At 73.6% G+C, this 113,460-nt stretch carries 102 protein-coding genes, 1 tRNA gene and 1 pseudogene (2 of these 104 only partly in view); 62 read left to right on the top strand and 42 right to left on the bottom strand.

From position 1 onward, the window contains the following. From C9F11_RS13165 to C9F11_RS13190, 6 genes are all read left to right on the top strand, one after another. Positions 1–982, top strand: partial view of a prenyltransferase/squalene oxidase repeat-containing protein gene (locus C9F11_RS13165; RefSeq protein ID WP_138959473.1) — the 3' portion only. The gene continues 230 nt to the left of window position 1, outside the view; the window shows 982 of its 1,212 coding nt (coding positions 231–1,212); the start codon falls outside the window, past its left edge; it ends in the stop codon at positions 980–982. Continuing rightward, positions 979–1,641, top strand: a complete 663-nt coding sequence (locus tag C9F11_RS13170; protein WP_249401711.1) for an SCO2322 family protein — start codon at positions 979–981, stop codon at positions 1,639–1,641. Before C9F11_RS13165 ends, C9F11_RS13170 begins: the two co-directional genes overlap by 4 nt. Positions 1,642–1,655: 14 nt before the next feature. Next, a complete protein-coding gene (locus C9F11_RS13175; protein WP_138959474.1) occupies positions 1,656–2,831 on the top strand; it encodes an energy-coupling factor transporter transmembrane component T in 1,176 nt (391 codons plus the stop codon). A gap of 2 nt (positions 2,832–2,833) precedes the next feature. Continuing rightward, the gene (locus C9F11_RS13180) at positions 2,834–4,564 is read left to right on the top strand and encodes an ABC transporter ATP-binding protein (RefSeq protein WP_138966417.1); all 1,731 of its coding nucleotides are present in this window, start codon (positions 2,834–2,836) and stop codon (positions 4,562–4,564) included. An 82-nt stretch (positions 4,565–4,646) separates the two neighbouring features. After that, positions 4,647–5,444, top strand: a complete 798-nt coding sequence (locus C9F11_RS13185) for an ECF transporter S component (RefSeq protein ID WP_249402171.1) — start codon at positions 4,647–4,649, stop codon at positions 5,442–5,444. Between the two features lie 385 nt (positions 5,445–5,829). Further along, entirely contained in the window at positions 5,830–6,237 is a 408-nt protein-coding gene (locus C9F11_RS13190) for a transglycosylase SLT domain-containing protein (RefSeq protein WP_138959476.1), read from the top strand. Between the two features lie 268 nt (positions 6,238–6,505). Here the strand turns inward: C9F11_RS13190 and C9F11_RS13195 are convergent, their stop codons facing one another. After that, a complete protein-coding gene (locus C9F11_RS13195; protein WP_138959477.1) occupies positions 6,506–7,675 on the bottom strand; it encodes a steroid 3-ketoacyl-CoA thiolase in 1,170 nt (389 codons plus the stop codon). Between the two features lie 293 nt (positions 7,676–7,968). Between C9F11_RS13195 and C9F11_RS13200 the strand changes: the two genes are divergently transcribed. Together C9F11_RS13200 and C9F11_RS13205 are read left to right on the top strand one after the other, a co-directional pair. Next, positions 7,969–9,213 (top strand): cytochrome P450, encoded by a 1,245-nt coding sequence (locus tag C9F11_RS13200; RefSeq protein ID WP_138959478.1) that lies wholly within the window; start codon positions 7,969–7,971, stop codon positions 9,211–9,213. Between the two features lie 232 nt (positions 9,214–9,445). Beyond that, positions 9,446–11,080 carry a hypothetical protein gene (locus tag C9F11_RS13205; RefSeq protein WP_138959479.1) on the top strand — a complete coding sequence of 545 codons (1,635 nt, stop codon included), beginning with the start codon at positions 9,446–9,448 and terminating at the stop codon, positions 11,078–11,080. On the opposite strand, the gene C9F11_RS13210 is transcribed toward C9F11_RS13205, so the two are convergent. After that, on the bottom strand, positions 11,037–13,235 hold the full coding sequence (locus C9F11_RS13210; RefSeq protein ID WP_138959480.1) for a bifunctional glycosyltransferase 87/phosphatase PAP2 family protein: 2,199 nt from the start codon (positions 13,233–13,235) through the stop codon (positions 11,037–11,039). The genes C9F11_RS13205 and C9F11_RS13210 overlap by 44 nt on opposite strands. A 424-nt stretch (positions 13,236–13,659) precedes the next feature. Here C9F11_RS13210 and proP point away from each other — a divergent pair, with 424 nt between their 5' ends. Both proP and C9F11_RS13220 read left to right on the top strand, forming a co-directional pair. After that, positions 13,660–15,096: a glycine betaine/L-proline transporter ProP gene (gene proP, locus C9F11_RS13215; RefSeq protein WP_249401712.1), complete on the top strand. Its 1,437-nt coding sequence runs from the start codon at positions 13,660–13,662 to the stop codon at positions 15,094–15,096. Between the two features lie 171 nt (positions 15,097–15,267). Continuing rightward, entirely contained in the window at positions 15,268–15,939 is a 672-nt protein-coding gene (locus tag C9F11_RS13220) for an O-methyltransferase (RefSeq protein ID WP_138959482.1), read from the top strand. Positions 15,940–15,983: 44 nt separating this feature from the next. Here the strand turns inward: C9F11_RS13220 and C9F11_RS13225 are convergent, their stop codons facing one another. Continuing rightward, complete coding sequence (locus C9F11_RS13225) at positions 15,984–16,376, bottom strand: M20 family dipeptidase (RefSeq protein WP_138959483.1); 393 nt, start codon at positions 16,374–16,376, stop codon at positions 15,984–15,986. 78 nt (positions 16,377–16,454) lie between these two features. Between C9F11_RS13225 and C9F11_RS13230 the strand changes: the two genes are divergently transcribed. Both C9F11_RS13230 and C9F11_RS13235 read left to right on the top strand, forming a co-directional pair. Then, positions 16,455–16,859: a DUF1992 domain-containing protein gene (locus C9F11_RS13230; RefSeq protein WP_138959484.1), complete on the top strand. Its 405-nt coding sequence runs from the start codon at positions 16,455–16,457 to the stop codon at positions 16,857–16,859. Between the two features lie 72 nt (positions 16,860–16,931). After that, complete coding sequence (locus C9F11_RS13235; protein ID WP_138959485.1) at positions 16,932–17,249, top strand: antibiotic biosynthesis monooxygenase; 318 nt, start codon at positions 16,932–16,934, stop codon at positions 17,247–17,249. Positions 17,250–17,355: 106 nt separating this feature from the next. Here C9F11_RS13235 and C9F11_RS13240 read toward each other — a convergent pair whose 3' ends face one another. Continuing rightward, entirely contained in the window at positions 17,356–19,407 is a 2,052-nt protein-coding gene (locus C9F11_RS13240; RefSeq protein ID WP_138959486.1) for an MFS transporter, read from the bottom strand. Positions 19,408–19,752: 345 nt separating this feature from the next. Here C9F11_RS13240 and C9F11_RS13245 point away from each other — a divergent pair, with 345 nt between their 5' ends. Beyond that, positions 19,753–20,475 (top strand): peptidoglycan-binding domain-containing protein, encoded by a 723-nt coding sequence (locus C9F11_RS13245; RefSeq protein ID WP_138959487.1) that lies wholly within the window; start codon positions 19,753–19,755, stop codon positions 20,473–20,475. 102 nt (positions 20,476–20,577) lie between these two features. Here C9F11_RS13245 and C9F11_RS13250 read toward each other — a convergent pair whose 3' ends face one another. Together C9F11_RS13250 and C9F11_RS13255 are read right to left on the bottom strand one after the other, a co-directional pair. Further along, positions 20,578–21,243 carry an HAD family hydrolase gene (locus C9F11_RS13250; RefSeq protein ID WP_138959488.1) on the bottom strand — a complete coding sequence of 222 codons (666 nt, stop codon included), beginning with the start codon at positions 21,241–21,243 and terminating at the stop codon, positions 20,578–20,580. Positions 21,244–21,506: 263 nt separating this feature from the next. Next, positions 21,507–22,085 carry a TMEM165/GDT1 family protein gene (locus C9F11_RS13255; protein ID WP_138959489.1) on the bottom strand — a complete coding sequence of 193 codons (579 nt, stop codon included), beginning with the start codon at positions 22,083–22,085 and terminating at the stop codon, positions 21,507–21,509. Positions 22,086–22,572: 487 nt separating this feature from the next. On the opposite strand from C9F11_RS13255, the gene C9F11_RS13260 reads away from it, so the two are divergent. From C9F11_RS13260 to C9F11_RS13275, 4 genes are all read left to right on the top strand, one after another. After that, the gene (locus C9F11_RS13260) at positions 22,573–23,220 is read left to right on the top strand and encodes an HNH endonuclease family protein (RefSeq protein WP_138959490.1); all 648 of its coding nucleotides are present in this window, start codon (positions 22,573–22,575) and stop codon (positions 23,218–23,220) included. A 76-nt stretch (positions 23,221–23,296) separates the two neighbouring features. Further along, positions 23,297–24,916: an alkaline phosphatase D family protein gene (locus tag C9F11_RS13265; RefSeq protein ID WP_138959491.1), complete on the top strand. Its 1,620-nt coding sequence runs from the start codon at positions 23,297–23,299 to the stop codon at positions 24,914–24,916. Between the two features lie 52 nt (positions 24,917–24,968). After that, positions 24,969–26,978 carry an FAD/NAD(P)-binding protein gene (locus C9F11_RS13270; RefSeq protein WP_138966421.1) on the top strand — a complete coding sequence of 670 codons (2,010 nt, stop codon included), beginning with the start codon at positions 24,969–24,971 and terminating at the stop codon, positions 26,976–26,978. Positions 26,979–27,179: 201 nt separating this feature from the next. After that, entirely contained in the window at positions 27,180–27,635 is a 456-nt protein-coding gene (locus C9F11_RS13275) for a DoxX family protein (protein WP_138959492.1), read from the top strand. 117 nt (positions 27,636–27,752) lie between these two features. Here C9F11_RS13275 and C9F11_RS13280 read toward each other — a convergent pair whose 3' ends face one another. Then, a complete protein-coding gene (locus C9F11_RS13280) occupies positions 27,753–28,202 on the bottom strand; it encodes a superoxide dismutase family protein (RefSeq protein ID WP_249401713.1) in 450 nt (149 codons plus the stop codon). A 449-nt stretch (positions 28,203–28,651) separates the two neighbouring features. Here C9F11_RS13280 and C9F11_RS13285 point away from each other — a divergent pair, with 449 nt between their 5' ends. Next, positions 28,652–29,281 (top strand): VTT domain-containing protein, encoded by a 630-nt coding sequence (locus C9F11_RS13285; protein ID WP_138959494.1) that lies wholly within the window; start codon positions 28,652–28,654, stop codon positions 29,279–29,281. Here the strand turns inward: C9F11_RS13285 and C9F11_RS13290 are convergent. Beyond that, positions 29,278–29,508, bottom strand: a complete 231-nt coding sequence (locus C9F11_RS13290) for a DUF2277 domain-containing protein (RefSeq protein ID WP_138959495.1) — start codon at positions 29,506–29,508, stop codon at positions 29,278–29,280. The two genes, C9F11_RS13285 and C9F11_RS13290, sit on opposite strands and share 4 nt — an antisense overlap. A gap of 342 nt (positions 29,509–29,850) precedes the next feature. On the opposite strand from C9F11_RS13290, the gene C9F11_RS13295 reads away from it, so the two are divergent. Together C9F11_RS13295 and C9F11_RS13300 are read left to right on the top strand one after the other, a co-directional pair. Next, complete coding sequence (locus tag C9F11_RS13295; RefSeq protein WP_138959496.1) at positions 29,851–30,138, top strand: hypothetical protein; 288 nt, start codon at positions 29,851–29,853, stop codon at positions 30,136–30,138. A gap of 127 nt (positions 30,139–30,265) precedes the next feature. Then, positions 30,266–30,820: a hypothetical protein gene (locus C9F11_RS13300; protein ID WP_138959497.1), complete on the top strand. Its 555-nt coding sequence runs from the start codon at positions 30,266–30,268 to the stop codon at positions 30,818–30,820. A gap of 31 nt (positions 30,821–30,851) precedes the next feature. Here the strand turns inward: C9F11_RS13300 and C9F11_RS48610 are convergent. Next, positions 30,852–31,109: pseudogene (locus C9F11_RS48610) on the bottom strand (flavoprotein); the annotation flags it as partial. Positions 31,110–31,432: 323 nt separating this feature from the next. Here C9F11_RS48610 and C9F11_RS13310 point away from each other — a divergent pair. Beyond that, positions 31,433–32,023 (top strand): hypothetical protein, encoded by a 591-nt coding sequence (locus tag C9F11_RS13310; RefSeq protein WP_138959498.1) that lies wholly within the window; start codon positions 31,433–31,435, stop codon positions 32,021–32,023. 26 nt (positions 32,024–32,049) lie between these two features. Further along, positions 32,050–32,379, top strand: a complete 330-nt coding sequence (locus C9F11_RS13315; RefSeq protein WP_138959499.1) for a hypothetical protein — start codon at positions 32,050–32,052, stop codon at positions 32,377–32,379. On the opposite strand, the gene C9F11_RS13320 is transcribed toward C9F11_RS13315, so the two are convergent. The 5 genes from C9F11_RS13320 to C9F11_RS13340 all read right to left on the bottom strand — a co-directional run bounded on the left by C9F11_RS13320 (position 32,333) and on the right by C9F11_RS13340 (position 35,596). After that, entirely contained in the window at positions 32,333–32,968 is a 636-nt protein-coding gene (locus C9F11_RS13320; protein WP_138959500.1) for a hypothetical protein, read from the bottom strand. The genes C9F11_RS13315 and C9F11_RS13320 overlap by 47 nt on opposite strands. Next, on the bottom strand, positions 32,965–33,096 hold the full coding sequence (locus C9F11_RS49655) for a hypothetical protein (protein ID WP_269078084.1): 132 nt from the start codon (positions 33,094–33,096) through the stop codon (positions 32,965–32,967). The genes C9F11_RS13320 and C9F11_RS49655 overlap by 4 nt, the downstream gene beginning before the upstream one ends. Before the next feature lie 418 nt (positions 33,097–33,514). After that, complete coding sequence (locus tag C9F11_RS13325; protein ID WP_138959501.1) at positions 33,515–33,958, bottom strand: hypothetical protein; 444 nt, start codon at positions 33,956–33,958, stop codon at positions 33,515–33,517. Then, complete coding sequence (locus tag C9F11_RS13330) at positions 33,946–34,416, bottom strand: hypothetical protein (RefSeq protein WP_138959502.1); 471 nt, start codon at positions 34,414–34,416, stop codon at positions 33,946–33,948. Before C9F11_RS13330 ends, C9F11_RS13325 begins: the two co-directional genes overlap by 13 nt. Before the next feature lie 622 nt (positions 34,417–35,038). After that, positions 35,039–35,596, bottom strand: a complete 558-nt coding sequence (locus tag C9F11_RS13340) for a flavoprotein (protein ID WP_138959504.1) — start codon at positions 35,594–35,596, stop codon at positions 35,039–35,041. A gap of 132 nt (positions 35,597–35,728) precedes the next feature. On the opposite strand from C9F11_RS13340, the gene C9F11_RS13345 reads away from it, so the two are divergent. The 4 genes from C9F11_RS13345 (at position 35,729) to C9F11_RS13360 (ending at position 38,353) form a co-directional block, all read left to right on the top strand. After that, positions 35,729–36,907, top strand: a complete 1,179-nt coding sequence (locus C9F11_RS13345) for a helix-turn-helix transcriptional regulator (protein ID WP_138959505.1) — start codon at positions 35,729–35,731, stop codon at positions 36,905–36,907. Positions 36,908–36,996: 89 nt separating this feature from the next. Then, on the top strand, positions 36,997–37,458 hold the full coding sequence (locus C9F11_RS13350) for a hypothetical protein (RefSeq protein ID WP_249401714.1): 462 nt from the start codon (positions 36,997–36,999) through the stop codon (positions 37,456–37,458). After that, positions 37,455–37,823, top strand: coding sequence for a DUF6415 family natural product biosynthesis protein (locus C9F11_RS13355; RefSeq protein WP_138959506.1), 369 nt, complete (start codon positions 37,455–37,457; stop codon positions 37,821–37,823). Before C9F11_RS13350 ends, C9F11_RS13355 begins: the two co-directional genes overlap by 4 nt. Further along, positions 37,820–38,353 (top strand): hypothetical protein, encoded by a 534-nt coding sequence (locus C9F11_RS13360; RefSeq protein WP_138959507.1) that lies wholly within the window; start codon positions 37,820–37,822, stop codon positions 38,351–38,353. Before C9F11_RS13355 ends, C9F11_RS13360 begins: the two co-directional genes overlap by 4 nt. Positions 38,354–38,371: 18 nt before the next feature. On the opposite strand, the gene C9F11_RS13365 is transcribed toward C9F11_RS13360, so the two are convergent. Continuing rightward, positions 38,372–38,443 (bottom strand) — tRNA-Val (locus tag C9F11_RS13365). Positions 38,444–38,634: 191 nt separating this feature from the next. On the opposite strand from C9F11_RS13365, the gene C9F11_RS13370 reads away from it, so the two are divergent. The 4 genes from C9F11_RS13370 to C9F11_RS13385 all read left to right on the top strand — a co-directional run bounded on the left by C9F11_RS13370 (position 38,635) and on the right by C9F11_RS13385 (position 42,721). Further along, entirely contained in the window at positions 38,635–39,438 is an 804-nt protein-coding gene (locus C9F11_RS13370; protein WP_138959508.1) for a DUF4097 family beta strand repeat-containing protein, read from the top strand. 183 nt (positions 39,439–39,621) lie between these two features. Then, entirely contained in the window at positions 39,622–41,019 is a 1,398-nt protein-coding gene (locus C9F11_RS13375; protein ID WP_138959509.1) for a hypothetical protein, read from the top strand. A 50-nt stretch (positions 41,020–41,069) separates the two neighbouring features. Further along, a complete protein-coding gene (locus C9F11_RS13380) occupies positions 41,070–41,741 on the top strand; it encodes a bifunctional 4-hydroxy-2-oxoglutarate aldolase/2-dehydro-3-deoxy-phosphogluconate aldolase (protein ID WP_138959510.1) in 672 nt (223 codons plus the stop codon). Continuing rightward, entirely contained in the window at positions 41,738–42,721 is a 984-nt protein-coding gene (locus tag C9F11_RS13385) for a sugar kinase (protein ID WP_269078085.1), read from the top strand. Before C9F11_RS13380 ends, C9F11_RS13385 begins: the two co-directional genes overlap by 4 nt. Here the strand turns inward: C9F11_RS13385 and C9F11_RS13390 are convergent. The 4 genes from C9F11_RS13390 to C9F11_RS13405 all read right to left on the bottom strand — a co-directional run bounded on the left by C9F11_RS13390 (position 42,718) and on the right by C9F11_RS13405 (position 47,686). Continuing rightward, the gene (locus C9F11_RS13390) at positions 42,718–42,933 is read right to left on the bottom strand and encodes a zinc ribbon domain-containing protein (protein WP_138959511.1); all 216 of its coding nucleotides are present in this window, start codon (positions 42,931–42,933) and stop codon (positions 42,718–42,720) included. The genes C9F11_RS13385 and C9F11_RS13390 overlap by 4 nt on opposite strands. Positions 42,934–43,213: 280 nt before the next feature. Continuing rightward, positions 43,214–43,942: an HAD family hydrolase gene (locus C9F11_RS13395; protein WP_249402173.1), complete on the bottom strand. Its 729-nt coding sequence runs from the start codon at positions 43,940–43,942 to the stop codon at positions 43,214–43,216. Between the two features lie 77 nt (positions 43,943–44,019). Next, positions 44,020–46,473 (bottom strand): phosphoribosyltransferase, encoded by a 2,454-nt coding sequence (locus C9F11_RS13400; protein WP_171075726.1) that lies wholly within the window; start codon positions 46,471–46,473, stop codon positions 44,020–44,022. 46 nt (positions 46,474–46,519) lie between these two features. Beyond that, positions 46,520–47,686, bottom strand: a complete 1,167-nt coding sequence (locus tag C9F11_RS13405; RefSeq protein ID WP_138959513.1) for an HpcH/HpaI aldolase/citrate lyase family protein — start codon at positions 47,684–47,686, stop codon at positions 46,520–46,522. Between the two features lie 353 nt (positions 47,687–48,039). Here C9F11_RS13405 and C9F11_RS13410 point away from each other — a divergent pair, with 353 nt between their 5' ends. Next, positions 48,040–48,963: a TerD family protein gene (locus C9F11_RS13410; RefSeq protein WP_138959514.1), complete on the top strand. Its 924-nt coding sequence runs from the start codon at positions 48,040–48,042 to the stop codon at positions 48,961–48,963. 19 nt (positions 48,964–48,982) lie between these two features. Here the strand turns inward: C9F11_RS13410 and C9F11_RS13415 are convergent, their stop codons facing one another. The 6 genes from C9F11_RS13415 to C9F11_RS13440 all read right to left on the bottom strand — a co-directional run bounded on the left by C9F11_RS13415 (position 48,983) and on the right by C9F11_RS13440 (position 53,696). Beyond that, positions 48,983–49,720: a Tellurium resistance gene (locus C9F11_RS13415; RefSeq protein WP_138959515.1), complete on the bottom strand. Its 738-nt coding sequence runs from the start codon at positions 49,718–49,720 to the stop codon at positions 48,983–48,985. Between the two features lie 234 nt (positions 49,721–49,954). Beyond that, a complete protein-coding gene (locus C9F11_RS13420) occupies positions 49,955–51,100 on the bottom strand; it encodes a DUF475 domain-containing protein (RefSeq protein ID WP_138959516.1) in 1,146 nt (381 codons plus the stop codon). Between the two features lie 127 nt (positions 51,101–51,227). Then, positions 51,228–51,803 carry a TerD family protein gene (locus C9F11_RS13425; RefSeq protein ID WP_138959517.1) on the bottom strand — a complete coding sequence of 192 codons (576 nt, stop codon included), beginning with the start codon at positions 51,801–51,803 and terminating at the stop codon, positions 51,228–51,230. Between the two features lie 112 nt (positions 51,804–51,915). Continuing rightward, positions 51,916–52,491: a TerD family protein gene (locus C9F11_RS13430; RefSeq protein ID WP_138959518.1), complete on the bottom strand. Its 576-nt coding sequence runs from the start codon at positions 52,489–52,491 to the stop codon at positions 51,916–51,918. Positions 52,492–52,640: 149 nt separating this feature from the next. Further along, complete coding sequence (locus tag C9F11_RS13435) at positions 52,641–53,108, bottom strand: peroxiredoxin (protein ID WP_138959519.1); 468 nt, start codon at positions 53,106–53,108, stop codon at positions 52,641–52,643. A 156-nt stretch (positions 53,109–53,264) separates the two neighbouring features. After that, entirely contained in the window at positions 53,265–53,696 is a 432-nt protein-coding gene (locus C9F11_RS13440) for a DUF3052 domain-containing protein (protein WP_030566407.1), read from the bottom strand. Between the two features lie 424 nt (positions 53,697–54,120). Here C9F11_RS13440 and aceE point away from each other — a divergent pair, with 424 nt between their 5' ends. Together aceE and C9F11_RS13450 are read left to right on the top strand one after the other, a co-directional pair. Next, positions 54,121–56,868, top strand: coding sequence for a pyruvate dehydrogenase (acetyl-transferring), homodimeric type (gene aceE, locus C9F11_RS13445; protein WP_138959520.1), 2,748 nt, complete (start codon positions 54,121–54,123; stop codon positions 56,866–56,868). 121 nt (positions 56,869–56,989) lie between these two features. Beyond that, positions 56,990–57,787, top strand: coding sequence for a potassium channel family protein (locus C9F11_RS13450; RefSeq protein ID WP_138966429.1), 798 nt, complete (start codon positions 56,990–56,992; stop codon positions 57,785–57,787). Positions 57,788–57,820: 33 nt separating this feature from the next. On the opposite strand, the gene C9F11_RS13455 is transcribed toward C9F11_RS13450, so the two are convergent. Both C9F11_RS13455 and C9F11_RS13460 read right to left on the bottom strand, forming a co-directional pair. Continuing rightward, entirely contained in the window at positions 57,821–58,249 is a 429-nt protein-coding gene (locus C9F11_RS13455) for a peptidase inhibitor family I36 protein (RefSeq protein ID WP_138959521.1), read from the bottom strand. Positions 58,250–58,521: 272 nt separating this feature from the next. Further along, positions 58,522–60,138 carry an MFS transporter gene (locus C9F11_RS13460; RefSeq protein ID WP_138959522.1) on the bottom strand — a complete coding sequence of 539 codons (1,617 nt, stop codon included), beginning with the start codon at positions 60,136–60,138 and terminating at the stop codon, positions 58,522–58,524. A 127-nt stretch (positions 60,139–60,265) separates the two neighbouring features. On the opposite strand from C9F11_RS13460, the gene C9F11_RS13465 reads away from it, so the two are divergent. The 3 genes from C9F11_RS13465 (at position 60,266) to C9F11_RS13475 (ending at position 63,346) form a co-directional block, all read left to right on the top strand. After that, positions 60,266–60,895: a TetR/AcrR family transcriptional regulator gene (locus tag C9F11_RS13465; RefSeq protein ID WP_249401715.1), complete on the top strand. Its 630-nt coding sequence runs from the start codon at positions 60,266–60,268 to the stop codon at positions 60,893–60,895. A 294-nt stretch (positions 60,896–61,189) separates the two neighbouring features. Further along, on the top strand, positions 61,190–62,401 hold the full coding sequence (locus tag C9F11_RS13470) for an alpha/beta hydrolase (protein WP_138959523.1): 1,212 nt from the start codon (positions 61,190–61,192) through the stop codon (positions 62,399–62,401). Between the two features lie 75 nt (positions 62,402–62,476). Further along, positions 62,477–63,346: a DUF4429 domain-containing protein gene (locus C9F11_RS13475; protein WP_171075727.1), complete on the top strand. Its 870-nt coding sequence runs from the start codon at positions 62,477–62,479 to the stop codon at positions 63,344–63,346. A gap of 4 nt (positions 63,347–63,350) precedes the next feature. Here the strand turns inward: C9F11_RS13475 and C9F11_RS13480 are convergent, their stop codons facing one another. Then, positions 63,351–63,791 carry a MerR family transcriptional regulator gene (locus C9F11_RS13480; protein ID WP_138959524.1) on the bottom strand — a complete coding sequence of 147 codons (441 nt, stop codon included), beginning with the start codon at positions 63,789–63,791 and terminating at the stop codon, positions 63,351–63,353. Between the two features lie 110 nt (positions 63,792–63,901). Here C9F11_RS13480 and C9F11_RS13485 point away from each other — a divergent pair, with 110 nt between their 5' ends. Further along, positions 63,902–64,717: a serine hydrolase domain-containing protein gene (locus tag C9F11_RS13485; protein ID WP_138959525.1), complete on the top strand. Its 816-nt coding sequence runs from the start codon at positions 63,902–63,904 to the stop codon at positions 64,715–64,717. 7 nt (positions 64,718–64,724) lie between these two features. Here the strand turns inward: C9F11_RS13485 and C9F11_RS13490 are convergent, their stop codons facing one another. Then, positions 64,725–65,381 carry a pirin family protein gene (locus C9F11_RS13490; RefSeq protein ID WP_171075728.1) on the bottom strand — a complete coding sequence of 219 codons (657 nt, stop codon included), beginning with the start codon at positions 65,379–65,381 and terminating at the stop codon, positions 64,725–64,727. An 83-nt stretch (positions 65,382–65,464) separates the two neighbouring features. Here C9F11_RS13490 and C9F11_RS13495 point away from each other — a divergent pair, with 83 nt between their 5' ends. The 5 genes from C9F11_RS13495 to fabF all read left to right on the top strand — a co-directional run bounded on the left by C9F11_RS13495 (position 65,465) and on the right by fabF (position 70,423). Beyond that, positions 65,465–66,676 carry a helix-turn-helix domain-containing protein gene (locus C9F11_RS13495; protein WP_138966438.1) on the top strand — a complete coding sequence of 404 codons (1,212 nt, stop codon included), beginning with the start codon at positions 65,465–65,467 and terminating at the stop codon, positions 66,674–66,676. An 89-nt stretch (positions 66,677–66,765) separates the two neighbouring features. Then, on the top strand, positions 66,766–67,704 hold the full coding sequence (locus tag C9F11_RS13500) for an ACP S-malonyltransferase (protein ID WP_138966440.1): 939 nt from the start codon (positions 66,766–66,768) through the stop codon (positions 67,702–67,704). Between the two features lie 15 nt (positions 67,705–67,719). Then, a complete protein-coding gene (locus C9F11_RS13505; RefSeq protein ID WP_138959526.1) occupies positions 67,720–68,751 on the top strand; it encodes a ketoacyl-ACP synthase III in 1,032 nt (343 codons plus the stop codon). A gap of 71 nt (positions 68,752–68,822) precedes the next feature. Further along, positions 68,823–69,071, top strand: coding sequence for an acyl carrier protein (locus C9F11_RS13510; protein WP_030358543.1), 249 nt, complete (start codon positions 68,823–68,825; stop codon positions 69,069–69,071). A gap of 89 nt (positions 69,072–69,160) precedes the next feature. Continuing rightward, positions 69,161–70,423, top strand: a complete 1,263-nt coding sequence (gene fabF / locus C9F11_RS13515; protein ID WP_138959527.1) for a beta-ketoacyl-ACP synthase II — start codon at positions 69,161–69,163, stop codon at positions 70,421–70,423. A 78-nt stretch (positions 70,424–70,501) separates the two neighbouring features. On the opposite strand, the gene C9F11_RS13520 is transcribed toward fabF, so the two are convergent. After that, on the bottom strand, positions 70,502–70,996 hold the full coding sequence (locus C9F11_RS13520) for a DUF3145 domain-containing protein (protein WP_138959528.1): 495 nt from the start codon (positions 70,994–70,996) through the stop codon (positions 70,502–70,504). A gap of 379 nt (positions 70,997–71,375) precedes the next feature. Between C9F11_RS13520 and C9F11_RS13525 the strand changes: the two genes are divergently transcribed. Next, positions 71,376–72,281, top strand: coding sequence for an SGNH/GDSL hydrolase family protein (locus C9F11_RS13525; RefSeq protein WP_138959529.1), 906 nt, complete (start codon positions 71,376–71,378; stop codon positions 72,279–72,281). A 40-nt stretch (positions 72,282–72,321) separates the two neighbouring features. Here C9F11_RS13525 and C9F11_RS13530 read toward each other — a convergent pair whose 3' ends face one another. Next, on the bottom strand, positions 72,322–72,699 hold the full coding sequence (locus tag C9F11_RS13530) for a RidA family protein (RefSeq protein ID WP_138959530.1): 378 nt from the start codon (positions 72,697–72,699) through the stop codon (positions 72,322–72,324). 17 nt (positions 72,700–72,716) lie between these two features. Beyond that, complete coding sequence (locus C9F11_RS13535; RefSeq protein WP_138959531.1) at positions 72,717–73,562, bottom strand: NAD(P)-dependent oxidoreductase; 846 nt, start codon at positions 73,560–73,562, stop codon at positions 72,717–72,719. Between the two features lie 49 nt (positions 73,563–73,611). Between C9F11_RS13535 and C9F11_RS13540 the strand changes: the two genes are divergently transcribed. Further along, on the top strand, positions 73,612–74,571 hold the full coding sequence (locus tag C9F11_RS13540) for a LysR family transcriptional regulator (protein WP_249401716.1): 960 nt from the start codon (positions 73,612–73,614) through the stop codon (positions 74,569–74,571). Here the strand turns inward: C9F11_RS13540 and C9F11_RS13545 are convergent. Next, entirely contained in the window at positions 74,503–75,078 is a 576-nt protein-coding gene (locus tag C9F11_RS13545; RefSeq protein WP_138959533.1) for a hypothetical protein, read from the bottom strand. The two genes, C9F11_RS13540 and C9F11_RS13545, sit on opposite strands and share 69 nt — an antisense overlap. Before the next feature lie 356 nt (positions 75,079–75,434). On the opposite strand from C9F11_RS13545, the gene C9F11_RS13550 reads away from it, so the two are divergent. Continuing rightward, positions 75,435–76,661, top strand: coding sequence for a pyroglutamyl peptidase (locus C9F11_RS13550; RefSeq protein ID WP_249402174.1), 1,227 nt, complete (start codon positions 75,435–75,437; stop codon positions 76,659–76,661). 6 nt (positions 76,662–76,667) lie between these two features. Here C9F11_RS13550 and C9F11_RS13555 read toward each other — a convergent pair whose 3' ends face one another. After that, the gene (locus C9F11_RS13555) at positions 76,668–77,486 is read right to left on the bottom strand and encodes an EI24 domain-containing protein (protein WP_138959534.1); all 819 of its coding nucleotides are present in this window, start codon (positions 77,484–77,486) and stop codon (positions 76,668–76,670) included. 113 nt (positions 77,487–77,599) lie between these two features. Here C9F11_RS13555 and C9F11_RS13560 point away from each other — a divergent pair, with 113 nt between their 5' ends. After that, the gene (locus C9F11_RS13560; protein ID WP_138959535.1) at positions 77,600–80,161 is read left to right on the top strand and encodes a M14 family zinc carboxypeptidase; all 2,562 of its coding nucleotides are present in this window, start codon (positions 77,600–77,602) and stop codon (positions 80,159–80,161) included. 186 nt (positions 80,162–80,347) lie between these two features. On the opposite strand, the gene C9F11_RS13565 is transcribed toward C9F11_RS13560, so the two are convergent. Beyond that, positions 80,348–80,776, bottom strand: a complete 429-nt coding sequence (locus tag C9F11_RS13565; RefSeq protein ID WP_138959536.1) for an organic hydroperoxide resistance protein — start codon at positions 80,774–80,776, stop codon at positions 80,348–80,350. 84 nt (positions 80,777–80,860) lie between these two features. After that, a complete protein-coding gene (locus tag C9F11_RS13570) occupies positions 80,861–81,895 on the bottom strand; it encodes an NADP-dependent oxidoreductase (protein ID WP_138959537.1) in 1,035 nt (344 codons plus the stop codon). 145 nt (positions 81,896–82,040) lie between these two features. Between C9F11_RS13570 and C9F11_RS13575 the strand changes: the two genes are divergently transcribed. Beyond that, positions 82,041–82,484: a MarR family transcriptional regulator gene (locus C9F11_RS13575; protein ID WP_138959538.1), complete on the top strand. Its 444-nt coding sequence runs from the start codon at positions 82,041–82,043 to the stop codon at positions 82,482–82,484. Between the two features lie 98 nt (positions 82,485–82,582). On the opposite strand, the gene C9F11_RS13580 is transcribed toward C9F11_RS13575, so the two are convergent. From C9F11_RS13580 to C9F11_RS47365, 3 genes are all read right to left on the bottom strand, one after another. After that, positions 82,583–83,293, bottom strand: a complete 711-nt coding sequence (locus tag C9F11_RS13580) for a hypothetical protein (RefSeq protein ID WP_138959539.1) — start codon at positions 83,291–83,293, stop codon at positions 82,583–82,585. A gap of 100 nt (positions 83,294–83,393) precedes the next feature. Further along, entirely contained in the window at positions 83,394–84,665 is a 1,272-nt protein-coding gene (locus tag C9F11_RS13585; protein WP_138959540.1) for a helix-turn-helix domain-containing protein, read from the bottom strand. A 7-nt stretch (positions 84,666–84,672) separates the two neighbouring features. After that, on the bottom strand, positions 84,673–84,834 hold the full coding sequence (locus C9F11_RS47365; protein WP_171075729.1) for a hypothetical protein: 162 nt from the start codon (positions 84,832–84,834) through the stop codon (positions 84,673–84,675). Between the two features lie 367 nt (positions 84,835–85,201). Here C9F11_RS47365 and C9F11_RS13590 point away from each other — a divergent pair, with 367 nt between their 5' ends. The 9 genes from C9F11_RS13590 (at position 85,202) to C9F11_RS13630 (ending at position 96,884) form a co-directional block, all read left to right on the top strand. Next, positions 85,202–86,272 carry a DUF3068 domain-containing protein gene (locus C9F11_RS13590; RefSeq protein ID WP_138959541.1) on the top strand — a complete coding sequence of 357 codons (1,071 nt, stop codon included), beginning with the start codon at positions 85,202–85,204 and terminating at the stop codon, positions 86,270–86,272. A gap of 274 nt (positions 86,273–86,546) precedes the next feature. After that, a complete protein-coding gene (locus C9F11_RS13595; protein ID WP_138959542.1) occupies positions 86,547–87,728 on the top strand; it encodes a glycosyltransferase family 4 protein in 1,182 nt (393 codons plus the stop codon). After that, positions 87,725–88,462, top strand: coding sequence for a class I SAM-dependent methyltransferase (locus C9F11_RS13600; RefSeq protein WP_138959543.1), 738 nt, complete (start codon positions 87,725–87,727; stop codon positions 88,460–88,462). The genes C9F11_RS13595 and C9F11_RS13600 overlap by 4 nt, the downstream gene beginning before the upstream one ends. Continuing rightward, positions 88,459–92,976, top strand: coding sequence for an alpha-(1->3)-arabinofuranosyltransferase (locus tag C9F11_RS13605; RefSeq protein ID WP_138959544.1), 4,518 nt, complete (start codon positions 88,459–88,461; stop codon positions 92,974–92,976). The genes C9F11_RS13600 and C9F11_RS13605 overlap by 4 nt, the downstream gene beginning before the upstream one ends. After that, on the top strand, positions 92,973–94,313 hold the full coding sequence (locus tag C9F11_RS13610; RefSeq protein WP_138959545.1) for a condensation protein: 1,341 nt from the start codon (positions 92,973–92,975) through the stop codon (positions 94,311–94,313). The genes C9F11_RS13605 and C9F11_RS13610 overlap by 4 nt, the downstream gene beginning before the upstream one ends. Continuing rightward, entirely contained in the window at positions 94,310–95,074 is a 765-nt protein-coding gene (locus tag C9F11_RS13615) for a class I SAM-dependent methyltransferase (RefSeq protein WP_138959546.1), read from the top strand. Before C9F11_RS13610 ends, C9F11_RS13615 begins: the two co-directional genes overlap by 4 nt. A 16-nt stretch (positions 95,075–95,090) precedes the next feature. Further along, a complete protein-coding gene (locus C9F11_RS13620) occupies positions 95,091–96,002 on the top strand; it encodes a hypothetical protein (RefSeq protein ID WP_138966444.1) in 912 nt (303 codons plus the stop codon). Further along, positions 95,999–96,232: a Trm112 family protein gene (locus C9F11_RS13625; RefSeq protein WP_138959547.1), complete on the top strand. Its 234-nt coding sequence runs from the start codon at positions 95,999–96,001 to the stop codon at positions 96,230–96,232. Before C9F11_RS13620 ends, C9F11_RS13625 begins: the two co-directional genes overlap by 4 nt. Positions 96,233–96,281: 49 nt before the next feature. Beyond that, positions 96,282–96,884 (top strand): hypothetical protein, encoded by a 603-nt coding sequence (locus tag C9F11_RS13630; protein ID WP_138959548.1) that lies wholly within the window; start codon positions 96,282–96,284, stop codon positions 96,882–96,884. 16 nt (positions 96,885–96,900) lie between these two features. Here C9F11_RS13630 and C9F11_RS13635 read toward each other — a convergent pair whose 3' ends face one another. Continuing rightward, entirely contained in the window at positions 96,901–97,782 is an 882-nt protein-coding gene (locus C9F11_RS13635) for a hypothetical protein (protein ID WP_249401717.1), read from the bottom strand. A gap of 733 nt (positions 97,783–98,515) precedes the next feature. On the opposite strand from C9F11_RS13635, the gene C9F11_RS13640 reads away from it, so the two are divergent. Further along, the gene (locus C9F11_RS13640) at positions 98,516–99,976 is read left to right on the top strand and encodes an acyl-CoA synthetase (RefSeq protein WP_138959550.1); all 1,461 of its coding nucleotides are present in this window, start codon (positions 98,516–98,518) and stop codon (positions 99,974–99,976) included. A gap of 137 nt (positions 99,977–100,113) precedes the next feature. Here the strand turns inward: C9F11_RS13640 and C9F11_RS13645 are convergent, their stop codons facing one another. After that, positions 100,114–103,851: a S8 family serine peptidase gene (locus tag C9F11_RS13645; RefSeq protein WP_249401718.1), complete on the bottom strand. Its 3,738-nt coding sequence runs from the start codon at positions 103,849–103,851 to the stop codon at positions 100,114–100,116. Positions 103,852–104,079: 228 nt separating this feature from the next. Here C9F11_RS13645 and C9F11_RS13650 point away from each other — a divergent pair, with 228 nt between their 5' ends. From C9F11_RS13650 to C9F11_RS13665, 4 genes are read left to right on the top strand one after another with little or no spacing between them, the layout of a single operon-like run. Next, positions 104,080–104,466 carry a CU044_2847 family protein gene (locus C9F11_RS13650; protein ID WP_138959552.1) on the top strand — a complete coding sequence of 129 codons (387 nt, stop codon included), beginning with the start codon at positions 104,080–104,082 and terminating at the stop codon, positions 104,464–104,466. Then, complete coding sequence (locus C9F11_RS13655; protein ID WP_138959553.1) at positions 104,463–106,301, top strand: trypsin-like peptidase domain-containing protein; 1,839 nt, start codon at positions 104,463–104,465, stop codon at positions 106,299–106,301. The genes C9F11_RS13650 and C9F11_RS13655 overlap by 4 nt, the downstream gene beginning before the upstream one ends. A 33-nt stretch (positions 106,302–106,334) precedes the next feature. Next, positions 106,335–107,366, top strand: coding sequence for a MoxR family ATPase (locus C9F11_RS13660; protein WP_138959554.1), 1,032 nt, complete (start codon positions 106,335–106,337; stop codon positions 107,364–107,366). After that, positions 107,353–111,267 carry an SAV_2336 N-terminal domain-related protein gene (locus C9F11_RS13665; protein WP_138959555.1) on the top strand — a complete coding sequence of 1,305 codons (3,915 nt, stop codon included), beginning with the start codon at positions 107,353–107,355 and terminating at the stop codon, positions 111,265–111,267. Before C9F11_RS13660 ends, C9F11_RS13665 begins: the two co-directional genes overlap by 14 nt. A gap of 36 nt (positions 111,268–111,303) precedes the next feature. Here the strand turns inward: C9F11_RS13665 and C9F11_RS13670 are convergent, their stop codons facing one another. Next, positions 111,304–112,617 carry an MFS transporter gene (locus tag C9F11_RS13670; protein ID WP_249402175.1) on the bottom strand — a complete coding sequence of 438 codons (1,314 nt, stop codon included), beginning with the start codon at positions 112,615–112,617 and terminating at the stop codon, positions 111,304–111,306. A gap of 250 nt (positions 112,618–112,867) precedes the next feature. Between C9F11_RS13670 and C9F11_RS13675 the strand changes: the two genes are divergently transcribed. Further along, positions 112,868–113,460, top strand: partial view of a rod shape-determining protein gene (locus C9F11_RS13675; RefSeq protein WP_138959557.1) — the 5' portion only. 445 nt of this gene lie beyond the right edge of the window; 593 of the gene's 1,038 nt are visible here — the first part of the coding sequence; it begins with the start codon at positions 112,868–112,870; the stop codon falls past the right edge of the window.

Below are 113,460 nucleotides of genomic sequence, written 5' to 3' on the forward strand. Positions count from 1 at the left end.
GACCGGCCAGCAGTGCGCCAGCGGCGGCTTCGCGGCCTACCGCGCCGACGCGGACGTGCCCTGCGACTCCAAGGCGCAGGTCGACAGCAACTCGACGGCCGCGGCCGTGCAGGCCCTGGCCGCGCTCGGCGGCGAGAAGAAGGCCGTCGACAAGGGCGTGGCCTGGCTGAAGTCCGTGCAGAACCAGGACGGCGGCTGGGGCTACACCCCGGGCCTGCCGAGCGACGCCAACTCCACCGGCATCGTGATCGGCGCGCTCGCCGCCGCCGGGGAGAAGCCCGCGGCCGCGAAGTCCCAGAAGGGCAGGACCCCGCTGGACGCGCTGACGAAGCTCGCCATGGACTGCGGCAAGGACGGCGGCGCCTTCGGCCTCGCCGACGCCAAGTCCGGCAAGCTCGCGCCGAACGCCGACGCCACGGCGGCCGGTGTCCTCGGCGGTCTCGGCAAGGGCCTGGTCGTGAGCGCGCCGAAGAAGGACGCCGCCGCGCCGAAGTGCGTCAAGGCCGCCTCGGCGGACCAGGCCGCGGCCAACGGCACCGGCTACCTCATCGACGCCCTCGGCAAGTCCGGCCACCTCACCTCGTCGCTGCCCGGCTCCACGGACAAGCCGGACGTCGGCAACACCGCCGACGCGGTCGTCGCGCTGGCCGCCGCGGGCCAGGGCGAGCAGGCGCAGAAGTCCGCCCGGTGGCTCGCGGACAACTCCGCGGACTGGGCGAAGCAGGGCGGCCCCGCCGCCTACGCGCAGCTGGTCTTCGCCGCCCACGCCGCGGGCCTCGACCCGCGCGACTTCGGCGGCGCCGACCTGGTGAAGCAGCTCAACGCGACCGGCCCGGCCCCGCGGGCGCAGGCGGCCGACGAGGAGAAGGACAAGGACGACGACGGCAGCGGCGTGAGCGTCTGGTGGATCGTCGGCGTCGGCCTGGCCGCGGGCGCGGGCATCGGCTTCCTCCTGAGCGGCCGCAAGAAGAACCAGCCGTGACCCACCGCCGTCGCGGACACGGCCACCGCCGCGCGGTGGCCGTGTTCTTCGCCGCCCTGCTCGCGCTCCTCGCGGCCGCCCCCGCCCACGCCGCCGACTACCGCTACTGGTCGTTCTGGCAGCGCGGCGAGGGCGGCACGTGGGCGTACGCCACCCAGGGGCCCTCGACCGCGCGGCCCGACGACGGGGACGTGGACGGGTTCCGCTTCGCCGTGTCCGCCGACGCGAAGACCGCGAAGAAGCCGCGCGGCACCGCCGACTTCGCCACCGTCTGCGCGGACACGAAGGCCGCGGCGGGCAAGAAGCGGATCGCGGTCGTCATCGACTTCGGCACGGCCGCGGACGCCCCTGACGGGCGGACTCCGCCGAAGCCGCGCACCGCGTGCGCCCGCATCGACGAGGGCGGGTCGAGCGCCGACGCGCTCGCCGCCGTCGCCGAGCCCCTGCGCTACGACAACAACGCGCTGCTGTGCGCCATCTCCGACTACCCGAAGTCCGGCTGCGGCGAGCAGGTGTCCGGCGACAAGGGCGACCGGAGCGGGCGCGGCGCCGCCGACGAGGGCGACGGCGGCCCGTCCGTCGGCCTGGTCGCCGGGGTCGCCGCCGTGGTCGTGCTCGGCGCCGCCGCCGTCTGGCAGGCCCGCCGCCGGCGCGGGTGAACCGGCCCGACGCGATGACCAGCCCACGCGCCGTGCGGGCCGCCCCGCGCCGCCGCCTCGCCCCCGAGGCGCACCGCTCCAACGCCCTGCACCCGGGCGCCTGGTGGCTGTGGGCCCTCGGGCTCGCCACGGCGGCGTCCCGCACCTCCAACCCGCTGCTCATCGGGCTGCTCGTCGGGGTCGCGGGCTACGTCGTCGCGGCCCGGCGCACCTCCGCTCCATGGGCGCGCGCGTACGGGGCGTTCGTGAAGATCGCCCTGTTCGTCATCGGCGTCCGCCTGGTCTTCGCCGTGTTCCTCGGCTCGCCGATCCCGGGCACCCACCTCATCGTGACGCTGCCGGAGGTGCCGCTGCCGGACTGGGCGCGGGGCGTGCGGATCGGCGGCCGGGTCACCGCGGAGGGCGTGGTGTTCGCGCTGTACGACGGGGTGCGCCTCGCGGGCCTGCTGATCTGCGTCGGCGCCGCGAACGCCCTGGCGAGCCCCGCCCGGCTGCTGAAGTCCCTGCCGGGCGCCCTGTACGAGGCGGGGGTCGCCGTCGTCGTCGCGATGACGTTCGCGCCGAACCTGATCGCCGACGTCCAGCGGCTGCGCGCCGCGCGCAGGCTGCGCGGCCGCGCGGACCGCGGCGTGCGCGGCCTGCTCCAGGTCGGCCTGCCCGTCCTGGAGGGCGCCCTCGAACGGTCCGTGGCGCTGGCCGCCGCGATGGACGCGCGCGGCTTCGGGCGCACCGCGGCCGTGCCCGCGCGGGTGCGCAGGACGACGGCGGCCCTGACGCTCGGCGGGCTCATGGGCGTGTGCGCGGGCACGTACGGGCTGCTGACCGCGGACGGCGGGACGTACGGCCTGCCGGTGCTCGGCGCCGGGCTCGGCGCGGCGCTCGGCGGGCTGTGGCTCGGCGGGCGGCGCGCGGTGCGCACCCGCTACCGGCCCGACGTGTGGGGCGTGCGCGCCTGGCTCGTCGCCGGGTCCGGCGCCGCCGTCGCGGGCCTGATGATCGCCGCGAGTTCGTCCGGGGCCGCGGCCCTGCACCCGGGGGTCGTCCCGCTGGTCGCGCCGGAGCTGCCGCTGTGGCCCGCCGCGGCGATCCTGCTCGGCCTGCTCCCGGCGTTCGTCGCGCCGGTGCCGCCGCCCGCGCAGGCCCCCGCCCCCCGCCCGTCCCGAGCCGCCGCCCAGGAGCAGAGCCCATGACCATGATCCGGTTCGAGGACGTCTCCGTACGGTACGAGGGCACGGCGCGGCCCACCGTCGAGCACCTGGACCTGGCCGTCCCCGAGGGCGAGCTGGTCCTGGTGGTCGGCCCGTCCGGGGTGGGCAAGTCCACGCTGCTCGGCACCGTCAGCGGGCTCGTGCCGCACTTCACCGGCGGCACGCTGCGCGGGCGCGTGACCGTGGCGGGCCGCGACACCCGTACCCACAAGCCGCGCGAGCTCGCCGACGTGGTCGGCACGGTGGGCCAGGACCCGCTCGCCCACTTCGTGACGGACACGGTGGAGGACGAGCTGGCGTACGGCATGGAGTCCCTCGGGCTCGCCCCCGACGTGATGCGCCGCCGCGTCGAGGAGACCCTCGACCTGCTCGGCCTCGCCGAGCTGCGGGACCGGCCCATCTCCACCCTGTCCGGCGGCCAGCAGCAGCGCGTCGCCATCGGCTCCGTCCTCACCCCCCACCCCCGGGTCCTGGTCCTCGACGAGCCGACGTCCGCGCTCGACCCGGCGGCGGCCGAGGAGGTCCTGGCCGTCCTCCAGCGCCTGGTCCACGACCTGGGCACCACGGTCCTGATGGCCGAGCACCGCCTGGAGCGGGTCGTCCAGTACGCCGACCAGGTGCTCCTCCTGTCCTCCCCCGGCGCGGCCCCCGTCCTCGGCGACCCGGCCGAGCTGATGGCCGTCTCGCCGGTGTATCCGCCGGTCGTGGCCCTGGGCCGGCTCGCCGGGCTCACGCCGCTGCCGCTGACCGTGCGGGACGCCCGGCGCAAGGCGGCCGGGCTGCGCGAACGGCTCGCCGACGCCGTGCCGCCGGAGCGGGACGGGGCGCCCGCCGCGCCCGCCCCCTCCTCCGCGTCCCGCGCGTCCGAGGAGCGGCGCGCGGCCCCGGCGGGCCGGTGGTGGCGGCTCGGGCGGAAGGCGCCCGGTCGGGCCGCGGACCAGGGCGTGGCCGCGAGCGGCGCGCGGGTCGAGGGGCTCGCGGTGCGCCGGGGGCGGGTCGAGGCGCTGCGCCGCGTCGACCTGGCCGTGGCGCCGGGCGAGACCCTCGCCCTGATGGGCCGCAACGGCGCGGGCAAGTCCACGCTCCTGTCCACCCTGGTGGGCCTGCTGCCGCCCACGGCCGGCACGGTCCGCGTGGGCGGCCTCGCCCCGCACCGCACGGCCCCGCGCGAGCTGATCCGCCGCGTCGGCCTCGTCCCGCAGGAGCCGCGCGACCTGCTGTACGCGGACACGGTCGCGGCCGAGTGCGCGGCCGCCGACGACGACGCCGGGGCGCCCGCGGGCAGCTGCCGCGACCTGGTGGCTCAGCTGCTGCCGGGCATCGCCGACGACACGCACCCGCGGGACCTGTCCGAGGGCCAGCGCCTGGCCCTCGCCCTCGCGATCGTCCTCACGGCCCGTCCGCCGCTGCTGCTCCTCGACGAGCCGACCCGGGGCCTGGACTACGCGGCCAAGGCCCGTCTGGTCACCATCCTGCGCGGCCTTGCCGCCGAGGGCCACGCGATCGTCCTCGCCACGCACGACGTGGAGCTCGCGGCCGAGCTCGCGCACCGGGTGGTGATCCTCGCCGAGGGCGAGGTCGTCGCCGACGGCCCCACCGCCGAGGTGGTCGTCTCCTCCCCGGCCTTCGCCCCGCAGGTCACCAAGGTCCTGGCACCACAGCGGTGGCTCACGGTTTCCCAGGTACGAGACGCTCTGGAGGCTTCGGGTGGGTGAGGGAGGGAGCGCCCCGAAGGGGCGCGGGGAACGGCGCGACCGGCCACACACAGCCCGCAGAGGGGACGACCAGGTACGCCCCATCAGGCTGGGCCCCCGCTCCGTGGCCGCCCTGGCCCTGGTGAGCGCCATCGGCGTGGTCGCCTTCGGCTGGCCCCTGCTCGCCGGGCCGGACTCGGGCCTCGGCGCACACGCACAAGACGCACCCTGGCTGTTCGCCGCCCTGCTCCCCCTGCTGGTAGGCGTGGTCGTGGCGACGATCTCGGACGTCGGCCTGGACGCGAAGGCCATCGCGATGCTGGGGGTGCTCGCCGCGGCCGGGGCCGCGCTGCGGCCGCTCGGCGCCGGTACGGCCGGGATCGAGCCGATGTTCTTCCTGATGGTGCTGAGCGGGCGGGTGCTCGGGCCGGGCTTCGGCTTCGTCCTCGGCGCCGTGTCGATGTTCGCCTCCGCGCTGCTCACCGGCGGCGTGGGCCCCTGGATGCCGTTCCAGATGCTGTCCATGGGGTGGGTGTGCATGGGCGCGGGGCTCCTGCCGGGCGCCCACACCCTGCGGGGCCGCCGTGAGCTGTGGCTGCTCGGCGCGTACGGGGCGGTGGCGTCCGTCCTGTACGGGACCGTGATGAACCTCCAGGGCTGGCCGTACATCTCCGGCCTCGCCACCGGCGTCTCCTTCGTGCCCGGCGACGCGGTCGGCGACAACCTGGCCCGCTTCCTCGCGTACTGCCTGGCCACGTCGCTCGGCTGGGACCTGCCGCGGGCGGTGCTCACCGTCGTGCTGAGCCTCGCGCTCGGCCCGGCCGTCCTGAAGGCGCTGCGCCGGGCCACGCGGCGGGCCGCGTTCGAGGCGCCGGTCACATTCGAGGCCCCGAAGCCGTGAGCGGCGTTGCGCGTTCTGTGAGGAAACAGGGGGGTGGGCGGTGAGCCGCCCCACAGGACTTTGGTCCTCTACTACGGGACCCCGTAGCCGCGCCCTACTGTCAAGTACACGCCAATTTACGCTCTGACCTGCGGATTGAGAGCCAGATCACAGCCGGGCCCTTCGTCCGAGGTGCGAGTGCCACTAGTAAGAGGGGTCATTGCGGCGGCGTAACAGCCCTGCTTCTCTGGATGAGTCGCACGGCGCCGACCGGCCGTCCACGAGCCCCCCGGGCACTTCCGGGAAACAGCTCAAGGCCTCGGCGCCGACGCATTTGCCCCCGCTCCTCACGAGCCGGAGCGGCAAGCGCCCCGCGACCGTCCTGTACCCGACCGGAAGGTCCTCTGTGTCCGTCACGCTCCTCCGCCGCATCACGCCCAAGAAGGCCCTCGTCGGCGGTGCCCTCGCCGCCGCCGCCACTGGCATGGTCTTCGCCGCGGCCCCCGCTCAGGCCGCCCCGGCGTCCGACTCGGCCAAGGCCGTGGCGCAGCGAGTGATCGGCGACGCCGGCCAGTTCCAGTGCTTCGACAAGATCGTCTCCCACGAGAGCGGCTGGAACGTCACCGCCACGAACTCCTCGTCCGGCGCGTACGGCCTGGTCCAGGCCCTGCCCGGCTCGAAGATGGCCTCGGCGGGCGCCGACTGGAAGACCAACGCCGAGACCCAGATCAAGTGGGGCCACTCCTACATGAACGAGCGCTACGGCAGCCCGTGCGCGGCGTGGAACCACTGGCAGGCCAACGGCTGGTACTGAGCCTGGCCCCTGGGCCTTGGACAGTGAGGGCGGTCACCCCCGGCGGGGTGGCCGCCCTTTTCGCGCTGCGCGCTCGTCCTCAAACGCCGGACGGGCTGGATGGTGCCGGTGCGGGCCGGATCTTGTCTGCGGGCCCCGCCCACAGACCCGCGGGCGGGGCCCGCAGACAAGATCCGGCCGCCGGAGACCTCTCAGCCCGTCCGGCGTTTGAGGACGAGGCGCGGAGCGCCGATACGGGGGGTCCAGGGGGGCGGAGCCCCCCTGGCGGCTACAGCCGCTGCAAGATCGTGGCGGTGGCCACCGCACCCCCGGCACACATCGTCACCAGGGCGAACTCCTTGTCGCGCCGCTCCAGCTCATGCAGGGCCGAGGTCAGCAACCGCGCCCCGGTCGCGCCCACGGGATGCCCGAGCGCGATCGCGCCCCCGTTCACGTTCACCTTCTCCAGGTCCTGCTCGAAGACCCGCGCCCAGCTGAGCACGACCGAGGCGAAGGCCTCGTTGATCTCGACGAGGTCGATGTCCCGCAGGGACATCCCGGCCTTGCCGAGCACGGCCCGGGTCGCGTCGACGGGCCCGTCGAGGTGGAAGTGCGGGTCGGCCCCCACGAGGGCCTGCGCGACGATCCGCGCGCGCGGCCTGAGCTTGAGGGCGCGCGCCATCCGCTTGGAGGCCCACAGCAGGGCCGCGGCCCCGTCGGAGATCTGGGAGGAGTTGCCCGCGGTGTGCACGGCGCTCGGCATGACCGGCTTGAGCCCGGCAAGGGCGTCGAGGGACGTGTCGCGCAGCCCCTCGTCCCGGTGCACGAGCCGCCACATCCCCTGCCCGGCGGCCTGCTCCTCCTCGGTGGTGGGCACCTGGACCGCGAAGGTCTCCCGCTTGAAGCGCTCCTCGGCCCAGGCGGCGGCCGCCCGCTCCTGGGAGAGCAGCCCGAGGGCGTCCGCGTCCCGCCGGGTGAGCCCGCGCCTGCGCGCGATCCGCTCGGCGGCCTCGAACTGGTTGGGCAGGTCGACGTTCCACTCGTCGGGGAAGGGCTTGCCCGGACCGTGCTTGCTGCCGGACCCCAGCGGCACCCGGGACATGGACTCGACGCCGCAGCTGATGCCGATGTCGATCACGCCCGCCGCGACCATGTTGGCCACCATGTGACTGGCCTGCTGCGAGGAGCCGCACTGGCAGTCGACGGTCGTCGCGGCCGTCTCGTAGGGCAGGCCCATGGTGAGCCAGGCCGTGCGCGCCGGATTCATGGACTGCTCGCCCGCGTGCGTGACGGTGCCGCCGACGATCTGCTCGACGCAGTCGGCGTGGATGCCGGTCCGCCCGAGGAGCTCGCGGTAGGTCTCGCCGAGGAGGTAGGCGGGATGGAGGTTGGCGAGGGCTCCTCCGCGCTTGCCGATCGGGGTGCGTACGGCTTCGACGATGACAGGTTCGGCGGCCACGATCTCGTCCTCTCCTCCGGATGCCGCGGGGCGTCCCGGCGCCCCGCCCGCGTAGCACGCGAGAACTGGTACGCGTTCTAGTTCCGGTCAGCAGTCTGCTGAGCCCCACCCCTCTCCCGCAAGGGTCGTGCACACACCCGGGCCCGCCGCGCGCGCAACGAACCGCCCCGCGAGCCTTGCGACTTGTAGAACCGGTTATTACCTTTCGAGCCATCTCCTGATGGATCGTCAGACCACGGGCGGCCGCACACCGGCCGCCCGACCACCCCGGTGCCGAACGCCTGGAGCCCCCGATGCCCTGTCCCGCGCTGCCCGACGGGTTCGACTTCACCGACCCGGACGTCCTCCAAGACCGCGTGCCCTTCCCGGAGTTCGCGCGCCTTCGGCAGGTGGAGCCGGTGCGCTGGGTGGCGCAGCGGCGCGGGATCTCCGGCTACGACGACACGGGCTACTGGGCCGTGACCCGGCACGCCGACGTCAAGCACGTCTCCACCCACCCCGAGCTGTTCTCCTCGAACCTCAACACCGCGATCATCCGCTTCAACGAGACGATCAGCCGCGACCAGATCGAGGTCCAGAAGCTGATCATGCTCAACATGGACCCGCCCGAGCACACCCGGGTCCGCCAGATCGTCCAGCGCGGCTTCACGCCCCGCGCCGTCCGCTCCCTGGAGGACGCCCTGCGGGCGCGCGCGCACGGGATCGTCCGCGCCGCCCTGGAGACCGCGGGGACCGACGGCGACTTCGACTTCGTCACCCAGGTCGCCTGCGAGCTGCCCCTGCAAGCCATCGCCGAGCTCATCGGCGTCCCCCAGGAGGACCGCTCCAAGATCTTCGACTGGTCCAACAAGATGGCGGGGTACGACGACCCGGAGTACGCGATCACCGAGGAGGTCGGCACCGAGGCCGCCATGGAGATCGTCTCGTACGCGATGAACCTCGCCGTCGCGCGCAAGGAGTGCCCGGCCGGGGACATCGTCAGCCAGCTGGTCGCCGCGGAGGACGAGGGGAACCTCTCCTCCGACGAGTTCGGGTTCTTCGTGATCCTGCTCGCCGTCGCGGGCAACGAGACCACGCGCAACGCCATCACCCACGGCATGCACGCCTTCCTCACCCACCCCGGCCAGTGGGACCTCTTCAAGCGGGAGCGGCCGGTGACCGCCGCCGAGGAGATCGTGCGCTGGGCCACGCCCGTGGTCTCCTTCCAGCGCACGGCCACCGAGGACACCGAGCTGGGCGGCGCCGCGATCAAGCGGGGCGACCGCGTCGGCGTCTTCTACTCCTCCGCCAACCACGACCCCGAGGTCTTCGCGGACCCCGAGGCGTTCGACATCACCCGGGACCCGAACCCCCACCTCGGCTTCGGCGGCGGCGGACCGCACTTCTGCCTCGGCAAGTCCCTCGCGGTCCTGGAGATCAACCTCATCTTCGACGCCGTCGCCGAGGCGATGCCCGACCTGCGCCTGACGGGCGACCCGCGACGCCTCCGCTCGGCCTGGCTCAACGGCGTCAAGGAGCTCCGGGTCAGCACCCGCTGACCGGGCCCCACGGGAGGCAGGGGCCCATCCCCTACGCTCCGCCCCTGCCTCCCCTGGCCGGATCCCGCGCCCCGCGCGAACCGCGCATCACGCGCGTACCACCCCGAACCACCCGAGTCATTCCGCCATATGTTCACTTGATCGGCAGAACGCGCCAACGTTTTCGTCATCCGGAGCGTCTTGGGGGGTGAACGCCGCCCCTTCACCAGCGTCAAGTCTTCGAACGGAAACGGTGACCGTGGTCTCTGCCGACCTCTCGATCGTTCCCACCGGCAGCTCACCCACCGACCGGAAGAATCCCTTCCGAGTCGTCCGTTCCTTCTACCGGCGCCACCGCGTCCCCGTCCTCGCCACCGCCCCCACGCTCCCGCTGTACGCGATCTGGGCCGCGTTCCTCGCCACCGGCGGCGGCGACCTCGCCGCGCAGCAGGCCTGGGCCCGCTTCGCGGACGACCACGGCACGGCCGCGTACAGCCTGTTCTGGTACGGCGGCATGCACACCGCCAACTACAGCGTGATCTCGCCGTACTTGATGGCCGCGCTCGGCGTGAAGACCGTCACCGTGCTCTCCGGGGTCGCCGGCGCCTGGCTGGTCGCCAAGCTCATCGAGCGCGCCGGGGTGGGCCGCCCGGTCGCCCCCGCCGTGCTCGCCTCGCTCGCCGTGTGGTGCAACGTCGCCTCCGGGCGCACCACGTTCGCGCTCGGCCTCGCCTTCGGGCTCGGCGCCGTCCTCGCCCTGCTCGGCACCCGGCGCCCGGCCGTCGCGGCCCTGTGCGCGGCGCTCGCCACCATGGCGTCACCGGTGGCGGGCCTGTTCCTGCTGGTGGCGGGCGCGGGCTACTTCTTCGTACGGGACTGGGGCCGGGCCCTGGCCCTGCTGCTGCCACCCGTCGCGGTCGTGGGCACCACGACCGTGCTGTTCCCCTTCAAGGGCGAGCACCTGATGTGGGCGGACCGGATCTTCCCGCCGGTGCTCTTCAGCCTCGTCCTGATCGTCGCGGGGCCGCGCGAGTGGCGGGTGCTGCGCTGGGGCGCGGGCGTGTACGCGGCCGGGACCGTCCTGACGTACCTCATCCCCTCGCCGATCGGCACGAACGTCGAGCGGCTCGCCGAGCTGGTCGCGCCCGCGCTGCTGCTCGCCGCCCTGCTGACCCCGGCGCTCCCGGTGCTGCGCCGGGTCGCGCTGGTCGCGGCGCTCGTCGCGTCGACGGCGTGGGTGGCGCAGAAGACCGTCGACGACCTGGAGGTGTCGACGGTGGTCCCGGCGTGGGCCACCGACACGCACGGCGTGGTGAGCGCCCTGCAGCGGCTCGGCGCCGACCGGGGCCGGGTCGAGGTGGTCCCGGCCCGCAACCACCGCGAGGCCACCGCGCTCGCCCCGTACGTGAACATGGCGCGCGGCTGGAACCGCCAGCTCGACATCGAGCGCGGCCGCCTCTTCTACGACGGCTCGTTCTCCGCCACCACCTACCGGGCCTGGCTCGACAAGTGGGCGGTGGGCTTCGTGGTCCTGCCCTCCGGGCGCCCGGACGGCCCCGCCCTGGACGAGGCCGCCCTCGTCAGGAGCCGCCCCGCGTGGCTGGAGCCGGTGTGGAAGGGCAGGCACTGGCAGGTCTTCCGGGTGCGCAACGCCGTCCCGATGGTGTCGGCCCCCGCCTCCGTGGTCCGCTCCACCAGTACGGACGTGGTGGTGCGGGTGCCGGAGCGGGGGCCGGTGACGGTGCGGATCGTGTACTCGCCGTGGCTGCGGGCCGAGGGCGCGTGCCTGGCCGAGGAGGGCGACTTCACCCGGCTCACGGTGCCCGCGCCCGGCACCTACACGATCAGCTCGGGGTACGGCCGCCCGGCGCGTCCCGCGCGCTGCTGACGGGTTCCGATCCGCCCGGCGGCCCGTCCCCGCTCCCCGCGGGCCCGGCGGCCTCGGCCTCCTCGGGCGCTGACTCGGTCAGGCGGTCCGGCGCCGCGGCCCGTGCGGGCGGGCCCGCCGTCGCGGGCTGCGGGATCCCGGGCCCGGGTCTCGGCGAACCGAGCTTCAGGACCTCCTTCACCCGCGGCCCCTGGAGCAGATAGGTCAGGCCGAAGCCCGCGCCGACGACCGCCGCGCCGCCCACCGCGTCGAGCACCCAGTGGTTGCCGGTGCCGACGATCGCGCACACCGTGAAGAACGGGTGCAGCAGGCCGAGGGCCTTCATCCACCACTTCGGGGCGAGGATCGCGATGGTCAGACCGCACCACAGGGACCAGCCGAAGTGCAGCGAGGGCATCGCCGCGTACTGGTTGGTGAGCTTCGTCAGCGTGCCGTAGTCCGGCTGCGAGAAGTCCTGCGGGCCGTGGATGGTGTCGATGAAGCCGAGGTCCTCCATCAGCCGCGGCGGCGCGAGCGGGTAGCCCCAGAAGCCGACGAGCGCGAGCAGCGTGGCGAAGCCCAGCGCGGAGCGCGCCCAGCGGTACTGGGCGGGGCGCCGCAGGTACAGGATCGCGAGGACGCTCAGCGGCACCACGAAGTGGAACGACGTGTAGTAGAAGTTGAAGAAGCTCTCCATCCACGGCGTCCGTGCCGTCAGATGGTTGAACCAGTGCTCGATGTCGATGTGCAGGAACTGCTCGATGGAGTGGATCTGCTCGCCGTGCGCCTCGGCCCGCTCGCGGCCGCCGGAGATGGTGCCGCCGGTCGCGGCCAGGCGGGTCTGCTGGTAGGCGGAGTAGCCGACGCGGATCAGGAGCAGTTCGAGCAGCAGGTTCGGCCGGGTGAGCACGCGCCGCCAGAACGGGAACAGCGGCACCCACTTCCACCGCGCCGGTACGGGATCGGCGTACGAGGTGGGGATCGGCTTCTGGTACTCCGGCGCGGTCCGGGACAGGAACGGCACGATCAGCGCGGAGGCGAGCGCGGCGAGCAGGACCACGTTGTCGCGCAGCGGGTCCAGGACCGACATGTTCGGGAGCATCATCTTCGACGGCAGCGTCATCACCAGGACGATGGCGATGGGCCACACGTACCGGTCGGACGCGCGCTTGCCGACCCGGCCGACCACCGCGAGCAGCAGCCACAGGAGCTGGTGCTGCCAGCTCGTCGGGGACACGGCGACGGCCACGCAGCCGGTGAGCGCGACGGCGAGCAGCAGCTGGCCGTCCTTGGCGTACCGCACGGCACGGCGCAGGCCGAGGAAGGCGACGGCGGCGCCCAGGGCCAGGAAGAGCCCGATCTCCAGCGGCCCCTGGAGGCCGAAGCGGAGCAGCGCGCCGTGCAGGGACTGGTTGGCGTTGGCGGCCGGGTTCGCGCCGAGGCCCGCGCCGGCCAGGTGGTGCACCCAGTACGTCGTCGAGTCGTGCGGCAGGGCCGCCCAGGCGACGGCGGTCAGCCCCGCGAAGGTGAGGCCGAGGGACGCGGTGGCCTTCCTGCGGCCGGTGAACCACAGCAGCGGCGCGAAGAGCAGCACGGCGGGCTGGAGCGCGGCGGCGACGCCGACCAGGATGCCGCTGGCCCGCTCGCCCCGGGCGGCGAAGCACCCGAGCAGCACGAGCAGGACCGGGATGATGCTGGTCTGCCCCAGGTGCAGCGTGTTGCGGACCGGCAGGGACAGCATGAGCAGACAGATGGCGACGGGCGCCGCGAGCAGCGAGGCGCGCCGGGAGACGGGCTGCGGCAGGGCGCGGGCGGCGACGATCCCCAGGGCGACGACGAGCCCGAGGGTGCCGAAGGTCCAGGCCCAGCCGAGCGCCTGCTCGGCGGAGCTGGCGAAGGGCTTGAGGACGAGCCCGGCGAACGGCGTGCCGGTGAACTTGTCCGCGTCGTACAGCGAGCCCTTCACGTGCAGCACGCCGTTCGGCCCGATCCAGGTCTCCAGATCGGTCAGCCGCTCGCCCTTGGGGGTGCGCAGGACGACGGCGGCCTGCCGGACCGCCAGGACGGCGGCGATCAGCCAGAGGGCGACACGGATCGCCTCGATCCGCGCCTTGGGCGGGCCGGACGTCCCCGCGCCCAAGGCGCTTCCCGGTCCCCTGTGCTCAACATTCGCCACGCCCTGTCGGCCCTCCCGCCCCATCCGTCATCCTCGATCAAAGTGCCAGGAGATCCGCGATCTCACCTGAAGAGGCTCGCACGCCCTGGGAAGAGACGCGCGCAACCCCCGCTTCACCTGGCAGCCACACCGCTTTCTACCGGCTTTCCGGCTGAGGTGGCCAACCGGGGCGGTCCCCGGGGTGCCCGCCCGGACAAGGCCCGTACCAGGCACGACGACCGCCACCCCCTCTTTCACAGAACTCTCGGCGCCCCGGGGTTCGGTTCCCGGGGCGGGACGCGACATAGATCACAAAGCCGCCATGTCCGCACTGGCCCATCTTGATCTGTTTGAGCTGCGTACACCCACTTTTACAGCCCTATGACACGAGATGACCACCCTCCGTAATGATGGTGCTTACACCTATGGTCGTCGACTTGTGTCCTTGTCGTCGATCGAAAGGCAGGCGAGCGAGCTCTTGCCGTACGCCACCCCCGTCGCCCCGAGCAAGCAGCAGGCGCCGCCCCCCGCGGGCCCCGGCGGCGCCCCGGCCCCCGAGGCCACCGTCACCGACCCGGCGCTCGTGCGGCGCGCGGTGAAGGCGGCCGCGCTCGGCAACGCGATGGAGTGGTTCGACTTCGGCGTCTACAGCTATATCGCGGTCACCCTCGGCAAGGTCTTCTTTCCGTCGGGCAACCCGACGGCACAGCTCCTGTCCACCTTCGGCGCCTTCGCCGCGGCCTTTCTGATCCGCCCCGTCGGCGGCATGGTCTTCGGGCCCCTCGGCGACCGCGTGGGCCGCCAGAAGGTGCTGGCCCTCACCATGATCATGATGGCGGCGGGCACGTTCGCGATCGGCCTGATCCCCTCGTACGCCACGATCGGCGTCTGGGCCCCGGTCCTCCTGCTGGTCGCCCGTCTCGTGCAGGGCTTCTCCACCGGCGGCGAGTACGCGGGCGCCGCCACCTTCATCGCCGAGTACGCCCCCGACAAGCGGCGCGGCTTCCTCGGCAGCTGGCTGGAGTTCGGCACCCTCGCGGGCTACATCGGCGGTGCGGGCCTGGTCACCCTGATGACCGCGCTCCTGTCGAGCGAGGACCTGCTCTCCTGGGGCTGGCGCGTCCCGTTCCTGATCGCGGGCCCGATGGGCCTCATCGGCCTCTACCTGCGCATGCGCCTGGAGGAGACCCCGGCGTTCGCGGCCCAGCTGGAGCGGGCGCACGCCGACGAGCGCACCCGCGGCACGGCCGGCCTGCGCGAGATGGTGACCGGCCAGTGGCGCACCCTGCTCCTGTGCGTGGGCCTCGTCCTGGTCTTCAACGTCACCGACTACATGCTCCTGTCGTACATGCCGACGTACCTGACCGGCGAGCTGAAGTACGACGAGACGCACGGCCTGCTCGTGGTGCTGGCGGTGATGGCCCTGATGATGTGCGCCCAGCCGTTCGTCGGCGCGCTCACCGACCGCGTCGGCCGCCGCCCCGTCATCGCGACGGGCTGCGCCGGCTTCTTCCTGCTCTCCGTGCCCGCCCTGCTCCTGATCCGCGACGGCTCCCTGTGGGCCATCGGGCTCGGCATGGCGGCGCTCGGTCTGCTCCTGGTCTGCTTCACGGCCGCCATGCCGTCGGCCCTGCCCGCCCTCTTCCCCACGAAGGTCCGCTACGGCTCGCTGTCCATCGGCTTCAACGTCTCCGTGTCCGTCTTCGGCGGGACGACCCCCCTGGTGGTCACGGCCCTCATCGGGGCCACGGGGGACGTCATGATGCCCGCGTACTACATGATGGCCGCGGCCGTCGTGGGCGGCTTCGCCGTCTGGCGCATGACGGAGTCCGCGGGCCGTCCCCTGCCGGGGTCACCGCCCGCGGTCGAGCCGGGGGCCTGAGCCGGGCCCGGCACCGAGGGCGAGCACGGCAGATCAAGCCCGTCCGGCGTTCGAGGACGAGGCCGAAGGCCGATGGGCCGGGGGTCCGGGGGCGGAGCCCCTGGTTTCGGGAAGGGGCGGGTGTGGGGAGAGCCCTGCAGGGCCCCCACCGCCGCCACCCCAAGGAGTCCCATGACCACCGAGTCCACCTGGGCCGCCGTCGACACCTACTTCACGGACCTCCTCGTACCCGAGGACGAGGCCCTCGCCCACGCCCGCCGCGCAGGCGACGCCGCGGGGCTGCCCCCGATCAGCGTCACCCCCACGCAGGGCAAGCTCCTGCACCTCCTGGCCCGGCTCGTCCCGGCCCACCGGATCCTGGAGGTCGGCACCCTCGCCGCCTACAGCACCATCTGGCTGGCCCGGGCCCTGCCCGACGACGGCCGCCTGATCACCCTGGAGTTCGCACCGGCCCACGCGGCCGTGGCCCGCGCCAACCTCGCCCACGCGGGCCTCGACAAGGTCGCCGAGGTGCGCACGGGCCCCGCCCTGGACTCCCTGGCCGCGCTGCACGCCGAGGGCACCGCCCCCTTCGACCTGGTCTTCATCGACGCGGACAAGGCGAACAACGCGCGCTATCTGGAGTGGTCCCTGAAGCTGACCCGGCCCGGCGGCCTGATCGTCCTGGACAACGTGGTCCGCAGCGGCGAGGTCGCCGACGCCGCCTCGGACGACCCGGCGATCCTCGGCACCCGCGAGGCCCTGGAGCTCATCGCGAGCCACCCGGACCTCGACGGCACGGCGGTGCAGACGGTCGGCGCCAAGGGCTACGACGGCTTCGCCCTCGCCCGGGTGCGGGCCTGACCCACGGCGGACCGGGGCTCGGCCCCCGCACCCGCTCCTCGTCCTCACCCCTCGTGGTAGAAGCCCACGTTCACGCTCCGCGGCCCCGAGCGGTCCTGCACCACGATCTCCCCGGAGCCGCCCCGCGGCAGCGGCGCCGCCCCTCCGTAGGCGAGCGGCGTCGCCGTCCCGTGGGCGAGGAGGCGGACCTCGGACGCCGGGTTCGGCTGGGAGCCGCGCAGCCACGTGACGGTCCAGACGCCGTCGGGGCCGCAGCGGAACTCCAGGTGCGTACGGGACACGAACAGCCAGTCCTGCGGCGGCACGAGCCGGCACACGCTGCCGTCACGGCCGACCAGGAGCACCGCGCCCGGCTCGCTGGGGGCCTCCGCCATCGTCATGCCCGCGGTCGCGCCCGCGTCCGCACCCGACACCGTGGCCATCGTGAGCTCCAGCATCTCCGCACCCCCATGGTTTCGGACACTCGCGCGCATCCTAGCCTCGCCGCCGCCGATTGCCTCCGGGACCATGGATCCATGACGGAGCGGAAGCCCCCCGGGGTGAGTTTCGAGTCCTGGATCGACCGGCAGATCCGCGAGGCGGAGGAGCGCGGGGACTTCGCCGCGCTGCCCGGCCGCGGCCGGCCCCTGCCCGACGACATGACCGCGGCGTACGACGAACTGTGGTGGATCAAGCGGAAGTTGGCCCACGAGGGCGTGTCCGTCCTGTCGCCGACCCTGGCGCTGCGCAAGGAGGCGGAGGACGTCCTCGCGGCCGCCCTCGACGCCCCCTCCGAACGCGTGGCGCGGCGCCTGGTGACGGAGCTGAACGACAAGATCCGCGAGGCGCTGCGCACGCCTCCGCCGGGGCCGCCGCTGGGCCTGCGGCCGTACGACGTGGACGAGGTGGCGCGCGAGTGGCGCGAACGGCGCGCCACCTGACCCCGGCGCCCCGGTCCGGACGGGACCGGGGCCTCACGCCGCCCCGACGCGGCCGTAGGCGAGGATGACCGCATGAGTATCGTGAAGATCAACGTCCTGAACGTGCCCGCCGAGCAGCGCGAGGTCCTGGAGAAGCGCTTCGCGTCCCGCGCGGGGGCCGTCGAGGGCTCGGACGGCTTCGAGTGGTTCGAGCTCCTCCGTCCCGTCGAGGGCACGGACGACTACCTGGTGTACACGCGCTGGCGCGACGAGGCGTCCTTCCAGGCGTGGATGGAGGGCCCCATGAAGGCGGCCCACCAGGGCGGCGGCGACCGCCCGAAGCCCGCCGCGACGGGCAACGAGGTCTGGTCCTTCGAGGTCGTACAGCAGGCGGCGCCCAAGCAGGCCTGAACGCCTCAAGGGGCCCGGGCGCCGAGAGCCCCGTAGGGGCGCGGGGAACTGCGCGACCAGCCACGACGAAACCTGCACGCGGCCAACGGCGGTCAACGGCACGGCCCTACCGCACGGCTCCCCGCACGGGGCCCCGCGGGCGCTCCCCGTCCGAGCCGCACATCTCCGCGCCCAGCTCCTCCACGAGCCGCATCAGGTCCGTCGGGCGCTCCGGGCCCCACCAGTCGCCGAGGAGCTCCGCGAGGGAGTCCTCGCGGGCCCCGGCGAGGCGGGCGGCGGCCTCCCGGCCCTCCGGGGCGAGCCGCAGGCCGAGGCCCTCGCGCACCACGAGGCGGCGCTCCTCCAGCTGGCGCGCGGCCTGGGTGATGACGGTCAGCGGCACCATGCTGCGCTCGGTGAGCGTCGCGGGCTCCACGTGCCCGTGCCTGCTGACGCGCAGGAGCAGCCAGCTCGCGGCGGGCAGCAGGTCGTACCCGGCCCGCCGGGTGATGTCCTCGTAGACCGCGCGCCGCCCCTCCCGCGTCCCGAGGACGGACAGGGCCCGCGCCACCTCGTCGTACGAGGAGCGCTGGACGGGGTTGCTGGCGAGCGTCTGGGTGGGGTCGGGCGCGGTGACCGCGCCGCGCAGCTTGTCCTCGCGCAGGAACCAGGCCAGGACGAACGCGGCGAGCGCCACGGGGGCCGCGTACAGGAAGACGTCGGTGATCGAGCTCGCGTACGCGTCGACGACGCCGGGCCGCAGGCCCGGGGGCAGCTCCGCGATGCCGCGCGGGTCCGCCTTGAGGGAGTCGACGCTCACGCCGGGCGGCAGCCGCTGCCCGGCGAGGGCCGTGCCGAGCTTGTCGCCGAGCCGGTGGGTGAACACCGTGCCGAAGACCGCGACGCCGAAGGAGGCGCCGATGGACCGGAAGAAGGTCGCGCCGGAGGTGGCCACGCCCAGGTCCTCGTAGCCCACGGCGTTCTGCACGATCAGGACGAGCACCTGCATGACGAGACCGAGCCCGAAGCCGAAGACGAAGAAGTACGCGCTCATCTCGAAGGTCGGGCTTTCGGGCTTCAGCTGGTGCAGGAGCAGCAGGCCGAGCGCGGTGACGCCGGTGCCCGCGATCGGGAACACCTTCCAGCGGCCGGTGCGGCTGACGATCTGGCCGGAGGCGGTCGAGGAGATCAGCATGCCGATGACCATCGGCAGCATGTGCACGCCCGACATGGTGGGCGACACGCCCTGGACGACCTGGAGGAACGTCGGCAGGTACGTCATGGCCCCGAACATCGCGAAGCCGACGACGAAGCTGATGACGGCGGACAGGGCGAAGGTGCGCACCCGGAAGAGCCGCAGCGGGAGCACCGGCTCCGCCGCCCTCCGCTCGACCGCGACGAAGCATCCGGCGAGCACCACGCCGAGCACCGCGAGCCCGATGATCTGCGGGGAGCCCCAGCCCCAGGTGGTGCCGCCGAGCGAGGCGACGAGCACCAGGCAGGTGGCGACGGACGCGACGAGGAAGGTGCCGAGGTAGTCGATGGTGTGCCGGGTCGAGCGGGCCGGGATGCGCAGCGCGGTGGCGATCACGACGAGCGCGACCGCGCCGACGGGGAGGTTGACGTAGAAGACCCAGCGCCAGCTCAGATGCTGGGTGAACAGGCCGCCGAGCAGCGGCCCGAGCACGCTGGTGGCGCCGAAGACGGCGCCGAACAGGCCCTGGTACCTGCCGCGGTCGCGCGGCGACACCAGGTCCCCGACGATCGCCATCGACAGGACCATGAGCCCGCCGCCGCCGAGGCCCTGGAGGGCGCGGAAGGCGATCAGCTCGGACATGTTCTGGGCGGCGCCGCACAGCGCCGAACCCGCCAGGAAGATCACGATCGCGGTCTGGAAGAGCTTCTTGCGGCCGTACTGGTCGCCGAGCTTGCCCCACAGCGGGGTGGCCGCCGTGGCGGCGAGCAGATACGCCGTGACGACCCACGACAGGTGCTCCATGCCGCCGAGGTCGCTGACGATCGTCGGCAGGGCGGTGGAGACGATCGTCTGGTCGAGGGCGGCGAGCAGCATGCCGAGCAGCAGCGCGCCGATGGAGACCAGTACGCCGCCGGGCACGTGCTCGCCGTGCCCCGCCCCGTGCTCCGGCCCGGACGGACGGGCGCTCACGTCCTGCGTCATGGCCACCTCCCCGGGTGCTCCTCATCTCCATCCTGAGCCGAGTCACCCGTTATGGCCTGTTGAGTCATACGGCTGCATACTCCTGGGGAGCTCTACGGGGCCACCGAGCGAGGGGAGCACCCAGTGAGCGAGCGGCACGGGAGGCCCGCGGGGCCCGAGGAGCCTGCCTTAGGGGCTGGTGGGACGCAGGTGGGGGCGTGTTGCCCCCGGTGCGGCAGATCGCGTGCGCCGGGTGGTGCGCCCGCGTGCGGATGTGCGCGCGAGACGGCGGACGCGCTGCGCGAGACCCGTTCCGCGCAGGCGGCGGCCGCCGAGGACTTCGATCCGCTGCACATCCGGCCGTACGTGACGCTGCCGGAGCCGCGGGCGCCGCTTCCGGCCCTCTCGTCGGCTCCGCCGCCACCGGCCGCCCGGCCCGCGGCGGTGCGCGGCGCCGGGGAGCGGGGCACCGCGCGGACCGCCCACCGACGGGCCCGCGGGCGCGGCCGTACGACGCTGTTCGCGGGGGCGGGGGCGCTGTTCGCCTCGGCGGCCGTGTTCGCCACCGGCATGCTCTCCGGGGGCGGTGGCGGCGGCCCGGACCGGGCGCTGCCGGACACCACGGCCAGCACCGACGACGACCCGCCGCCGGAGGAACCGGCCGCACGCGTGTCGGCCGAGCCCGCCACCAGCCCTCCACCGAGGCCGACGCCGACACCGCGGCCGAGCCGCGAGCGGCCCTCGCCCGCCGCGACCCGGGCGCCCTCTGCCTCGCCCTCCCTGCGGCCCCTGCACGCGCCCGCCACGTCCCCGACGCGCACGACGGCCCGCGCGACCGGCACCGTGTCCTTCCCGCCGTCCCCGCCGCCCGTCCTGCGCCTGGGCGACCGCGGCCCGGAGGTCACCGGGCTCCAGTACCGCCTGCGCCGGTTACAGCTGTACGAGGGCCCGACGGACGGCGTCTACACCCCGCTGCTGGCCCAGTCGGTGGCCCGCTACCAATGGACCCGAGACATCACGGAGGACCCCCTCGGCACCTACGGCAAGGCCACCCGACGAGCCCTGGAAGCGGAGACAAGGGCCCCTTGAGCGAACGCGAGGCCGCCCAAAGGGGCGCGGGGAACTGCGCGACCAGCCCAGTACAACCCGCGGCCCGAAGGCCACAGGACCCTCTACGGCGCTGCCGGAGACTCAGAAGGAGCCGAAAGAAAGCCGCAGCCCCCCGCCCGGCAGGGCGGTGACCCGGACCTGGGTGAGGTCGTCGACGCACACGGTCGGCCCGTGCTCAGCCGCCCGAGGGCCGACCCCAACAACCCGCATCCCCGCGGAGCGCCCGGCCGCGATCCCCGCCCCCGAGTCCTCGAAGACGACGCAGTCCTCGGGAGCGATACCGAGCTCCGCCGCGCCCTTGAGGAAGCCCTCCGGGTCCGGCTTGCCGGCGCCGACGCTCTCGGCGGTGACGCGTATCGCGGGCATCGGGAGGCCCGCCGCGCCCATGCGGCCGGTGGCCAGGGGGACGTCGGCGGAGGTCACCAGGGCGTGCGGGAGCCCGGCGAGGGAGGCCATGAAGGCGGGGGCGCCGGGGACGGGCACGACGCCGTCCAGGTCGGCGGTCTCGCGCGCGAGCATCTCGCGGTTCTCCGCGTGGTTCTCCGCCATGGGCCGCTCGGGCAGCAGGAGCGCCATGGAGGCGTGCCCCTGACGGCCGTGCACGACCTTCATGACCTCGTCCGGGTCGAGCCCGTGCCGGGCCGCCCAGTCGCGCCAGCAGCGCTCCACGACGGCGTCGGAGTTGACGAGGGTCCCGTCCATGTCCAGGAGGAGGGCTCGGGCGGTCAGTTCGGTCACGGCCGTCATCGGCGTACTCCAAAGGCGAAGGGGACCCGCACCCGCGTCGAGAGGAGATCGGGAGGTCGAGAGGAGGTCGAGGTCGAGAGGGGTCGAGGTCGAGAGGAGGTCGACGGGAACAAGGCGACCCCGCCCGCCGGTCAGGGAGTACGGGCGGAGCCACTTTGTTTCCTCACGGTACAAAACAAGTCCCGCACGGGGCAACAACGCAGGTCAGGCCCTTACCAGCAGCCCCGTCCGGAGGCATCCACCGCTCCCGCACCGCGGCCGCCTCAGGCCACCGCCTCGTAGAGGCTCCACAGTCCGAGCGCCAGCATCAGGAGTGCCGCGATCTTGGTGATGAGGGCCAGCGGCACCCGCTTCATCAGCGCCTTGCCACCGACGATGCCGAGCCCGGCGACCGCCCAGAGGGCGAGGACCGCGCCGATGCCGACCGACAGCGGGTCGTCGTAGCGGGCGGCCAGGTTCGCCGTCATGATCTGCGTCAGGTCGCCGAACTCCGCGACCAGGATGAGCATGAAGCCCGCCCCGGAGACCCGCCAGAAGCTCTGGTCCTTGGGCGCCTTGACCTCGTCGTCGTCATCGCCCTTCTTCATGAGCAGCATCGCGGCGCCGCCGAGGAACAGCACGCCGGTGATCGCGTGCACCAGGCGCTGCGGGGCGAGCGTCAGGACGCTGCCCGCGGCCACGGCGAGCACGACGTGCACGGCGAACGCGGCGGCCACGCCCGCGAAGACGTAGCTCGCGCGGTAGCGGGTGCCGAGCACGAGTCCGGCGAGCGCCGTCTTGTCGGGCAGTTCGGCAAGGAAGACGACGCCGAAGACGAGCGCCGTCACACTCAAGCTGATCAAGGTTCCTCAATCGGTCGGGCCACCCCACCGAGAGCTTCGCAGCAGCCTTCGCGTACGACACCTCGGCACGGCAGCGCACAGCGGCGCACACGGATGTGTGCGCGGGGCACTGCTTGCCGAAGGTCTCGCTGGCCGCCCACCCCGTGGGCCGCCTCCGGGCGCCGGCCCAGCTTGCGCTGAGCAGTGTGTCGACGGTCCGGCGAAGAGCTACTCCCCTTCTGCACCGGCCATGGTACGTGATCCCTCCAGGCCCGCGAACAGGGACTTTGGTCCGGTTCCCGGCGCCGCGCGGGGTGAGCCGGGTCACTTTTCCACAACCCCCTCGGCCCCGCGCACATATGACAAGCCGTGACATACCGGCGAACCCCTTGCCCCGGCCACCCTTTTGACGCGACCCTGTCACCGCGCGCACACCTGCTGGCCACCCCACACCGCCAGCCTGTCCACGCCCGAGTGGTCAACGTCCCCCCACCTCAAGGGAGTTCGCATGCCCGGAATCTACGCGCGTCGCCGCCTCGCGGCCCTCGCCGGCGCCGCCGCCCTCGCCAGTGCCACCACCCTCCTGTCCGGCTCCCCCGCCCAGGCCGCGCCGCCCACCCCGGTCAGCGCCGCCACCGCCCGCACCTACCTCGGCCAGCTCACCGAGCGCGCCGAGGGCTCCTCCGACGGCTACAGCCGGTCCAAGTTCCCGCACTGGATCACCCAGTCCGGCACCTGCAACACCCGTGAGGTGGTCCTCAAGCGCGACGGCGAGAACGTCCAGCAGGACGGCAGCTGTGCCGCCGTCTCCGGCACCTGGAAGTCCGCGTACGACAACGCCACCTGGACCCAGGCCTCCGACCTCGACATCGACCACGTCGTGCCGCTGTCCGAGGCCTGGAAGTCCGGCGCCAACGCCTGGACCCAGTCCCAGCGCCAGGCCTTCGCCAACGACCTGGGCCGGCCCCAGCTCATCGCGGTGACCGACAACGTCAACCAGGCCAAGGGCGACAAGGACCCGGCCGAGTGGCTGCCCCCGGCCGCCTCCTACCACTGCTTCTACGCGCGCATGTGGGTGGACGTGAAGCAGCACTACAACCTCACCGTCGACCCGGCCGAGAAGAGCAAGCTCGCCTCGATCCTGAACGGCTGCTGACCGGCAGATCGCCGGAACCGTCCCGCCCGCCTCCGTCGTTCCGTACCGTACGGGGCGACGGAGGAGAGTGATCACTGTGGGACGGCTGCGTCTGGGCCCTCTGCTGAGATACGTGGACGGGCGGACCGCGACCGTGTGGGTCGAGGCCGACCGGCCCTGCACCGCCGAGGTGCGGTGCGCGGACGGCGCGGGCGGCTCGGCCCGCACGTTCCAGATCGCCGGGCACCACTACGCGCTCGTCCCGGTGACCGGACTGCGCCCCGGCACGGAGACCGCGTACGAGGTGACGCTCGACGGGGACGCCGTCTGGCCGCTGCCCGAGAGCCCGTTCCCGCCGAGCACCCTGCGGACGCCGCCCGACGACCGGGAGGCCGTCCGCGTCACCTTCGGCTCCTGCCGCTGGGCCGCGCCGCCCGCCGGTGAGCACGACCCCGTCGGCCCGGACGCCCTGGACGCCCTCGCCGCGCGCATCGCCGCCGACCCGGCCGCCGAGCGCCCGGACGTCCTGCTGCTCCTCGGCGACCAGGTGTACGCGGACGAGGTCTCCGACGCCACGCGCCGCTGGCTCGCCGCCCGCCGCGACCTGTCCGAGCCCCCGGGCGACCAGGTCGCGGACTATGAGGAGTACACCCACCTCTACTACGAGTCCTGGCTCGACCCCGAGGTGCGCTGGCTGCTCTCCACCGTGCCGAGCTGCATGGTCTTCGACGACCACGACGTCATCGACGACTGGAACACCAGCGCCTCCTGGCTCGCCGACATGCGGGCCACCCCCTGGTGGGGCGAGCGCGTCCGCAGCGGCCTGATGTCGTACTGGGTGTACCAGCACCTGGGCAATCTGCCGCCCGCCGAACTCGACCGCGACGAGCTGTACGCGGCGGTGCGCGCGACGCCCGACGGCACGGACGCGCTGAGCGCCTTCGCGGCCCGCGCCGACGCCGACCCCGGGGCCGTCCGCTGGAGCTACCGCCGCGACTTCGGGGGCGTGCGCCTGCTCATGGTCGACACCCGCGCCGCCCGCGTCCTCGACGAGGACCGGCGGGCCATGCTCGACGCCGACGAAGCACGCTGGCTGCGCGAGCAGGCCCTCGACGGAACGTACGACCACCTCCTGATCGGCACCTCCCTGCCCTGGCTGCTCCCCCACCTCATCCACGACGCCGAGGGGTGGAACGCCGCGCTGTGCCGGGGCGAGCGCGGCGCCCGCTGGGCCCGCTTCGGCGAGGACCTGCGGCGGCGCGCGGACCTGGAGCACTGGGCGGCGTTCCCCGCCTCCTTCGCCGCGCTCACCGATCTGATAGCCGAGGCGGGCACCGGCCCGGACGCCCCCGCGACCGTCCTCGTCCTGTCCGGCGACGTCCACCACGCCTACGTCGCCGAGCCCGCCTGGCCACGGGGCCCGGCACCCGCCGCGCGGGTCCTGCAGCTCACCTGCTCGCCCGTGCACAACTCCATTCCCGCCTCGATACGCGTCGGCTTCCGCTTCGGCTGGAGCCGCGCGGGGCGCGCCCTCGGCCGGCTCTTCGCCCGCCACGGCAGGCTGCCCCGCACCGGGGTGAGCTGGCGCAGGACGGGCGGCCCCTGGTTCGGCAACCAGCTCATGACCCTGACGATGCGGGGCCGCGCCGCGGAGCTCCGCCTGGAACAGGCCCGGCGGGCCGGGGGCCTGACGACCACGGCGACCCGGCGGCTCTGAGCGGCTCCCAGTTTCGGGAAAGCGGCGGGCCCGGGGCGCGCCGCGAGGCATGATGCGGACGGTCCGCTTCCCCACGCACCACGACCGCCGCATCCGCCGTAACCGCACAGGGAGCCCCCGTTTGTCCCTCGCACCCCTCACCCCCGCCCTGGCCGTCGTCGGGGCGGGACCCCGCGGCACCAGCGTCCTGGAACGCCTCTGCGCCTCGGCCGCCGAACTGCTCGCCCCGGGCACGCGGATCACCGTCCACATGGTCGACCCCGCGGCACCGGGCCCCGGCCGGGTCTGGCGCACCGACCAGGCGCCCGAGCTCCTGATGAACACCGTCGCCTCCCAGGTGACCCTGTTCACCGACGCGAGCGTCGACTGCGCGGGGCCGGTCAGACCGGGGCCGAGCCTGTACGAGTGGGCGGCGGACGGGCACATACCCGGGCTCGGCCCGGACGACTATCCGACGCGCGCCGCGTACGGCCGCTATCTGGAGTGGGTGTTCGCCCGGACCCTGCGCACGGCCCCGGGCGCCGTCCGCGTCGTCACCCACGCGGCCCGCGCGACCCGGCTTTCCGAGACGGCCGACGGCCTCCAGGCCCTCGCGCTCGACGACTCCCGCACCCTGACCGGCCTGTCGGCCGTGGTGCTCGCCCAGGGCCATCTGCCCGCCGCCCCCGACGCCGCGCCGACCGGCCTCTCGGAGTACGCCGCCCGCCACGGCCTGCGCCACGTGCGGCCCGCCAACCCCGCCGACGTCGACCTCTCCGCCCTCGCCCCCGGCGAGCGGGTGCTCCTGCGCGGGCTCGGCCTGAACTTCTTCGACCACGTGACGCTCCTGACCGAGGGCCGCGGCGGCCGCTTCGTCCGCGCCCCGGGCCGCCCGCCGCGCTACGTACCGTCGGGCAACGAGCCGCGCCTGTACGCCGGTTCGCGGCGCGGCGTGCCGTACCACGCGCGCGGCGACAACGCGAAGGGCCCCTACGGACGGCACGAGCCCGCCCTGCTCACCGCCGACGTGATCGCCCGCTTCCGCAAGCGCGCGGACAGCGGGGACGCGCCGGACTTCCGCGCCGAGGTCTGGCCGCTGGTGGCGAAGGAGGTGGAGACCGTCTACTACGGGGCGCTGCTGAGCGCCCGTGGCACACCCGGGCGGGCGCGGGACTTCCGCGACCGCTTCCTCGACCTCCCCCACCGGGGCCCCGAAGAACCCCTGCTCCTGGACGCGTTCGGGATACCGGAGGCCGACCGCTGGTCCTGGGAGCGGCTCGCCCGCCCGTGCGCGGGGCTGGCCTTCGGCTCGCCTCAGGAGTTCCGCGCCTGGCTGCTCGCCCTGCTGCGCGAGGACGCGGCCCAGGCCGCGCTCGGCAATGTCGCGGGCCCGCTGAAGTCGGCCCTCGACGTGCTGCGCGACCTGCGCAACGAACTGCGGCTCGCGGTGGACCACGGCGGCATCACGGGCCGCTCGCGCCGTGACCACCTGGACGCCTGGTACACCCCGCTGAACGCCTTCCTGTCGATCGGCCCGCCCCGGCGCCGCACGGAGGAGCTGACGGCCCTGATCGAGGCGGGCGTGGTCGAGGTGCTCGGGCCGCGCCTCGAAGTGCGGGCACGGGACGGGGCGTTCGTCGCACGCTCGCCGGACGTGCCGGGCTCCGAGGTGCGGGTGACGGCCCTCGTGGAGGCGCGGCTCCCCGAGCCGGACCTGCGGCGCACCGGGGACGCGCTGCTCGCGGGCCTGCTGCGGACGGGGCAGTGCCGCCCGCACACCGTCGGCGACCACGAGACGGGCGGGCTCGACGTGACCGGCCGCCCCTATCACCTGATTGACCGTCAAGGCCGTGCGCACCCGCGGCGGTTCGCGTTCGGGGTGCCCACGGAGGGCGTGCGCTGGGTGACGGCGGCCGGAGCGCGGCCGGGCGTGGACTCGGTGACGCTGTCGGACGCGGACGCGGTGGCACGTGCCGCGCTGCGGACCGTGACAGCTTTCCCCGGCACGACTCTGGCCCCCGGCACTCCCCAGGCTCCAGACTTGGCCCAGACCCCCGACTTGGTACAGACCAACAGTTCATGAGCGAGCGCGGAGTTGCCCCCCGACCCCGGCCGCACCCCGTGCGACCAGGGAAGCAAGGGGAGAACGAGACGGCCGAATACAGATGATTCTCATAAAACACTCAGATGTTGAAGTTGCAAGTACTACTTAGGCCCACCTAATCTTGAGGCTTCGCGATCGGTTCACGTCCCCAACCGAACAAGACCGAAGGAGTCCCCCACCATGACTGAGCGGCTGAACAGCGCCCAGCCCTATGCCCTCGGCCTCTTCCGCATCGTCGTCGGCCTGCTCTTCTTCTGCCACGGCGCCGCCTCGCTCTTCGGAGCGTTCGGCGGCACGGACGGCAACGGCGCCACCATCGACGCGGGCACCTGGCCCGGCTGGTACGCGGCCGTCATCCAGCTCGTCGGCGGCGCCCTCGTGGCCCTCGGCCTCGGCACCCGCGCGGCGGCGTTCCTCTCGTCCGGGTCGATGGCGTACGCCTACTTCAAGGTCCACCAGCCGGAGGCCCTGTGGCCGATAGAGAACGCGGGAGAGGCCTCGGCGATGTTCTGCTGGGCCATGCTGCTCCTGGTCTTCACCGGCTCCGGGGCGTTCGGCCTCGACCGCGTCATCGCGGCGGCCCGCGGCGAGCAGAAGGCCAAAGCGGGCTCCGACCGCACCCCCATCGCGGCCTGACCGCGCCCCCACGCGCGAGCGGTGCCCCCGTTCCGTACCGGTTCACGGGTACGGAACGGGGGCACCGTCCTGTGCGGACGGGAGGGCCGCGGCCCTAGCCCACCGGAGGCGGTGGCCCTAGCCCGCCGGGGGCGGTGCGAACGGCACGCTGAAGCACGCGAGCCGCTCGCCCGCGCCGCCCTGCTCCCGGTGCAGCACGACCGCCGCGGCCTCGCCGCGCCGGAAGCCCCAGTTGTGGACGGCGGAGGCCTTGCCGGAGCCGTCCTTGCCCGCGGTGAAGTCCAGCCATACCTCGTTCTCCGGATCCATGGGACCCGGCTCGTTCTGGTAGTGCGGTCCCGCCGCCGCCGGGTCCGCGCCGCACGGCTTCTGGTGCACGTGCACGCCGTACGCGTGGCCCGGCTGGAGGCCCTTCACGCGCAGGGAGACACGCGTGCCGATCTGATCGCTGCGCTGCGTCACCTCGATCCAGGAGGCGGCGGGGACGAGCTGCTGCTCGTAGGTGATCGCGGCGGACGGCACGAAGGCCGTCGGCGGTGCGAACCGCGCCTCCGCGCGGACCTCCACACGGTCCGTCGTACGACGCCCCGCGGAGTCCGTCGCACGGCCTCCCGGATTCGTTTTGCCACTCTCCACACGGTCCGCCGCACCACTGTGCACATGGTCCGCCGCGCCGCTTCCGACGGCTCCGGCCGCGGCGAGCACAGCCGCCGCAACAGCCGAGGCAAACACTCCTGCCAGCATGGCAAGCTCCTCGTATCGCCAGGTCAGGCCCCTTTGGGGCGCTCTGTCACTGTTCGTACGGGCCGCCCACCACCGTACGCCCGGGCCGCCCGGCCCGCCGGGTGAACGAGCCGACCCCCCGATGAACGTGACGTAGCGAACAACTGAGCCCCCAGTGGATCTCTGGGCGATCTCGCGGCGTACGCTGTACAGCTGTCGTCAGGCCGCCACCCGCCGCTCCCCGAGATGTCGCGGCGATGAGTTGCCGACCGGGGAGTTACGGGGAGATTAGGGTGTTTGAGAGTGTGGGGGCGCTGACCGCCAGTCCGTGGATCTACGCGGTCGTGGCCCTCTCCGTCCTGTTCGACGTGTTCCTGCCGCTGCTGCCCAGCGGTGTGCTCGTCATCACCGCGGCCACGGCCGCCGCCGCGGCGGGCACCGGCACGGGGCGGGTGCCGCACGACGTGCCGGACATCCTCCTGCTGATGCTGTGCGCCGCGACCGCGTCCGTGCTCGGCGACCTCGTCGCCTACCGCATCGCCTGGCGCGGCGGGGAGCGCCTCGACCGGGCCATCGCCCGCTCCCGGCGCCTGACCAGCGCGCAGGAGCGGCTCGGCACGGCCCTCTCGCGGGGCGGCGGCGTCCTCGTCGTCATCGCGCGCTTCGCCCCCGCCGGGCGCTCCATCGTCTCCCTCGGCGCGGGCGCCGCACACCGGCGCAAGCGCGACTTCCTGCCCTGGTCGGCCCTCGCGGGCGTGGCCTGGGCCGGCTACAGCGTGGGCCTCGGCTACTTCGGCGGCCAGTGGCTCGGCGCGACCTGGCTGGCCACGGGGGTCTCGGTCCTGGCCCTCGTCGCGGCGGGCGCGGGCGCGGCCTATCTGGTCCGCCGCCCCGCGGCGAACTCGGGACCGTCCGGCGCCTAGGGCCGGGCCGCGCGGGCGGTGCCCCGCACCTCAAGCCCGTCGAGCAGCTCGGCCGTGGCCGCGGCGACCGCGTCCACGGCCCGGTCGAACACCTCCTGGTTGTGCGCGGCGGGCGCCCGGAACCCGGACACCTTGCGTACGTACTGAAGCGCGGCCGCCCGGATCTCGTCCTCGGTGGCCTCTTCGGGGAGCGCGGGCGGGCGAAGGGTCTTGATGCTGCGGCACATGCCTCCAGCTTCGCGCGTCCGGGCGCCCGACGAGAACCCCTGGCTCCCCCGCGCCTCCCCGGGAGCAGGTTTCGGCACCGGCGGCGGTGGACACCCGGACGGGGCGCGGCGCGCCATCCCGCCCGAAGAGCCGTGAGCGGCGGCCTTCCGGGAGCCCCGAGAGCATTGACAGGCACCGGCGGCGGGCGTTGACTCCGCCGTACGAAGGCCCGAATGAGCCCGTGTACGACCCGGCGCTCCGCGGTTCGCGCTCCGGAGCCGCCCCCGCTCCGCGCGGCGCGGACCCGCCCCGTCCATGAAGGTCACGCCCAGCCCCCGCGTCCAGCCTGCGGAGGTACATCCATGATTGTCCTGACGATCGCCCTGCTGCTCGTCCTGATCGCCCTCGGCTTCAACCAGCCCCTGCTGTGGCTGCTCGCCGCGGCGATCGCGTACTTCCTGATCCGCCGCCACGACCGCGCCGCGGTCAAGGGCGGCATGAGCGGAGCCGGGAGCGCGCGTCCCGGCGGCACGGGCGGGGCGAGCGCTCCCGTCACGTACCGCGACTACCGCATCCGCCGGTCCCGCCAGGAGCGCTGGGACCGCAGGTACCGCCGTACGCACCCGTCGAAGCAGGCGCGGCGCGGCTAGCCCCGCGGCCCCGCCGGGTCACCGGAACCGGTAGGACTACTCACCGTCGCGGGTGAAGAGAGGCTTACCCGCCCCGCCACCGGGGAGCCTGCGCACGCACCGTGCCGAGCCCACCCCGGGGAGCCCCATGCGCCTGCGCGCCCTCGTCCGCGTACCCCTGCCCGTCCTCCTGGCGGGTGCCCTCGCGGCGGGGTGCGCCTCGCCCGCGCCGCGTCCGCCCGCGCCGCGCCCGGACGACGTCATCAAGGCGGCGCAGCAGCGGCTCACCGACGGCTGTCTGCGGCACCGGGGCTTCACGCCGCCCCGCCCGGGCGAGCGTCCGCCGCCCGCGGCCGAGCGGCAGCGCGTGGCCGCCGCCCTGTTCGGCACCGGCCGCACGGAACTCTCCCTGACCCTGCCCACGGGCCACACGGTGGGCGCCCACACCGACGGCTGCCTCGCCGCCGCCCAACGCGCCCTGTACGGCGACCAGAAGCGCTGGTTCCGCGTCTCGACGGTGGTGAACAACCTCAAGCCGGAGGCCGCGCACGCCGACCGCCCCCTCGCCGAAGTCCGCGCGGGACACCGCCCGGAGCTCACCCAGTGGCGCCAACTCCGCGCCCGCGCACTGAAGAACGCGGAAACCATCCTGACCGCGGACGACCTGCCCGCGGACGGGACGAGGGCCCCCCGGGGATCGTGAGGATCCCTCTTCCACGGACGGCTGCCTGCTCGCGCAGCTCGGTGACACTGCGGTCCAAACTGCCGATGCTGGGCGTACGCGGAGTTCACGCACGGCATCGTCACCGTCGGGATGCCCTTGCCGATTCCTTCGGCGACGACGCCCACCACGAAGTTCTGGCGAGCCCGTCGATGCTCTCACGCAGCCAGTGGGCCGCCGTCGGCGTCAGGCCGAGGCAGAGGTCCCACCCGTCGGCCTGCGCTGTCTCGATCACCTTTGCCACGTCGAAGAGGGGCGGCGCGGCCGAGATTCATCCCACCCCGGGGAGTCGATCACGCGCAACTGCCCCTGATCCAGGTGGAACAGGGGCAGTTGCCAGTCCGGCGCCACATGGCGCGGGCACCGTTTTGGACTCCAGGCATGACAACGGCCCCTCGGATCGATTCGCTAGGGGATGAAGAGGTTAAAGAGGTGCCCTATCGCCATATCGGATTCTTCTAGTTTACCTAGCCCGAAAATGCCGAGTATCGTCCGATGTTGAGTGAACGAACTGGGTCGATCCCATTTAGCGGATGTCCTGTGTGGCAGCTGCTTATCGTGAATTCCACTCATGCGTGAAAGAGGGATGGGAAGTTGAACAAGAGGGGCATACTCGGCAAGTCACTGCTTACAGCGTCCTGCGTAATCCTTGGTCCGGCGTTGACACTTGCTCCCGCAGCGCATGCCGACAGCGACCCCGCTCCAACGGGCGCGACGAAGGTCTCATCACGCTCCGCAGATAAGCCGGACGACGACGTCACGCCGAAGGTGGAGGGCACTACGCGGATCCAACTGAACGCGCCGAGCACGGACGGTCACAAGAAGACGATTCGCGCGTACTGCAACATCACGGCGGACACTCCCCACTGGTCCAAGAAGGGTATGAGCGTTATCTACAAGACGCGCGCCCAGTGTTACGGCAACGTCCCCTCGGTTCAGTTGAAGGTCACCTCCAAGCTGATGCGGGCGGGTGCGCCGAAGCCGCTCGTCGCCGCGACGGCGAAGGAGACCCAGACCGTGCGGGCCGGTGGCGGCAAAGCGACGTTCTACGCCCCTGTCCCGAACGGCAAGAAGGTGAAGTACAGCGCGCGGTTCTGGGGGCGGAGCACCGCACAGATCGTGTCGCCTATCGTGGGCACCAAGACGCAGGTTGTCAGCAAGACAGCCGACCTCAAACCCAAGTAGTCGGATTCGGACGAAGGCGCCTTGCTATGGCCAGTGACTGGGAAGTCGACGTACAACTGCTGATGGACGTTGCCGACGGTGAGTGGGAGCGGCTACAGCAGGGGATGGTCGACTCGATGGCGGCGGAACCGCAGTACGAAATCGTACCGACTGCCACGTCCAACGGCCCGACCGGCGCCTTCTTCTCCGTCGGCGCCACTGTGCAGGTGTCGGCCGACACGCCCGGCAAGGCGGCGGACGTCGCCGTGGCCGTGACGCGCAAAGCCCTCCGGTTGGCTGGAGCGGCCACGGACCGTGGTGTGACGGAAGTCAACATCCGCCAGGGCGACGTGGACCCCCGCCTCCTGGGCCGGTAGGTGGGCGCCGGTGTACCTGCCGACAGGGTTGCGTGTACAGCGCATCGGCCACAGCGGGCACCTCGTCACCGACCCCGCCGAGACCATCCGCCACCACCACATCGAGAACTGAGCCCATCTCGCGCAGCACCGCGCGGGTGGTCTGGGTGGTGGTGCCGAGGGCCCGGGCGAGGGGCACCAAGTGGACGTGGGGGGCGGCCAGATCGTGGAGGAAGCGAGTGGTCTCCGAGGCCTCGGGAAGGAGCGACTCCTCGTGCTCCTCGTCACCCTCTTCGGTGCTGCTGTCAGCGGGCCCAGCGGAGCGCGCGGACCGCCCGGCTTTCCAGGCGGCCCACACCCACGCTGCGACGAGGGCCCACATCAGCCAGGGGATCGCGCGGACGAGGACCCACAGCAGGTAGGCGAGCCCGCCGAGGATGATCAAGCGGCCGATCACTCCGAGGAAGGCGCCCCAGCCGTCGAGGTCGGTGCGGCGGCCAGCGCGGACCCAGGTGGTAAGAGCGTCGGTGCGACGCTCCCGGATGCGCGTGCTGCCCTTCGACAGGCAGTTGGCGGCGTGGGCGCGGGCTGCGGGGTCTTTCCAGCTCACAGGCCCGCTCCGCCCTGACTGAGGAGTTCGCGGCCCTTCGCGCCCGCCCAGTTGACGCTGTCGGGCCACCAGTTCAGGAGCGCGGCGACGCCGGGCAGGAAGCCGTTCCGCTGGCCTGCACTATCCACAGGCGCATACGTTCCCCCGCGCGAGGCCGTACGGTGCTGTCCTGCCGATCACACGGGGGCGCGATGTACAGGGGGGGACCTGGCCTGGCCAGCCGACCGCGCCCTGACCGCGATGCCGGACGACGTGCACGCGGAGGCGATGGCCTTGATCGAGGACATCGTCGAAGACCTGGAGCCGCGCCCAACCGCGCGTGGACAACGGAGGCGCCCCTGCAGGTCCGGGAGTGGACCGTGTACGCGGCTGGTGGCGGGCTGCTCGTGGTTCTCGGCGCGGGGCCTGGGGCTGACCGGGAGCCCTCGGCAGGCGCCTGGCCGCCCTTGCACGCTGACGGTATGTCCTCCGGCATGACCGTGGTGCTCTCCCGCCCGACGAGGCGTTAGGGACTGTCTGGGCCCCTGACGGGTCCCAGACAGTCCCTCAGTACTGCCTCAACTGGCCTGGACGCTCGTAGTAGAAACCCCGCACGCCGTACTGTTCGTCGTTCTCGATGGGCAGTGAAGGCGCCGCGACATCGTCGAGAAGGGCGCTGCCGTTGAGGACGCGTTTACCGTCGAACCACTGGCCGGTGGAGCCGAACAGGTGCACTCCCCGGCCCAGCCGAAGGAGTCCCAGGGTTACCTGCGTGGCCGAGACGGGCACGCCGCCGGAGACCAGGGGGAAGGAGAGGTAGAGGTTTCTCTTCTCTCGTGCAGAAGGGCCGGCCCACAGGGCGACGGTCACCCGTGGCTCCTTCAGGTCCGGGATGCATCCGCGCACGTAGTACGGCTTGGCCACAGGGGTGGTCGTGTAGTGCCACAGGGTGGCCGCGAGGGCCCGCTGCGTGCGGTTCAGCGCCTCGGGCGGAATGGCTAGTTGACCCATGACGGGCACTTCTTGACTCCTCTGCAGTAAGCGGTGATGACCCCGATTTTCCCCTTCTTGCCAGGAGCGGTGTAACGACCGTCGTCGGTCTCCTTGGCGTAGCGCACCTTGACCACGAAATCTACCTGGCGCCCGTTGTGGATGGCCGAGCCCCAGTACTCAAGGTTGCGCTGATGGTCGGACCGCTTGTCGGGTTTGCCGTTGAGGGCGGCGTTGATGAGCTTGCACGACGTGATGTTGTGAGGCCTGGAGAGGTGGATGAAGCCTAGCTCCGAGTTGCCCATACGCGTGGGGATACGACGGTCTTCCCAGTCCTTTTGCACACACTTCTCGTGGGTGTTCCACGCCGCCTTCGAGTCCGCGGCGGCCGGGGTGGCGACCAGGCCGAGGGTGCAGAGGACGGCAGTGAGTGCAATCGTTCCGGCGCGACGACCTATAGTCGTTGCGTTCTGGTGCATGTTTCCTCCGTAGGTGAGCACGCGCCGAACACGCTGCAGCCCGGTTGCCCCCGGGCTGCAGCACCACGTGCAGTGATCACACGTTACCCAGGTCGCCGCCGCTGCCGTGTTTGCAGTTGAGCGAAACGCAAGGGTTTCGAGCACGACCATCCAGAGGCCCTTCAGCGCTCAACGAGGCGCCCCTCAAGGCATTCTGATTGGACATCAGAGACCACCGGACCTTGCGGGAGCAAACCATCAGACTGTCCGGAAGTGGTAAACTCGCCATTCTCTGTCCAAATTCGCCCGCATCTCCTGCAGTGCGCAAGCGGAGTTCGGCCCTCGCCACCGTGGACATCGATTGCGCCCCCGCAGTCGTGACGCTGCTCAAGCGTGCGGCGCTGCGCCGCGATGTCGAGAGCTCGCTCGATCCGCCCGGCCCCGTCCGCCGCACGCTGGCCACTGCGGCTGATCTCCGGAATGGCTGGTAGTGCCCGCACATTAGGCTGTTGTGAATCGGACGCGGGGGTCCCGCCAGAGGGCGCGGATGTCCTCGTTCACGGCCGCAGCAGGGCGCACGGCGGCCCGGGGGCTGGGGTTGGGGGACATGCCTGCCAGCGTATGCGGTAGCACCGACAGCGGACTACTGCCGCTCGTCACGCCCCTCGGCCCGGTGCTTCGCGGCGGCCAGCGCGGCTTCCCACGGGTATGCCGTCGGCTTGCCCGAGCCCGGCGGGTTGGGGACGAATCCGCCTTCGCCGTAGAGGACCGTGACCCCTTGCTCGCGCAGCTCGGTGACGCTGCGGTCCAGCTGCCGGTGCTGGGCGTACGCGGCGTTCACGCACGGCATCGTCACCGTCGGGATGCCCTTGCCGATGCCTTCTGCGACGACTCCCACCACGAAGTTCTGTGTGAGCCCGAGGGCCCAGGAGTTGATGCTGTTGAAGGTCGCGGGGGCGAAGAGAATTGCGTCCGCCGGAGGCCAGGCGTCCGGCTCACCGGGAAGCTTGTACTTGCTGCGCACGGGGTGCCCGGTGAGCACGGCGAGCCCGTCGATGCTCTCGCGCAGCCAGTGGGCCGCCGTCGGCGTCAGGCCGAGGCAGACGTCCCACCCGTCGGCCTGCGCTGTCTCGATCACCTTTGCCACGTCGAAGAGGGGCGGCGCGGCCGAGCCGAACAGGTAGAGAGTCCGAGAGGTCATGCATTCATCCCACCCCGGGGAGTCGATCACACGCAACTGCCCCTGATCCAGGTGGAACAGGGGCAGGTGCCAGTCCAGCGCCGCATGGCGCGGGTACCGTTCCACCTGGCGAGTCAGGAACGGAGTTCCAGCATGCCCACAGACGACCGCCCGGGGGCCCGAATCGCACAGCACCGGAAGCTCGCCGGGCTCACACAACGCGGGCTGGCCTTGAAGATCGGCTACTCATACAGCATGGTCCACCAGGTCGAAGGCGGCCATAAACCGGCGAGCCCGGAGTTCGCTGCCGCATGCGCCCGGGCTCTTCATGTGGACGTCACCACCCTGACGGGACAGCCGTACATGACCGAGCTGCAGCAGGACCGCCTGGCTGAACTGATCCGGCCCATCCGTGAATCGCTCGACCTGTACGACCTTGGTGCGGACCCTGATGTGACCGCCCGTGCGGCGCCCAGACTCGTCGCGGCGGCGGACTCTCTGTGCGAGCAGGTACGGGCCGCCGAGATCAACAAGGTGGCCCGCGCCTTGCCGGGAGTCATCGCAGAACTGACGACGGCCGCGTACCGCACGCCTGCCACCGAGCTGTGGGCAGCGCTCGGCTCCGTCTTCCGCACGGCACACGACGTCACCGTGAAGCTCGGTTTCTACGACCTGTCCACCATTGCCCTGGACCGGATGGAGTGGGCCGCACAACGGGCCTCAGACCCTGTCCTCGCCGCGGTCCGGCAGTACATGCGCGGCCTCGTCTACCACCGCGAGGGGGAGCACACCATCGGCCTTCGGCTCGTGGACGCCGGCCATCGGATCCTCGCCCAGGGCGAGGAGAACCCCGCCTCGCTCGCGGTCGCGGGACAACTCCACCTCGGCGCCACCGTCATCGCCGCGCGCGCTCGTGAAGCGGACACGGTGAAGACTCACCTGGACGAAGCGAAGAAGATCACCGACCGCATCGGCGAGATGGGACACGTCCACTGGCTGTCGTTCGGGCCGACGAACTGGGCAGCACACGAGTTGTCCGCACTCACCGAGATGGGCCGGTACAGCAAGGCTGTCGAGAAGGCGAAGAAGATCGCCATCCCTGACTCGTGGCCCTCCTCCCGCCGCGCGCACGTGCTGATCGACCGCGGCCGCTCCGAGATGGAGATCGGCCGCAGCGAGGCGGCCCTGAAGTCCATCCTGAAGGCGCGCGAGGTGGCTCCCCAGCAGACCCGCTATCACCCTGGCGCACGAGCGACCGTCGAAGGGCTGATTCATCAACAACGCCGCACGCCGGACGCATTGGGGCACATCTCTGCCTGGCTCGGTCTATGACACCTGGTGTCACCGAAGAGTGACAGTTGATGCCCTTGCGCATGGTCACGCTGGTCACAAGGCCTGATCAGCGACGACAGGGGCACATCGTGGACGCCAACCTCAGAGCCGTATCGCAGTGGCTGGCGGAAGCCGACCCGCGACCGGGCAACGCATGGGCGGAGTGGGAGAAACAGGGCGCCGCGCTGCTCCCGCTCGGCCGCCTCTTCGACGCGATCCGCATGCCAGCCGAGCAGGTCCACGACGTGGTGGGCAGCGACGCGGCGAAGACGGTGGCCAAGGTGCTGACAGCCTGGCTGGACGGCCCGGTCATCCGGGATTCCCGCAGCAGCATGGGCCCGTACTACGCGCTCATCGCGCCCGGCGCCGAGTGGGACGGCCCGGCCGAGCGGCTCACCACCGGCACCTACCTCGGCGTGCCGCGTCCCGGCCACGCGACGACGCTGTCCCGCTGGGTGGTCCTGCCGTCGTACCCCGGCGCCCTGTGCGACCCCCGGCACGTGCACACGCTCCTCGCGACGACCGCCTCCCTCAGGACGGTGGGCCGATGATGACCACCGACCAGCCCCGGCTGGAGGACCTGGTCGAGCTCGCCTTCAGTGCGCTCGCCGACCCGCCCGCACCCGAGGACACGGCCGCCCTGCACCGCCGCCTCGTCGCGGAGATCCTCCTCCGCCTGCCTCAGGCGGAGCAGGCCGCGGCGGCCGAGCGTGTGCGCAGCGACGCCTGGTACACGCACCAGCGGGTGGTCGACGCGACGCACGACGCCCTGGCGCTGGAGGGCGAGGAGCCGACCCCGGACGACGGCCCGACCGGTGCGGCGCTGCGCGTCGCCGAGCTCGCCCGCAGACTTCGGGCCCTGGCGGTGTACCCAGCCAGCGCCGGAGGGCACGCCTGCCCGCCGAGGCCCCGGTGAGCGCGCCCGGCGTCGCCGAGACCCTGCTATTGGCCATCGTCGAGCGCGGCCCCGCCCTCACCGTTCAGCAGCGGCAAGGCGCCGTCTGCCTGTGGTGCCCTACGGTCCTGCGCCCCGGCGACGGCGTCGACATCCGCGGCGGCCGCACCGCCGACCGGGACTGGTGGCCGCACGCCTGCAAGCCCTGCTACGCCAACAACCTCCGGTCCGTGGCGACGTACGCCGACTGGAACGACCACCTGCTCGCCTGCGCCGCCTGCTGCCAACACGCTCCGTGCTCCACCGTGAGCACCCTGCGCGCCGCGCACATACAGGCCCGGTGCCGCATCGGGCGGCCGGCCGTCTGGTGCATGGAGTGTCTGAGCATCATGCGGCCCGACGAACTGTGGCAGCCACACCTGTGGCAGAGCCGCCGCGGAGCGGAGCCCAGCTACCGGCACACCGGCACCTGCCCGCAGTGGGCGGGCGACGAGTCGGTGGACTCCGGGCATGACAGCGGCCCTGCGGATGATCTTCCGCAGGGCCGTTGACCAGACAACTGAACCCGGTGGGCGCGGACGGTTTCGAACCGCCGACATTCGCCTTGTAAGGGCGACGCTCTACCCCTGAGCTACGCGCCCGGGACGAGTAGACAGCCTACCTTGCCGGTGGCGGTGGACCGCACACCCGTGGCGGGCCCCCGACCGGCCGGGGGGATATCCCCACCCCGGATCCGGTAGCGGCCCGGATCCCCCGGTCGCGCCGCGCTCCCTACGGTCAAGGGTGAGCTCGCGGCAGGGGTCGCGAGGGGGCTTTCAGGGGAGAGAACGTCATGACCACCGCCCACAGCCGCCGCACGGGTCCGCTGGGGCCGCGGAGCGCGCGGATCCTCGCCGGTGCCGGCGCCACGGCGGCGGTCCTCGGGCTCGTCGCCGCGTGCGGGGCGAGCGCCGAGGACGACAAGACGCCGGACCGGCGGACGTTCAGCCTGCCCGGGCGGACGCTGACCCTCGACTCCGACGACTCCACCCTGGACGTCGTCGTGTCGGACCACGTGAAGGACGTCCGGGTCACGCGCTGGTTCGACGGGCGCACCGTGCTCGGCGGCAGCCCCAAGGTCACGTGGAAGCAGAGCGCCGAGGGCGACAAGCTCACGTTCCGGGTGAAGTGCAGCGGGGTGATCAGCAATTGCTCCGCCAAGCACCGCGTCGTCGTACCCCGCGGCGTCGCCGTGACCATCCTGAACCGCGACGGCCAGGTGACCGCCAGCGGCTTCCGCGAGCCGCTGAAGGTGCGCACCGACGACGGCAGCGTGACCGTGCGGAACTCCAGCGGGCCGCTGGACCTGAGCAGCGTCGACGGGTCGGTGCGGACCGACGGCGTCACGTCGAAGCGGGTCAGCGCCCGCTCCCGGGACGGTTCCGTGTGGCTCGAACTCGGCGCCGTACCGGACCGGGTGCGGGCGCGCAGCACGGACGGTTCCGTGACCGTCGGCCTGCCCGACGCCCGGTACCGCGTGGACACCGAGAGCGTGGACGGCGGCGTCGACGTGACCGTGCCGCGCGCCGACGACAGCCCGCACCGCGTGTCGGTACGCAGCGTCGACGGCCACATCACGGTGCGCGCGGCGAACTGACCACCCCGTGTGTTCGTCCTTCACCGGTGGGAGAATGTGACACCGGCCTGGCAGGGCGGACGACAGCACGGGAGAGGGACAGTGACGGCGACACCATCGCAGCCACACAGGTGTGGCACGGCCCCCTGTGCCTGTCCCCCGGCGCCGGTGGCCCCTTCCGCCTTCGGCGGTGTGCGCCGTCTCATGTCGCCCGTACGGAAATCCGCGGGCCTGCCGTGGCTTGTCGCGCCCACGCGGCGGAGCCGCAGAGTGTCCCGCCCCGCGCCCCTTCGGGGGTCGTTGACGCTCGCCCTGCTGCCCCTTGTCGTCGCCGTGCTGCCCGGGTCCTTCGCCGGGGGCGGGACGCGGCGGTGGTTCGGTGGGCGGGGCGAGGGCGCGCGGGCCGACGCGCAGGCGGCCAAGGACGCGGCGGCGGCCGCGTTCTACGAGCTGGACACCGCGCAGCGGGACCTGCGGATCTCCATCGAGACGATCGTGGCGGTGGACTCCTCGCCCGCCGCGCGCCGCGCCGCCGCCGACTTCGAGGCCTTCGGGCAGCGCATCGACGAGGTCAGCCACCAGTACATCACCGCGGTCGACGCGCACGACCTGGACCGGGACGACCTGGAGGCGTCCGCCGCGGCCCGGGCGCGCACCGAGCTGACGGCGGCCAAGGACGCGCTCGGCCGGACCAAGCAGGACCTGGACCGCTTCTCGCAGGGGCTCGGGCCGCTGCTCGACAAGGCGGAGACCCAGCTCGCCCGGCTCGCCCCGGCCGTGGAGCGGGCCCGCCAGACGCTCCTCGCCGCGAGCAACGCCCTGGACGCGGTGCGCGGCGCGGGCCTGAAGGCCGACGACCTGGCGGGGCGGCTCGCCGCGCTCGCGCCCGAGCTGACCAAGCTCAACCAGGGCGCGGGGCAGCACGGCGTCGCCGACACGCTGCAGCGCGCCGACCGCGTCGTACGCGACGGGGAGGCCGTCCGCGCGGAGGCGGAGCGGCTGCCCGAGCGGGCCCGCGAGATCGACCGGCGCCTGGTGTCGCTGCGCACCCGCGCCCAGGCCCTGACCACCCGCAGCGAGCAGGTCGAGCCGGTCCTCAGCGAGCTGCGCCGCCGCTTCACCGCGGCCTGCTGGCAGGACCTCCAGCGCGTCCCCGAGCAGGCCGAGGAGAACGTGCGGCAGGCCGAGGCCAAGCTGGCGGAGGCCCAGCGGGCCCGCGAGGAACAGCGGTGGCCGGACGCGACGGCACGCCTGTCGACCGTGCGGGCCCTGCTCAACTCCACCGACGAGGCGGTGTCCGCCGCCGGTGACCGGCTGCGGCGGCTGAACGAGGTCTCCAAGGACCCGCAGGCGGAGATCGAGCGCACCCGGTTCGCGGTCCGGGACGCCCAGCGCCTGGCCATGGCGGGCCGCCAGCGCCCCGACCCGCGGGACGCCCGCCCGCTGGACGAGGCGGTGGCCCGCCTGGACCGCGCGGTGGGGGCCCTGGAGGGCCGCCACCCCGACTACTGGCAGTTCCTGACCGAGATGGAGGCCGTGCGCGCGACGGCGGCCCGGGTGGTCGCACGGATCCGCGAGGAGCGGGGGCAGGGCGCGGGCTGAGCTCCGGGCCCCGCGTCGGGGCGGCCCGGCGGCTGTGCGAGCCTGAGGGCATGACCGAGGGTGTGCGCAAGAGTTCGACCGACGGTCCGGCCGCGGGCCAGGCCGGTTTCCTCGCCGCGCTGCGGGCCCGGCGGCTGCTCGCCATCGTGCGCGGCCGCGACCCGGAGGCGTCGTTCCGTACCGTCCTGGCGCTCGTCGAGTCCGGGGTGCCGCTGGTCGAGGTCTCGCTGAGCGGCTCCGACGCGCTCGGCGTGCTGCGCAGGGCGCGGGCCGAGCTCGGCGCGGACGCGTGGCTCGGCGCGGGGACGGTCCTGACCGCGGACGACGCCCGGCGCGCGGCCGGGGCGGGCGCGAACCTGATCGTGACCCCCGGCCTCGGCGCGGGCGTCGACACCGGCCTTGAGCTGGGCCTGCCGGTGCTTGCGGGCGTCCTCACGCCGACCGACGTGATCGCCGCGAGCGCGGCGGGCGCGACCGCCCTGAAGGTCTTCCCGGCGTCGGCGACGGGCGGCCCCGGCTATCTGAAGGCGCTCCGCGGACCGTTCCCCGGCCTGCCGTTCGTGCCGGTCGGCGGCGTGGACGCGGACGCGGCGGCGGCCTATCTGGAGCACGGCGCGGCGGCGGTGGGCGTCGGCTCGCCGCTCGTCGGGGACGCGGCGGACGGCGGCGACCTGGACGCGCTGCGGCGGCGCGCGCGGCGGTTCGCGGAGGTGTGCGCGTGAGCGGGGTGCGCGCGGGCACCGGCCCCGGCCCGGACGTCCTCACCTTCGGGGAGACCATGGTCGCCCTGCGCGGCGCGGGGCCGCTGAAGCTGGGCGGCACCATGACCGTGTCCGTCGCGGGGGCCGAGTCGAACGTGGCCGTGGGCCTGGCCCGGCTCGGGCACGGCGCCTCCTGGGCGGGTGCCGTCGGCGACGACGAGGCCGGTGAGCTGGTCCTGCGGACACTGCGGGCCGAGGGCGTGGACGTCACCGGCGCCCGCCGCGACCCGCACGCGCCCACCGGTCTGATCCTCTTCGAGCCGCGCCTTCCGGAGGTGACCCGGGTCCACTACTACCGCTCAGGCTCGGCCGGTGCCCGCGTCGACGCCCAGGCCGTCGCGCGGGCCTTCGCCGCCGCGCCGCCGCGCCTGCTGCATCTGAGCGGTGTCACCCCGGCCCTCGGCGAGGCGGCCCGCGCCGCCTGGGAGGGCGTGCTGCGCCTGGCGCGCGAGCACGCCGTGCCCGTCTGCCTGGACGTCAACTTCCGCTCCCGGCTGTGGAGTACGCGGGAGGCGGGGGCCTTTCTGCGCCCCTGGCTGCCGGCCGTCGACGTGCTCGTGGCCTCCGCCGACGAGCTGCCGGTGTGCCTGCCGCCGGACGAAGGTCCGGCCGACGTACGGGAGTCGGCCGAGCGGCTGCTGCGGCTCGGCGTCCCGGAGGTCGTCGTGAAACTGGGCCCGGACGGCGCCACCGCGTACGGGGGCGGGGGCGCGGTGTGGCACCGCCCGGCGGTGCCGGTGCGCGTCGTCGACACGGTGGGCGCCGGGGACGCGTTCGTCGCCGGGTATCTGTCCGCGCTGCTCGACGGCGCGGACGTGCCGGGGCGGCTCGACCGGGCGGTGACCACCGGGGCCTTCGCGGTCGCCTCGCGCGGGGACTGGGAAGGCGCCCCCACGCGGGCGGAGTTGGGGCTGCTCGGCGCGGCCGACGTGCTGCGCTAGCCGCAGCAGCCGCCGCCGCAGCACCCGCCGCCACCGCCGCCGCCTCCTCCGGCGGGGGCCGGGGCGGTGCCGCCGACCGCCACGGTCGACAACAGCTTCACGGTGTCCTCGTGGCCGGCCGGGCACACCGCCGGGTCCGCGGACTCCGCCATCGGGCGGCTCAGCTCGAAGGTGTCGCCGCAGGGGCGGCAACGGTACTCGTAACGGGGCATGCCCCCAAGATTACGCCGCGCCGCGCCCCGGACCCGCCCCTTCCCGAACCGGGGGCTCCGCCCCCGTGCCCCCGTTTGTCGGCGCTCCGCGCCTCGTCCTCAAACGCCGGACGGGCTGGAAGTCCTCGGTGCGGGCCGCAGACGAGATCCGGTCCGCACCGGCAACCATCCAGCCCGTCCGGCGTTTGAGGACGAGCGCGCCAGCGCGATGAAGGGCCGGGGCCCGGGGGCGGCCAGCCCCCGGTTCGGGAAGGGGCGGGTCAGGGGCGCACCGCGCGGGTCACTCCGACAGGAGGCGCCGCGCGATCGACTCCCCCGCCGCGACCCCGGCCTCCGGCACCACCACGAGCCCCGGCGCCGTCCAGCCCACCTCGGCCAGCTCCCCGTGCGAGGGCCGGAAGGCCCGGTCCGCCGCGGCCAGCAGGTCCGCGTCGAGCAGGGAGTCGCCCGCGGCCAGCGTCTCCTCGGCGCCGGACCGCCGCGCGACCTCGCGCATGGCCGCGCTCTTGGTGAGCGGCCGCGGCACGGCGTACACCTTGCGCCCCTGGAGCGAGACGGTCCAGCCGCGCCGCCCGGCCCACTCGCCGAGCTCCTTGACCCAGCCGTCCGGCAGCAGGGCGCGCTCGACGACCAGATAGGCGAAGAGGTCCTCGGCGACGCGCTCCTTGAGCAGCCAGGCCGGGTCCGCGACGCGCAGCAGATGGGCGCGGACCTCCTCCAGGGGGGCGCATTCCGCGGCGATGCGCCGGTCGACGGCCGCGCGCCAGGCGAGGTCGGGGACGCCGTCGACGAGCAGCTGGCCGCCGTTGGCGCAGATCGCGTACGCGGGCGCGGGGCCCGGCAGATGGATGCGCGCGTACTGTTCGCGCGTACGCGTGGTCGTGGGCACGAAGACGGTGGCCCGGCCGAGCTCCGCGAGGAGCCCGGCGGCGGTCTCCGTGACGTACGACAGGGGCTTGCCCTCGTACACCTCGACGCACAGCAGGCGCGGCGCCTCGGCGTCGGGCATGCGCAGGCCGAGCGCGGCGGCGGAGTAGATGAGGGTCCGGTCGAGGTCGCTGGCGACCAGACGGACGGGGCGGGCGCTCACGCTCCGGTCACCGCCTTGCCGTCGGCGCCGGTCGCCCCGCGCGTGTACTGGGGGTGGATGAGGCCCACGCAGGTGTACGGGAGCCCGTCCACCTCCTCGACGGGCACGCCGCGCTGGTCGGCGAGCAGCCGGACGTGGTCGAGGTCGGCGCCCGCCCCGGACCGGGCCAGGATCTTCCACGGCACGCGGCGCAGCAGCACGCGCGTGGTCTCGCCGACGCCGGGCTTGACGAGGTTCACGTCGTGGATGCCGTACTCCTCGCTGATCCGCTCCACGGCGGCCCAGCCCTCCCAGGTGGGGGTACGGTCGGCGGCCAGGATCTCCTTGACCAGCCTGTCCACGGCGTCGCCCACCTCGTCGAAGCGGGCGGCGACCGCGTCCACGAAGTCGGCGGAGACGTCGGCGCCCGCGAGGTCGCGGTAGAACTTCGCGCCGTGGAAGTCGTCGGGGCCGACGAGGTCGGCGCGCAGGACGGTGCGCGAGACGAGGCCGGAGACCGTGGAGTTGAGGCAGGCGGAGGGGATGAGGTAGTCCTCGCGGGTGCCGTACGTGCGCACGCAGGAGCCCGGGTCGGCGAGCACGGCCATGTCCGGGTGGAAGCCGGTGACGCCCTCGGCCTCCTCGAACTCCCTTATCGCGGCGGCGAGTTCGCGGGTGATGGCGCCCTTGCCCGTCCAGCCGTCGACGAACACGACGTCGGCCGGGTCGTGGTGCGCGGCGAGCCAGCGCAGCGCGTTGGCGTCGATGCCGCGGCCGCGCACGATCGACACCGCGTAGTGCGGCAGGTCGAGGCCGTGGCGGTGCAGCGCCCAGCGGCGCATCAGGACGCCGACGGGGGTGCCCGCGCGGGCCAGGGAGACCAGCACGGGGCGGGGCGAGCGCTCGGCGATGACCGTCTCGGTGACCGTGCCGACGGCCTGGGCGATCCGGGCGGCGGAGTCGTCGAGCGCAGCCCGGAACAGCTCCTGGTACTGCGCGCTCGGCTGGTACTCGACGGGCAGCGACTCGGCGTAGTGCGCGCCGCCGCTCTGGATCGCCTCCTCGCGCTCCTCGGTGGGCGCTTCGAGCGTGACCGCCGACAGGTCCTGGAGCAGCCAGCCGACGTCGTCGGGCGCGTACGAGGAGAAGGCGGGACCGCGGAGGGGTTCGGGCAGCACGGACGGGGACCTTTCGGGTGCGTACGAGGGCACGACGGCGAGCAGCACGTGCCCGGTGTGCGCGGACAGACGGGCGAGCAGTCCGCCGGGGGCGTGCAGGGCGGGGGTGTCGGCGGCGGAGTCGACGACGGCGACGACCGCGTCGAAGCCGCCGCCCGCCACGTTGTAGGCGTAGCGGTCGCCGGGCCCGTCGGCGGGGTCGTCGTGGGCGGGGAAGACGAGCCGGGTGCGGATGGCGTAGCCCGGGTCGTCGACGGCGAGGACGGGCGAGCGGGTGGTGGTGGAGTAGCGGACCTCCGCCGCGCCGCCGAGGTGCCCCTCCAGGGCGACGCCGAGCGCGAGCGGCGCGTACATCAGCTCCTCGAAGCCGAGGACGAGGACGCGCCGGGCGCCCTCGGGCAGCGCCCGCGCGATCCGCTCCGCCATGCCGGGCAGGGCGGCGGCCAGGCGCGCCCGGTGCGCGGGGGTGAAGCCGTGCCTGCCGCCGTCGGGGACGCCGTCGGGCCAGGCCAGGGGGACACGGGTGACGGGGGCGGGCTCGGCGCGCGGCGCGGGCGGCGGCTCCGCCGCGCCCTCGTGCGCCTCGACCAGGGCCCGCCCCTTCTCCAGGACGTCCTCCGGCAGCCGCACGGTGCCCGACGCGAGGGCCACCAGGTCGACGCGGGCGCCGATCTCCGCGGCGAAGGCGTGCAGCCGGTCGCGGTCGGCGGGGGCGCGCATGTCGACCAGGGCCACGATGACGTACCGCTCGCGGGGGTAGCGCGCGTGCAGGTCGCGGATGGTGTTGAGGACGGTGTTGCCGGTGGAGAACTCGTCGTCGACGAGGACGAGGGTGCCCGCGCCCGCGAGCAGCCGGGGGTCCTCGGGGAGCAGCAGATGGGAGGTGGCGTGCGAGTGGGCCTCCTCGAAGCCGCCCGCGCGGGCCACGCCCGCGACGGGGCGGCGCGTCGAGTGCAGGTAGGGGGCGTCGCCGACGCCGTCGGCGACGCAGTGGCCGAGGCCGGTCGCCGTCTCCGCGTAGCCGAGCACGACGGCGCGCGCGCACGCGTCCGGGCCGAGCAGCTCGCGCACCCGCAGGCCGAGCTCGTACCCGGAGCGCCGCACCACGGACGGCAGCTGCGGCACGTGCTTGCCCAGCACGTTCGACACCAGGAGGTGGGCGCGCCGGGGGTTGCGCCGCAGCGCGAGCCCGAGCAGCTCCCGGAGGTCGTCGCCGACGAGCTCCACACCCAGCCGCTCAGCGACCCACGTACCCGACCACACCACGTTCTCAGACGTCCTTTCGTCACTCATTGTCATATGTCGCCACCCACTGTCACTTCACTGTTGTCTCGCGCCATCAGATGGGCAGCCCCGCCGAGAGCAGCTCCACGAAGCCGACGTCCTCGCGCGCCACGCCGAAGACCTCGGCGCGGCGCAGGGTCCGCTCGGCCCAGGCGCGGTGCGGCTTCACCTCGTTCATCTTGTTCGTGTACGCGGACCGCATGACTCCGCCGCCGTCGCGCTCGGGGCGCAGGATGTCCTGGGCGTCGCTGTACTCCTCGTGGCTGACCACGGACAAGGCGTGCACGGGCATGACGTGCGAGGGGTGGATGCAGGTCTTGCCGAGCAGGCCGTTGGCCCGGTCCAGCTCGATCTCGCGCAGCAGGCCGTCGAGGTCGTGCTCGATCAGGGCCTGCCGCAGCTCCTCGGCGCGGACCTCGAGGAACGGGCTCTGGCGCAGCTGCGGCTTGAACATCCGCTCCTGGACGCGGAAGTACTCCCACACGGGCCCGGTCACGATGAAGCCGGTGCCGTCGGCGCGGCCGAGGTGGTTCACGACGTCGCCGATGACGGAGGCGACGATCTGCACGTCGTAGGCGGTCATGTGCGGCGGCCTGCGCAGGCCGTACGCCGAGCAGAAGTCGGTGACGCCGAGCCGCAGCGCGAGCACCCGGTCGCGGTACTTGTCGACGGTGCGGGCGATGCCGGTGATCGTCTCCGCGCGGCTCTCCAGGTGGAGGAGCTGCGGCGATTCGAGGACCGGCATGGCGAACAGGCGCCGTCCGCTCGCCGTCTCGGCGGCGGTGAGCGACTCCAGGAACGGAACGCCCCGCTCCTCGGTGAACTTCGGCAGTACGAATCCGGACAGGAGACGGACCGCGGGGCCGAGCCTGCGGGTCAGATCGGGGATCTGCTCCGGGTCGCGGACGCGGATGAAGAGCAGCGGAGGCTCGGCGTCCGGGCGCTCGGCGAGATCCCGGAAGTGCCGGATCAGATTCTCCTCGGCGCCGACGACCTCGGCGTCGTCGATGGAGTCCTCCAGGCAGATGACCATCGAGATCACGCCACGGCCAGCCTGTTTGAGGATGTCGTCGGCCAGGCGCGGCCGCGTGGCCGGGCTGTACAGCGTGGCGCCGAGAGCGACGGCGACGAGCTGCGGCGGGGAGTCCGCGGTGAAGGCGCACGGCTCCCTGTGAAAGAGGCGCTCTCGCACCTCTGGGGCTATGTGCCCGAAGTGACGCATGGGGTTCCCCTGGGATTCTCCTGTTTCCGCCCGCATCGCGTATGCGATCCGAAGATGTGGCCGGTAATAGTACGTAAGGGCGGGTGTCGGAGGTTCCCCTCGGGCGTGAAATCCAGGTAACCCGGCCATGACGCACACCTCGGCACCACACCGGCACAGTCGGATGTCATAGGACAAGAGGCCCCAAGGGGACGTCAAGGGGCAATCAACGGCGATTCAAGACGTACGAGTGTCCGAAAACAAGCGGTCGGCGGACGAGGCCTGAGGACCTGCGGATCGGGGAAGGCCGGAGTCCGGGACGGCCCCCGGGCCCCACGTTGTCCCGGCCCGGACGAGGAAGGCAGGATGACGGCATGACGCACGCGATGTTGAAGGGGTCGAACGTCCCGCTCGAAGCCACCGCGGTCCGCGCGGTCCTGCGCTGGACGCTGAGCCAGGGCTCCCCCGTCGTCGACGCGTCGGCGCTGCTGCTCGGCACCGACGGCCGGGTGCGCTCCGACGAGGACTTCGTCTTCTACAACCAGCCGCGCCACCCCTCGGGGAAGGTCTGGCGCCTGGGCCAGAAGCGCGTCACCGAGGGCACCGCCGTCCATCTGACCGACACCGTCCAGGCGGACCTCGCGGGCCTCGACGCGGCCGTCGACCGGGTGCTCCTGGTCGCCTCCGCCGAGGACGTGCCGTTCGAGCAGGTGCGGGCGCTGCGGATCCTGCTGTACGACGCCTCGCCCGCCGCCGCTGCCGCCGAGCCGCTCGCGTACTTCGACATCACCCCGCAGACCGGCGCCGAGACCGCGCTGATCTGCGGCGAGCTCTACCGCCGCGGCGAGGGCTGGAAGTTCCGCGCCCTCGGCGAGGGGTACTCCAACGGCCTGGTGGGCCTCGCCACCGACTTCGGCATCTCCGTGGACGAGTCGGAGGCGGTGCCCGAGCCGACCCCGGACGCCTCGCTGCCGCGCGGGCCCGGCGCCGCCGCGCAGCCCTCGGCCGCCCAGCCCGTGCAGCCGCCGCCCCCGGCCCGGCCGGAGCCCCACACCCAGTACCCGGTCGCGCCGCCCGCGCCCGCCATCGCCCCCCAGCCCGCGTACGGCTACCCGCCCCAGCCGCCGCGCTACCCGGCGCCGGGGCCCGCCTACGGCTACCCGCAGCCCGCGGCCGCGCACGTCACCCAGCCCCCGGTGGCGCCCCAGCCCGCGTACGGCTATCCGCACCCGGTCGCGCCCGTGCCCGACCCCGCCTTCCGGATGCCGCCGCAGGGGCCGCAGTTCCTGCCGCGCTGAGCGGGGCGCGGGCGGCGGCTCAGCCGACCTTGGACTTGTAGCCGCGGCCCCACTGCAGGCCCCAGCCGTAGAGCCGGTCCAGCTCCGCCTGGAAGCCGTAGACGAACTTCACCTCGCGGCGCACGATCAGCTCGTCCTTGATGTTCTCCAGCAGGACCACCGCGCACGAGCGGGCCTGCGGCTGGCGCTCGTCCAGGTCGATCTCGATCCGCGGGCCGTTGCTGGGGTAGAGCGTGACCTTGGCGTGGGTGCGGTCGAACGCCGGGGTCTGGTCGTAGATGTAGACGAACACCAGGAGCCGCTTGATGGACTCCCGGTGGTCGAGGTTGACGTACAGCGTCTCGCCCGTGCCCGAGCCGAACCGGTCGTCGCCGCTGCCCTTCACATAGGGCGGCGAGTTGATGCTCCCGAAGAAGTTGCCGAGCGGCTGCACCACGCCCTTGGCGCCGTCCGTCAGCTCGTACAGACAGCCGAGGTCGAGGTCCACATTGACCATGCTCTGGGTGTGCGCCTGGACCTCTTCGGGCTGGAACAGTTTGAAGGGGTGGCGCAGCAGGCCGCCGCCGCGCTTCTTGCCGATGAGGTCGGACGTCCGCATCTGCCAGGACAGATTGACGCGGAGGTTGCCCGTGGCCGCGCCCTGTTTGGTGAGCGAGACCATCGGATGCCGCTTGGTCAGCTCGATGGCGTTCGTCGCGGCCGCGCCCGCCGCGAAGTCCATCGCCCGCCCGGGCCGCAGACCGTCGAAGAAGCCCATGCCTACCCCCCACTCGATGCCCCGGTCACCGTCCGCCCGCGCCCCCGGGGCGGCCGGGGAGTCGCGCCCCAACAGCGGCCCCGAACAGAAGAATTCCTCGCCGGGGCCGGTGTCACACGTCCCGTCCAGTGATCCGGATCTCACCGTACGGCAGCGCCCGGACGCCACTGGCGGCGCCCCCGTGCCGGGGACGCCGCCAGTGCGGTGCTCGTGGCCGGGCCGGGGCCCGGGGCGTCAGACGCCCGAGGAGACCTCGGCCTTCTCGTCCGAGCCCGACTGTCCTTCGGCCGCCGCCAGCGCCTTGTTTCGGCGCACGGACGACCAGAAGGAGGCGCCGATGAGGATGACGCCGATGGAGCCGGTGATGAGCTCGTGGATCTCGAACTGGATCGTGACGAGCAGGACCCCGGCGAGCGCGCCGATGGCGTAGTGCGCGCCGTGCTCCAGGTAGACGTAGTCGTCGAGGGTGCCCTGGCGGACCAGGTAGACCGTGAGCGACCGGACGTACATCGCGCCGATGCCGAGGCCGAGCGCCATCAGGACGATGTCGTTGGTGACCGCGAAGGCGCCGATGACGCCGTCGAAGGAGAAGGACGCGTCCAGGACCTCCAGGTAGAGGAACATGAAGAACGCGGCCTTGCCGGCGAGCTGGATCACCGAGACCTGCTTGCCCTTGGCCTTGGCCTCCTCCTCGGCCTCGTGCTCGCGCTCCTCCTCTTCCTCCAGCTTGTCCTCGAAGTAGCTGGAGAGACCGCCCACGATCAGATAGGTGATCAGACCCGCCACACCGGAGATCAGGACCGTTTCCGCCTTGTCGGCGTGGGTGCCGCCGTGCTGGTGCGCGTTCTTGGCGAAGGTCATCGCGGAGACGAGCAGCACGACGAGCGCGATGCACACCGACAGCATGTCGACCTTGCCGAGCTTGGCGAGCGGGCGCTCCAGCCAGCCGAGCCACTTGATGTCCCGGTCCTCGAAGACGAAGTCGAGGAAGATCATCAGCAGGAACATGCCACCGAAGGCGGCGATGGACGGGTGCGCGTCCGTGACCAGCTGCTGGTACTGGTCCTTGTCGTTGAGCGCGAGCTTGACCGCTTCGATCGGGCCCATGCTCGCGCTGACGGCGACGATCACGACCGGGAAGACGAGGCGCATGCCGAAGACGGCGATGAGAATGCCGACGGTGAGGAAGATCTTCTGCCAGAAGGCATTCATCTTCTTCAGGATCCCGGCGTTGACCACCGCGTTGTCGAAGGACAGCGAGATCTCCAGGATGGACAGGATCGCCACGATCCCGAACGCCGTCCACCCCCCAAAGAGCACCGCTGCGACCAAGCCGAGCGCAGTGACTGCGAACGACCAGCCGAAGGTTTTCAGAACCACTGGCTACCCAATCGTGTGTGTACGGGTCTCCCCCGCGCCGTCCCCGGCCGCTCGCGCTGCCGGGGGCTTCCCGGGAACCCCCGCGAGCCGACCGCGTCAGCTGTTTGGGGAGCCCGGGCAGAGTCCTTTAGGAAACATTGACTCCGAAGTCTAGAGCGATGCCCCGCAGACCGGACGCGTACCCCTGACCGACGGCGCGGAACTTCCATTCGCCGCCGTAGCGGTACACCTCGCCGAAGATCATCGCGGTCTCCGTGGAGGCGTCCTCGCTGAGGTCGTAGCGGGCGAGCTCCTGGCCGTCCGCCTGGTTGACCACGCGGATGAACGCGTTGCTGACTTGGCCGAATGTCTGTCCCCGGTTGTCCGCCTCGTGGATCGAGACCGGGAAGACGATCTTGTCGCAGTGGGCCGGGACCTTGGACAGGTCCACGAGCAGCGACTCGTCGTCCCCGTCGCCCTCGCCCGTGAGGTTGTCACCGGTGTGCTCGACGGAGCCGTCCGGGCTCTTCAGGTTGTTGTAGAAGACGAACCACTCGTCGCCCAGGACCCGGCCCGACTGGCACAGCAGGGCACTGGCGTCGAGGTCGAAGGGGGCTCCGGTGGTGGAGCGAGCGTCCCAGCCGAGTCCGACCATCACCTGGGTGAGGTCGGGTGCGGCCTTGGACAGGGAGACGTTTCCTCCCTTGGCGAGTGTGACGCCCATGATCGTGTCCTCCCCGGGGTGGTGCCTGCCGTTGGGCTGTGGTGCTGAGCGCGTCCGGCGCCGCACTCGGGAGTGCGGCGCCGGACGGCTCGGGTCTTGCGGACTGCTCGGCTCAGACGTTGACGCCGAAGTCCTGCGCGATGCCGCGCAGGCCCGAGGCGTAGCCCTGGCCGACGGCGCGGAACTTCCACTCGGCGCCGTGGCGGTAGAGCTCGCCGAAGACCATGGCCGTCTCCGTGGAGGCGTCCTCGGAGAGGTCGTAACGGGCGATCTCCGCCTCGCCGGCCTGGTTCACCACGCGGATGAAGGCGTTGCGGACCTGGCCGAAGGACTGCTGGCGGTTCTCGGCGTCGTAGATGGAGACCGGGAAGACGATCTTCTCGACGTCGGCCGGGACGGCCACGAGGTTGACCTTGATCTGCTCGTCGTCGCCCTCGCCCTCACCGGTGATGTTGTCACCGGTGTGCTCGACGGAGCCGTCCGGGCTCTTCAGGTTGTTGAAGAACACGAAGTTCTGGTCGCTGGTGACCTTGCCCTCCGCGTTCGTCAGGATGGCGCTGGCGTCCAGGTCGAAGTCCGTACCGGTGGTGGTACGGACGTCCCAGCCGAGGCCGATCGTGACCGCGGTCAGACCAGGCGCCTCCTTGCTCAGCGATACGTTGCCGCCCTTGCTGAGGCTGACTCCCACGAGTCCTCCCAAATAGTGTCCAGGGGCGGGGAGCCCCAGTCGTGCTTGCCATCGGATCAACGTCTGGATCCTAGTGAGCGGTTCCCGCCCGCCACAGGCTCCGCACCCGAAGAATCCCAGGGTGTCGCCCCTAGGGGGCGACCGCCGCCTCAGCGGCCGCCGAGGTCCTCGAGGGCCTTGACGTACTCGTTCAGGTCGCGGGCGTCGGGGAGGCCGTTCACGACGGTCCAGCGCACCACGCCGTCCTTGTCGATGATGAAGGTGCCGCGCACCGCGCAGCCCTTGTCCTCGTCGAAGACGCCGTAGGCCCGGGACACCTCGCCGTGCGGCCAGAAGTCGGAGAGCAGCGGGTATTCGAGGCCCTCCTGCTCCGCGAAGACCCGCAGGGTGTGCATCGAGTCGTTGGAGACGGCGAGCAGCTGCGTGTCGTCGTTGACGAACGTGGGCAGCTCGTCGCGCAGCGCGCACAGCTCGCCGGTGCACACGCCGGTGAAGGCGAACGGGTAGAACAGCAGCACGACGTTCTTCCGTCCACGGAAGTCCGCCAGCCGCACGGTCCGCCCGTGGTTGTCCTTGAGCTCGAACTCCGGAGCCGTCTCGCCGACCGCAACCGTCACGAGGACCCACTTCCCTTCGGGTACGCCATTGGGGCGCCCCCAGCCTACGGCGGGCTCCCCGGCCCGGAACGGGGAGGGGCGGGTGGCGGGTGGCGGAACACGTGAGGCCCCCGACGGGCGGGACCGTCGGGGGCCGTGCGGTGGGCCTATGGCCGGCTACCTCTTCTTGGCGGCACCCTTGGGCGTGATGAGCCGACTGCCGTTCCAGTCCTTGCCCGCGTTGATGCTCTTGGTCTGGGACAGACCCGCCGTGGTGGACGCCTCACCGATCTCGCTGGGCTCGACGTAGCCGTCCCTGCCCGTCTTCGGTGTGAGGAGCAGGATCGAGCCGCCCTCCTCCATGTACGCGATGGCATCCACCAGCGCATCAGTCAGGTCCCCGTCGTCCTCACGGAACCAGAGCACCACGGCATCAGCCACGTCGTCGTATTCCTCGTCGACGAGCTCCGTGCCGGTAGCCTGCTCGATGGCCTCGCGGAGCTCCTGGTCGACGTCGTCGTCGTAGCCGATCTCCTGGACCACCATGTCGGGCTGGAAACCCAGCCTTACGGCAAGGTTCGTCTCCGCGTGGTCCGCGGTCGCGCTCACGGATTGCCTCCTGATCATGTTTTTGGGAATGCCTTCAGCCACGCGCGTGCGCGGGGCATTGGCCGTAGTCCACACGGGCGGGACGGATCGCGCAAGTACCCGGCCGTCGAGACCGCCGAAACGGTGACGTTCCCGGCCGTGTCACCGCAACTCCCGCCACATCCGTCGGGCCCGTACGGGGCCGCGCGGCCCTTAGGCAGGATGGGCGTATCGTTGCGATTTGACCGAGCCTACCCCAGGGTCACCAGTCAGCATCCCGGTTACCCCCCGGTAGAGATGACGTATCCACCACCGGGGTACACGATGGTGAACGTCGTACGTACCGGTACAGCACACGTACAGCGCAGAGCAGAGTTTCAGAGCAGGTCAAGGCAGAGCACGAATCCGATCGCGTGCATGCGCGACAACACAGCGAAGGAACAGCGTGGCTTCCGGATCCGATCGCAACCCGATCATCATTGGCGGTCTTCCCAGCCAGGTCCCGGACTTCGACCCCGAAGAGACCCAGGAATGGCTCGACTCCCTCGACGCGGCCGTCGACGAGCGCGGCCGTGAGCGGGCCCGCTATCTGATGCTCCGGCTGATCGAACGCGCACGTGAGAAGCGCGTCGCCGTGCCCGAGATGCGCAGCACGGACTACGTCAACACCATCGCCACCAAGGACGAGCCGTTCTTCCCCGGCAACGAGGAGATCGAGCGGAAGATCCTCAACGCGACCCGCTGGAACGCCGCGGTGATGGTCTCGCGCGCCCAGCGCCCCGGCATCGGCGTGGGCGGCCACATCGCCACCTTCGCCTCCTCCGCCTCGCTCTACGACGTGGGCTTCAACCACTTCTTCCGCGGCAAGGACGAGGGCGACGGCGGCGACCAGATCTTCTTCCAGGGGCACGCGTCGCCGGGCATCTACGCCCGCGCCTTCCTGCTCGACCGACTGAGCGAGCAGCAGCTCGACGCCTTCCGGCAGGAGAAGTCCAAAGAGCCGTACGGCCTCTCCTCTTATCCGCATCCGCGCCTGATGCCGGACTTCTGGGAGTTCCCGACGGTTTCGATGGGTCTCGGGCCGCTCGGCGCGATCTTCCAGGCCCGCATGAATCGTTATATGGAGGCGCGCGACATCGCCGACACGACGAAGTCGCACGTCTGGGCCTTCCTCGGCGACGGCGAGATGGACGAGCCGGAGTCGCTCGGCCAGCTCTCCCTGGCCGCGCGCGAGGGCCTGGACAACCTCACGTTCGTCGTGAACTGCAACCTCCAGCGCCTCGACGGCCCCGTGCGCGGCAACGGCAAGATCATCCAGGAGCTGGAGTCGATCTTCCGGGGCGCGGGCTGGAACGTCATCAAGCTGGTGTGGGACCGCAGCTGGGACCCGCTGCTCGCCCAGGACCGCGACGGCGTCCTGGTCAACAAGATGAACACCACCCCGGACGGCCAGTTCCAGACGTACGCCACGGAGACCGGCGCGTACATCCGCGACCACTTCTTCGGCGAGGACCAGCGGCTGCGCGCCATGGTCGAGAACATGACCGACGACCAGGTCCTGCACCTGGGCCGCGGCGGTCACGACCACCGGAAGATCTTCGCGGCGTTCTCCGCGGCCAAGGCGCACAAGGGCCAGCCGACGGTGATCCTGGCCAAGACGATCAAGGGCTGGACGCTCGGCCCGAACTTCGAGGGCCGCAACGCCACGCACCAGATGAAGAAGCTGACCGTGGACGACCTCAAGCGCTTCCGGGACCGGCTGCACCTGCCGATCACCGACAAGCAGCTGGAGGACGGCGCGCCGCCCTACTACCACCCGGGCCGCGACTCCGAAGAGATCCAGTACATGCACGACCGCCGCAAGGGCCTCGGCGGCTACGTCCCGACCCGGGTCGTGCGCGCCAAGCCGCTGCAGCTGCCGGAGGACAAGACGTACGCGTCCGTGAAGAAGGGCTCCGGCCAGCAGTCCATCGCCACCACCATGGCGTTCGTACGGCTGCTCAAGGACCTGATGCGGGACAAGGAGATCGGCAAGCGCTTCGTGCTGATCGCCCCTGACGAATACCGCACCTTCGGCATGGACTCCTTCTTCCCGAGCGCGAAGATCTACAACCCGCTCGGCCAGCAGTACGAGGCCGTGGACCGCGAACTCCTGCTCGCGTACAAGGAGTCGCCGACCGGCCAGATGCTGCACGACGGCATCTCGGAGGCGGGCTGCACGGCGTCCCTGATCGCCGCGGGCTCCGCCTACGCGACGCACGGCGAACCGCTGATCCCGGTGTACGTCTTCTACTCGATGTTCGGTTTCCAGCGGACCGGCGACCAGTTCTGGCAGATGGGCGACCAGCTCTCGCGCGGTTTCGTGCTCGGCGCGACCGCCGGGCGCACGACGCTGACCGGCGAGGGGCTCCAGCACGCGGACGGCCACTCGCAGCTGCTCGCCTCCACCAACCCGGCCTGTGTGGCGTACGACCCGGCGTACGGCTTCGAGATCGCCCACATCGTCAAGGACGGCCTGCGCCGGATGTACGGCGAGACGGCCGACGGCAAGCCGGGCGAGGACGTCTTCTACTACCTGACCGTCTACAACGAGCCGATCCAGCACCCGGCCGAGCCGGCGGACGTGGACGTGGAGGGCATCCTCAAGGGCGTCCACCGCCTCAAGTCCGGCGAGCGGGGCGCCATTCCGGCACAGATCCTCGCCTCCGGCGTCTCGGTGCCGTGGGCCCTGGAGGCGCAGCGCGTCCTCGCCGAGGAGTGGAACGTGCGGGCGGACGTCTGGTCCGCGACCTCCTGGAACGAGCTGCGCCGCGAGGCCGTGGAGGTGGAGCGGCACAATCTGCTGCACCCCGAGGAGGAGCAGCGCGTGCCGTACGTGACGCGCAAGCTGTCGGGGTCCGAGGGCCCGTTCGTGGCGGTCTCCGACTGGATGCGCAGCGTCCCGGACCAGATCTCCCGCTGGGTCCCGGGCACCTACCAGTCGCTCGGCGCCGACGGGTTCGGCTTCGCCGACACCCGGGGCGCCGCCCGCCGCTACTTCCACATCGACGCGCAGTCGATCGTGGTCGCGGTCCTCACCGAGCTGGCCCGCGAGGGCAAGGTGGACCGCTCCGCGCTGAAGCAGGCGATCGACCGCTACCAGCTCCTGGACGTGACGGCGGCCGACCCGGGCGCCGCCGGGGGCGACGCGTAACGCGCTCCGGCGCGCCTCTCCACCACCCTCCACCTCCTGCGAACACCTCATCAGTGCGAAGGGCGACGGGCCCGGGGCCCGTCGCCCTTCGGGCTTTTCCTACGATGCGCTCATGGAGGAAATGGCCGAGCGGCAGCCGTCGGCACAGGTCCGCTGGGAGCGCCGCACGCAACGTCCGCTGCTCGCCCTGGCCGTGGCCTTCGCCGTCGCCTACGCCGTACCGATAGTCAGGCCCGAGGCGAGCGCGTCCCTGACGAGCGCCTGCACGGCGGTGGAGTGGTTCGTCTGGGGTTCGTTCGCCGCCGACTACCTGGTGCGGCTCTCGCTGGCCGGGCACCGGGGGCACTTCGTCCGCACGCACTGGCTCGACCTGTGTGCCGTGGTCCTGCCGATGATCCAGCCGCTGCGACTGCTTCGGCTCGTCGCGACGCTGCTCCTGGTGGGGCGGCGGGCGCGGATGGCGTCACAGATACGTCTGACCACGTATGTCGTGGGGGCCGTGGTCGGCCTGTTGATGTTCGGCTCGCTCGCGGTGCTGTCCGTGGAGCGGGATTCGCCGGACGGCAACATCAAGACCCTGGGGGACGCCGTGTGGTGGTCCTTCACCACGATGACGACCGTGGGCTACGGCGACCACGCGCCGACCACCGGGCTCGGCCGGGTGCTCGCGGTGGGCCTGATGCTGTCGGGCATCGCGCTGCTCGGTGTGGTCACCGCCAACATCGCGGCGTGGTTCATCGCCCGCTTCGAGAAGGACAACCTGGAGGAGCGGCGCCAGACCGCGGCGATCGAGGCCCTCACCGCGGAGGTGATGGCGCTGCGGGCGCAGGTCGCCGCGCTGTCCGGCGGCCCCGTGCCGCTCCCGGTGTCCGACGAGGAGGCGGCCGCCCCGCCCGTCCCCGGGCCCCGCAGGCCCTGACGTGCCCGCCGAGGGGCCGGGCGGCCGCGCGCCTCAGCGCTCCCAGACCTTGAACGCCCTGACGCGGTAGGGCGATTCGGGGGCCCAGGTGCCACCCCCGGGATAGGTGTTGAACTCGGCCGTCTCGGCGCACTCCCGGGACTGATACGTCGTGACGGGGCGGCCGGTGCGGTTGGCGAGGGCCTGCGCGCTGCCCCCCTCCGGCAGCGCGACGCAGCTCTCGATGTCGACCCCGGCCAGCTCGAACACGTGCCGCCGGCCCTTGAAGCCCGCCTTCTCCCAGAGGCAGAGCTCGCCGGGCCCGCACGCGCCGAGCTTGCCCGGGGGCGCGGCACCGGCCCGTGCCGGGGCTGTGGTGCCCGCGGTGCCCGCGGTGCCCGCGTGGGCGGGGGTCAGGACCGCCGCGGCGAGCGCGGCGGCGGTGAGGGCCGTGAAGGTGGCGGCGGGTTTGGTCGTACGCATGTGTGTGAACCCCCGTGTCGCATCGATCACTTGTCGCCACTCTCCGCCGCGGGTCCCGGGGGCGGGAAGGGGTTTCGGTGGGGCTCACCCTGATAGGCGAAACCCCCCGGGCTGAGCCCCAAGGGGCCTGGCCCCTCACCCTCAGGGGATCTCCCCGAGAACACCCGGGCGCTTCGCCGTGCCGCTGTCGGCCGCCTCTCGCCCGCGGGTGCGTCGTGGCTTGTCGCGCAGTTCCCCGCGCCCCTTTGGGGCGCTGCCCCTTGGGGCGGCGGCTAGATGTGGTCCGCTTCGGCTCCCGGCTCCGTGTTCGTGCCGCGTTTGGTCAGGAGGGCCACCGCCGCCGCGAGCGCGCCGACCACGCCCGCCACGGCGAACGCGACGCCCAGGCCCGACATGAAGGTGTCGTGGACGACGTCGGTGATGCGGGCGAAGGTGCTCTCGGTCATGCCGGGGGACTTGGCCAGTTCCTCGGGCACCGATCCGGTCGAGGCCGCCTTCTCCAGGCCGGGCGGCGGGGTGCCGGGCAGCCCGGCGTCCCGCCAGTTGCCCGCCAGGTCGGAGTCCACGGTGGTGGACATCACCGCGCCGAGGACGGCCGTGCCGAGGCTGCCGCCGACCTGCATGCCCGCCTGCTGGAGGCCGCCCGCGACGCCGGACAGCTCCAACGGGGCGTTGCCCACGATGACTTCGGTGGCGCCGACCAGGACCGGCGCGAGGCCGAGGCCGAGCAGCGCGAACCACAGGGACATCGCGAGGGTGCCGGTGTCCTCCGTCAGGCTCGTCATGCCGAACATCGCGGCGGCGGTGCAGACCATGCCCGCCATGAGCGGGATGCGCGGCCCCACCCGGGTGATCAGGGCGCCCGCGACCGGCGAGGAGACGATCATCATGGTGGTCAGCGGCAGCAGGTGCAGGCCGCTGTCGACGGGGCTCATGCCGTGCACGTTCTGCAAGTAGAAGGTCACGAAGAACAGGCCGCCGAGGAAGGCGAAGGCCATCAGGACCATCAGGGCCACGCCCGCGGACAGCGCCACCGACCGGAACAGGGCGAGCGGGATCAGCGGCTCCTCGACCCGGGTCTCCCAGAAGGCGAACAGGACGAAGCACAGGACGGAGCCGCCGAGGAACAGCCACGTCTTCCCGCTGCCCCAGCCCCACGGGTCACCCGCCTTGATGAGCCCCCAGACCAGGGCGAACATCGCGGCCGAGAGCAGCACGATGCCGAGGGCGTCGAAGGACCGGGGCGCCTTCTCCGCACGGTGGTCCTTGAGGATCACCAGACCGAGGACGAGCGCGAGGGCGCCGACGGGCACGTTGATGTAGAAGACCGACTGCCAGCTGACGTGCTCGACGAGCAGGCCGCCGACGATGGGGCCGCCCGCGGTGGAGGCGCCGATGATCATGCCCCAGACGCCGATGGCCATGTTCAGCTTCTCGGCCGGGAAGGTCGCCCGCAGCAGGCCGAGTGCGGCGGGCATGAGGAGCGCGCCGAACAGCCCCTGGAGCACGCGGAAGGCGATGACGAGGGAGACGGTGCCGGACAGGCCGATGGCGCCCGACGCGGCGGCGAAGCCCACGACGCCGATGAGATAGGTCTGGCGGTGGCCGAAGCGGTCACCGAGCTTGCCCGCCGTGATGAGGGCGACGGCGAGCGCGAGCAGATAGCCGTTGGTGATCCATTGGACGTCCGCGAGGGTGGCGTCCAGGTCCTTGGTGATGGCCGGGTTGGCGACCGCGACGATCGTGCCGTCGAGGGCCACCATCATCACGCCGATCCCGACGGACACCAGGGTCAGCCAGGGATGGCCGCGAAGTCCCTTGCCCGGGGCGGAGGTCGAGGACGGATCCGGCGGCTTGTCCGCCGAGCCGATCGGAGTCTGAGTCGTCATGGACCGAGGCTAGTGTCAGCCGCTGACACTTGGTAGGGAGCCTCACAGGACAGCCACTGACGCATGCGCCCGCGCTCCCCGGAGGGCACGGATAGGGTGAGCGGACTCCAGGAGAAAAGAGAGCGGCGTGACCAGGCCCGGCTTGCGCGAACTCAAGAAGCGGCGCACCCGCGACGCGCTGCTGCGCACGGCGCTCGAACTGTTCACCACACAGGGGTTCGAGGAGACGACGGTCGACGAGATCGTCGAGGCCGTCGACGTCTCCCAGCGCACCTTCTTCCGGCATTTCGCGGGCAAGCAGGAGACCGCCTTCGCCGTCCCCGAGATGGTGGAGACCCGCTTCATGCGGGCGCTGCGCGAACGCCCCCCGGGCGAGCCGCCGTTCGTGGCGCTGCGCGGGGCCGTGCTCGACTCCTGGGAGGCCATGAACGAGGCGATGGCCGAGCTGATCCCGGTCGAACTCCACATCCGTACGTACCAGATGATCGAGTCGACGCCCTCGCTGCTCGCCGCCCATCTGCACCGCTCCACCGAACTGGAGGCGCGGGCCGCGCAGGTGCTCGCCGAGCGGGAGGGCCTGGACCCCGCCGATCCGCGGCCGCGGGTGGCGACCGCCGCGTTCGGCGGCGTCATGCGGGCGGCCGGGCGGCTGTGGGCCACCGGCGAGGACGTCAGCGTCGCGTCGATCCGCGCCACCACGGAGGAGTACCTCGACCACCTGGGCGCGCTCGCGCAGGACTGGCACCGGGGCCGCTGACCCGCCCCGCGCCCGGGGTGCGGCGGACCGTTCCCGGGGGCGGCGGCCGACGCCGGACGGGGCCGGTCAACCCCCCTCACCGACCGCCACGTTGGGTAGCGAAGCTTGACGCTTCGTGGTGGCTCCCGTCCCCGCTCCCCCTCGCGCCCCACGCGCGCCACACGTACGCCCCTTCGACGGAGCGTGACGATCCGATACGACGTGCGCCCGCTTTGCCGCAAATACCCAGCAAGAAACGTGATCTGCCTCACCCCGTGCACGGCGGGCTTCAGCCTTCTCCTAGGGTGTCCCGCAGTGACTTCCTTCGACTCATCCCCCCAACTCAGCATCTGGCGCGCGCTGCTCGCGCTCACCGTCGTGTTCGTCATGCTGGCGACCACCGGGTGGACCGCGGTGCGCCAGAACAGAGGCGACGCGTCGCCGCTCGAAGCCACCCTCGCCGCCTGGGAGCGGGGGCACATCGACGGACGCGAGCTGCCCGACCCCGGCGCGCCCGCCGACCGGCTCGCGCGGTTCTTCGCCTCGCTCACCGCGTACCAGCGCGACCGGCTCGCCCTGCGCTACCCGCTCGCGGTCGGCAACATGAACGGCGCCCCCGTGGGGCTGCGCTACCGCGCGAACCGCATCGCCCTCAAGCAGGCCCGGGTGATCGAGCGGCGGCGCATGCACGACGACCGGCTCTCGCCCGTCGGCAAGCAGGAGGCGGAGCGCAGGATGAAGCGGTTCGGCGTGATGATGCGCCCCGACCGCCAGGTCCTCGCCTTCGACCCGATGGGCTCGGGCCGCATGGCCGAGGTCCTCGGCGACCTCGACCGGGCGAGCCGCGTGTCGGTCATCGTGCCCGGCGTCGACACCGACGTCCTCACCTTCGAGCGGACCCAGCGCAAGTACGCGGCGCCCGTGGGCATGGCCCGGTCCCTCTACCGCGCCGAGCGCAGGACCGACCCCCGCACCCGGACCGCCGTGATCGCGTGGGCCGACTACACCACGCCCGTCGGGCTCGGTGTGGACGCCGCCACCTCCATGCGGGCCGACGACGGCGCCGTCCGCCTCGACTCGCTGGTCCGCGCCCTGCCGGGGCGCACCGGCGTGGCGCTGTACTGCCACAGCTACGGCTCGGTGGTGTGCGGGGTCGCCGCGAGGCGGCTGCCCGACCGGGTCACGGACATCGCGGTCGCGGGCAGCCCCGGGATGCGCGCCGACAACGTGTCAGGGCTCGGCACCCGCGCGCGGGTCTGGGCCGCACGGGACAGCGACGACTGGATCCAGGATGTGCCGCACATGGAAGTCGGCGGGCTCGGCCACGGCGCCGACCCGGTGTCGGGCGGCTTCGGCGCCCGCGTGGTGTCCGCCGACCGCGCCCGGGGCCACACCGGCTATTTCGAGCCGGGCACGGACAGCCTCAGCAACTTCGCCCGGATCGGCGTCGGCGCGTACGGCGCGGTGCGCTGCGCCGACGGGGACGCGGGCTGCCACGACGGAATTTCCGGTACGACGGCGGCCTGACGCGCGTAGAAATCGGCGAAACAGCGGCCCGCCGCAGGAGAGACGGAGGAGCGCGTGCCGCATACGATGAGCCGCATGGGTGATGTACTGGCCGGTTTTCACGCCGCCTGGGAGTTCGAGTCCGACTCCGTGCTCATCCGCTTCGAACGGGGGATCCGTACGCCGAAGCTGTTCCAGGCTCTCGGCGAGCGCCGCATCCCCCTGGAGGCGATCGCGGGGGTCACGCTCACACCGGGCAAACGGGGGACGACGGTTCTGCACCTGGTCCCGAGACCAGGTGCCGATCCACTGATGGAGGCAGCGGCGGGACAGCTCAAGGACGGGGCCGACCCGTACCGCCTGGTGCTGCCCGCGGAGCGGGAGACGCTCGCCGAGTACTACGCGGACGAGCTGCGCGCCCTGCTGCCCGCCGAGGACCCGGGCGAGGCGGACCGCTATCTGGTGGCCGCGCCCGAGGTGCCGCTGCAGTTCAAGGCGTACGACGGGAAGGCGTCCTTCGACGGCAAGGCGGTGGCCTTCCGCTGGTTCTGGACCGGCGCGTCGTCGGCCAAGTGGAAGGCCGGGGACCAGAGCTTCGCGGTGACCGACCTGAGCGGGGTCGAGTGGCGCTCCCCGGAGGTCTTCGAGGGGCATCTGCGGCTGCTGCGCCGCGAGTCGCCGGTGGCGCAGCCCGCCCAGGCCGACCAGGACCCGGCGGCGGTCGTCTTCGGGCTCGGCTACGGCCCTGTGCACGAGTCACTGCCGTTCGCCGCGTCGGTCCTCGCGGCCGTCAGGGCGTGCGGCCCGGCCCCAGCGGCGCAGAGCGCCCCGGCCGCCCCGGCGGCGCGGCGCGACCCGGCCGACATCGCCGAGCGCATCCGGCACCTGGGCGAGCTGCACCAGGCGGGCCTGCTCACGGACGACGAGTTCACGGCGAAGAAGACGGAGCTGCTCGCCGAGCTGTGAGCGGTCAGGGGCCGCAGGAGCCCGCGGCCGCCTCCGCGCTGACGGCGGCCTCCGACCGCGCCACCGCGTACGAACCGATCTTGTGGTCGAGCACGGCGAGGGTGTCCTGGAGCTCCGCGATGCGCGCGCGGACGTCGCGCCGGGTCCGCTCCAGGAGGTCCTGGCGCTCGGCGAAGGTGTCGTCGCCCGCGCGCACCAGCTCCGCGTACCGCACCATGTCCGCCACCGGCATGCCGGTGGTGCGCAGCTTGCCGAGGAACGTCAGCCACCGCAGATCGCGGTCGCGGTAGCGGCGCTGGCCGGTGTGGGAGCGGTCGATGTGCGGCATCAGGCCGATCCGCTCGTACCAGCGCAGGGTGTGCGCGGTCAGACCGGTCTCCGCGGCGACCTCGCTGATCGTGTAGTGGCTCTCCGCGAGAGCGGACCCCGTCTCCATGACCGTCATGGCCCCCACGCTAGGGCCTTGGAGCGCACTCGAAGCAAGGGGTTTTCGCCCGCCCCCGCGGCCCGACCCCCCGGCTCCGGCGCGGTGGCGCGGCGCTTACGCTCGTACGCATGCAGAGCCTGGAGCTGATCGAGAACTGGCCGGTCCCCACCGCTGCCGCCGCCGTCGTCCGCGCGGACGGCACCGTGGCCGGGAACCGCGGACCCACCGCGCACCGCTTCGCCCTGGCCTCGGTCACCAAGCCGCTCGCGGCGTACGCGGCGCTCGTCGCGTACGAGGAGGGCGCCGTCGAGCTCGACGAACCGGCCGGGCCCGAGGGGTCGACCGTGCGGCACCTGCTCGCGCACACCAGCGGGCTCGCCTTCGACGAGCACCAGGTGATGGCCGCGCCCGGGACGCGGCGGCTGTACTCCAACGCCGGGTTCGAGGTGCTCGGGGACCACATCGCCAAGGCGACGGACATCCCCTTCGCCGACTATCTGCGGCAGGCCGTGCTCGAACCCCTCGGGATGACGTCCACGGGGCTCGCGGGCGGCGGGTCGCCCGCCAAGGACGGGGTGTCGACCGTCGACGACCTCGTACGGTTCGCCGCCGAGGTGCAGGCGCCCCGGCTGCTCGACCCGCGCACCGTGGCGACGGCCATGTCGGTGACGTACCCGGGGCTCAAGGGGGTGCTTCCGGGCTACGGGCACCAGAACCCCAACGACTGGGGGCTCGGCTTCGAGATCCGGGACGGGAAGGCCCCGCACTGGACCGGGGCCTCGTCCTCGCCGCGGACCTTCGGGCACTTCGGGCAGGCCGGGACGTTCCTGTGGGTCGACCCCGACGCGGGGGTCGCGTGCGTGGCCCTCACCGACCGGGCCTTCGGGCCGTGGGCCGTCGAGGCGTGGCCCGCCTTCACGGACGCGGTCCTGGCCGAGGTCTGAGCCTCGGCTAGGGCATTTCCCAGAGGAGGAGTTCCGCCGGGGTCTCGTACGCCACGGCTTCCAGGCCCTCCTCCTCCGTGATGCGCACCGAGTCGCCGGGGCCCAGCTCCTCCTGGCCCAGGGTGACCTCGCCCCGCACCACGTGGACGTACACGTGCGGCGCGGGCGGGATCGCGGCGCGCTCGCCCGGCGAGAGGCGGCGGACGTGGAGGAGGGCGCCCGCCGCGGGCAGGGCGTAGGGGGTGGAGTCGGCGATGCCGGGGACGATCCCGTACGCGGGGTCGCCGCCGGGCTCCAGGGGGGCGAGCCACATCTGGAGGAAGGTCAGGGGGGCGGGGCCCGCGTTGCGCTCCACGTGGCGGACGCCCGCGCCCGCGCTGAGGTGCTGGACGTCGCCGGGCCCGATCAGCGACTCGTGGCCGGTGGAGTCGCGGTGGGTGAGCTCGCCCTCGACCACCCACGTGACGATCTCCGTGTGGCTGTGGGGGTGCTCGTCGAAGCCCGCGCCGGGGGCGAGGCGCTCCTCGTTGCAGGCGAGTATCGCGCCGAAGCGGAGGTTGTCGGGCTCGTAGTAGGGCCCGAAGGAGAACGCGTGGTAGGAGTCGATCCCCGCCCCGGGGTCGCCGCCGGGGTACCGCTCGCCGGAGCGCCGCACATCAATCACGTCCCCCACGGTAGACCCGGCCCCGCACGCCGCCGCCCCGATAAGGCAGTCTTGTCCCCGTGCCCGAACCCTCAGCGAACGAAATCCACCAGGACACAGGCGCCGCGGCCACGGGTCCGGCCCGTGCCGTCCGCGCCCACGCGCACACCGCGACCCTGAGGCGTCTGGAGAAGTCGTCCGGCAGCCTCGCCGCGCAGGCCATCGCGCGCATGGACGAGACGCTGTCCTGGTACCGGGCCATGCCACCGGAGAACCGCTCGTGGATCGGTCTGGTCGCCCAGGCCGGCATCGCCGCGTTCACCGAGTGGTTCCGGCACCCGGACGCCCCGCAGGCGATCTCGACGGACGTCTTCGGGACCGCGCCGCGCGAGCTGACCCGCGCCATCACGCTGCGCCAGACCGTGGAGATGGTGCGGACGACCATCGAGGTCATGGAGTCCGCCATCGACGAGGTGGCCGCGCCCGGCGACGAGGCGGTGCTGCGCGAGGCGCTGCTCGTCTACGCCCGCGAGATCGCCTTCGCCACCGCTCAGGTGTACGCCCAGGCCGCCGAGGCACGCGGTGCCTGGGACGCCCGCCTGGAGTCCCTCGTGGTGAACGCCGTGCTGTCCGGCGAGGCCGACGAGGGCGCCGTGTCCCGGGCCGCCGCGCTCGGCTGGAACTCCCCCGACCACGTGTGCGTGGTCCTCGGCACCGCCCCCGACGGGGACAGCGAGCTGACCGTCGAGGCCATCCGCAGGGCCGCCCGGCACGCCAAGCTCCAGGTCCTCACCGGGGTGCTCGGCGCCCGTCTGGTGGTCATCGCGGGCGGCAACGACAATCCGCTCGCCGTGGCCAAGGCCCTGATCGGGCCGTACGCGGCCGGGCCCGTGGTGGCCGGGCCGATCGTGCCCGACCTGCTCGCCGCGACCCGCTCGGCCCAGGCCGCCGCGGCCGGGCTCAAGGCCTGCGCCGCCTGGCAGGACGCCCCCCGTCCGGTGCTCGCGGACGATTTGCTGCCCGAGCGGGCGATGGCGGGCGATCCGGCCGCACGGGAACAGCTGGTGGAGGAGATCTACAGACCACTGGAGGAAGCAGGCTCCGCGCTCCTGGAGACCCTCAGTGTCTACCTGGAGCAGGCGAGCAGCCTGGAGGGTGCCGCCCGGATGCTCTTTGTGCATCCCAACACCGTGCGCTACCGGCTTCGACGTGTGACCGACGTCACCGGATGGTCTCCTTCAGATGTACGCTCCGCCTTCACACTGCGGATCGCACTGATCTTGGGACGCCTGGCCGCTGGCGATCCCCAACCGTAGGGGTTTGTCGGCCCCCTACAATTCCCCCAGCGGTTCTTCGTCCCTGTCCCCACGGGCGGTTCGTACTGTCCACAAGAGAGAGTGTGAGAGTGCTCGTACTCGTCGCTCCCGGCCAAGGCGCTCAGACGCCCGGCTTCCTGACCCCCTGGCTCGACCTTCCCGGCGCCGCGGACCGCCTCGCCGCCTGGTCGGACGCCATCGGGCTCGACCTCGTCCACTACGGTACGCAGGCGGACGCCGACGCGATCCGTGACACCGCCGTGGCGCAGCCGCTGCTCGTCGCCGCGGGGCTGCTCTCCGCGCAGGCACTGGGTGACATCAGGCCGGGCGCCGTCGCGGGCCACAGCGTGGGCGAGATCACCGCGGCCGCGTACGCGGGCGTGCTGTCCGAGGACGCCGCGCTCGGCTTCGTCCGCAAGCGGGGTCTGGCCATGGCCGAGGCCGCCGCCGTGACGCAGACCGGCATGGCCGCCCTCCTCGGCGGCGACCCCGAGGTGACGCTTCCGCACCTGGAGAAGCTCGGCCTCACCCCGGCGAACGTGAACGGCGCGGGCCAGATCGTGGCCGCCGGCACCGCCGAGCAGCTGGCCGCGCTGGCCGAGGACAAGCCGGAGGGCGTCCGCAAGGTCGTGCCGCTGAAGGTCGCGGGCGCGTTCCACACCCACCACATGGCTCCCGCGGTCGCCGCCCTCGAGGAGGCCGCCCAGGGCCTCGACATCGCGGACCCGCGGCTCACGTACGTCTCGAACCGGGACGGCCAGGCCGTCGCGAGCGGCACCGAGGTGGTCTCCCGCCTCGTCGGCCAGGTGGCGAACCCGGTCCGCTGGGACCTGTGCATGGACACGTTCCAGGAGCTCGGCGTCACGGCGCTGATCGAGGTGTGCCCCGGTGGCACGCTGACCGGTCTCGCCAAGCGCGCGCTCAAGGGGGTCAGGAACCTGGCCGTGAAGACGCCGGACGACCTCGACGCCGCGCGTGAACTCATCGCCGAGACCGCCGCCTCCGCCGCCGACGCGGCGGGTGCCTGAGAAGGAGCCTGGAGCATGACGAAGATCAAGCCCAGTCAGGGCGCCCCGTACGCGCGCATCATGGGAGTCGGCGGCTACCGCCCGGTCCGGGTGGTGCCCAACGAGGTCATCCTGGAGAAGATCGACTCCTCCGACGAGTGGATCCGCTCCCGCTCCGGCATCGCGACGCGCCACTGGGCCTCCCCCGAGGAGACCGTGGCCGCGATGTCCGTCGAGGCCGCGGGCAAGGCCATCGCGGACGCGGGCATCCGGCCCGAGCAGATCGGCGCGGTGATCGTCTCCACCGTCTCGCACTTCAAGCAGACCCCGGCCATCGCCACGGAGATCGCGGACAGGCTCGGCACCGGCAAGCCCGCCGCGTTCGACATCTCCGCGGGCTGCGCGGGCTTCGGCTACGGCCTGACCCTCGCCAAGGGCATGATCATCGACGGCTCCGCGGAGTACGCCCTGGTCATCGGCGTGGAGCGGCTGAGCGACCTGACCGACCTCGAGGACCGCAAGACGGCCTTCCTGTTCGGTGACGGCGCCGGCGCGGTCGTCGTCGGCCCCGCCAAGGAGCCCGCGATCGGCCCGACGGTCTGGGGCTCGGAAGGCGACAAGTCCGAGACCATCAAGCAGACCGTGGCCTGGGACGAGTACCGCATCGGCGACGTCACCAAGCTGCCCGTCGACGCCGACGGCGAGGTCAAGTTCCCCGCGATCACGCAGGAAGGCCAGGCGGTGTTCCGCTGGGCCGTCTTCGAGATGGCGAAGGTCGCCAAGGAGGCGCTCGACGCGGCCGGGATCAGCGCGGACGACCTGGACGTCTTCATCCCGCACCAGGCCAACATGCGGATCATCGACTCGATGGTGAAGACTCTGAAACTGCCGGAGCACGTCACGGTCGCCCGTGACGTGGAGACCACCGGCAACACGTCGGCAGCCTCGATTCCGCTCGCGATGGAGCGGCTTCTGGCGACCGGCGAGGCGAAGAGCGGCGACACCGCTCTCGTCATCGGCTTCGGGGCGGGTCTCGTGTACGCCGCCACGGTCGTTACCCTCCCCTAGGCACCCGCTGCGGATCTTCGGATCCGCACGGATGCCGTCACACCCTCTGGATACACAAGAAGGAGCGCCTCATGGCCGCCACTGAGAAGGAGATCGTCGACGGTCTCGCGGAGATCGTCAACGAGATCGCCGGCATCCCGGTCGAGGACGTACAGCTGGACAAGTCCTTCACGGACGACCTGGACGTCGACTCGCTGTCCATGGTCGAGGTCGTCGTCGCCGCCGAAGAGCGCTTCGACGTGAAGATCCCGGACGACGACGTCAAGAACCTCAAGACGGTCGGCGACGCCACCAAGTACATCCTCGAGCACCAGGCCTGATCCTGGCGGCCAGCAGGCTCTGGCCACCCGCCACCCGGCGGTGGCGCCGCCGCATCCGCATCTGAACCAACCGTGGAGAGAGAAATCCAGTGAACTCGACCAATCGCACCGTGGTCGTCACCGGTATCGGCGCAACCACACCGCTGGGTGGCGACGCAGCCTCGACCTGGGAGGGCCTGCTCGCCGGGCGCTCCGGGGTCAGCCTCCTGGAGCAGGACTGGGCAGCGGACCTGCCCGTCCGCATCGCGGGCCAGATCGCCGTCGAACCGGGCGAGATCCTCCCGCGTCCGCAGGCCCGCAAGCTGGACCGCTCGGCGCAGTTCGCGCTGATCGCGGCACAGGAGGCCTGGAAGGACGCGGGCTTCACCGCCAAGGCGGGCGAGGACGCGAGCGTCGACCCCGACCGGCTCGGCGCGGTCGTCGCCTCCGGCATCGGCGGCGTGACCACCCTGCTCGACCAGTACGACGTGCTGCGGGAGAAGGGCGTACGCCGTGTCTCCCCGCACACCGTGCCGATGCTGATGCCCAACTCGCCCGCGGCGAACGTCGGCATCGCCCTCGGCGCCCGCGCCGGGGTGCACACCCCGGTCTCGGCCTGTGCCTCGGGCGCGGAGGCCATCGGCTACGCGATCGAGATGATCCGCACCGGCCGCGCCGACGTCGTCGTCGCGGGCGGCACGGAGGCGGCGGTCCACCCGCTGCCGATCGTCGCGTTCGGCAACATGATGGCGATGTCGAAGAACAACGACGACCCGCAGGGCGCATCCCGCCCCTGGGACGTCGACCGCAACGGCTTCGTGCTCGGCGAGGGCGCGGGCGTGGTCGTGCTCGAGTCCGAGGAGCACGCCAGGGCCCGTGGCGCCAAGATCTACGTGGAGGCGGTGGGCCAGGGCATCTCGGCCGACGCGCACCACATCACGCAGCCGGAGCCCTCGGGCAGCGGCATCGCGCAGGCGCTGCGTCACCTGGTCGAGAACAACGACCTCAAGCCGTCCGAGATCGCGCACATCAACGCGCACGCCACCTCGACGCCGCAGGGCGACATCGGCGAGATCAAGGCGCTGCGCAAGGCCTTCGGCGACGACGTGGACCACATGGCGATCGCGTCGACGAAGTCGATGACCGGCCATCTGCTCGGTGGCGCGGGCGGCGTGGAGACCGTGGCCACGGTCCTCGCGCTCAAGCACCGCGTGGCCCCGCCGACGATCAACATCGAGAACCTCGACCCCGAGGTCGACGCGGACATCATCCGCGGCGAGGCCCGTCCGCTGCCCGAGGGCACGATCGCGGCCCTGAACGACTCGTTCGGCTTCGGCGGTCACAACGTGGTGCTCGCCTTCCGGACGGTCTGACGAGCCGGTAGCGACGCGAAGGGCCCCCACCGCTCGGTGGGGGCCCTTCGCGTCGTGTGCGCACGCCCGGACGGGGCGTCAGACGACCTGGTGCAGCCAGCGCACCGGCGCGCCCTCGCCCGCGTAGCGGAACGGCTCCAGCTCGTCGTCCCAGGGCTTGCCGAGGAGCCCCGCGACCTCGGCCTCCAGATCGCTCTCGCCGCCCTTGGAGCGGGCGAGGGCGGCGCGAAGGCGGTCCTCGGGGATCAGGATGTCGCCGTGGATGCCGGTGACGGCGTGGAAGATGCCGAGCTCGGGCGTGGCGCTGTAGCGCTCGCCCTCGGCCGTGGCGGACGGCTCCGCGGTGACCTCGAAGCGCAGCAGCTGCCAGCCGCGCAGCGCGGAGGCCAGTTTGGAGGCGGTCCCCGCGGCGCCGCGCCAGGAGAACTCGGATCTCCACGTACCGGGCGCCGCGGGCTGCCTGATCCAGTCGAGGCTGACGCGGGCGCCGAGCACCCCGGCGACCGCCCACTCGACGTGCGGGCACAGCGCGCGCGGTGCGGAGTGCACGTACAGAACTCCACGTGTCGTCACCGGGACCTCCAGTGTGGGCGGGACCCGCCGTTCCCGGCGGCCCCGAGCCCGTGCCGAGCGGTATTCCAGCTGTTCCTCGAATCCGAGGAAAGACAAGGAAAGACTGAAAACGGGACAGATGTGACGTGATGTAATTTAGCGGAACCGAAAAAAATCGGTTGCCACTGGGTGGCGAGGCTACCGTGATGTGAGGCAAGGATTGTGACGTACCGTCGGTCCGCATGCCGGGCAACACGGATGTTTCACTCGCTGGGAGGCCCGTTGCCCCCCGGCCGGGTGTCCGTCGGCCGTCGCCGGGACATCTCACCATGCGGTGGCACGCAACCTGAAGGGCCCGTACGACGTCCCGTTGGACGACTACGGGACAGAGGGGACGAGTATGCGGAACTCACGGCGTCGCTCCCGGGCCGCCGTCGCCGTCGCGGCGGCGGCTCTGACCGGCATCGCCACGCTCACCGCGTGTGACGCGTCGGGCGGTGACGACGCGGCGCCGAACGGCCCCTCCGCGCAGGACAGAGCGGGCCGCAAGGCCGTGCCCGTGTGGGACGAGAGCCCCCGTTCCCTGGCCGCCGTCGGCGACTCCATCACCCGCGGCTTCGACGCCTGCTCGGTGCTCTCCGACTGCCCCGAGGCGTCCTGGGCGACCGGCAGCGACGGCGAGGTGCGCAGCCTCGCGCAGCGGCTGCTCGGCAAGCGGCGCGCCGCCACGCACAGTTGGAACTACGCCAAGACCGGTGCCCGCATGGCCGATCTGCCCGGGCAGATGGAGCAGGCGGCCGCCCGGCGGCCCGAGCTCGTGACCGTGATGGCGGGGGCCAACGACGCCTGCCGGTCCTCCGTCGCCGAGATGACGCCGGTCGCCGAGTTCCGGGCGGACTTCGAGGACGCGATGGCGGCGCTGCGCACCACCCGGCCCAAGGCGCAGGTGTACGTGGCGAGCGTGCCGGACCTCAAGCGGCTGTGGTCCGAGGGCCGCGAGAACCTGCTCGGCAAGCAGGTGTGGAAGCTCGGCATCTGCAAGTCGATGCTCCAGGACGCGGACGCCACGGACCGGGCCGCCACGCAGCGCAGGGAGTCCGTGCAGGAGCGGGTCGTGGCGTACAACACCGTGCTCAAGGAGGTCTGCGCGAAGGACCTGCGGTGCCGGTACGACGGCGGGGCGGTGTTCGGCTTCCGCTTCGGCGAGGACCACCTGAGCCACTGGGACTGGTTCCACCCCAGCAAGAGCGGCCAGGCGCGGCTCGCCGAGATGGCCTACCGCAGCATCACCTCCCGCCGCCCCTGACCGGTCGGCGGAAGGCCGCCCGCGCGGCCGTCCCGGGTCCCTACGGGGTCACCGCCACCACCTCCACCTCGATCCGCGCCTCCGGCCGGAAGAGGCGGGCCACCTGCACCGTCGTGCTGGTGGGCGGCGTACCGGTGAGGCAGGAACGGCGCACGGCCGCGTAGCCGGGCAGGTCGTCCATGTCGGTCAGGTACGTCCGGATGTTGATGATGTCGTCGAGGGTGGCGCCGTAGGCGGCGAGGAGGGCGGTGAGGGTCTCGAAGACGCCGCGGCTCTGCTCGGCTATGCCGTCGCCCTCGGCGATCTGGCCGGAGACGTGCAGGAGGGCGTGGCCGTCGGCGAGCGGGACGCGGGCGACCTGGGAGTAGGGGCCGAGGGGCCGGGGCGCGTCGGCGGGGTTGGCCAGGGTGGCGTACATGGGGGCGGGCTCCGGTCTCAGTCGGTGCGGGCGGCGTGGCCCCGGATGCGGGACACGGTGTGGGAGATGTCCTGGTGGACGGTGTCGGGGTCGGCGGCCGCGGCCGCGAAGTGGGCCGCGGCGGCCGCCGTGACGGGGAGGCGGACGGCCCGCGCGGCCAGCGCGGTGTCCTTCGCGGCGAGGTCGGCGCCGAAGTGCACGTCCTGGGCGAAGGCGCGGTTCACGGCGCCGCCGAGCGGTCCGCCGGCGAGGGCGGTGCGCGCCGTGTCCTGGTCGAGGCCGAGCGCGTCGGCGAGGGCGAGGACCTCGGCGACCAGGGCGACACCGCCGAGCAGCGCCGTGTTGACGACGAGCTTGAGCGCGGCGCCGGACCCGGCGGGGCCGGTGCGGGTCACGGTCCCGAGCCGGGCGAGCACGTGCGCGACCCCGTCGGCGTCGCCGCCCGCGAGGATGCCCAGCTGTCCCGCCGCGGCCTTGTCCGTGCTGCCCGCGACGGGCGCGTCGACGAGCGTGACGCGGCCCGCGGCCCGCTCCCCCAGCTCCTTGACGACGTCGGGCCCGACGGTCGACATCTCCACCCAGTACGCGCCCTCGCGGACCGCGGGAAGGATCGCGTCGGCGACGGACCGCACGGCGTCGGGGCCCGCGAGCATCGTGATCACGACGTCGGCGTCCCGCACGGCGTCGGCGGGCGAGGGCGCGAGGCGGGCGCCCTCGGCGACGAGCGGCTCCGCCTTCGCGGCGGTGCGGTTCCAGACGGTCAACGGGTGCCCGGCGGCGAGCAGTTGACGGGCCATGGGCGTGCCCATGTGGCCGAGGCCGAGGAAGGCGATGCGTTCCGGCTGCTGTGTGCGCTGCTTCATGGGGAAGACGCTAGGGCCGGGCACGTGATGCGACAAGCGAATGTCTAGCATGGCAGGCATGCAGAGTACGCATGGCGGAGCGGACGGGCCGGGCCCGGGCGCCGCCGATCTCTCCACCTACTGGCTGCGGGCCTTCCTGGAGGTGGCCGGGGAGGGCTCGTTCACGGTGGCGGCGCGGCGGCTGTCCCTGACGCAGTCCGCCGTGTCCCGCCAGATCGCGTCCCTGGAGGCCGCGCTCGGCGGGGCCCCGCTCTTCGACCGGCTGCCGCGCGGCGTGCGGCTCACCGCGCACGGGCGGGCCGTGCTGCCGCACGCGCGGGCCGTCACCGGCCAACTGTCGCGGCTGCGGCAGGAGTTGACGGACCTGGAGGGCGCCGCGCGCGGTCTGCTGCGGTTCGGGGCCTTCGCGACGGCGGACGTGGCCCTGGTGCCGCGCGCCATCGCCGCGTTCCGGGCCCGGCACCCCGGGGTGACCCTCACGCGCGAGGAAGGCTTCACGGGGCCGCTGCTGACCCGCCTCACGGACGGCGAGCTCGACCTGGCCGTGGTCTCGACGACGGGCGGCCCGCTCCCGGAGGAGGCGTTCGAGCTGCACCACCTCCTGGACGAGCCGCTGTACGTGGCCCTGCCCGCCGCCCACCCCCTGGCGGGCGAGGCCTCCTTGGGGCTCGCCCGGCTCGCCGGGGAGGACTGGATCTCCGGCAGCGCGGAGCCCGCGGGGACGCTGCTCGACGCCGCCCTGCGGCACGGCTTCCGGCCGCGCGTCGCCCACGTCGTCGCCGAGTGGACCGCCAAGCAGGGGTACGTCGCCGCCGGGCTCGGCGTCACGCTGATCCCGGCGCTCGCGGCCCAGGGCGTACGGCAGGACGTCGTGCTCGTCCCCGTCCACGACGAGGGCACGCCCGCCCGCGCGGTGTACGCGGCGACGGCGCGGGGGCGCTCACGCGCGCCCAGCGTGGAGCCGTTCCTGGCCGCCCTGCGGGAGTCCGGGCGGCTGCTCACCGGCTGAGGGGCGTGCCGTGCGGCGGCGGTAGTAGGCCGCCGTCACCGCCATGAGCAGCGGGGCCCACAGCAGCAGCGGGGCGTAGCAGAGCACCAGGAACGCGTCCTGCGCGGGCGATCCCATGCCGCCGGGGCCGATGCCCGAGTCCATGCCGGTGCCCACGCTCCAGAAGGCGACGGCCCAGATCACGGCGAGCGCCACGGAGCCGAGGGCGGCCGGGACCACGGCGGCGAGCGGGCGCACCGGGCGGCCGCCGAGCAGCGGCAGCCAGCGGGGCACGACCTCGCCCCACGGCCTGACCAGGCCGAGGGTCAGCAGGGCCAGGCCCTCCGAGACGGCGCTGAGCGCGAGGACGTACAGCGATTCGCCGGGCCCCGGCCGGTAGTCGGACACGGGCAGGCCCAGGACGAGGGCGACGCGCCACAGGCTGGACGGCAGGACGACCCACGGCACGGCGTGCGCGGCGAGCGCGACCCGGCGGGGTACGCCGGGCAGGGAGGTGACTCTCAGCATGCGTTCCATGCTGGTGCGCGGCCCCGGCCGGGACATCGGCTCCCGCGGTGGTCCGCCTCCGCCGCGCGGGGGAGGCGGACCGGGCCCTGGGGCGGACACCGGCGGGCCGTGCGGCCGGTGCGGGCCGCTGGGCCTCGCGGGCGGCTCGGGTCTCGCCGGCCGCTCGGGCCTCGCGGATGGCTCGGGCCACTCGGGCCGCTCGGGTCTCGCGGGCCGCGCCGCCCGGCAAAGATCCCGTACCCGTAGCGCGCGGCTCCCCCGCCCCGCGATACTGCGGCCACCTCACCTGCAACGGAAGGACTCTCGTGGCTTCGTCTCACATAGTCGGGCTCCGGCTCGGGGCCCTCGGCGCCGCGCTGTTGCTCGGGACCTCGGCCGCACCCGCCCTGGCCGACGCCCCGGCCCCGCGCGGGGCCGCGCCCACCGTCGAGGAGCAGCGCCTGGAGCGCGCGGTGCCCCAGGAGATCCTGCGCCGCAGCGGCTTCGGCGCCGTGGCGCCCGCCTTCGCGCGGGCCCTGGACCGCGCGCACTCCTACGGGCAGGCCGAGCGGATCGTCGTACGCCACGGGCAGGCGCTGTGGAAGCGCGCCGTGGACCGGGTGCAGGGCCGCGGTCCGGAGGGCGGGGACCTGAGCCGGGACGACGACCGGCCGTTGTACTGGGCGCGGCTGGGGATGACGCGGGAGCTGCGGGCGTGGGAGCCGGAAGGCCTCGGACTCGGCGCGGAGCAGCGTGCGCGGCTGCTGCGGAAGCTGGAGGTGTCGTCCCGGGGCCAGGACGCGGTGACGTACCCCCACGGGCACGGCAAGCGGATGAAGCGGGTGCTCCTGACCGGCTTCGACCCCTTCACGCTGGACCGGGACGTCCGGATCAGCAATCCGTCCGGCGCGACGGCACTCGCCCTCGACGGCACGGTCGTACGGACGGCCGCGGGCCCCGTCCGGATCGAGACGGTCACGTTCCCGGTGCGCTGGACGGACTTCGCGGAGGGCGCGGTGGAGCGGGCGCTGCGGCGGCAGCTGCCGCGCGTGGACCTGTTCACGACCGTCAGCCAGGGGCGGGTCGGCAAGTTCGACGTCGAGCGGACCAACGGCGCGTGGCGCGGCGGCTTCGGCGACAACGAGAACCTGTCGAGCACCGGCACCGTGCCGGTCTCCGACCCCGCGTCGCAGCCGCAGTGGACCACGACGACGCTGCCGTACAAGGACATCGTCGCCGCCTCCACCGGGCGCTTCCCCGTCTACGACAACACGGCCGTCACCGAGATCCCCGCGGGCGGCAGCACGCCCGTGAACCGGCCCGACGGGCCGACGCCCGGGTCGGCCGCGCGCCAGGGCGGCGGCGGTGACTACCTGTCGAACGAGATCGCCTACCGGGTGACGCTGCTGCGCGACCGGCTCGGCCTGCACGACCGGCTGCCGGGCGGCCATGTGCACACGCCGGTGCTTCAGTTCGGGGCGGGGAACACCGACCCGGCGACCGGGGCGGTCACCGACCCCGAGTTCCTGCGCAACCGGGCGGACATCGTCGGGCAGACGCGGCGGATCGTGGTGGCGGCGGTGGAGTCCGGGGCCCGCGGCTAGGGGCCCTCAAACGCCGGAGGGGCTGAAACCCGGTGGAGGTACGGCCGGGTCGGCGGGGGCGGCGTCGTCATCGTCGGTGGCGGCGCCGTCCTCGCCGAGCAGGTCGCGGGCCATCAGGGTCGCGCCCGCGACCGCGCCCGGCATCAGGAACACGGCGACGAACGGGACCAGGAAAGCCACCGCGAGGGGCGCGCCGAAGCCCCAGGCGAGGGTCTTGCGGGCACGCAGCAGGGCGAGCCGCTCGCGGAGCTGCACGCCCCGGCGCTGGAGGGCGACCGCCGTCAGCTCCTCCGCGAGGAAGAAGCCGGTGACGAGGAAGCCGAGGACGGGGATGACCGTCTGGCCCACGACGGGGAGGAAGCCGAGCCCGAAGAGCAGGACGCTCCACAGCAGGGCCCGCACCACGATCCGCAGGCTGTCGCGGGCGGAGATCCACAGGTCGCGCCAGAGCGGCAGGCCCGACTCGGGGGCGAAGCCCGCCACGGAGACGTCGACCTGCTCCGACAGGGACTCGTAGAACGGCTCCCCGATGAGGAGGGTCACGGCGGTGAAGCTCACCACGGACAGGAGCAGGGCGAGGGCGAAGAGCAGGGCGGTGAGGAAGCCGCGGAACGCGCCCTGCCACGGGTCGCCCCAGCCGTCGGCGAACGGCGTCGCCCAGGACACCAGGTCGGAGCCCCACAGCGCGAGCGCGACGAGCGCGGCCGCGTACAGCACGAGGGTGATGAGGCCCGGCAGCAGCCCCCAGCCGTACTGCTTGCGGTGCTGGGCGACCCAGCGCTGCCCCTGCACCAGATAGCCGAAGCCCTGACCTAGATCACGCATGCGGCACACCTTATCCGGTGGATGAAAACCCTCTTGTTGCGGCGGAGTTCACCCTGTAGACCTCCCCTACCTGATCTCTCAGGGTCTCTCAGGATCTTCCAAGGGAGGTACGGATGGGGACATCCCGGCCATCCAGACCGGTTCTGCTCACCGCCTCGGCCGCCGCGGGCACGCTGCTGTTCACCGTGCTCGCGCCGGGCGGTGCCAGCGCCGATCCCCGGCCCGCGCCGCGCCCGGTCGTCCGCGACGGGACGCCGCTCGACTCGCCCGACGAGGCGGCGCGGGCGCCCGAGTCCGCGGCCGCGCGGGCGCTCGACGGCGCCGACGTGCCGCTCGGCACCGGCCGGGTCCGCGGCTATCCGCGCGAGCGCAGCCTTGACCCGGAGCCGCCGAACCCGGCCGACAAGTCCATCAAGCTGGGCCTGACCCCGTACCACGCCATCGCGCCCGAGCTGAACGAGATCCAGCGGATCGGCGACCGGGTCAGCGTGGAGATCGCCGGGCGTTCGGCGGGCGGCCACGAGCTGTACCTGGTGACGGTGACCGCGCCCGAGTCGGCGCGCGAGGCCGCCCGGCAGGAGCGGATGCGCCGCCTCATCAGCGAGGCGCCCGCCGCGGCCGCCAGGGACAAGGCGATCAAGTCCGCGTACAAGACGCCCGTGTTCGTCAACAACAACATCCACGGCAACGAGTGGGAGGGCACGGACGCGGCCCTCAAGCTGATCAGGAAGCTGGCCGGGGCGAAGGACGCGGGGACGCGCAAGCTCCTGACCCGCAACCGCCTGTACTTCAACGTCACCATGAACCCCGACGGCCGGATCGCGGGCACCCGGCAGAACGCGGGCGGCTTCGACCTGAACCGCGACTTCATCACCGCGTCGCAGCCCGAGGCGCGCGCGGTGCGGCGCATCGCCGTCACCAAGCAGCCCGCCGTGATGATCGACCTGCACGGCTACGTCAACGGCACGCTGATCGAGCCGACCACGCCGCCGCACGGCGAGAACTACGAGTACGACCTGTTCCTGAAGAACAGCTACGCCAACGCCCTCGGCATGGAGAAGGCCGTCAACGGCCTCGGCTACACCGAGGCGAAGGACGGCGTGCGGCCGGCGGTCATCCCCTTCCGGGACCAGAAGGAGGGCTGGGACGACTGGCCGCCCATCTTCACGCCGCAGTACATGCCCTTCCACGGGGCGGTCGCGGCGCACACCATCGAGTTCCCGATGCAGGTCAACAACGAGGAGTACGACTCCCAGCCGGTCGCCGAGCTGCGCCGCCGGGCCGCCATCAACGTGGACATCGCGGGCGCGGCCATGAAGGCGAGCATCGGCTTCGCCGACCGCAGGGGGCGGTCGCTGATCGCGGACCAGATCGAGGTGTTCCGGCGCGGCGCGGCGGGCGCGCGGCAGGTGCCGGTGTCGGAGGAGACGGTGCCCGGGGTCCCCGGCATCGGCCCGGAGGACGTCTACACGACGACGTTCCCGCGCGCGTACGTGATTCCGGCGGGCGGCCGTGACCAGCGCTCGGCGGCGGCCGCGTCCCGGCTCGTGGACCACCTGCTCGCCAACGACGTGCGCGTGCGGCGCGCCACCGAGGGCTTCCGGCTCGGCGGGCGCGCGTACGCGAAGGGCTCGTACCTCGTCGACATGCGCCAGCCCAAGCGGGGCCTCGCGAACGTGATCCTGGCCGACGGCCGTGACATCAGCGCCAAGGTGTCGACCATGTACGACATCTCGGGCTGGAGCCTCGGGCGGCTGTGGGGCGCGTCCGTGCGGTCGGTGGGCAAGGGCGACCCGGCGCGGGTGCCCGCCCGGCGCGTGCCCGCCGCCACCCGGGTCGCGTACGTCGCCCCGCGCGGTGACCTGCGGCTGCCGCTCGACGACCCGCGCGAGATCGCGGCCCTCAACTCGCTGCTCGGGGACGGGGTCGCGGTGCGCGACGCCGGGGACGGCGGCGCGATCGTGCCCGGGTCCGCGCGGCGGCTCGCGCGGGAGGCCGCCGCCGAGTACGACGTCGCCTTCCACGCGACCCGGGCGCGCGGCGGCGAGGTGCTGCGGCGCACACGGGTCGCGGCCGCGGTGACGCCGGGCGAGCTGTTCGCGCTGCGGGAGATGGGCTTCGACGTGGCGCCCGTGTCGACGAACGCCCTCAACGCCGGTTTCGACTGGGGCCGGACGGACGTGCTGTTCGTGTCGGCGGGCCTGGACCGCGCGAAGCTGAACGGCGAGGCGAAGGCCCGGCTCGACGCGTTCTTCGCGCGCGGGGGCGGCCTGGTGGGGCGCGGGGCCGAGGGCGCCGCGCTGAACTCCGCGGCGGGGCTGCTGCCCGTCACCGCCGTCGAGGGCAACGGCGACGCCAACGGCGTGGTGCGCGTGCGCGAGGCCCGCGGGGCGGCCGGGTTCAGCTTCGTCTACGCCCCGGTGTGGTTCACGGGGCTCGGGGACGGGGTGCGGGTCGAGGAGTCGTACGGCTCGGGGAATCCGCTGGTGTCCGGGCACTGGCGTGCGGCGGACGGCGGGCGGGGCGGGCCCTCGGACGCGGCCGGGCAGGCCGCCGTCGTCTCCGGTGCCGCCGGGGGCTCCCGGGTGACCCTGTTCGGCACGGAGCCCCTGTTCCGGGCGCACCCGAAGGGGCTGTACTCGCAGGTGGGGCGGGCGCTGTTCGCTGCGCGCTAGCCCTCGCGGGGCGCCCCGGGCCCGCCCCTTCCCGATCCTGGGGGCTCCGCCCCCAGACCCCCGCTCCTCAAACGCCGGAGGGGCTGAAAAGCCCCGCCCACCCGCCCCCCTTCGGCAGGGGGGCGGGTGGGCGGGGGAAGCAAGCGCGTCAGCGCGAGCCAACGCTGCTCAAGGCGCCCCGCCAGGTCAGGCGAGCTTGAGCTCGACCTTGATGTTGCCGCGCGTCGCGTTCGAGTACGGGCACACCTGGTGGGCCTGCTCGACCAGGGACTTGGCGGTGGCCTCGTCCACGTTCGGGATGGAGGTCACGAGCTCGACCTCCAGGCCGAAGCCGCCGGACTCGGTCTGGCCGATGCCGACCTTGGCGGTGACCGTGGAGCCGGAGATGTCGGCCTTCTCGCGGCGGGCGACGACGCCGAGCGCACCCTGGAAGCAGGCGCTGTAACCGGCGGCGAAGAGCTGCTCGGGGTTGGTGCCCGCGCCGCTGCCGCCCAGCTCCTTCGGCGGGTTCACGACGACGTCGAGCTTGCCGTCGTCGGAGGCGACCCGCCCGTCGCGGCCGTTCTCCGCGGTGGCCACGGCGGTGTACTTGACGTCGATGTTCTGGATGGACATGGGTGTCGAATCCTCCTGGTGTGTGCCGTTCCGCGCGCCCGCCGGCCCGGCGATTGGAATTACCTTACCGAGTGGCGGAAGTTCTCAGCCGGCGAGAGAGACGATCATCTTGCCGGTGTTCTCACCGCGCAGCATGCCGAGGAAGGCGTCCACGCCGCTGTCGATGCCGTGCGCGAACGTCTCGGCGTACTTCAGCTCGCCGGAGCGGACCCAGGCCCCGACCTCGCGCACGAACTGCGGCTGGAGGTTCTCGTGGTCGCCCACGAGCATGCCCTGGAGCCGCAGGCGCTTACCGATGATCATGGCCATGTTGCGCGGGCCCGGGGTCGGCTCGGTGTCGTTGTAGCCCGCGATCATGCCGCAGATGGTGGCGCGACCGCCCACGTTCATCCGGCTGATGGCGGCCTCCAGGTGCTCGCCGCCCACGTTGTCGAAGTAGACGTCGACGCCGTCGGGGGCCGCCTCCTTGAGCTGGTCGACGACGGGCTTCTCGTCCTTGTAGTTGAAGGCCGCGTGGAAGCCGTACTCCTCGACCAGGAGCTTGACCTTGTCGTCCGAGCCCGCCGAGCCGACGACGCGCGCGGCGCCCTTGAGCCGGGCGATCTGGCCGACCTGGCTGCCGACCGCGCCCGCGGCGCCGGAGACGAAGACGGTGTCGCCCTCCTTGAAGGAGGCCACGTCGAGCAGGCCCGCGTACGCCGTCAGGCCCGTCATGCCGAGCACGCCCAGGTACGCCGAGAGCGGGGCGGCCTCCGGGTCCACCTTCGTCGCGTACCGCACGGGCACCGAGGCGTACTCCCGCCAGCCCGAGAAGTGCAGCACGTGCTCGCCCACCGCGAAGCCGTCCGCGTTCGAGGCCACGACCACGCCGACCGCACCGCCGTCCATGGGCTGGTCGAGCTGGAACGGCGGGATGTACGACTTCACGTCGTTCATCCGGCCGCGCATGTACGGATCCACGGAGAAGTGCAGGTTCCGGACCAGGACGCGGCCTTCCACCGGGGCCTCGACGGGGACCTCCCGCAGCGCGAAGTCCTCCGGGACCGGCCAGCCGTGCGGGCGCCGCACGAGGTGCCAGGCGCGGCCGGTGGCGGGGAGCTGCTCGGGGGTGACGGACATGGGGGCGTCCTCCTCAGACTTCCTCGGACGTCAGGCCCCGGGTGCCGTCGGGGTGCGAGGGCTTCGGGGCCTAATACTTCAGGTTCTGAAATAAGCATGCGCTTCGATATTTTAGATTGTCAAGTAAATGGGTACGCTGTGAGACATGGTCACCAACGACTCCCCCGCCCCCCGGATCGACCCGCTGACACTCGAGGTCGTCGAGCTGATCGGCACGGTCGTGGCGCGCTATCACGAGGAGTACGAGGTGGCGGCGGGCAAGCACGCCCTGACCGGGGCACAGGCGCGCGTCCTCGGGCTGCTCTCCCTGGAGCCGATGCCGATGCGGCGCATCGCCCAGAAGCTGAAGTGCGAGCCGTCGAACGTGACCGGAATCGTCGACCGCCTGGAGGCCCGGGGCCTCGTCGAGCGGCGCCCCGACCCGGCCGACCGCCGGGTGAAGCTGGCGGCGCCGACCGAGGAGGGGGTGCGGACCGCGCGGAGCCTGCGCGAGTCCCTCGACTTCGCGCGCGAGCCGCTGGCCCAGCTCTCCCGGGGCGAGCGCGAGTCCCTTCGCGGGCTGCTGCGCCGGATGCTGGGCGAGGGCTAGGCGCCCTCGCCCTCGCCCTTGTTCCTTTTCGTCCGCAGGCCGCTTGTGGCTTGTCGCGCAGTTCCCCGCGCCCCTTCGGGGCTCTCCCCCCTGGCCGCCTAGGTGCACCACCACAGGAAGCGGTCGCAGGATTCCGTCGGGGTCGGGGTCGGGCGCGGCTTGTTCGTCGGGGGCCTGGTCGCCGTGGGCCTGGAGGCCGGGGCCGTGGTGGGGGTGTTCGAGGTGGGCTCGGGGCGGGCGTCGGACGCGGACGGGCCGCGCGCAGACGAGGACGTCCCGTCCGGGGCGGTCTCGTTCCGCGGCACCCTCGCCGTCCCCTCCCGCTCCTTCTCCTCTGGGGTGCCCGTGGCCGCGTCCCGCGTCGGGGACGCCGAGGACGACACCGGCTCGGCGGAGGTGTCGGCCTCGGCCTTGTCCACCGTGGCGTCGGGGTGTTCGGCGGTGTCGTGGCGCGGCTCGTCCTCCGCCGACGACGCCTTCTCCGGACGTTCGGAGCGCGACTCCGTGCCGAGTTCGGCGAAGCTCAGGCCGCCCGCGGCGAGCGCGAGGCCCGCGGTGGCAAGCAGCAGCCGGCGGCGCCTGCGGCGGTGCTGGGCGGCCCTGCGGGTGCGGCCGGCCCGGCGCCCCGGCTCCGGGGACTGCTCATCGCCCGCCTCGTACTCCTCGCTCGCGCCGTCGGCCTCGTGCGGCTCGTACGTCTCGTACGGCGCGTGCGCGCGGCACGCCTCGGCCGGGGTGCCGCAGCCGGGGCAGGCGAAGGCGCCGTTGAGGTGCCGGTGGCACGCGTGGCAGTAATCCGTGGGGCCCATGAGGCATGGAGGCTAGGTCCCGCGCGGGCCGGGAGGAAGCCGAAGCTGTGAAGGTTGTGTGCGGAACTGAACCATCCGGGAACGGTGTACACCCGGCGCGTCAGGGCCGCCCCAGTTCGCCCCGCAGCCGCCGGGCCCGCAGGACCAGCTCCAGCTCGAAGCGGCGGTCCGGGTCGTCGATCTCGTCGCCCCACAGCTCCCGGATCTGCCGTAGGCGATAGCGCACGGTTTGCGGGTGCACACCAAGGCGGGCGGCGACTTCGGGGGCGCCGCCGCGGGTCTCCAGCCAGGCGAGCAGCGTCTGCGCGAGGCGGCGGCCGTGGGCGGGCCCGCAGTGTTCGAGGGGAGCGAGACAGCGCCGGGTGAGGTCCTCGATGAGCTCCTCGGGCTGGAGCAGGACCAGGGCCTCGGTGTGCTCGGTGCAGTGCAGCACCTCGCCCGCGGGCAGCAGTCCGCGCTGCATCAGGCCGATCGCCGCCTGGGCCCAGCGCAGCGACTTCGCGGCGTCGGCGAGCGGCACGGGCGGTCCGATGGCGCCCGACCAGCCGGTCATGGCGCGGCGCAGGAGTTCGGGGCGGCCCGCGGCGTCCGGGTCGGGCACGACCATGCGGGGCTGCTCGGCCTCCATGTCGAGCAGCACGCCCTCGCCGACGGCCGGGGCGACCGCCTCGCGCGCCGGGCGGAGCAGCACGCCGACGGCGACGCGCTCGGGCAGCGGCCAGCCGACCCGCGCGGCCCGCTCGTCGAGGCCGCCCTCGGCGCCGAGCACGGAGTGCGGCTGCGGCTGTGGCTCGGGGCGGCGCTCGGCGAGCAGGGATTCCATCAGCTTGCGTTGCAGCCGCAGCCGCTCCCCGGCCTGGCGGGCCGCGGCCTCGGCGTAGCCGCGCACCGACTGGTCGACCAGGCCGTCCAGGTACTCGAAGCCGGACTCGGCGAGTTCGTACATGGCCGGAGGCGGTATCTCGGTCTGCTGGCCGATCTCGGCGAGGCGGCGCCAGGCGAGCCGGACGCCGAGGCGGTAGATCGCCTGGAGCGAGTCGAGGCTGCGGCCTTCGAGGCCCTCGCCGCGGCCGAACTCCTGGAAGACCTCGGGGTGGTAGCGCGGCCGGTCGGCGGCGGCGAGCTGCTGGACGAAGCCTTCGAGGGCGCGCCTGATGCCGACGAGCGCCATGGGCTCGCCGGAGTCGTCGAGGACGACGGGCAGGCCCGGATACTCGGCACGGATCTCCCGCAGGATGTCCTGGGCGAGCACGGGCACCTCTTCGAGGGCCAGCGCGGCGAAGCGTCTGACCTGGAGGGGCGGCACATCGCGCCAGGCAGAGCGAGTCATGGTCGGGCGCTCGCTCTCGGAGATGTCGGGGGCGGCGGACATGGCCGGATCACTGGTCCCGCTGGTCGCGGTCGGGTGACTCGTAGTGCACGAGCGGCCGGTTGGGCTGGTCGGGCGTGGCGTTCAGGAGCGCGACGATGCCGAAGCCGGCGCCCACGGCGAGGGCCGCGGCGACGGCAGCGGTCAGTGCCGCGGCGAGCAGTCTGTGCATACGAGGGTCAGCCTCTCTGCTGGAGGTCGTACCCCACCCTGATCCCGAGCTGTCCGGTCACACAGAGTCGATAACCGGCCCGTCGCCGGCCCCGCCCGGCAGGTGCCCAGTGTCGACAACCATTGACACTGCGTCAAGGGTCCGCCTAGCGTTCGCGGCTCATACGGGTCAGTAACACCGTGGTGACAGCGGCGCAGCGATTCGGGCAACTCATCGGCAACAGATCCGAAGCACCTGCGCAACTCATCGGTAATGCCTCACAGTTGAGCGGCCGACCAGTGTGCGACCGACCCGTGATCCACCGTTTTCGTGCTCCACAGCTCTGTGTTCGACCGTCCCCCTGTTCACCTCACGGCAGGAGCGCCGGATGACGCGCCGTACAGCCTCGCCCTTGTCCCTGGTCCTGCTCGGTCTCGGCGCCTTTCTGCTGGTCCTGGCCCCGATGCTGGCCTGGTACGTCGAGCCGCGGGCGAAACGCACGCCGATCGACGTAGACCAGATCACCGTCTTCGAAGGGACGGGCAGCTATTTCGATACCGAGAAGATCAAGACCGTGGAGGACCAGCACCTCACCATCACCCGGCAGGTGCGCGGCGACGTCGCCGACAGCGAGAAGTCGGGCCGGGCGATCTGGGACGTGTCCACGTCCATCGACCCGGACAAGACGCTGCCCGCCGCCGACCCGCACGACTCGCTCCAGTGGTCGCTGGAGCGCTGGGTCACCGACCGCAAGACCAACAAGCCCGTGCACTGCTGCGGCGAGAAGCCGTACTTCGAGGGCGAGGCGTACCTGAAGTTCCCGTTCGACGTGCAGAAGCGCGCCTACCTGTGGTGGGACGGCACCCTCGGTGACACCGTCCCGCTGGCGTACCAGGGACCGAAGAAGATCCAGGGGCACGAGGGCTACCGCTTCACCGGCGAGGTGAAGGCCACGAAGACCGGTACCCGGCAGGTGCCGGGGCGCCTGGTCGGGCTGCCGAAGCGCGGCCAGGTCATGGCCGAGGAGTGGTACGCGAACCACAAGATCGACCTGGTCGCCGACAAGCGCACCGGCCGGATCATCTACGCGGCCATCGGCCCGCGCAAGACGCTGCGCGCGCCCGGCGGCAAGACGGACCGCACGGTGCTCCTGGACAGCCGGCGCATCGCGTTCAACGAGAAGACGCAGCGGGCCCAGGTGGACCTCGCCAAGGACGACGGCTCGCGCCTGAAGCTGGTCGGCGAGACCCTGCCGCTGCTCTGCGTGGTCCTGGGCGGGGCGCTCGCGCTGTTCGGCGGCGCGCTGGTCCTGCGGGGCCGCGACGCGGGCGCGAACGGGGCGGACGACCCCCACGGCCCGAACGGCCCGGATGGCTCGAACGGGCACGGTGGAAATCCGGATGCGGAAGGTCCACATTCCGATATCTCACGAAGCACCCTGCAATCCAGCACGAAGTGATGAGACGTCAGATCTAAGAAGGCCTGAAATTGTCACGCCGGTGAGTAGCCGCACCGTTCGGTGCGGCGAAAACTAACCACCCCACCCACACGCACCGGCCCGCACCACCCCCCGAGCACCCCGCGCCCCCGACCGACCTGCGGGATTCCGCCCCCACGCACCGTCCGGAACCCGCCGAGCACCACCCGTCCGCCACCACAGCCAGGAAGAGCGCCACCGCACTGCCGTCCGATCCCCCCACAGTTCCGCACCCTGAGACGAGTTGGAGCACCCCATGCCCCAGCACGTGCCGTCGTCGCTGCGCCCCGCCGCCCAGCGGCCCGCGCGGCTCCTGCCGGCGCTTCCCCCGCAGCCGCGCCGGATCGCCTTCCTCGCCCGCCGCGATCTCGGCAACCCCGCGGCAGGCGGCTCCGAACTCCTCGTCGACCGCCTGGCCGACGGGCTGACCCGCGAGGGTCACCAGGTCACGCTGCTGTGCGGCGGACCCGCCGCACACCGCGACTACCGCGTGGTGTCGGCGGGCGGCGACCTGGGCCACTACCTGCGCGCCCGCTCGACCTACCGCCGCCGGATCGGCGGCAGCGACCTGCTGGTCGAGGTGTGCAACGGCATGCCGTACCTGGCGCCCCTGTGGCACCGCGGCCCCACCCTCTGCCTGGTCAACCACGTCCACACCGAGCTGTGGGCGATGCGCTTCCAGGGCCCCCTCGCCCCGGCCGCCCGGCTCGGGCGCAGGCTCGAACACTGGGCGCTCGCGGGCGCCCAGCGCGGCAATCTCCTGGTCGCCGTCTCGCCCTCGACGGCCACCGCCCTGCGCGACCTGGGCGTCGACCGCGACCGCATCCGCGTCGTGCACAACGGCGTGGAGGAGCCCGGACCGCTGCACGAGCGCTCCGACGAACCGCTCTTCCTCGCCATGGGCCGCCTCGTCGAGTACAAGCGCGTCGATCTGCTCCTGCGCCTGTGGGAGCAGGTCCGCCCGGTCACGGGCGGGCGGCTCGTCATCGTCGGCGAGGGCCCCGAGCGGGCCCGCCTGGAGCGGATGGCGGGCCCGGACGTGCAGTTCACCGGGCACGTCTCGGAGGCCGAGAAGCACCGGCTGCTGTGTGCCGCCTGGCTGCTCCTGCACCCCTCCGCCGTCGAGGGCTGGGGCCTGGTCATCACCGAGGCCGCGGCGCGCGGCACGCCCGCGATCGGCTTCGACGTACCCGGCGTACGGGACTCCGTCGAGGACGGCGTGACCGGTCTGCTCGCGGGCGGCGAGAGCTCCTTCGCCGCCGCCTGGTGCACGCTCGCGCTCTCCACCGAGCGGCGCCGGGCGTTCGGCAAGGCCGCCGCCGAGCGCGCCGCGCAGTTCCGCTGGGCCAACACCGTGCGGCAGTTCGCCGCGGTGGCCGCCGAGGCCGTCGCCGCGCACGAGCCGCCACCCGCGCCACGTCCCGAGGGGTCCGGGTGAAGGATCCCTCGCTGCGCCGCTCCGCGACCCTGTTCCGGGCCTTCCTGCGGGAGCGGCAGGAACCGGAGCGCTGCTACGCGCTGCTCGCCCGGGACGCCGCCGACCAGGTCGAGCGGTATCTGCCCGTCAACGGCAAGGTGGTCGTGGACGTCGGCGGCGGCGCGGGCTACTTCACCGAGGAGTTCCGCAGACGCGGCGCGCAGGCGTTCCTCTTCGAGCCGGACCTGCGGGAGCTCGGCGCCCGGGACGCGAGCGGCGCCAAGCCGCCCGAGGGCGCGGTGGTCGCGGACGGCTATCTGCTGCCCGTGGCGACCGGCGCCGCCGACGTCACGTTCTCCTCCAACGTCCTGGAGCACGTCGCCGACCCGCAGACCTTCCTCAGCGAGCTGGTCCGGGTCACCCGGCCCGGCGGGCTGATCTACGTGGCGTTCACGAACTGGCTGTCCCCGTGGGGCGGCCACGAGTGGGCGCCCTGGCACTACCTGGGCGCCGAGCGCGCCCGCGCCCGCTACGAGCGGCGCACCGGCACGCCCGCCAAGCACACGCTCGGCGTCAATCTCTTCGCGCACCACATAGGACCCACGCTCAGACAGGTGCGGGCGCGCGACGACGTCACCGTCGTCTCCGCGCGCTCGCGCTACTGGCCGTTCCTCGCCGAGTCCGTGGCGAAGGTACCGGGCGTGCGTGAGTTCACGACCTGGAACCTTCTCCTCATCCTCAGGCGGTGTCCATGACCACAACGGTCCAGGCCCCTCCCCCGGCCGCGACGCGGCCGACGGCGCGCCGGCCCGAACCCGAGCACGGCCCGCGCCGGCGGCGCTGGCTCGCCGGGTTCTGGGCCGTCACGCTCGTGTGCTTCCTCGCGGTGAAGCCGGGGCGGATGACGTTCGACACCAAGCTGGGTGTCGCCGTCGATCCATGGCAGTTCCTGTCCGACCTCGGTCAGCTGTGGCACGACCGGGGCGGCTTCGGGGGCCTCCAGGACCAGTACATCGGGTACGCCTTCCCGATGTTGCCGTACTACGCGCTCACCGACCTGCTCCAGCTGCCGGTGTGGATCGCGGAGCGGCTGTGGTTCTCGCTGATCGTGACGGCCGCGTTCTGGGGCGCGCTGCGGCTCGCCGAGCGGCTCGGCATCGGCAGCCGCGGCTCGCGGCTGCTCGGCGCGGCGGTGTACGCGCTGTGGCCGACGTTCACCGTGGTGATCGGCTCGACGTCGGCGGCGGCGCTGCCCGGCGCCTTCCTGCCGTGGGTGCTGCTTCCGCTCACCAACGACCGCGTGACCGCGCGGATCGCGGCGTTCCGCTCGGCCCTCGTCATTCCGTTCATGGGCGGCGTGAACGCGGCGTCGACGCTGGCCTCGCTGCTCCCGGTCGCGCTGTACCTGCTGTCGCGCCCGAACGGGCCGCGCAAGCGCAAGCTCATCACCTGGTGGGTGCCGGGCGTCATCCTGGCCACCGCCTGGTGGGTGGTGCCGCTGCTGCTGCTCGGCGTCTACGGCGAGAACTTCCTTCCGTACGTGGAGAACGCGGCCACCACGACCGGCACCATGTCGGCCACCGAGGCGCTGCGCGGCGCCGGGAACTGGGTGGCGTACCTGCACTTCGGCGACGCCTGGCTGCCCGCGGGCTGGACGGTGGCGACCTCCGTGGTCACCGTCGTGTGCTCGGCGCTCGCGGCCGGGCTCGGGCTCGCCGGGCTCGCCCGCCGCGACCTGCCGGAGCGGCGGTGGCTGACCCTGACGGTCCTCTCGACCGTCCTGGTCCTGCTCGCCGGGTACGGCGGCGCCTCCGGCGCGCTCTTCCACGGCACGGTGCAGGACTGGCTCAACGGCTGGCTGGTGCCGTTCCGCAACATCTACAAGTTCCAGACGGGCCTCGCGCTCGCCCTCGCCCTCGGTCTCGCGCACCTGGCGGCCGTGGTGAGCCCCGCGCGCGGCGCACGGGCCCTGCCCGGGCGGCGGTACGCGCCCCTGATCGCGGCCGTCCTGGTGCTTCCCGGTCTGCTGTGGCCGTATCTGAACGGCTCGATCCTGCAGCCCGGCTCGTTCAAGAAGCTGCCGAACCACTGGCAGGCCACGGCCGACTGGCTGGACAAGTACTCGCCGGACTCGCGCGCCCTGGTGGTGCCCGCGTCCGCGCACGGCATCTACACCTGGGGCTCCCCGATCGACCAGCCCCTGGACGTGCAGGCCGAGTCGCGCTGGGCCCAGCGCGACTACGTGCCCTTCGGCACGCCCGGCAACCGGCGCGCCATGGACGCCGTCGAGCAGGCCCTGATGACGGGCAGTCAGGTCCCGGGCCTGAAGGACTACTTGACGCGGGCGGGCCTGTACTACGTGGTCGTGCGCAACGACCTCGACCCGGACCAGATCGGGCACGTCCCCACGGCGACCGTCAAGCGCACCCTGGAGCAGTCCGGCTACACGCGGGTGACCGGCTTCGGCCCCACCCAGACCGGCGGACGGATCGCGAACGACACGCCCGTGCAGGTCGAGGGCCTGTACCCGCGCCAGCGCGCGGTGGAGATCTACACACCGGGCAAGGACACCCCGCGGCCCGGCCAGGCGGGCCTGAAGCCGGTGTCCAACACGGCCGTCGTCAGCGGCGGCCCCGAGGCGCTGCTCCCGCTGTCCGCCGATCCCCAGCTGCGCGACCGCCCCGTGGTCCTGACCGGGGACAACCACCCCGGCCTCGGGTCCGCGCCCGGGCTCCAGGCGGTCGGTGACGGCCTGCGGCGCGCGGACACGCGGTTCGGCCTGGTCAACACCAACACCTCGTACACGTACACCCGCGACGAGCGGAACGCGCCGGACGCGCTCCAGGATCCGGGCAGGAAGCCGCACCAGATCCTGCCGACCAAGGGGATCGAGCACCAGACGACGGCGGAGCTGCGCGGCGCGAAGTCGGTGACGGCCTCCTCCTACGGCAACTGGCTCTTCCACCTGCCGCAGTACGACCCCGTGAACGCCTTCGACGGCAACCCCGGCACGGCCTGGACGGAAGGCAACCCGGGCAGCCCCGACGGCGAGTGGATCAAGGCGGAGTTCCGCAAGAAGACGGCCGTCCCGGCCTCGTTCAAGGTGACGCCGCTGCCCCAGGACGGGGTGCGGGCGGCCCCGACGCGGGTGCGGGTCGAGACCGAGAAGGGCAAGAAGGACTCGTTCCTCAAGGCCAACGGCACGACGCAGCGCGTCGCCGCCGTGCCGGGCGACACCGACTGGATCAAGATCACCATCCTGGACTCCCAGGTGGCCACGGAGGGCCTGACCGGCGCCGGGTTCGCGGAGATCAGCATCCCCGGCGTCCAGGTGACCAAGCTGCTGCGGATGCCGAACGACGTGAAGGGCACGGAGGGCGCCGACGCCGACGCGACGACGTACTCCATGCACCGCTCGGCCGACCTCAGCGGTCTGTCGCCCGTGACCTCCGAGGCGGGGCTGCACCGCCGGTTCACGACCGAGGGGCAGGACACGTACGACGTGCGGATGAGCGCCGTCGCCGTGCCCGGGTCCAAGCTCGACGAGCTGCTCTACGACGTGGCTCCCGACCAGCGCCAGCAGATCCGCGCCAGCGCCGACTCCACGTCCGGCCTGGGCACGGGCCTGTCCGCGCGCAATCTGACGGACGGCGACCTGACCACCGCGTGGATCGCGGGGGACACCCCGGTGATCCATCTGCGCTGGCCCGGCAAGGTGCCCGTCGGTGAGATCGTGCTGCCCCCCGCGGGCGGTCTGTCGACGCGGGCCCAGAAGATCGAGATCAGCTCGCCGGACGGCGCGGCCGTCGCCGGGGTCGACGAGAACGGCATGGCGCGCTTCACGCCGATCACCACCGACCGGCTCGACATCACCATCACCGAGACCGCGCCGCTGACCCTGCACAACCCGGTCGCGGACGAGAAGCTCCAGCTGCCCGTGGGTCTCACCGAGGCGTACGTCCCGGCGCTCGACCAGTACCGCACCAAGCAGCCGCGGGCCGGGCGCACCTTCGAACTCGCCTGCGGCCAGGGCCCCGAGGTGGCCGTCGACGGCAAGCTCTACCCGACCTCCGTGAAGGGCACCGTGCGCGACCTCGTGCAGCGGCGGCCCGTCGAGGTCACGCTGTGCGAGCGCGGCGAACGGAAGCCGGAGCCCCGGCCCGAGGTGAGCCTGGGCGCGGGCGAGCACACCGTGGAGGCCGGTGACGCGGGCCCGCTCAAGCTCACCGACGTGACACTGACGCGTGGCACGCCGGGCGACCTCGACACGACCGCGCGCGACCTGCGCGTCAAGGACTGGCTCGGCGACCGGCGCGAGCTCGCCGTCGGGGACGGCGCGGCCGCGTACCTCACCACGTACGAGAACGTCAACGACGGCTGGAAGGCCACCCTGAACGGCGAGGAGCTGCGCGAGGTGCGGCTCGACGGCTGGCAGCAGGGCTGGCTGATCCCGGCCGGCGAGGGCGGCACCGTCAAGCTCAGCTACGAGCCGTCGACGGCGTACGAGGCCGGGCTCATCGGCGGTGGCGTCGGCGTCCTCGCGCTCGTGGTGCTCGTGTTCGTGCGCCGCAGGGACGCCAACCCGGACGGCCCCGACCTGGCGCCGCCCGCGCCCGGCGTGGTCCTCGGCACGGTGGCCCTGACCCTGGTGGCCGTGGTCGTCGCGGGCTGGTTCGCGCTGCTCGTGCCCGCCCTCGCGGTGCTCGCGTGGCGGCGGCACCAGCTGCTCGCGCCGCTGGCCTTCGTCGCGCTCACCGGGGCGGGGATCGCCGCCGCCGTCGGTGCCGGGGAGACGGTCGCCGCGGACGAGGGCGCCTTCGGGCACGCGGCCCAGATCATGGCGTTCATCGGCCTGTTCGCGGCCCTGGTGGCGGTGCGGGAGGCCACCCCCGCGGGGGCGGCGGGGCCGGGCGGAACGCCCGTGCCCGGTCGGGCCGCGCCGCCCGCCGCGCCGCCCGCGGGGCCGCCGCGGTCACCGGCGGCGGTCCCGGCAGCGGCGCCGGGCGCCGGACCCGCGGGCGCCGGGGCTTCCCCGGGCGGTGACCCGCTCGCGAAGCCCGCCCCGGCGCCGGGCGGTGACCCGCTCGCGAAGCCGGCACCGGGCCCCGGCCCGTCCGCGCGGCCCGCCGGGCCCTCGGACAGCGACCCGTCGGCGACGACGCTGCCGCTCGGCCCCGACCGCGACGCGGGCACCCCGCCGCCGCTGCCGCAGCGGCACCCGGAGCCCGGCGACGGCACGGAACAGCAAGGGAAGGACCACCGGCCATGACCGCGCTGGAACACCCGGCCCGGCCCGCGGACGGCTCCGGCCGTCCGCGGCGCCGGGTGCCGTTCCCCGTCGTCGACGAGGTCGCCCGGCACTGCCTCCAGGAGGAGGAGCCGGAGACCGTCCACATCGAGGTGCACCTGCCGGGCGCCCCGGACCCGGACCGGCTGCGGACGGCCTTCACCGCGGCGCTGCGCCGCCATCCGCGCATCCTCATGCGGGAGGCGCGCGGCGCCTGGTACCGGCGCCGCTACGAGTGGGAGCTGACCGAAGGACCCGACGTGGAGGTCGTCACCTTCCCCGAGGCGCGGGCGGACGGCCTGCGGCGGGCCCGGGAGCGGGCGCTGTGCGACGCGCCGCCGCTGACCGCGTCCCCGCCGGTGCGCCTGGAGGTCGTCGCCGCACCGGAGTCGAGCGGCAGCGTGCTGTTCCTCACCATCAACCACACCGCCCTGGACGGCCCCGCCTGTCTGCGCGTCCTCGCCACGGCCGCCGAGCTGTACGGGGGCCGGGACAACGCGCCCGCCGCGCCCCCGACGCGCACGCCCGCCACCGCTCCGGCGGCGGACGCGCCGGAGCTGCCCTCGCCGTGGACCCCGCCCGCCCGCGTCGCCCACGGGGCGCCCGAGCCGTCGGCGGGCAACGGCATGCTGGTCGCGGAGCTGCCGGTGCCGCGCCGCCCCAAGGGCTCGCCGTTCACCGTCAACGACCAGCTGATGATCGCGACCGCCCTGATGATCGCCCACTGGAACCGCGAACACGGGGCGAGGCCACGGCCGTTGCGCATCACCATGCCGGTGGACGACCGCCCGCGCGACATGTCGATGCCCATCGGCAACGGCACCCGGCTCGTCGAAGTCCCCTTCGGCGCCGACGAGCTGACCCCGCTGCTCGACGCCGAGCCGCGCCCCGAGGACGTCCGTACGCTCCTGCGCCGCACCTCCGACCGCACCCGGGCCCTCAAGGCCCTGTCCCGGCCGCAGCTCGGCCACGGCGCGACCCTGCTCACCGCGCCGGTCCTGCCGGTCGGGGTGCGGGCGGCCGTCACCCGGGGGCTGCGCAGGGCCGCCGCGCCGTGGACGTCGACGACGCTGCTGAGCAACATCGGCCGGATCCCGTACGCGCTCGACTTCGGGGACGCCGGGGCGGCGCACGCGGTGTGGTTCTCGGCGCCCGCCCGCATGCCGCGCGGCCTGACCGTGACCACCGCGTCCACCGCGGGCCGGCTGCACCTGGCCCTGCGCTGGTCCCGGACGCTGCTCGGCCACGGCGACGGCGCCCGTCTGCGCGACCTCTTCGAGCACTACCTCCACGTCACCGAGGAGGAACCCGCCCCATGACGACGACCGGCACGACAGGGGCCGCGGCGCGGCCCGCGCCGAAACGCCCGCACGGCCTGCGGGACTTCTACGAGAACCCGGCCGTCCCCGTCGCCTCCGGTGACGCCCGCAGCCTGCGGCAGGCGCGGATGCTCGCCGCCGCGCTCGGCCCCGCCACGCGCGGCGCCCGCGTGGTCCTCGACGTGGGCTGCGGCGACGGCTCCGCCGCCCGGGTCGCGGCGCCCCTGCTCGCCGGGCACCGCGTCATCGGCGTCGACTGGTCCCAGGACGCGCTGCGCCGCGCGAGCGGCCACCTGCCGTACGTCGTGCGCGGCGAACTCACCGACGGCGGCCTCCCGTTCGCGTCCGGCACCGTCGACGCGGTCCTGTTCAGCGAGGTCGTCGAGCACCTCGTCGACCCCGACTCGGCCCTGGACGAGCTGCGCCGCGTGCTGCGCCCCGGCGGCCACCTCATGCTGTCCACGCCGAACCTCGCCGCCTGGTACAACCGCGGGCTGCTGCTCGCCGGGGTGCAGCCGGTGTTCTCCGAGGTGAGCCTGCGCGCCATCCACGGCCGCCCGGGGCGCGAGGTCGTCGGGCACCTGCGCCTTTACACCGCCCGCGCGCTGCGGGAGTTCGTGGCGGCCTCCGGCTTCGACGTGGTCCGGCTCGCGGGCGCGCCCTTCCACGGCGTGCCCCGGCCGCTGCGGGCCCTGGACCGGCTCGCCTGCGCCGTACCGGGCGCCGCCTCGATCCTGCTGCTGCACGCCCGGAAGGCCTGAGCCCATGTGGGTGGGTGTGGTGGCGGCGCTGCTCGCGAACGTCCTGTACAGCACCGGTTTCGTCCTGGAGAAGCGGGCCCTGTCCGCGATGCCTTCGGTGAGCGTGCGGGCGCCGCTGCGGCTGCTCGGGCAGGTCGTCTCCAGCCCGCTGTGGCTCGGCGGCTCGCTCGCCCTCGCGGCGGGCTTCGGCGCGCAGCTCGCCGTCTACCGCACGCTGCCGATCGCCGCCGCCCAGGGCATCTTCGTCTCCGGCCTCGTCCTGCTCCTGCTGCTTTCGTCGCGGCTGCTCGGCGAGCGGACCTCGGGGCGCGAGCGGATCGCCGTCGGCGCGATCCTGGTCGCGCTGCTCATGGTGGTGCTCTCCCTGGACGAGGGCGCCGACACCGTGGGCAAGGACGCCCCGGTGGCGCTGGTCCTGCTGGTCAGCCTCCCGTCGCTCGCCCTCGGCGTGTGGCTGTACGCGAACGGCGAGCGCCGGGCCGGACAGCTCCACCGGCAGCCGACGTCGGGCGTGGAGTACGGCGTCGCCGTCGGCCTCCTGTACGGCGTCAGCTCGCTGGCCATCAAGGGCGTCTCCAGCTCGCTGACGACGCACGGCATCGGCGGCGCGCTCCTTGACCTGCTGCGCTCGCCGTACCCCTATCTGCTGCTGTTCACCGGCGCGTTCGGCCTGGTCATGTCGCAGGCGGCGCTCCAGCGGTGCCGGGCCTCGCTGATCGTGCCGGTGTGCACGACGGTGACGAGCCTGTTCACCGCGGTGCTCGGCACGCTCGCGTTCGGCGAGGCGCTGCCCCACGACCCGGCGCGCCTCGCGCTGCGCGTCGCGGGCACGGCCCTGGCCGTGACGGTCCTGCTCGTCATGCCCAAGCACGACGCGCCGCCCGCCGCCCACACCCCCACGCCTCCCAAGGAGCTGACCTCAGGATGAACCCCGACGACCCGCTCCTGAAGATCCTCGCCTGCCCGCTGGACAAGGGGCCGCTGGTGCTCGTGCTGCCCGAGCGGTCCGACCCGGCGGAGGTGGACCAGGCCCTGTACAACCCGCGCCTGCGCCGCCGCTACCCCATCGTCGACGGCATTCCGCAGCTCCTTCCCTCCTCCGGCGAGCAGGTCACCGAGGAGGAGCACGAGCGGCTCCTGACGCAGACCGCTCCCTGAGCCGGGGCGCGGAGGGGCCGTCCGCCCCCCGGCCGGGCGATGGGCCACGATGGTTCCCATGCCCTCAAGCCCCTCCGCGCCCTTCACCCCGCTGGACTTCCAGCTGGTGCTGCTGCGCCGCATGGCCGACCACAACCCGGACCTCGTCGAGGACGCCCGGCACGCCCTCGGCGTCTCCATCGGCGAGATGCGCGAGGCCAACCGGCGCTGGCAGGCGATGGTGCGCTCCCCGCGGTCGCGGGCCGCCGTCTCCCGCTACCGCTCGGTGCTGGGCGAGCCGGAGGCCACCGCCCGGCGCACCATCGGCGACCTGGAGTGCGAGGCCCTGCTGTGGCCGGTGCCGCTCTGGCCCGACCTCCGCTTCGAGGTGCTGCTCGGGCCGCGCAACGCCGTCTGGAACGAGTGGCTGGTCCGGGCCCCCGGCGCCGCGCCCCCCGCCCTGCGCGCGCTCGCCGACCTCACGCCCTGGTCCTGCACGGTCGACGAGGCCGCCCGCGCCTTCGCCCCCGCGCGGCCGATGGAGGGCACGGCGCCGACGCGGTGGCGGCTCGCGTTCAGCGCCGCGGACGGGGAGACCGGGCGGCCGCGCGCGTGCGTGGCGGAGTTCACCTGGGGCCTGTTGCAGCGCGTCTCGTACCCCGAGGGCCCTTAGCGGGGCCCCGGCCCGCTCACTGTCCGGCCGCCTTCACGATCAGCTCCGCGACCACCGGCAGGGACTCCGGGTGGACGTCGAGGAACAGGTTCGGCTCGATCAGCTCCAGCTCCATCACGTGCGGCGCGCCGTCGTCGCCGTCGACCAGGTCCACGCGGGCGTACAGCAGCTCGGGGGCGCCGGGCACGGCGGCCAGGGCGCGCTCGGCGAGGGCGAGTTCGGCGTCGGTGGGCTGCCAGGCGCGGACGTCGGGGTGCGAGGTCTTGTCGGCGTCGTACGCGGTGCCCGGGGTGAGGACGGCGCCCTTGCGGATGGCGTGCCGGTAGTGGCCGCCGAAGAAGATCAGGGCGCGCTCGCCGGTGGTGTCGATCCGGCTCATGTAGGGCTGCACCATCGCGGTGAGGCCCTCGGCGTCCAGGCGGGCGAGGTGGGCCCGCGCGGCCGCGTGCTCGCCGGGGCCGTAGCGCCCCGCGAGGTGGGAGCCGCCGCCGACGGTGGGCTTGATGACGAACTCGCCCGCGGGCAGGTCCGGTTCCGCGCCGGACCCCGGGGCCGCGTACGCCGTCGGCACGGTCGGCACCCCGGCCGCCGTCAGCTCGCCCAGGTACCGCTTGTCGGCGTTCCAGCGCACGACGTCCGCCGGGTTGGCCAGCCGCGTCACCGAGGCGACGTGCCCGGCCCAGGCCGTGAACTCGGCGACGTGCTCGATGTAGTCCCAGGTCGAGCGTATGAGAACGAGGTCGTACGCACCCCAGTCGACGTCCGGGTCGTCCCAGTGCGCGACCCGCGCGGTGGCGCCCGCCGCGCCGACGGCACGCGCGAGGTCCGGCAGGTCGCGGTCCACGGCGCCGATGTGGTCCTGGGGCCGGAAGGTGGCAAGGGCGACGGCGAGGGCCACGGGCGCTCTCCTCGGGTACGGGGGCCCGGGGCGGGGCACCATGGAGCCGGACGGCGGGGGCCGCAGGCTAACCCGCCCCTCCCTCGCCGGGAAAGCGCATTTCCCACGGTGGCTCCGCGGGCCCCCGGCCGGGGGCTTGGGCCGGTGGGGAGGTGGATAGGTTGGCGGGGGAAGTGATCGTGGTGTCGGAGGGCGGCGAGGGGGAGCGGTGCGGGGTGAGCGCGGGGCCGTGCGTGCGGCGCTCCCCCGCGCCGCGCGCACACGGACCGGCCCTCCTCCACGGGCGCGGGCTGCCGCCTCGTCGGCCCCGCGCCGCGCGCACACGGGCCGGACGCCCCGCGCGCCGGGCCGACCGGCCGCGCCCGCCGCGCCCCGCGCACACGGCCCCGCGCCGGACGCCCTGCGCGACGCCGCACGCGGACACGGGCCGGGCTCCCGGCGCTACGCCGCACGCGGACACGGGCCAGGCGCCCGGCGCTACGCCACACCGGGGCACGCACCAGCCGCCCCGCACCACGCCGCACCCCCACCCACACCCCCACCCGCACGGGCACGGGCACGGGCACGGGCACGGGCACGGGCACGGGCCGGAAACCCCGTGTCCCGCGTCCGCGGAGCGGACCCCCCCCGGCCGGCGGGCCGGTCTGCCGATCGCTGCGACACCACGCCGTCGGTGGCGCAACTCCCTCATCAAGCCGCCGTGCACACGCTGAGCACCTACGGAGGACGACTCGTGGAACCCGAACCCCTCATCCCCGCCCTCACGGCGCCGGGCGACGCCCCGGCCCTGCGGTTCGGCGACCGGGCCCTGAGCTACGCCGAACTCGGCGCCGCGGCGGGCACGTTGGCCGGGCGCATCGCCGACGCGGGCGCGGCCCGCGTGGCCGTGTGGGCGACCCCCACCCTGGAGACCGCCGTCGGCGTGGTGGCGGCGCTGCTCGCCGGGGTGCCCGCGGTGCCGCTCAACCCCAAGTCGGGCGAGAAGGAGCTGGGGCACATCGTCGGGGACAGCGCGCCGTCCCTGGTGCTCGCGGGCCCGGGCGACGAACTGCCCGGGGCCCTCGCGGGGCTTGACCGCGTCGACGTGGACCCGGCGGCGGACGGGCCCGCGCCCGCCGCGCCCCGGGAGGTGTCGCCCGACGCCCCCGCCCTCGTCGTCTACACCTCCGGCACGACGGGCCCGCCCAAGGGCGTGGTGCTGCCCCGCAGCGCGCTCGCCGCCACCCTCGACGCGCTCGCCGACGCCTGGCAGTGGACCGGCGACGACGTCCTGGTGCACGGCCTTCCGCTGTTCCACGTGCACGGCCTGATCCTCGGCGTCCTCGGGCCGCTGCGGCGCGGCGGATCGCTGCGCCACCTCGGCCGGTTCAGCACGGACGGCGTCGCCAGGGAGCTGGCCGCGGGGGCCACGATGCTCTTCGGCGTGCCCACGATGTACCACCGCGTCGCGGAGGCGCTGCCCGACGAGCCCGGCCTGGTCAAGGCCCTCGCGGGCGCGCGGCTCCTGGTGTCGGGCTCGGCGGCGCTGCCCGTGCACGACCACGAGCGGATCGCGTCGGCCACGGGGCGGCGCGTCATCGAGCGGTACGGCATGACCGAGACGCTCATGAACACCAGCGTCCGCGCGGACGGCGAGGCCCGCGCGGGCACCGTGGGCGTGCCGCTGCCCGGCGTCGGGCTCCGCCTCGTCGACGAGGCCGACCGGGAGGTCCCCGCGGAGCCCGACGCCGTCGGCGAGATCCAGGTGCGCGGGCCGAACCTCTTCACCGAGTACCTCAACCGGCCCGACGCCACGGCGGCCGCGTTCGCCGACGGCGGCTGGTTCCGGACCGGGGACATGGCCGTGCGGGAGCCCGACGGGTACGTCCGCATCGTCGGGCGCAAGGCGACCGACCTCATCAAGAGCGGGGGGTACAAGATCGGCGCCGGGGAGATCGAGAACGCGCTCCTCGAACACGACGGGGTGCGGGAGGCCGCCGTCACCGGGGAGCCCGACCCCGACCTGGGCGAGCGGGTCGTCGCGTGGATCGTCCCCGCGGACCCCGGGCGGGTGCCGTCCCTGGACGAGCTCGCCTCCCACGTGGCGGACCGGCTCGCCCCCCACAAGCGCCCCCGGGCCCTGCACGTCCTCGACGCCCTGCCGCGCAACGACATGGGCAAGATCCTGAAGCGAGCCCTGACCTCGGCCGGCTGAACCGCCCGTCGTCTGCCGCCCACCCGCCCCCGAGGGGGCGGGTGGGCGGCAGACGACGGCGCTGGACCGAGCCGATCCAGCCCGTCCGGCGTTTGAGGACGAGGCGCGGAGCGCCGATGGCCCGGGATCCGGGGCGGCTAGCGCACGCCCACGCCGCGCAGGATCTCCTGGGTGACCGACCCGCCCCGGTCGTCCGAGGCGGAGCCCCGCAGCGACACCGCGGCAGCACCTCGCGGCACCCGCAGCTTCCCGCTCCAGGACGCCCCGTCCCTCCGCAGCCGGACGTCCGTCCACGAGGCCCCGTCGTCGTAGGACACCTCAAGGCGCGCGGAGCGGATGGCGCCCGGGGCGGCGGCACCCCGGACGTAGGCGGCCGAGAGGCCCACCGGCAGCGCCCGGCCTCCCCGCACGTCCCCGTACAGGTCGGTGTCGACGTCGAAGCCGAGGTTCAGCACGGGCAGGACGGTCCTGCGGTCGGCGGGGGTGCGGGCGGAGCGGACGGTCCACTCGGCGTGGCCCTTGGTGGCCAGGCGCCACCGCTCGGCGGAGAGCGTGGTGTCGGTCACGACCTTGTACGTGCGCTCCTCGGGCGCGGCGTCCCACACGTGGACGCCGGAGCTCTGCCGCCGGTCGACCAGCTCGCCGTCGGCGTAGACGGCGCTGACCTGCGTCATGGAGTCGTCGTTCCACACGTCGCCGAAGCCGGTGTGGTCGGGCCCGGAGTCGCCCCAGCCGGGCACGTTGAAGGCCAGGTCGTCGCCGGTGCGCTCCTGGCCCCAGCCGAGCCCGGAGCCGAGCCACGGGTGCCAGACGGGCTTGAACCAGTTCAGCGCGGTGTGCCTGCCGCCCCGGTAGTCGACGAGCCCGCCGCGCTGCTCCAGTGCGGTGGGCCCGGCGTGGACGGTCTCGTGCCACAGGCGGCCCTTGCCGGAGGCGACGTAGTCGGTGCGCTCGGCGGGGTACGCGATCTTCTCCAGGAAGCCGAGGCCGACGGGGAAGGTGTCGGTGAGGGAGTAGCGGAACTCCCCGCCGGGCGTGGCCTTGCGCGCGGGCGCGTGGAACGCGGCGTCCACGACGGCGAGTTCGCGCGTGCCCGGCGCGTAGGTCAGCGGCCGGTCCGGGACGGCTCCGGTGAAGCCGTCCTCCAGGTCGTAGACGTAGGGCGTGTAGGGGGTGCCGGTCGTCTCCAGAGTGCGGCCCGCGCGCGCGGCGGCGAGCAGCCGTGCCCCGTCGGCGGCGTCGACCGTGGCGATCGTCAGGGGCCGGTCCGCGTTGTCGTCCGTGCCGAACCAGGCGTTGAGGCGGCCGGGCACGCCGTCGGTGACGAACAGCGCCTCGGCGCCCGCGTCCTGGGCGGCCCGGGCGAGCGCGGCGGGCGTGGGCTGCCCGGCGGCGCCGGTGCGGCGCACGACGGCGGCCTTGCCGCGCGCGTCCCCGCCCGCGTACGCGCCCGGGGTGCCGTCCCCGGCGTCGAAGGCCTTCAGCCGGACCCGGCCCTCGGGAACCGTGCCGCCGGGCTGCGCGACGGCCGCGCCGACGCCCTCGACGTCGAGGACGGGCTTGCCGAGGCGCCAGACGGTGCGGTACGCGAAGGCGCCCTGCCGCACCTTCGGGGTCGGTGCCGCGAAGACGCTGTCGTACCTGACGGGCACCTGCACGGCGCCCTGGTAGGAGGAGCCGTTCGCGGTGCGGGCGGCCTCCATGAGCAGTTGCCGGGTCTCGGTGCGGCGCGGGACCTTCGCGGTGATCTCCCGCAGGTCGCGCGCGTCGAGGGTGACGGTCCTGTCGCGGTCGAGGGTGACCTCGGGCGCGGCGAGGAAGCCGAGGCCGAGGGAGTCCGCGCCGTGGGCACCGCGCACGTCGAGGAAGGAGGTCAGGGAGTACGCGCCGGGCTTGAGCCGCAGCTTCAGCTCGCCGGAGGCGCCGACCGCCGCCGGGGTGGGGTCCGCGCCCTCGGCCAGCGGGTGCACGACGACGTCGGCGCCGGTGGGGGCGCCGTCGCGGTCCTTGACCCGCAGCGTGAGCGTGTACCGCTCCTCCTCCTTGACCAGGCCGAACGCGGTGTGCGCGACGCGCTTGCCGCCCGCGCTCGCGACGATGCGGCCGCTGGTGTTGCCGACGGGCGCCCGCGCCCCGTCGCCGGTGACGGTGGTGGCGGCGGTGCCGTGCGCGGGCACCGTGAGCTTCTCGTCGGCGAGCGTGACGACGCCTTCGGCGGCGCCCTCCGCGGCCAGGCTCAACTCCACCGGTTCGTCGGACGCGTTGGTGTACGTCACCGTCCTGCGCACCGGCTTGTTGCCGTCGTACGGCCACGCGTAGAAGCCGAGGTCGGCGGCGCCGGTCGCGGTGACCTTCGCGCCGATCGCGGACGGCACGTCCACGCGGCCCGCGCCGAGCGTGTACGCGGACGCGTCGAGCTCGTGCGAGGTGGACATCAGGGCGTCCTTGAGCCGCTGCCCCGACCAGTCGGGGTGGCGCTCGGCGAGCAGCGCGGCGACGCCGGTGACGTGCGGGGTCGCCATCGACGTACCGCTCATCGTGGTGTAGTCGCCCTGTCCGGGCGTCAGTCGGGAGCGGGCGGCGAGGATGTCCACGCCCGGGGCGGACAGGTCGGGCTTGAGGGCCCGGTCGCCGTGGCGGGGGCCCTGGCTGGTGAAGTACGCGGCCTCGTCGGCGGAGTCGACGGCGCCGACGGTGAGCGCGGAGTCGGCGGCGGCGGGCGAGCCGATGGAGGAGGGCGCGCCGGTGTTGCCCGCGGCGACCACGAAGAGGGCGCCGGTCTCCTCGGTGAGGGCGTTGACGGCGGCGGCCATCGGGTCGGTGCCGTCGCTGGGCTCGCTCGAACCGAGGCTCAGGGACACGATCCTGGCGTCCACGTCCCTGGCGGCCCACTCCATCCCGGCGACGATCTGCGACTCGCTGCCGAAGCCCTCGTCGCTGAGCACCTTGCCGACGGCGAGCTCCGCGCCGGGCGCGACGCCCTTCTCCTTGCCGTCGGACGCGGCGCCGCTGCCGCCGACCGTGGAGGTGACGTGGGTGCCGTGGCCGCCCCGGTCGGCGACCTCCTCGCCGGGGACGAAGCTCTTCGTCGCGCCCACGCGGCCCTTGAGGTCGGGGTGGGTGGCGTCGACGCCGGTGTCGAGGACGGCGACCTTCACGCCCTTGCCGGTGAGCCCGGCCTGCCAGGCCTCGGGGGTGCCGATCTGGGCGTTGCTGGCCGCCATGTCCGCCCGGACCCGGCCGTCGAGCCACACCTTCGCGATGCCGCCGCCGAGGGTGCGCGGGGCCTTGCCGCCGCTGGTGACGCTCCGCCAGAAGGCCGTTCCCGGGGCCGCCTTGAGCGCGGCGCCCCGGATGCTGCGCAGCGCGCGGACCTGGCGCGTGCCGCGCGGCGCCGCACGGACGGCGGGGGCGTCCTTCTTGTACGTGACGATGAGCGGAAGGCCACCGGAGGCGGCCCCGCGTGCTCCCCGGCGGGCGCCGGCTCCTTGGCGCATCAGCTCCGACACGTCGAAGAGGCGCTCGTCCAGGACGCCCGCGCGCAGATAGGGGCGGGCCTCGTCCGGTACGACGGTGACGCGGCCGTCGACGACGCGCGTGCGCACGGCGCCGCTCGCGCCGCGCGGGCGGTCGACGGTGACGGTCTGCTTGCCGTGGCCGAGCCGGGTGACGGTCACCTCGTCGCCGGTGACGAGGGTGACGGTGGACTGCCGTGCGGGCGCGGCCGGTTGGGGCGCCCGGGGGCCGGGCCCCGGTGCCGCCGCGGCGGAGGCGGCGGTCAGGCCCGCGGGCAGCAGGGCGAGGGCGAGCCCGGCGGGCAGGAGTCCGCGGCGGGCCTTTCGGGGGCGGCGGGCTTGACGGGGTCTCGGTCTCAAGGCGACCTCTCTTCGTCGGCACCACATGCGGGTGGCGCCCGGGGCGCGGGGGCCCGCGAGCGATGCGGCAAGTGTCAGTCCGCTTGTGTTGCGGGAGAGTTGCGCGGGCCTGGCGGGAAGCTGCCAGGGCGGCTTTCCGCCAGCGGGGACGTCCGCCAGAATGTGGGCTCGGAGACCGAGCAGCGGGCCGCGTTGGGCCCGCGTGACGACGGGGGCTGCATGGGCGGTATGGACGGTGGGTTGGTCGAGTACACGACGAACAGCGGCGCGCGGGTGGTCGTGGCGCTCGACCCCGACGACCTGGACGGCGTCCGGCTCGTCTCGCGCGGCGACGGGCCCGCGCAGGCCGCCCGCACCTTCGAGGCCACCCTGGACAGCGCGCGGGCGGCCGCCGAGTCGGCGCTCCAGGTGTTCCGCGACGGCACGCTCAAGCCGGACACGGTGGAGATCGAGTTCGGCGTGCGGATGACGGCGGAGGCCGGGGCGGTGCTCGTGAAGGGCTCCGCCGAGGGCCATCTCCTGGTGCGGCTCTCCTGGTCACCGGAGAAGGACCCCGCGCCCTCGGGCCCCGCGTCGGCCCCCGCCCCGCGCCCGGAGTCCGCCGCCACCTCATGAGCAGCGCGTCCTGGCACGCCCGGGTGGAGTGCGGCCGCGAGACGGGCGCGGGCTTCCTCGTCTCCGACCGGCACGTGCTGACCTGCGCACACGTCGTACGGGACAGCGCGCGGGCACCGGTCGCCGTCGCCTTCCCGCACCGCGGGGACCTCGGCGCGGTGGCGGCGGAGGTCGACGCGCACGGCGGCTGGGCGGGGCGCGGCACCGACCCGGGCGACCTCGCCGTCCTGGAGCTGGCGAGGCCGGTGCCGATCGCGCCCGCGGGGTTCGCCGGGCCCGACGACGCCTACGCGGAGCCCCGGCCCCGGCTGGTCGCGTACGGCTTTCCCCGCGGGTACGAGGAGGGCACCATCGCCGAGTACCGCGCCACCGCCGCCCAGTTGATCGCCGACGAGTGGATCCAGCTGGAGGCCTGGAGCGCCCACGGGCAGCCGCTCGCGCCCGGCTTCAGCGGGGCCGCCGTGGCCCTCGCGGACAGCGGGCTCGTCGTCGGCATGGTCTCGGCGGCGGCCGGGGCCGCGGGCGTGCGCACGGGCCGGATGCTGCCCGCGCACGTCCTGGCCCGCTACTGGCCCCGCCTCGCCGGGCTCGTCCCGGCCCCGCCGCGGCCCGGCACGGACCCGGCGCGCCTGCGCGACCTGGTGGACCGGGCCGAGCGGGCCGGGGCGGCCCTCGCCTGCGCGCCGGAGCGCCTCTACCGGGAGGCGGTCGGCCCCCTCGGCCCGCCACCGCCGCCCGACGGCTTCCCTTCGCTGTGGTCGGCGGCGTGGTACGTACTCTCGGAGGTGGAGGTGCCGGGCGCGGCGGCCCGCTTCACGGAGTCCCTGCGGGCCCTGGTGGAGCCGTCCGTTGAGGCGGCGGGCCTCTCCGGGCGGACGGCCGCGCCCGTCCCTGAGGCCGTGGCCGTGGCGGGCGAGGCGGTGCGGGCCCCGGGGCCGGTGGGCGTGCGGGAAGCGCCGTGCGTCCCGGCCCCGCCAGCCGCGCCCGCCCCCTCGCCCGCGCCCGCCCCGGCGGGCCCCGGGGCGCGGGACCGGGCCGTCTGGTCGCCCATCCTCGTGGAGCTCGCGCGCAGCGGGGCCGGGGACGACCAGGTCCTGGTCGAGGTGTCGGCCTGCCGGGACGGGCGCAGGCACCCCGTGGGCTCGCGGACGCTCGCGCGCGGGCGGGTGCGCCGCCAGGTGCAGGAGCTGATCGAGGAGGCCTTCGGCAGGCTCCCCCTGGACGCGGCCGAGCTGATCGCCTTCGTCCTGCCCCGCGAGTGGCTGAACGAGCCCGTGGCGCACTGGGCGCGCAGCGCCGACGACCCCACGCCGCTCGGCTGCTCGTACCCGCTGGTGGTCACCGACAGGGCGCGGCGCGCGGGCGGTCTGCGGCACCAGCTCGCCCGCAAGTGGGAGCGGCTCGACGCCAAGGCCACCACGACCGTGCACCGGGTGGACTGCGCCGCCGGGGAGAAGCCGAACAAGCTGCGCTTCCGGCTGCGCCACGACGAGGCCGACCTGGCGGGCTTCGCCGCGCCGCCGAGGTCGCCGCGGCTGCGCCCGCACTTCGAGGCGTCCCTGAACGCGCCCGCGCCGGTGCTGCTCTGGCCGCGCACGGGCTGCGCGCACGACGGCGGCGACTGCACGGGCGCGGCCTTCCTCGACCAGCTCGCCGCCCATCTGTCCCGGCTCCCGCCCGCCGAACTGCCGCGCCACGTCCTGGAGTTCCGGGAGGCCGCCGACGCGGCCGACGAGCCCGACCGGCACTGGGCGCGGGACATACAGCTGCTGTGGGACGACCCGCGCTGCTTCCCGGACGCCGCGCCCGCCCCGCTGCGCTCCCCCGTCGCCTGACCGCCCGCCCCCTACGGAGATCCCGGAGTCCGCATGTCCCTGTGGCCCGTCTACACCGGCGGCAGCGAGCCGCACGACGGCATCACGAAACTGCCGCCGCCGCCCCCGTGGCGCGCCTTCGACGGCGGCCCCGTCCTGCCGGTCCCGGAGCCGGGCGCCCGCGCGACGTCGCCGGACCGCGCGCACCGCGCCCGTACGTACCGCGCGACACAGGAGTGCGTCCAGCTCGTCAACGCCGCCCTGTACCTGCGCCGCCCGCTGCTCGTGACCGGACCGCCCGGCAGCGGCAAGTCGAGCCTCGCCTACGCCGTCGCGCGCGAGCTGGGGCTCGGCCCGGTCCTGCGGTGGAACATCACCAGCCGCAGCACGCTGCACGACGGGCTCTACCAGTACGACCCGCTGTCGCGCCTGTACGCGGCCGGTCGCGCCCAGGAGGACGGGGCGCCCCAGGACCGCGCGGGCGTCGAGGACCATCTGCGCCTCGGCCCGCTCGGCACCGCCCTGCTGCCCTACGAGCGCCCCCGCGCCCTGCTCGTCGACGAGGTCGACAAGAGCGACCTGGACCTCCCGAACGACCTCCTCAACGTCCTGGAGGAGGGCCAGTACGAGATCCCCGAGCTGGTCCGCGTCGCCCGCCACGCGCCGGAGGCGGACCTGCTCACCGCCGACTCCGGGCCGCCGGTCGCGGTCCGGCAGGGGCGGGTGCGCTGCCGGGCCTTCCCGTTCGTGGTGCTCACCAGCAACGGCGAGCGGGAGTTCCCGCCCGCGTTCCTGCGCCGCTGCGTCACGCTGCGCCTTCGGCAGCCGCACGGCGAGCACCTGGAGGAGATCGTCCGCGCCCACCTCGGCACGCCCGACGCCTACGCCCGCGAGCTCATCACCCGCTTCGTGGAGCGCGGCAGCGGCGGCGAACTGGCCACCGACCAGCTCCTCAACGCGATCTACCTCACGGGCGCGGCGGGCCTCGACGCCCCGTCGCGGGACGAGCTGGCCCGGCTGCTCATGCCGTATCTGAGCGAGGGCGGGGGCCCGGCCGGTGACGAGGGGCCCGATGCCGCCTTCTGACGCCCCGCCGCCCCCGGCGGACCGGTCCGGCGGGCCCGCGCGCACCCCCGTCGACCGGCTCTCCGCCGTGCTCGCGGCGGCGCGCTCCACCGGCACCGGGCCTTCGGCCGAGGAGCTGGCCGAACTCCTCTGGCTCGCCCGGCACATGGCGCCGCCCCCGGGCGCCCCGGACGAGGACGGCGACGGGGCCGCGCGGCCCCCGCGCGCGGCCCCGCCCGCCGCCGACCGCCGTCCCGAAGCCCCGCCCGAGCCGCCGCACCCCGCCCCGCCGGAGCCGCCGCCCGAGGACCGCGTCCCGCTGCACCTGCCCGCGGGGCCCGGCCCGCGGCCGCGCCCGGGGCCGCAGGGAACGCCGCGCCCGGCGGACCCGGCGCCGGACTCCGGCGCCGGAACACGGTCCGGCACCCTCGGCGCGGGCGGCGGCGGCACCAGCATCCGCGTCCCCGTCCCGCCCATGATCCCCCACCCCCTCGCCCTCCAGCGCGCCCTGCGCCCCCTCGGCCGCCGCGTGCCCGCGCCCGACCGGCACGTCCTCGACGAGGCGGCCACGGCCCACCGCATCGCCGCGCTCGGGGCGGGCCCGCGCGCCTGGCTGCCGGTGCTCCGCCCGGCCGACGAGCGCTGGCTGCGGCTGTGCCTGGTGTACGACGACGGGCCCACGATGCCGGTCTGGCTGCCGCTGGTCCGCGAACTGCACACCGCGCTCGTCCAGTCGGGCCTGTTCCGCACGGTGGAGCTGCACCGCGCCGCGCCGGACGGCACGGTCCCGGCGCGCGCGGCCGACGTACCCGCGACGGGCCGCACGGTCACGCTCGTGGTCAGCGACTGCATGGGCCCGCAGTGGCGCGAGGGCCCGGCCGGCCGCCGCTGGTTCCGGACGCTGCGCCACCAGGCGGACCGGCTGCCGCTCGCGGTGGCCCAGCCCCTGCCCGAACGCCTGTGGCCCACCACGGCGCTGCCCGCCGCCCCGGGGCTCCTCGGCGCGCCGCACGCGGCGGCCCCGACGGCGGCACTCGACTTCGTCCCGTACGACGGTTCCCGCCCGCCCGCCGGAGCCGTGCCGGTGCCCGTCGTCGAGGTCGCCCCGGTGTGGCTGCGGCACTGGGCGGCGCTGGTGGCCGACACCGGCGGCCGCCAACTGCCGGGCGCCGCCGCGTGGCTGGGGCCCTGCCCCGCGCCGCCCGACGGCGAGCCGCCGCGCGAGGACGTCGCGCTGCTGTCCGCCGAGGACCTGGTCCTGCGCTTCCGCTCGTCGGCGTCCCCGGAGGCGTTCCGCCTCGCCGGTCATCTGGCGGTGGGCGAACCGCACCTTCCGGTGATGCGGCTCGTCCACGCCGCCGTGTCACGCCGCCCGCTCCCCCAGCACCTGGCGGAGGTCGTCCTCAGCGGCATGCTGAGGGAGCGGCCGGGCGGAGCGCCCGGGGCGTACGCCTTCCGCGAGGGCGTGCGGGAGGTGCTGCTCACGACCCTGCCGCGGTCCGCCAGGGAACGGACCCGGCAACTCCTGGCCCGGGTGGGCGCGTTGATCGACGAGCGGGCGGGAACGGCGCCGGGAGCGCTGCGGGCCGTGGCCCCCGGAACGGGCCGGGGCGCCGAGGAAGTGGCGGCGGAGCCCTTCGCCGAGGTGAGTCCGGACAGCGTGCGGCGCCTCACCGAGCACACGGGTCTTTTCGCGGGCCGCTACCGGCTGCTGCACCGCATGGCGGCGGCGGACGAGTGGCTGGCCGAGGACACCCGCGGCGACGGCGAACAGGTGCTGATCCGGACCTACTCACGCCGGACGTGGGGACGCCTGAACGTGCTCGGGAACGCGATGCGGCTCGTCAAGCTCCGCCACCCGGGCGTGGCCGCCGTCACCGACTACGGCGTGGTGGACACCTCCCCCTACGTGGTGCAGGCGTACATCCACGGGAACGACCTGCGCGTCCTGCTGCGCGACTCCCCGCACGGCCTGCCCGGCCCGCAGCTGATCTCGCTGCTGCCCGGCATCGCCGAGGCCCTGGCCCTCCTGCACGACCACGGCCTCCCCCACGGGGCGCTCTCCCTGCGGACCGTGTTCGTCACGCCGGAGGGCCCCGTCCTGAAGGTCCTGGACTTCGTGCCGCTCGGCACCGCGAGCCGCACCGACGACTTCCGCGCGCTGGGGGAACTCGTCCGCACGCTGTGCCTGGGCCAGGAGCCCGGGGGAACGCTCCACCTGCGGCTCACGGGCCTGCCGGAGCGGCTGCGCGTGGTCCTGGAGACCTCCATCACCGACCTCCTGTCCCACCACCCGGACACCCAGGAGGAGGGGTTCACGCGCCTGCGCGACCTGGCGTTCACGGGCCGCCGCTACTGCTTCTTCGGCCGCGTCCGCGTGTTCCAGGACGAGCGCCCGCTGCCCACCGGTCCGGGCCCGGAACAGGCGCTGCTCCTCGCCCTCGTACGGGCGGAGGGAGAACCCGTCGACGAGGACGGTCTGGTGGCCGCCCTCTGGGACGAGGACGACGTGCCGCCCGACGCGGATCGCCTCGTCGACGCCTACGTCACCCGCCTGTCCGAGACCCTCGGCGTGATGCGGGACGACGACGGCTACTTCCTGCCGATGGACCCGGTGGACGGAACCGCCGCCGTCGACGTCCTCCGCTTCCGGGACCTGCACGCCGGGGCGGAGCGCGCGTACGCGGCGGGGAGCGCCCGGCCCTTCGCCGAACGCGCCGCGGCCGCGCTCGCGCTGTGGACGGACGAGCCCTTGGAGGGCGTGCCGGGACCCGCCGCCCGCGCGTTCCGCGCGCAGCTGCGCGGCATGCGCCAGTCGCTCCTGGAGCGCGTGTCCGACACCGGTACGACCCTCTCCTTCGCCTTCGCGGCCCGCCCGGGCTGGCAGGCGGACGCCCTGACGAAGCTGAGCCGGGCGGTGATCGAGCTGCTGGTCCAGGGCGGCGTCGGGGCCGAGCAGTTCGAGCTGCTGCCCCGCGAGAACGGCTGGGACGCGGCCCTCGGCCCCGGCACCCCCCTGCCCGAGCTGATGACCGTGCTCCTGGAGGAACTGCCCGACGTCGTACGGAGGTTCAACGGGCTCGGCCTCGTCGTCACGGTCGACGACCCCCCGGGGCCGGGCCTGCCGCCGAGCACCGACCACGCGCTCGTGGTCGTCCCCTCCGCGCTGCGCGCGGCCCTGGACGACCCGCTCTTCGAGCCCGTGCCCGGCGCGGAGTCCTGGTACCGCAGGCTCCCGGCCGACCCCGGCGCCCTGGCGGCGGACCTCGGCCGCGCCGCCGCCGTCGTCCTCGGCTTCGACGGCACCCTCGCCCGCCTCTACGCCCCCGGCAAGGCCCGGGACGCCGCGCTGCGGCTGCTCTCGCTGGTCGTGCGGGAGCGGGAGGTCGACGGGGACGGGGCCGGGGCTGAGTTCGCGCACCCGGTGGACGTCCTGCGCGCGTTCGCCGGGGAGGGCGCCCCGGCGGGCGAGCTGCACGACCAGCTGGACCGGATCGAGCGTCAGGCGGTGTACGGGGCGCGGCCCGTGCCGCACGCCGCCGCGCTGGTGCGGGCGGTGCGGGCCGCCCGCCGGGGCCTGGGCGTCGTCACCGACACCGCGCCGCGCGCCGTGGCGACGTACGTGGCGACGCACGCGCTCGACGTCCCGGCCGACGCGATCGCCTGCCGCAGGCCCGACCTGACGCGGCTGCTGCCCGACCCGGACGGGCTGCGCCGGGTCCTGGAACGCCTCCGCACCCCCGCGGAGCGCTGCGTGATGATCGGGTCCACCGTGGCGGAGGCCGGGGCGGCGGCGGCCGCCGGGGTGCCGTTCGTGGGGCTCGCCCCGGACGGCCGCGCCCGGGACCGCCTCCTCGCCGCCGGGGCCCGGCACACCGTGGGCTCCCTTGCGGAGGTCGTGGACGCCGTGCGCGGCCGCTGACCGGCCGGGCCCGCCCGGGTCACGGGCGTCGTGGCGTCAGGCCTGCGGGTCGCGGGCGTCGTAGCGGAGGAAGGCGCGCCAGCGCAGCACCAGCAGGCCCACCGCGAGGACGCACGCCGCGCCGCCGCCGACGATCGCCACCCGGGGCGATGCCAGGTCGCCGACCGTGCCCGCGAGGAAGTCGCCGAGGCGGGGGCCGCCCGCCACCACCACGATGAACACGCCTTGCAGGCGCCCCCGCATGGCGTCCGGCGTGGCCGCCTGGAGCATGGTGCTGCGGAACACCATGGAGATGGTGTCGGCGGCGCCCGCGAGGGCCAGGAAGACGACGCCCAGCCAGAGGTCGCGGGTGAGGCCGAAGACGGCGACGGCCGTGCCCCAGCCCGCCACCGAGAGCGCGATGGCGAACCCGTGGTGGTGGATGCGGCCGAGCCACCCGGAGAACACGCCGCCGAGCAGCGCGCCCACGGCGGGCGCCGCCGCGAGCAGGCCCGCGGTCTTCGCGTCGCCGCCGTACCAGACGATGGCGATGGCGGGGAACAGCGCGCGCGGGTGCGCGAGCACCATCGCGCACATGTCGGTGAAGAACGTCATGCGCAGGTTGGGCCGGGTGGCGAGGAAGCGCAGGCCGTCGACGACGGAGGCCCGGCGCCGCTTGCCGCCGTCCGCCGCCGCGCCGCCGCCGTCGGCGCCATCGGCACCGTCGTCGCCGGGGAGCATCGCCGGCAGCCGCCACATCGCGTACAGGGCGGCCGTGAAGGCGACGGCGTCGATGGCGTACGCCGCCTGGTAGCCCCACAGGCCGACGATGAGGCCGCCCAGCATGGGGCCGACGGTCGTGCCGGAGGTGGTGGTCAGGGAGGTGAGGGCGTTGGCGGCGGGCAGCTGCTCGGGCGGGAGCAGGCGGGGGATCATCGCGGTGCGGGCGGGCGAGTTCAGGGCGCCGCACGTCGCCTGGAGCGCGACCACGCCGTACAGGAACCACACGTGGTGGAAGTCCGCGAACGCCGCCGCCGCGAGGACCACCGACAGGGCGCACAGGCCCATGGCCGAGTACAGGCCGAGCTTGCGGCGGTCCACGGTGTCCGCGATCGCGCCCCCGTACAGGCCGAAGACGACGAGCGGGACGAGTGAGAACAGTCCGACGAGGCCGACCGAGAAGCTGGACCCGGTGATGTCGTACACCTGGAGGGACACCGCGAGGGCGGTCATCGCCTGGCCGATCCAGGAGACGGTGTTGCCGAACCACAGGCGCCGGTAGTCCGCGGAGGTCCGCAGCGGGGTCAGATCGGCGAGGATACGGCGCTTGGGCGCGGCGGACGCGCCGGAACCGGGCCCCGTGTCCGCTATGGCGGGGCGCTCGTCGTCAGTCGCGTCTTCAGTGGATGCTCGTGTCACACGGGATGCTAACCGGCCCCTCTGGAGGCCACGTACCGATTTACGCGCCGGGGAGCCCGGCCCGTCCGGTGTGCGGAACCACCCGCTCGGCCGCACCCCGCCCGGCCCACCCCCGCATGCGGCCGCCCCCGGGCCCCCGCAGGATGCGAAGGGCAGGGCCCACCGCCCGGTGGGCCCCCGCGTGCTCTCGGGAGGATCCGCCGTGACCGTCAGTCTGGAACAGCTGCGCCGCTGCCATATCGGCGTCGACCTGGGGGCGGCCCGCACGCGCGTGTTCGTGAAGGGGGCTGGGCTCGTCGTGGACGAGCCGAGCGTGGCCGCCGTGAACACGCGCACGGGCGCGCTCATCGCGGTCGGCCAGTTCGCGGAGCAGATGACGGGCCGCACCCCCGCCTACATCCGTGTCGTACGCCCCGTGTCCGGCGGCACGGTCGTTGACATCCAGATGGCCCAGCGCATGCTGCGCAGCCTGCTCGGCGAGAAGCTGCGCCGCACCCTGCGCCGCAAGCCCCGCCTGCGCGCGGCCGCGTGCACCCCGCACGACGCGGACCCGCTCGCGCAGCGCGCCACCGTCGAGACCCTGGTGGGCCTCGGCGCGCGGCGCGTGGAACTGGTGGACACGCTCATCGCGGCGGCGGTGGGCTGCGGGCTTCCGGTGGAGCGCGCCGAAGCGACCATGATCATGGTGTGCGGCGCCGCGACCACGCAGGTCGCGGTGCTCTCCCTCGGCTCCATCGTGACGGCCGAGCGGATCCCGGTGGGCGGCGAGGCCATCGACCACGCGATCGTGCAGCA

The sequence above is a fragment of the Streptomyces sp. YIM 121038 genome (assembly GCF_006088715.1).
Lineage (GTDB): Bacteria > Actinomycetota > Actinomycetes > Streptomycetales > Streptomycetaceae > Streptomyces.

Bases quoted from the DNA above. Each gene is read 5' to 3' on its own strand.
- C9F11_RS13175 (WP_138959474.1), top strand. From the start codon at position 1,656: ATGACCAGCCCACGCGCCGTGCGGGCCGCCCCGCGCCGCCGCCTCGCC.
- C9F11_RS13180 (WP_138966417.1), top strand. From the start codon at position 2,834: ATGATCCGGTTCGAGGACGTCTCCGTACGGTACGAGGGCACGGCGCGG.
- C9F11_RS13200 (WP_138959478.1), top strand. From the start codon at position 7,969: ATGCCCTGTCCCGCGCTGCCCGACGGGTTCGACTTCACCGACCCGGAC.
- C9F11_RS13220 (WP_138959482.1), top strand. From the start codon at position 15,268: ATGACCACCGAGTCCACCTGGGCCGCCGTCGACACCTACTTCACGGAC.
- C9F11_RS13225 (WP_138959483.1), bottom strand. From the start codon at position 16,376: ATGCTGGAGCTCACGATGGCCACGGTGTCGGGTGCGGACGCGGGCGCG.
- C9F11_RS13230 (WP_138959484.1), top strand. From the start codon at position 16,455: ATGACGGAGCGGAAGCCCCCCGGGGTGAGTTTCGAGTCCTGGATCGAC.
- C9F11_RS13235 (WP_138959485.1), top strand. From the start codon at position 16,932: ATGAGTATCGTGAAGATCAACGTCCTGAACGTGCCCGCCGAGCAGCGC.
- C9F11_RS13240 (WP_138959486.1), bottom strand. From the start codon at position 19,407: ATGACGCAGGACGTGAGCGCCCGTCCGTCCGGGCCGGAGCACGGGGCG.
- C9F11_RS13250 (WP_138959488.1), bottom strand. From the start codon at position 21,243: ATGACGGCCGTGACCGAACTGACCGCCCGAGCCCTCCTCCTGGACATG.
- C9F11_RS13260 (WP_138959490.1), top strand. From the start codon at position 22,573: ATGCCCGGAATCTACGCGCGTCGCCGCCTCGCGGCCCTCGCCGGCGCC.
- C9F11_RS13270 (WP_138966421.1), top strand. From the start codon at position 24,969: ATGCGGACGGTCCGCTTCCCCACGCACCACGACCGCCGCATCCGCCGT.
- C9F11_RS13275 (WP_138959492.1), top strand. From the start codon at position 27,180: ATGACTGAGCGGCTGAACAGCGCCCAGCCCTATGCCCTCGGCCTCTTC.
- C9F11_RS13290 (WP_138959495.1), bottom strand. From the start codon at position 29,508: ATGTGCCGCAGCATCAAGACCCTTCGCCCGCCCGCGCTCCCCGAAGAG.
- C9F11_RS13295 (WP_138959496.1), top strand. From the start codon at position 29,851: ATGATTGTCCTGACGATCGCCCTGCTGCTCGTCCTGATCGCCCTCGGC.
- C9F11_RS13300 (WP_138959497.1), top strand. From the start codon at position 30,266: ATGCGCCTGCGCGCCCTCGTCCGCGTACCCCTGCCCGTCCTCCTGGCG.
- C9F11_RS13315 (WP_138959499.1), top strand. From the start codon at position 32,050: ATGGCCAGTGACTGGGAAGTCGACGTACAACTGCTGATGGACGTTGCC.
- C9F11_RS13325 (WP_138959501.1), bottom strand. From the start codon at position 33,958: ATGGGTCAACTAGCCATTCCGCCCGAGGCGCTGAACCGCACGCAGCGG.
- C9F11_RS13330 (WP_138959502.1), bottom strand. From the start codon at position 34,416: ATGCACCAGAACGCAACGACTATAGGTCGTCGCGCCGGAACGATTGCA.
- C9F11_RS13340 (WP_138959504.1), bottom strand. From the start codon at position 35,596: ATGACCTCTCGGACTCTCTACCTGTTCGGCTCGGCCGCGCCGCCCCTC.
- C9F11_RS13345 (WP_138959505.1), top strand. From the start codon at position 35,729: ATGCCCACAGACGACCGCCCGGGGGCCCGAATCGCACAGCACCGGAAG.
- C9F11_RS13355 (WP_138959506.1), top strand. From the start codon at position 37,455: ATGATGACCACCGACCAGCCCCGGCTGGAGGACCTGGTCGAGCTCGCC.
- C9F11_RS13370 (WP_138959508.1), top strand. From the start codon at position 38,635: ATGACCACCGCCCACAGCCGCCGCACGGGTCCGCTGGGGCCGCGGAGC.
- C9F11_RS13375 (WP_138959509.1), top strand. From the start codon at position 39,622: ATGTCGCCCGTACGGAAATCCGCGGGCCTGCCGTGGCTTGTCGCGCCC.
- C9F11_RS13380 (WP_138959510.1), top strand. From the start codon at position 41,070: ATGACCGAGGGTGTGCGCAAGAGTTCGACCGACGGTCCGGCCGCGGGC.
- C9F11_RS13390 (WP_138959511.1), bottom strand. From the start codon at position 42,933: ATGCCCCGTTACGAGTACCGTTGCCGCCCCTGCGGCGACACCTTCGAG.
- C9F11_RS13395 (WP_249402173.1), bottom strand. From the start codon at position 43,942: ATGCCCGACGCCGAGGCGCCGCGCCTGCTGTGCGTCGAGGTGTACGAG.
- C9F11_RS13400 (WP_171075726.1), bottom strand. From the start codon at position 46,473: ATGAGTGACGAAAGGACGTCTGAGAACGTGGTGTGGTCGGGTACGTGG.
- C9F11_RS13405 (WP_138959513.1), bottom strand. From the start codon at position 47,686: ATGCGTCACTTCGGGCACATAGCCCCAGAGGTGCGAGAGCGCCTCTTT.
- C9F11_RS13410 (WP_138959514.1), top strand. From the start codon at position 48,040: ATGACGCACGCGATGTTGAAGGGGTCGAACGTCCCGCTCGAAGCCACC.
- C9F11_RS13415 (WP_138959515.1), bottom strand. From the start codon at position 49,720: ATGGGCTTCTTCGACGGTCTGCGGCCCGGGCGGGCGATGGACTTCGCG.
- C9F11_RS13425 (WP_138959517.1), bottom strand. From the start codon at position 51,803: ATGGGCGTCACACTCGCCAAGGGAGGAAACGTCTCCCTGTCCAAGGCC.
- C9F11_RS13450 (WP_138966429.1), top strand. From the start codon at position 56,990: ATGGCCGAGCGGCAGCCGTCGGCACAGGTCCGCTGGGAGCGCCGCACG.
- C9F11_RS13455 (WP_138959521.1), bottom strand. From the start codon at position 58,249: ATGCGTACGACCAAACCCGCCGCCACCTTCACGGCCCTCACCGCCGCC.
- C9F11_RS13460 (WP_138959522.1), bottom strand. From the start codon at position 60,138: ATGACGACTCAGACTCCGATCGGCTCGGCGGACAAGCCGCCGGATCCG.
- C9F11_RS13475 (WP_171075727.1), top strand. From the start codon at position 62,477: ATGGGTGATGTACTGGCCGGTTTTCACGCCGCCTGGGAGTTCGAGTCC.
- C9F11_RS13480 (WP_138959524.1), bottom strand. From the start codon at position 63,791: ATGACGGTCATGGAGACGGGGTCCGCTCTCGCGGAGAGCCACTACACG.
- C9F11_RS13485 (WP_138959525.1), top strand. From the start codon at position 63,902: ATGCAGAGCCTGGAGCTGATCGAGAACTGGCCGGTCCCCACCGCTGCC.
- C9F11_RS13505 (WP_138959526.1), top strand. From the start codon at position 67,720: ATGACGAAGATCAAGCCCAGTCAGGGCGCCCCGTACGCGCGCATCATG.
- C9F11_RS13510 (WP_030358543.1), top strand. From the start codon at position 68,823: ATGGCCGCCACTGAGAAGGAGATCGTCGACGGTCTCGCGGAGATCGTC.
- C9F11_RS13525 (WP_138959529.1), top strand. From the start codon at position 71,376: ATGCGGAACTCACGGCGTCGCTCCCGGGCCGCCGTCGCCGTCGCGGCG.
- C9F11_RS13530 (WP_138959530.1), bottom strand. From the start codon at position 72,699: ATGTACGCCACCCTGGCCAACCCCGCCGACGCGCCCCGGCCCCTCGGC.
- C9F11_RS13535 (WP_138959531.1), bottom strand. From the start codon at position 73,562: ATGAAGCAGCGCACACAGCAGCCGGAACGCATCGCCTTCCTCGGCCTC.
- C9F11_RS13540 (WP_249401716.1), top strand. From the start codon at position 73,612: ATGGCAGGCATGCAGAGTACGCATGGCGGAGCGGACGGGCCGGGCCCG.
- C9F11_RS13545 (WP_138959533.1), bottom strand. From the start codon at position 75,078: ATGCTGAGAGTCACCTCCCTGCCCGGCGTACCCCGCCGGGTCGCGCTC.
- C9F11_RS13555 (WP_138959534.1), bottom strand. From the start codon at position 77,486: ATGCGTGATCTAGGTCAGGGCTTCGGCTATCTGGTGCAGGGGCAGCGC.
- C9F11_RS13560 (WP_138959535.1), top strand. From the start codon at position 77,600: ATGGGGACATCCCGGCCATCCAGACCGGTTCTGCTCACCGCCTCGGCC.
- C9F11_RS13565 (WP_138959536.1), bottom strand. From the start codon at position 80,776: ATGTCCATCCAGAACATCGACGTCAAGTACACCGCCGTGGCCACCGCG.
- C9F11_RS13570 (WP_138959537.1), bottom strand. From the start codon at position 81,895: ATGTCCGTCACCCCCGAGCAGCTCCCCGCCACCGGCCGCGCCTGGCAC.
- C9F11_RS13575 (WP_138959538.1), top strand. From the start codon at position 82,041: ATGGTCACCAACGACTCCCCCGCCCCCCGGATCGACCCGCTGACACTC.
- C9F11_RS13580 (WP_138959539.1), bottom strand. From the start codon at position 83,293: ATGGGCCCCACGGATTACTGCCACGCGTGCCACCGGCACCTCAACGGC.
- C9F11_RS13585 (WP_138959540.1), bottom strand. From the start codon at position 84,665: ATGTCCGCCGCCCCCGACATCTCCGAGAGCGAGCGCCCGACCATGACT.
- C9F11_RS47365 (WP_171075729.1), bottom strand. From the start codon at position 84,834: ATGCACAGACTGCTCGCCGCGGCACTGACCGCTGCCGTCGCCGCGGCC.
- C9F11_RS13590 (WP_138959541.1), top strand. From the start codon at position 85,202: ATGACGCGCCGTACAGCCTCGCCCTTGTCCCTGGTCCTGCTCGGTCTC.
- C9F11_RS13595 (WP_138959542.1), top strand. From the start codon at position 86,547: ATGCCCCAGCACGTGCCGTCGTCGCTGCGCCCCGCCGCCCAGCGGCCC.
- C9F11_RS13605 (WP_138959544.1), top strand. From the start codon at position 88,459: ATGACCACAACGGTCCAGGCCCCTCCCCCGGCCGCGACGCGGCCGACG.
- C9F11_RS13610 (WP_138959545.1), top strand. From the start codon at position 92,973: ATGACCGCGCTGGAACACCCGGCCCGGCCCGCGGACGGCTCCGGCCGT.
- C9F11_RS13615 (WP_138959546.1), top strand. From the start codon at position 94,310: ATGACGACGACCGGCACGACAGGGGCCGCGGCGCGGCCCGCGCCGAAA.
- C9F11_RS13625 (WP_138959547.1), top strand. From the start codon at position 95,999: ATGAACCCCGACGACCCGCTCCTGAAGATCCTCGCCTGCCCGCTGGAC.
- C9F11_RS13630 (WP_138959548.1), top strand. From the start codon at position 96,282: ATGGTTCCCATGCCCTCAAGCCCCTCCGCGCCCTTCACCCCGCTGGAC.
- C9F11_RS13650 (WP_138959552.1), top strand. From the start codon at position 104,080: ATGGACGGTGGGTTGGTCGAGTACACGACGAACAGCGGCGCGCGGGTG.
- C9F11_RS13655 (WP_138959553.1), top strand. From the start codon at position 104,463: ATGAGCAGCGCGTCCTGGCACGCCCGGGTGGAGTGCGGCCGCGAGACG.
- C9F11_RS13660 (WP_138959554.1), top strand. From the start codon at position 106,335: ATGTCCCTGTGGCCCGTCTACACCGGCGGCAGCGAGCCGCACGACGGC.
- C9F11_RS13665 (WP_138959555.1), top strand. From the start codon at position 107,353: ATGCCGCCTTCTGACGCCCCGCCGCCCCCGGCGGACCGGTCCGGCGGG.